Source organism: Acinetobacter puyangensis, assembly GCF_900096995.1.
GTDB lineage: Bacteria > Pseudomonadota > Gammaproteobacteria > Pseudomonadales > Moraxellaceae > Acinetobacter > Acinetobacter puyangensis.
On record NZ_OANT01000004.1, the window covers coordinates 1 to 115343 of the forward strand.

The window sequence follows — 115343 nt, forward strand, 5'->3', positions numbered from 1 at the left end:
CGCTGATGGTAGTGTGGGGTTACCCATGTGAGAGTAAGTCATCGCCAGCTCATTAATTCAAAACCCCCAAGCTGATGCTTGGGGGTTTTTTTATGGGGGGAAAAATGAGATTGGCTTAGATTCGGCTTTTATTTAAGAGAGACCGTAATTAGCGTTCCAGTTCTTCTATAATAGCCAAGTCATATGAGATATAACTTAGTGATCAAGTGAAAATAACAGGCAAGAATAGAATGATGAATAATAGTCCAGTGTCAGATGAATTAACATTAATAATTGATAATATTCCAATTATTGTGAGGATACCTAATAGGAAAATTCATGGTTTATTTTTACATCTTCATGCACTTGGTCAAACAAAAGAACAGACAAAGCCGATTCTTGATCGTATTTGCCAAAAGGGCTTTGTCGCTATTAGCATGGATGCGTGGCAACACGGTGAGCGTAGTCAAGAAACCCAAGAACAACTTTTTACTCGTATTTTTGCAACTTTTTATAAAAATATGTGGCCAATCTTAGGGCTGACAGCACTTGATGTATCTCGGGTGATTGACTGGGGGCTTGCCGAGTTCGGATCAACCTTGCCAGTAAACATCAGTGGTCTATCTATGGGCGGGGATATCGCTGTCACAGTTGCTGGTCTAGATACCAGAATTTCCAATGTTTTTGCAATAGGTTCGACGCCTGATTGGAAACGCCCTGGAATGCATGATGCTATGGATGCTAAAAAATTATTACATCCAGGTAAACCAGATATTTATGCACAATTTTTCTATAATCATCTTGATCCATTGACTCATTTAAATCAATATGAACATGCTCCTCAGATCAATTTTATTTCAGGTGAGTTAGATAATCATATCCCTATAGATGGTGTTATCCGGTTTAAAGAAAAACTTCTAATAAAATATCCGAATGTTGGCGAAAAGGTTTCTGTTACAGTTTTGCCTAGTCGTTGGCATATGGATTTGCTTAATATCGATGTTTGGTGGCCGACTATTTCAGAACTGATAGACCGTATCGATAAGGTTGAATAGTTATATATAATAGTTTGTTTTAGATCTCTATAATTGTCGTCGCGCATGTTTAAAAGCAGTTCTTAATCCTTCTTCTAAAGTTGGATGATAATAGGGTTGTGCTAATAAATCAGATAAAGTGGCTTCTTCACTGATCATCCAGCTGAGTAAATGGGCTAGATGTTCAGCATGTTCCACAAATAGTTCTGCCCCGAGTAATTTTTGAGTTACACGATCAATATAAACTTCTATTCCTCCTTTATTTTTGCCAAGTACCAACGCACGTCCTTGTTTCTCATAAGAAACAAAGCCAATGACAAAATCTTTATTCTCTTTTTTAAGTTGTTGATAAGACTGCCCTACAATGGCCATTTCGGGAGCGCTAAAGACGATACTTAAAGGTGTAAGGGTTTTGATATTTTCAAGATGTGGATAATGTAAACAGTTATGTACAGCCATTTTTCCTTCATGTGCGGCTTCATGTTGTAAAGGCGTTTGGGTGAGTGCATCTCCCACAATAAAAATAGGTAAATCTGCTAACTGTTTGGTGCGAGTGTTAAGAGGCAGATCTTTAATATCTTTAAAGGCTGGATTAATTTTTTGCAGATGCAGAGTGTTTAACAAGGAAGAACGACCTGTAGCACTTAACACATAATCCACATGCAATGTTTTGGGTTCTTGGTCAATACGATATTGAATTTTAACCTGATCATGCTCAAGCGCTACATGCTGAGGTAATGTTTCAAACAGGATATTTAGTTCCTGCCCTAACTCTTGTTGGGCGAGTTGCTGTAAATCTGGTGATGATAGTGATCCAACTTTATGACTTCGTGCAAAGATTGTGGTTTTTACTCCTAGACGATGAAAGGCTTGAGCCAACTCAATGGCGATAACTCCACTTCCGATCACGGCAATAGATTGCGGTAATGTTTCAAGTTCGAAAATTTGATCAGTCGTGATTAAGTGATGTTTTAACTGTTTTTTCCAGTCCTGATCGAAATTTGGTGTGGAACCGACTGCAAGAATAAAACTCTTGGCTTGATATTGTTTCCCATTCACCTCGATTGTATTTTGATTGATAAAACTGGCTTTTCCAGAAATTTTATGTTGTTCATCCCAGTTATTTACTTCTTTTAGTGTTGCTGCGGTAAAACGATCTCTTAATGTACGTAAATGTGTCATGACTGAAGTTGTATCAGCCTGAATCTTTAAATGCAGACCGACTTGGTTTGCATGCTCTGCATCATAAAGACGATTGGCTGTTGATATCATAACCTTGCTAGGCATACAGCCTACCCGGGCACAAGTGGTATCCCAAGCACCATCATTGATAATTAAAATGTTTTGAGTATGTTTTATAGCGGCCTTATAGGCACTGATACCGGCTGTTCCTGCACCAATGATGATGATGTCGTACATATTAAAACTCATATTTTAATTCCTTTATAGAATGATATTATCTTGACTGAATTTATGCTTAAAAAAATAGTTTAATTACTTATAATATTATAGTTTGTAATTAAAGATTAATATCTTAGCGGAATTGTTAAAGAGATCTAAAAAAATGGACTATTTATTTAATTGAAGGAAATATTGGGGTAAAAGATGGTAGATAGAAAGATTTTAAAAATTACAGCATTGGTGACTGTACTAACTTAAGCAGTTGGCGATTATTATAAAAATTTATCAGGCTTACTATACCGGATCAACAAGCTCTTCGGTAAATGTTTCGAGTATTACGTTGGCAGATAGCAGGGGCAATATAGTTATTAAGATTCTATGCAGTAACAGCAAAAATGCGAGTAGTGCCTTGGTTAAGTTTTCCGCTGATAACATGGCATTTAGCACAAGTGATGGTTATTGTAACTAATGTGATTGGTAATGCAACTATTGGAATTACCTTCAATCGTAAAGATCCTTTATGTTTTAATATCAACAAGTACATACTATGCATATAAACTAACAGGATGTGCTGTTGGAGATAGTGGCTCCGAATGGAAAAATATCGAATGAATATGTAAACTATAAATAGAAATAATTAATAGAACAGCACTTCGGTGCTGTTTTTTTATTCTTATTATAATGCTGTACCAACACTGACAGTCGCTGTAGGGCGAATTTGCATAGAATTACAGCCAGCAATAGAAACAATACACAGGCTAATCAGGAGGAATTTTAACATTTGATTTTTGACCAAGAAAATAAAGCAAAATCATAGGGCAGCACAAATTGTTTTTATAGATTTGTGCTGTTTATTTTTGTATGAGTAATTTTGATCAGTCGTCCAGCAAATCCATTTGTTTTGCCAATTGATATAAATTGTTGGAACGATTGCCGGTACGGCAGAACATTAAAATGGGCTTGGGTAGTTCATTAAAATGATTGGCAAAAGTTCGGACATCAAGTTCGGTGATCTGGCCTGAAACAACCGGTTGATAGACATAATCCAAGCCAGCTTCACGTGCAGCTTCTTCAATTTGTGCAGAGGTGGGTTGTTCCGCACCACCTTCTAGGTCTGGGCGATTATTAATTACAGATTTAAAGCCTTTTTCAACCACTTGCGGAATTTGTTCTGGCGAAATTTGACCTGCAAATCCAACATGTTGTTCCATCATAATTTCCTTTAATCGTACATTTAATAAGGGTATGATAACACTACAATCTGCTTTATAAAGATGGATTTTTATAGCAGTTGATAAATTTTTTGGTAATAAAAATTAAGATAAAGGAAGTGCTTAAGTGTTTAGTTATACGATAGAGCCTTTATATTTTCAAAGTGAACAGGAAATTATCGCTGCCGATTTTTATCGACCCAAATTATTAAAAACACCTGCTGTGATTGTGATGGCACATGGTTTGGCCGCAGAGCGAAGTTTTGGTTTAGCGGTTTTTGCCAAACGATTTGCACAGGCAGGTTATGCGGTTGTGGTGTTTGATTATCGAAATTTTGGTGGGAGTACAGGCAAGCCCAGAGGGCTGGTGTCGATTCGGCAGCAGTTACAGGATTGGGAAAATGTATTATTACAATTACAAAAACGACGGGATATTAATACCAGAAAAGTGGTTTTATGGGGCACTTCATTAAGTGGTGGACATGTACTGAGTCTTGCACCACAGTGTAAATATGTACAGGCTGTGATTACGCAGGTTCCCTATATCGATGGTCAAGAAAGTCTCAAGATTTATCCCAAAAAATATTTAACCCGATTGTCCAGAATTGTGGCAAAAGATTTTATGAGCAAGCAATTGGGATTGGAGCCGCATACCATTGCAGTGATTGCCGAGTCTGGTATTCGTTGTTTTGCTTCTCCAGATAGCTATTCTGGCTTTTTAAGTATTGTGCCACAGCATGTGGAACGTATCGAAGAAATTCCGGCACGTATCATGTTTAGCTTGTCACGTTATCGACCAATATTAGCCGTACGTAAAATTACGGTGCCTGTATGTTTACTTGCGGCAACGCAGGATCAAATCGTGCCTATAGAGATAACGCGCTTATGTGTTACCAATCTTGCACCATTTGTACAGTATCATGAGTTTCCGGTGGGACATTTTGATGTGTATCATGGGCAATGGTTTGAAAAAAATATTTCAATGCAGATTGATTTTCTGCATCAACATATAGGAGTTGAGTCATGATTGTTGTATGTCCGCATTGTATGAAAAAAAATAATTTGCCCGCTGATGTGCCTGTTGCAGAAGCACAATGTGGGCAATGTGATCAGGATTTATGGTCGGCGCATCCAATTGCACTCAATGATGATAACTTTATGCATTTTGTCCCGAATACTGAAATCCCGGTATTTGTTGATTTCTGGGCGGAATGGTGCGGTCCGTGTAAGGCAATGGCACCGGTATTTGAACGTTTGGCTGCACAATATAAAACGGTGCAGTTTGCCAAGGTGGATACAGAAGTTTCTCCAAAACTCAGTCAATTTTTTCAAATTCGCAGCATTCCGAGCTTAATTTTATTCAAACAGACGACTCAGCTTGGTCGAATTGCTGGTGCAATGAATGCGACACAGTTAGAATCATGGCTACATCAACATAAGATTCAGAAGTAGGAGTTCATATGGTCGCAGAGCCAAGAGGTAATCTTTCTTTACAGACGATTGCCATGCCAGCAGATGCCAACTGGAGCGGAGATATTTTTGGTGGATGGCTGGTATCACAAATGGATCTGGCGGGTGCCATTCATTCAGAACGTATCAGTCGTGGGCGTTGTGCAACGATTTCAATTCATGAAATGACTTTTATGGTTCCGGTGAAGATAGGGGATGTGATTTCCTGTTATACCGAGATTGTGAAGGTGGGTAATAGCTCTATGCAGGTCCATATTGAGGTGTGGAGTAAGAGTAATCAGCGTGAATTTCCCCAAAAAGTGACTGAAGGCATTTTTACTTTTGTTGCAGTTGATGCTGACGGCAAAAAACGTCAAATTCCGGACGATGTCAAAGCTGAATATCAAATTAATTAAATTTTTATCTGTGGATTTTTATTTATTAAGATTGCGCCTGTTTCATTTTGTATGTGCTGAAACAGGCGTTTTGCCTACAGTTTAAGAGGCAATTTGTAGCGTTTGATCTTTTTGCGTTTTGCCATCTTTTTGATAGATCACATCATAATCATCGAAGTTAAGCTTGGACAAACGCTGTTTCAGGGTTTTTAATGACCACGGCCACGCAGCAAAATTACGCCCGTTTTGATCCAGATAATAGCTTTTACAGCCACCACTATTAAACACGGTGCTTTGCAGATGTTGCTGGATCAGCTGATTATCTTTGGCAAGCACATCAGCCTTGATGGTGAACTTGCGTATGGCTTGCTGTTTCATCTGGGTTAAACCATCAACAATATAATCAAGCTGGGCTTCTGCAAGTCCGATAAATGAATCATAGACCAATACATTCGGTCCCAAAATTAAAAAGGCATTGGGAACATGTGCAAGGCTTGTGCCTAGATATGCTTCCGGAGAACTGTTTTTCCAGCGATCTGCCAGAATTTCACCTTTTTCATCTCGGACACGTTTGCCAATCGGGGGATGTGATACATCAAATCCTGTACCCCAGATGATGACATCGACTTCATGACGTTCACCATTGGCTGCAATCACTACATTATTTTCAACTTTAACCAGACCATGAGGAATCAACGTAGTATTTTCTGCTTGCAGTGCCGGGTAATAGTTGTTTGCAAACAATAAACGCTTACAGCCAATGGTAAAGTTGGGTGTGACATCTTTTAACAGTTGTGGATCATTAATTTGATATTTCAATACTTGTTTAAACAATTGATTAACCGGCTTTAAAAATATCGGATGCCGTAATCCAAAATTAATGGCATTCAGTGAGCGTGCCACTGTTTTGCGCCAGTTATGCTGTAAGGCCGGATACTTGGCAATCATGGACTGACTAAACTCACCCAGTGGTAGATCCGGCTTTGGCACTACCCATGGTGCAGTACGCTGGAAGACATACAATGCTTTGGCTTTGGGCTGGATTTGTGGAATAAATTGAATGGCGGATGCGCCTGTACCGATCACTGCAATACGTTTGTCCGTTAGATCATAATTATGATTCCAGCGTGCAGAATGGAACATCTCGCCGCTAAAGGTATCAAGACCTTCTAATTTTGGAATTTGTGCTTCGGTAATTGGTCCGGTCGCAAAAATCACAGTTTTTGCCTGATAATCACCTGTACTGGTTTTTAATTCCCATAAGGCCAGTTGTTCATTCCATTTGGCATCAAGTAGTTCGGTATTAAAGACGATTTTATCCTGAATATTAAACTGACGGCTGACATGCTCCAGATAATTTAGAATTTCTGGTTGCCTCGCAAATAAGTGCTGCCATTTTGCATTGGGCGCAAAAGAATAGGAATATAATGCAGAAGGTACATCACAACCACAGCCCGGATAAGTATTGTCACGCCATGTTCCGCCAACACGATCCGCTTTTTCAATGATTTTGTAGTGAGATAGATTTGCCTGATCCAAACGATATGCGGCGGCAATACCGGAGATTCCTGCGCCAACAATAAACGTATCATAAATTTGAGAGGGCGCGGGGTTGTCTTTTTTGCGTGTTGTCATCGTCATCTACCTGAAGAATTACTTAAAAAACTGATAAGAGAAACCAAGGAATTTGTTATAAAATGTTGGGGATGTTCGTTTCATCGACCAAAATAATTTTGCATCTATTTGTGGAATGGTATAAAGCTCACCTTTGTCGAGGCGGTCTAAAGTGAGTTTGGCGACTGCATCACTGGTGGTAAAGGCATAATTCATTAAGGCATGATCTGCCAATTTGGAATAGCGTCCTGGAATCCGCCCATTCTTGATGATATTGGTGGGTACAAGCGTTGGACAAAGCACATTGACTCGAATCTGATATTTCTTTAATTCTGCCGCCAATGTTTCGGACAGGGCCATTACGCCTGCTTTACTGACGTTATACACACTCATTTCTGGCGCAGCAGTATAAGAAGCCGCAGAACCGACATTAATAATGCCACCAAAACCATTTTTCTTGAGCTGGGGCACAAAGGCGTGACAGCCATGAATCACGCCCCATAAGTTGATATTCAAACACCAATGCCAATCTTCCAAACGCATTTCTTCAAATTTGCCGCCTAAACCGACACCGGCATTATTGATCACCAGTGTGACCGGATGCCCCATGATTTGTTCTGCCTGATCGGCTAGCGCTTGTACTTGATCAGCCTGTGCCACATCGCATTGATAGGCATAAGCGGTTGCGCCCAGAGATTCAATTTGCTGTACGGTGTCGTTAGCAGCATTTAAATCAATATCGGCACAAATGACTGTACCGCCACGGTTTGCCAGTTGTAGTGCAAAGCTACGACCAATGCCGCTGCCTGCACCTGTGACCACAGCATAGGCGTGATGGCTGAGCTTATTTTTCTTGCCAAATAAGTTCATATTTTTATATCCTTATTTTTATTTAGAAAGAGTATTGGTCATTTATGCACTTGCCCGGACAGGTGGCACAAATTCTTTCACAAAATAAGACGTTAACAGGCCAGTTTCGGGATGTAATAATCTGTCCTTATAATATTCCAGATAGGCCGTAGTATCGTGATCATTGGGATGAAAGCTGAAACGTAAATAATCGAAAATATGCGGTAGGCTACTGCCAAATACACCTCGTTTGGGGCCAAACAGCAGTGACCAGCTTTCTCTTGCTTCTTTCCAGAAACTTAAATTTACCATATTACGTGGATCACGCAGGAAGGGCAGCATCATTGCACCGGTTCCTACCCCGATCATCAGGGTAATGAATGCTAGAAAAAATCCAAAAATTCTTAATGGATAGTTTGCAGAAAGCAGTTGATAAACATCATAGGCAATATCCTTATGCTCGGATTCTTCCAGCATATGCCACATCCATAAAGCACGGGCTTTTTCGTCATCGGAATGGAAAAAATTGCTTTCATTTTCCATCATGTATTGTGCCAGAACCGCAGTAAAATGTTCGATGCCCGCCATTAATGATAATTTTAAGGGTTGGGGGAATTTTAAAAAGGTATAGTTAAAGACCTGTTCGGCCAGATAACGATAAAATTGCACCGGAATGTTGTTGGGAATCATGATGTCGTTATATTCATTATGCAATTTGGAATGAATGGCTTCCTGTCCGATCAGGCTGGTTAATCGTTGTTTTAATACCGGATCTTTAATCATGTCACGATGATAACGGGCTGTTTCAATCACCAGTTCTTCACCGTAGGTCAGAAAAATTGACAGTGCTGCAAAATAAGCTGTTGCCCATTCTTTTTGCATATAAAATTTGATATCCAGTTTTTCCGGATCAAATTTAAAATTAAAATGACGAATAGGAATTGGGGATTTTTGATTTGCAATCTGGATCTGCTTAAGTGTTTTATCTTTAAGCTTCGCTGAAACTGCCTTTTTGACTGTCGCAATAACCATAATCAATACCTTCTCAATATAAAGATAGATCACAAAAAATATCAACCTCAGCATAAAAAAGTTTGCTTAAGTTATTCCTGCAACAAGGTCTAGCCCCTTGCATTTTTGAAGATCAAAACAGATAGATTTCACCGAATATGTCAATGATGCTAGATCCGTTTATATATCTATTTTTGATTCTAGGTAAAGAAATGTGCTGCGACTTTGGCGAGAATGGACAGAGTAATTGGCAAAAACTTACAAATTGAACAGCATCATGTCGTAAAAGGACATTGTTGTAGAGTAGTGTCCTGTAAGGACAATTTTACACAAAACAAAAAACGCCTCGAAGATCGAAGCGTCATAAATTTAGACTAGGAAAATGATGTCTATCTTTGTTTTTTGGGTAGCCATGCCCAAACCATATGACATTGAATCGGTGATTCACCAGAATCATCAATGACTGTCACCGGAATTTCCAGATCGCCTTTTTCCTGATTCAGAATAAACTGTTGTTGCTCGGCACTTAAAGTTGCGGTGGCAATTAAGCCACCTTTAGCCACTTTCAGATAATCCACATGTAGGGATTTAATCAATAAAATTCGGTCATCCGGTACATTTAAGCCCGTGACAAAACCCGTTGCAGTTTCGGCAAGCAGTGCCATGGCAGCAGCATGTACACCTTTAATATGATTTTGCATATTGCGCTGGTTTTCAAGCCGAACCACAACTTTTGACTGACTGACCTCAAGATAACGGATATTGGCAGTACCCACCATTGGGACAATACGACCAAATGCCTTACTCCAGATCGTGCTACGCAAAGCTTTGGGGAGCTTATACGTGGCCTGTACCACCTTAAATAAACGGTTTGCCTTTGTCATGGTCTGCCTCAATCGGTTAATCTTTAAAATTATTAAATTGCAGGGGAAGACCGAATTGCTGCTCTTTTAAAAATGCCATTACACTTTGTAAAGTATCACGCTTTTTATCAGTGACCCGAATCTTATCGCCCTGAATGGAAGATTGCACTTTAATTCCGCTTTCTTTAATGGCTTTATTAATTTTTTTTGCAGTATCTGCGTCAAGTCCGTCTTTGAGCTTAATTACCTGAATCACATGTTTACCCGAAGCCGTTGCTTTTTGTGGATCGAGTGCCTGAACATCAACCTTGCGTTTAAAAAAATGATTTTCAAGCATGTTATAAACTTGTTCACACTGGAAATCACTTTCGGTGCTAATTTTAATTTCCTTGGCTTTTTCATTTAATTCTATGGACACGTCCTGACCACGGAAGTCAAAACGGGTCGCAATCTCTTTTTGCGTGTTTTGTACAGCATGATTGACTTCAAAAACTTCAAGTTCTGACACAATATCGAACGATGGCATAATATAGACCTTTACAACACTAAACATTATTGAGATGCTAAGGTTGTTTTCTATTTTTGCCAAGTGCTGTTTTGATCAAAGGAGTGCAGAATGATCCGCAAGCAAGAAATCACCACCTTTGAATTTCCCGAAGGTGCTGTTATTTGGGATGTACGAGATCCAAAATCTTATGCCGAAGGACATATTCAAGGTGCAATCAATTATCCGATTGATACCTTAAACGAAAGTAATTTACAGCAAGTGCCCACTGAAGCCACGATTTATATTCTATGTGGCGGAGGAAGCAAGGCACCTCGAGCGGCAGAACAGTTAAATCAGATTGATGAGCAGCGTGAATATGTGATTTTAATGGGAGGAACTCGAGCTGCACGCGATGCAGGCATGACTTTAGAACAAAGTTAATAGAGATGCTCAAAAAAAAGTGCCCTGATGTGGCACTTTTTTATTTTGGCAGGGCAATGTTGATATTCTAATAATACAGAAAAAACTTTGTATCAACCTTGAACCCTAAAGTTCAAGGGACATGGTGAGCAAAATATTTTAAAGAATGTTGTTTGATTTAAATTTTAAGCAGTGTATGCCACCGTGAACTTTGGCATGCATACGGCCACGGGTGATTCTGTTTTCTAAGCGGTGTATGCCACCGTGAACTAGACAAGACTTCCTTATCACCCACTTCACGATTTCTAAGCGGTGTATGCCACCGTGAACATCATGTTTTAAGTAGCACTTATGATTAACAATTTCTAAGCGGTGTATGCCACCGTGAACAGATGCAACTCCAAATTTTCGAAGTACGGCTATTTCTAAGCGGTGTATGCCACCGTGAACGGATATTATTATTAGGCCTAGGATTTGCATTATTTCTAAGCGGTGTATGCCACCGTGAACTGCTGTTAATCCGACTGGTGTTTCAGACGATGTTTCTAAGCGGTGTATGCCACCGTGAACCAGTTTGATAAGAAGAACCATCGGGATTCATATTTCTAAGCGGTGTATGCCACCGTGAACATCAGAGCAAGATATGCTCAGAGAAGCCCATATTTCTAAGCGGTGTATGCCACCGTGAACTCGTCAATGACTTGTTGACCTACCGTTGTATATTTCTAAGCGGTGTATGCCACCGTGAACATTATCCGCCTTCTGATACAAATAATCCGAATTTTCTAAGCGGTGTATGCCACCGTGAACGAGCAGGATATGAACCTTTAAAATAGTCAGTATTTCTAAGCGGTGTATGCCACCGTGAACTGTGCAGCGTGTCGTGGAGTCTTATCCCGTTTTTTCTAAGCGGTGTATGCCACCGTGAACCTTTTTCTTCGTCTTCCACATCCATTGATTTTTTTCTAAGCGGTGTATGCCACCGTGAACATCGTGACATCTTCACCGTCATACATTGCACATTTCTAAGCGGTGTATGCCACCGTGAACTGGCACGTTTCCCGCTGGGGTGTCCAATTAAATTTCTAAGCGGTGTATGCCACCGTGAACAATATTCCGGGTTTTCAAATATCACAAATGCATTTCTAAGCGGTGTATGCCACCGTGAACCGAATGCCGATGATCTTGTTGCTGCATTTAATTTTCTAAGCGGTGTATGCCACCGTGAACAATATTCCGGGTTTTCAAATATCACAAATGCATTTCTAAGCGGTGTATGCCACCGTGAACCGAATGCCGATGATCTTGTTGCTGCATTTAATTTTCTAAGCGGTGTATGCCACCGTGAACATCAAGATGCAACCGATTTAGTCGTCATTTGTTTTCTAAGCGGTGTATGCCACCGTGAACCGATGTCATGTTCGTCCCATAGCTGCTGCTCTTTTCTAAGCGGTGTATGCCACCGTGAACTCAAATGATCAATGTTTTTTAAATGATTTAAATTTCTAAGCGGTGTATGCCACCGTGAACTTACAAGTAATGGTGCAAATAAAATTGATATTTTTCTAAGCGGTGTATGCCACCGTGAACTGGGTTTATGAAAGATGGCGAGGTGGGATGATTTTCTAAGCGGTGTATGCCACCGTGAACATCGCACCCGACATTTAAATGTTTTCTTAAAATTTCTAAGCGGTGTATGCCACCGTGAACATGCATTTCTATAAACACGGTTTTGATCTACATTTCTAAGCGGTGTATGCCACCGTGAACAATGTTCGTGATGATTTAAAAGTAAAAGAAAATTTCTAAGCGGTGTATGCCACCGTGAACATGATTTAGTTGATGATGCAAAAATAGCTGTTTTTCTAAGCGGTGTATGCCACCGTGAACGTTAAATATGATGCATCGAAGCCGTTCAACTTTTTCTAAGCGGTGTATGCCACCGTGAACTCAATATCGAGCAGATCGCCATAGCCGTTATATTTCTAAGCGGTGTATGCCACCGTGAACAACCTGCTTGATGGCATTGTTAAGAACAAATTTTTCTAAGCGGTGTATGCCACCGTGAACTCCTGGAGGCAAATCCTCAACTTGCAGATATCTTTCTAAGCGGTGTATGCCACCGTGAACTGAAATGTTACAGCGATGTATGGTGGATTCATTTTCTAAGCGGTGTATGCCACCGTGAACCGGTAAAAAGGAAGGCGATCAATTAAGCCTGTTTTCTAAGCGGTGTATGCCACCGTGAACTAAAATGGCCTGCATCATCGGTGTAGAGAAAATTTCTAAGCGGTGTATGCCACCGTGAACGTTTTACAGCATTAAATGACAGTTACCATAAGTTTCTAAGCGGTGTATGCCACCGTGAACGCCACCTTTAGCAAAATCATGTCCAACTTGCCTTTCTAAGCGGTGTATGCCACCGTGAACGTACAAACAACAGAGCCAAGAACCACATTTGTTTTCTAAGCGGTGTATGCCACCGTGAACGTGTAGAACATTCAGAAGCGTTCAAAAATCGCTTTCTAAGCGGTGTATGCCACCGTGAACTCACAGAAGTAAGAACCCAGTAGCGAACTACTTTTCTAAGCGGTGTATGCCACCGTGAACATTTTTAAGTATAGCATAGGTATTAAATAAATTTTCTAAGCGGTGTATGCCACCGTGAACTCGCCTTGTCGATCGACACTGTTGAATTTAATTTTCTAAGCGGTGTATGCCACCGTGAACATTTCGGGAACGTCGATTTATGCGTGATTCATTTTTCTAAGCGGTGTATGCCACCGTGAACTTGACGAGGGTACGTTTAACACGCTCGTTCAATTTCTAAGCGGTGTATGCCACCGTGAACGTGATAGCCTGTGGTGTCCATCCGCTTGTATATTTCTAAGCGGTGTATGCCACCGTGAACATGGATAAGGGAGATACAAACTCAAGATTTAATTTCTAAGCGGTGTATGCCACCGTGAACTACTGTGTCGCCCACAGATTCGATCAATAAATTTTCTAAGCGGTGTATGCCACCGTGAACTTCATCACCCCACTTAGCAATAATGCCTTTACTTTCTAAGCGGTGTATGCCACCGTGAACACACGTAAAGATATTTCAGACGCAACACTACATTTCTAAGCGGTGTATGCCACCGTGAACATCAAGGTATCTTATTCGGTGGTATTCGCACTTTTCTAAGCGGTGTATGCCACCGTGAACTTTCGCAGCAAGAACGCAAGCAACGAGAAATGTTTCTAAGCGGTGTATGCCACCGTGAACGATAAAAGCTGTTCACGTTCTTTCTTTGGTGTTTTCTAAGCGGTGTATGCCACCGTGAACAATGGCATCGTGTTGTTATGCAAAACAAACTATTTCTAAGCGGTGTATGCCACCGTGAACCTAACTTTATCGTTGCAAGCGCTGGCGCTGTATTTCTAAGCGGTGTATGCCACCGTGAACAACTTTACGTGAAATGGGAGATGACGTTCATGTTTCTAAGCGGTGTATGCCACCGTGAACTTATGAATTTCTATTTATCCCTTGAGTCACAATTTCTAAGCGGTGTATGCCACCGTGAACGAGATATGAATATGAAAACTTTAACAATCCAATTTCTAAGCGGTGTATGCCACCGTGAACTTGTGTTGCACGAGCCACCCGATCTGCTGGTGTTTCTAAGCGGTGTATGCCACCGTGAACCTGTTGATCGTGAAATACCTGTTTCTATGGGTTTTCTAAGCGGTGTATGCCACCGTGAACGCATCGGTTGTTGTTGCTGAAAGTAATTAAACTTTCTAAGCGGTGTATGCCACCGTGAACCTGGCTTTGATTTTGGAATTTCAATTGTCCTTTTTCTAAGCGGTGTATGCCACCGTGAACATTTCATATTAAACCCTCACTTTTTGCCTGTTTTTCTAAGCGGTGTATGCCACCGTGAACAATGAAAAAGAAATCAAAGCCACGATGACGGTTTTCTAAGCGGTGTATGCCACCGTGAACTAGAAATAAAGTAAAAATTAAAAATGAATAACAACAAGTTATGACCAAAAAAATTGTAATACCAAAGATTTCGGTATGGTTATTAACTTGTTGATTTTATTAAGATGCTAAAGAGTAGGAATATATTGGGTTATTTTAACAGAATGATCTAGAAATAAAAGTTAGTCATCTTCAGCCTGATATGCTTTGGCAAATGCCACAATCACCTCTCTAACAATTTTCTTTTGTGAAGCGGGAAGTTTGATAAAAGCATCAAAGATTTCTTTATCTTTATAACCAATTTCGTCTTGCCAGTGGGCTTCTCGTTGTTGAATTGCTTTTTGGATATCTTTATCGAAAGCAAGTTCTTCGGGTGGAAGGTTGAGCCATTTGGCAAGCGTGAGTAATTTATCCGCGGGTGGAATGGCTTCACCAATTAGCCATTTTCTTACCCCATGCAAAGTAATAGGTTTACCAGAATAGCGTAAATTAAACTCCCGTTCTAAAACGGAAGCTTTTGCAGTATATCCTCGTGCTTGCATTGCGGCAGTAAGTCGTTCCGCAAAAAGAATTTTTTCATTTTTCATTATTCCAAAATAAGTTACTTAACTATTAGTTACGTAATATTTGATTTTATTTACGTTTATAATTAGACTATGGTTACGTTATTGGTGTAATTATTTGTAAAATAAAGTGATGAGATAAAATGGAAATCGCAAGTTTTGTGTTGGAAGTATGTTTTTGGCTTTTGTTACTCGGGGCAGTCTTTTTTCTTATTCTTTCAATTATCTATATGGATTTTATGATATTTATATGCGGTATTTTAATGGTGATTTCCAGTATCTTGCTTGCCTGCGAATTTCGGTTAAAAGTATATGATTATTTTATGAAAAAAGATTAATGTTAAAAGTGGTAATAAATAGTGAACTAAAATATAAAGTTAAGGAGTTTATGGATTCTTTTTTACTTTTTTCTTAAAACGGTTGGGTCTAAGTTGGTGTGCTAGCATCGCAGGTACAGGTAATGCTTCGCCAAACATTTGACTGACAATTATTTCACTACATAATGGTGCAAATAGAAAACCTTTGGAACCAAGTCCGGCCAGACAATACAGATTTTTAGTATTTTCATTGATTTGTCCGACCAGTGGGAAATAATCTGGTGTTTGTGCTCTTAGTGAAGCACGTCCTTGCCATTGATCAATCGGGGCGAGCTGCTGTACCAAATCAGGCAAGGCGTGTTGCATCAACTGTAAATTATGCTGATGATCATCAAGGCGAATATCGGTTGAATCATGCTGTGGTAGGAAAGAAGCACCGAAGACAAGTTGATCGGAACTTAATGGCAGCGCATAGCCACCATAACTAAAGCCTGTTTGCATCTGCTCAGTGGTAAAAGGCGTTTTGACTTTACACCATGATACCTGGCCTCGAATAGGTTTAAGTTGGGCTAGTTCGGGAAATAGGTGATTGACTGCAAGTGCATTACAGGCAATGACATGGGTGGCATCATAATGCTGCTGGTTTTGGTCTGTTAAACGATAACCATGCGTCGTAGTTTTAATGTGTTGAATGTCAGCCTGTTTCCATTCAATCAATGGATGTGTCAGTACCTGTTCGGCAAACTGATGGGGAGAAAGCGTTCCGGCACAATGTAATAAACTGGCGGGTAATGGTGATTGTGTGATGTTTTGCCAAGATAAAATATCTTGTGGATACTGCTGTGTGAGCGCTTGTAGCTGTTGTATATTTTTGTCTTGTAATTGATAAATTTGTAGGGCCTGAAATGCAGAAAATTGTTGATAAAAATTAAGTGCATATTGCCAGCTAACGGTCATTAAATGGGTTGCGACCTGCTCAATTGGGCAAAGTTTTGGATTGAGTAGTGCACGTGGATTGCCAGAACCACCAGATAAAGGCTGTTCTTTTTCAAATAGTGTGACTTTTACACCACGCTGTGCCAATGTCCATGCGCAGTTGAGTCCTGCAATTCCTGCACCGATAATACTGACATGCTGTGGTGGTGCAATCTCGGGTATTGCGATTGTATTCGTTAACTGGTTTTGTTCATCTTCATCGTTCTGATTTTGCCAAATCGCTTTTAGCATTTCTCTTTTATGACCGAAACCTTTGGGACGACGAATTGTTACGCCGTAGCTTCGTAAGCCACGTTTTAATACACCGGCCACACTAAATGAGGCAAAGCTGGTGCCAAAAGCTGAAAGCCGCATGATATGACTAAAAATCTGCTCTTGCCAAAGTTCCGGATTGCAGGAAGGGGCAAAGCCATCCAAAAACCATGCATTCACCGGTCGTGTTGACTGGATCAAAGGAAAAGTCTGTGCTGCATCGCCGAGCCATAAATCGATAGAAATACGTTCTTGCGGGAATGACAGTCGATGACAGCCTGCCAGTGGTAAAGGATATTGGGCAATCAATTGATCTGCCAATGGTTTGAGTTCGGTCCACACACCTAGGGCACGTTTTAAATCCGTCAATGAAAGCGGATATTTTTCAACGCTAATGAAATGTAAATGGCTACGATTCGCTGGTCGAACCTGCTGCCAGAGTTGCCACAGTGCCAGAAAGTTCAGACCTGTACCAAAACCGGTTTCACCGATTGCAAAATATTGTTGATCTTGCAGTTTTGCCAGACGTTCGGTTAAATCATTACCATTTAAAAATACATGCCGGGTTTCCAGTAAGCCGTTGGCCTTGGAAAAATAGACATCACCAAACTGCCGCGATAGGGGAATATCCACCCCATCAATCTGTTGCCAGTCCAGTTCGGCAGTATGTATGGCCGGAAATTTTTCAGTCATGATGTGGCACGTATAGGCAGGAGTTTGTTACCACTGTCTGCGACGACGGGTATATAAAATGCTGTAAATCACAATCCCTGCCAAGATACCAATACCAAAAGTGACGGCGCCATAGATAAACATCTGGGCGCTACGTTCACTTTGTAGGACTTGTACCTGAACACTGAGATTATCGTTTTTAAGCTGTAACTCCTGATTCTGTGCCAAAGCTTTTTGATTGGCTTGTTCTAGCAGTTCCAGACGCTTTTGTTGCTGTGCCAGTTCAAGTTTATGCTTTTGTTGCACTTCCCCCAGCGTTGACGCGTTTGTAGGTGTTGTACCTGAATTCGCCTGACGTAACGGGGCGGAGGCAGAAGGCGAGGTTTTGGCCGTCACAGTGGAATTTGGTTTTGCTGCGGTAGTGGCCGAGGTGGCAGGTTCAGTGACCGCCCAGCTTGTAGCGGTCATCACACAACACAGCAAAGGGATTAATGCGTAACGCTTTAACATGCGTTATTCATCCTTTGGAAAAACTTTAATAAACGGTTTGACATCAACATTTTTATACACGCCTGCATGCACATAAGGCTCATCTGCCAGCCATTGATCCAGCGCATCACGTGAGTCAAAATCGACAATAATTACACTACCATAAAAACCTTTGCTGGTATCATCCGCATCTTTGGGCATGGGGCCTGCAACAATTAATCGGCCCTGTGCCTTTAATACGTCCAAACGCTTTAAGTGCTGTGGTCGCGCTTCCAAACGTTTGTCTAAAACATTGTCATTGTCGGTACACTGCACAACAAATAATGGCATAGCAAGCTCTCTTATTCTGGAGATTTAAAGTGTTTGCGGACACAAAAAAACATGATCGCAATATAGCTGAGGGTAAATATAATATCACCAAATGCCGTGAACTCGCCCCAGTATTTTCCGTCCATATACACAAAGCCAAAGAAGCCATGCAAAGCGGCCAGAATAAAGAATTGTATGCACCAGATCCAGTTTAGGCGAATCCAGCCTTTATCATCGAATTGAAGAATTGATTCAAACAATTTCTTGATGATGGGTTGCTTGTCTTTGGTGAAGTAGGGGGTTAACAGGAATGCAATACCAATCCCTGCATTGATGATAATGGCTTTGAGTTTGATATAAGTCACATCACTTAAGGCAAGCGTAATGCCACCAAACACCAGTGACATGATGATGATAAACCATTGGGTTTTTTCCAGATGGAATTTCTGAAAAATAAATAAACAGCCATACACAATTAATGTGGCGATCAATAATGCGCTGGTGGCGACTAAAATATGGTTTTGATCAGCATTGCCTGCGCTGCCTACCAGTTCTAATAATGGGTGATGATTGTCTTTTGGATCAGTCGTTTTATAAAAATAAAAGAAGATAATCAGTGGTAGGTAATCTAGCAGTGCTTTCATGTTACAGTAGCGTGATGAGTTTGGTGGGATAGCATAATACAAAGCATGATCGGTGTCGATTTACATATGCATAGCAATTTTTCTGATGGTGAGCTATCACCAATAGAATTGATTGAACTTGCGAGAGAAAAACAACTGCTGACGCTAGCATTGACCGATCACGATACGATAGACGGGAATGTTCTGGCTGCACAGCATGCTGCATTGCATGGTATTCAATTCATTCAAGGGGTTGAAATCTCAAGCTTTTGGCATCGACCCAGTATTAAAAAGACTCATGCTGTACATATCGTCGCTTTAAATATGCAAAACCTTGAACCGATGCAGCAACTTTTACTCAAACAAAAGCAGCATCGTGCCAAACGTGCGCTATTGATTTGTGAAAAATTGCAACAGATCCTCAAAACCGACTTTTTACCTGAAATTCGTGAGCTGGTCGATGGACATGATGAGCGTATTACGCGTAGCCATATTGCAAAAGTCCTTTTAAAACGTAACGTGGTCACTCGCGCGCAACAGGCATTTGATCGTTTTCTCAAAGAAGGAAAAGCGGCTTATGTGCCATTTCTGGGCGTGGAAATGGCAGATGCCATTGATATTATTCATCAAAGTCAGGGCTTTGCTGTGTTGGCACATCCGACCAAATACGATCTGTCTGCTACCAATATCCGCTATATGATTGAGCAATTCGCCGCTGCAGGTGGTGATGCCATTGAATTGCCACCTGCCAATACACCGTTATCGACGCGTCAAATGCTGGATCGAATGGTGGAGCAATATCAGCTTAAAGTGTCGATTGGCAGTGATTTTCATGGTGCACATATGCCATGGTTAAGTTTGGGCCATGTGCCAAAACTGAAAGATGGGCAACAGGGGATTTGGGAGTTTTTTAAGCTGTAGATATTTATGCGGAAAATATTTTCAAGTAAATTACCAATAATTATGAAATAATATAACGTTTCATTTATTCTAAATTTTGATTATGCCGATTGAAAAAACCACCTCCCGCCTACAAATGATTGACGCTTTGCGTGGATTGGTCATTATTTTTATGATGCTTGATCATGTGCGTGAAACTTTTTATCTACATCATCAAGTGTCTGATCCGGTTGATATTGCCCATACCGAACCCGCATTGTTCTGGAGTCGTACACTGGCACATTTATGTGCACCGATTTTCGTATTATTGACTGGTTTATCTGCTTATCTTTACCAGCAGAAGCGACAGGACCTTAAACAAACCCGTGAGTTTTTGTTAAAACGTGGTTTATTTTTAATTGCATTAGAGCTTACGCTGGTCAATTTTGCATGGACCGCACAATTTCCCCCTCAGGTCATTTATTTACAAGTGATCTGGGCCATTGGGTTGAGTATGATGGCTTTGGCATATTTGATCGGTTTACCTTTACGTATCCAGCTTGCTTTGTCTTTATTGATTATTTTTGGGCATAATCTGCTGGATCAGATCACCTTTTCACAACCATTTTTACAGAACATCTGGCATGTGCTGCATCAACGGGGCTGGATTGAGTTTGGGGAGATCTTAAAAGTTCGCACGTCTTATCCTGTATTGCCGTGGATTGGTGTGATTCTATTCGGTTATGTGTTGGGGCATTTGTTTAATCAAAAGATTTTACCTGCCAAACGCAATCAATATTTGATCATGATTGGTTTGGGAAGTATCGCTTTATTCTTTATGTTGAGGTTGCTGAATTTTTATGGTGATCAGCCTTGGGTAGAGATGGGCACATGGCAACTGACTTTGATGAGCTTTTTTAATTTAACCAAATATCCGCCCTCATTGTTGTTCCTGTTATGGAATGTTGGGCTGGGCATATTGATTTTGGTGGCGTTTGATCGCTATTCCAAATTAAAAATCATGCAACCGCTGGTCGTGTTTGGTTCTGTGCCGATGTTCTTTTATCTGCTACATTTGTACGTCTTAAAAATTCTCTATGTGATCTGCGTAATGTGGTTTGGTTATAATTATGGTGAGTATTTTGGCGTTTCTTCTGTGGCCATGTTATGGATTTTAACCGCAATATTTTGTGTCTTGTTATATCCTGTGGTGAAAGCTTTTTCACACTATAAGCATAGTCACCCAAATATTAAAATTTTAAAATATTTTTAATTCATATCATAAAGTAGGGCTGTCAAGTTCTTTAAAATCTAATTCGTCATGCCGGACTTGATCCGGCATCCAGTACGGTATATGCAAGGAAAACGGTTATGGACGCTCTGGATTTCTGAGATGTGACTAAAACATCGCAAGGCAAGAATGACTGTACCTTAAACTTGACAGCCCTGATATTATAAAGGGCAATCAATTGAATTGCCCTTTATTGTTTCTACCTTAGCGGTTATTAATAGTCAAAACTAAAATGTTCTGCTTTTAAACTGGTGATGCCACGAGATGGATTCACCATGGCTTCGGCATGACCTTGAGTACGAGGCAATAACCGTTCAAAGTAGAAATCTGCCACTTTGATTTTTGCCTTATAGAAATCGACTTCTTCCTTACCATCGCCTTTTTCCAGTTTTTCTGAAGCAACGGCAGCTTGTTGCGCCCAGAAATATGCCATCATGGCATAGCCTGAGAACATCAGATAATCCACCGATGCACTAGATACGATGTCACGGTCCTTACGCGCAGTGAGCATGATACGTAAGGTTAGGGTATTCCACTGTGCACAGATTTTGGTTAGATCCCAGACAAAACGGCGCATATATTTATTACGGGCATGACGACCACAGAATTTCAGGATTTCGGCAGTGTATTCACGTACTACTTTACCTTTGGAAGACAGTAATACTTTACGTCCTAATAAATCCAGTGCCTGTACGCCGGTTGTACCTTCATATAGTGTAGCAATACGTGCGTCACGTGCGATTTGTTCCATGCCCCATTCTTTGATATAACCATGTCCACCAAAAACTTGCATACCATTATTTGCAGATTCCAGACCCAGTTCAGTTAGAAAGCCTTTAAGAATTGGGGTATAGAAACCAAGTTTGTCATCATAGGCTTCAAATGCAGCATTATCGCCATTGAGTAAGGCATCTGTCATTTTGTCTGCCAGTTGTGCGGCATGATAGATCATGGCACGACCACCTTCGGCCACGGCTTTTTGTGTTAACAATAAGCGGCGCACATCGGCATGATGAATGATCGCATCGGCTACTTTATCTGGATCTTTTTTACCGGACAGGGCACGCATAGACATACGTTCCTTGGCATAAGGCAAAGCCCCTTGGAAGGATAATTCAGCATGGGCAATACCCTGTACCGCTGTACCAATCCGTGCAGTATTCATAAAGGTGAACATGGCATGTAAGCCTTTGTTTGGTTCACCAATCAGATAGCCGGTTGCTTCTTCAAAGTTAAGTACCGCAGTTGCAGAGGCACGGATCCCCATCTTGTGTTCGATTGAACCACAGAATACAGGGTTACGATCACCAATCGTACCATCTTCATGCGCAATAAATTTGGGTACAATAAATAACGAAATCCCACGTGTACCGGCAGGTGCATCCGGCAGACGAGCCAGCACGATATGAATGATGTTTTCGGTTAAATCATGCTCACCGGCAGAAATAAAGATTTTTGTGCCTGAGATTTTGTAGGTGCCATCGGCTTGTGGTTCGGCTTTACTTTTGACCTGTCCTAGATCGGTACCACATTGCGGTTCGGTTAAACACATGGTACCAGACCAACTGCCTTCAACCAGTTTTGGCATATAGGTCTGTTTTTGCTCATCGGTACCGAATTGCAAGATGGTATTCATACACCCCATGGACAAACCGGGATACATGGTAAATGACCAGTTGGCAGTCCCCATCATTTCTGATTTGATCAGATTGAGTGACATTGGCAAACCTTGACCACCAAACTCGACTGGGTAAGACAGGCCTTGCCAACCACTTTGGACAAAAATGTCATATGCTTCTTTAAAGCCTTTAGGCGTGGTGACATTGTTGTCTTGCCAATGACAGCCTTCAGCATCACCTGACTGATTTAATGGTGCAATTACATTTTCACAGAAATCTGCTGCACCTTCGAGGATCATATCAATGGTATCGGCGTCGGCAAGATCACCATTGGAGAGTGTTTGATAATGTGTGGTGTAATCTAAAACTTCGTTCATCAAGAAACGAATATCACGCAAAGGGGCTTTATATGTTGGCATAGCGTTTTCCCGTATTAGTCATAATTCGATAGCAGAATTAATCATTTCATTATTCATATTTGGCACATAATGACATTGATTGATTGTTACTAAAAAAATGTCAGAAATGCGAATTTGCCATGCGAAAAATAAATTGATTCATATAGAATACCTAGGTTATTTGACATTTTTCGTATGACGAAAAGATAATTTTATAAGTTTGCTTAAAGGAATAATTGAACATTGATGTAATGAATATTCAAGACGTCCTCATCATAAGAGTATTGGTAATGAAATATAATTTTCTCACATTTTCTATTCTAACATTGGGTTTGTTTGGTTGTGCAACCCAGCCTGTTCAGCATTCATCATTGGCAATTGACCAAAAAGTTTATCAAGGCTATGAACAACTGCTTTCAAAACAAAGTTATGCTTTTGATGGTAAGGTAAGTTTTAATTTTGAGCCGACTTCCTCCCAAGCCGTCAATGCCACCAAGTCGGAAGAATATCTGCTGCGTCAGAAAGTATTACAGGATATTTTTGCACAGCAGAAATTTAATCCCGAGCAGCAAGCAGTGTTGCAAGACGGTCTGGAGAAATTTAACAAGACAAAATCATCGAGCAAAAAAGATAAACAGTTTGCCACGTTAATGAAATCTTTTATGGATCGTTATTACTACTCATTTGATGGGGTCGTGGACCTCAAGCGTGGCCAGATGAGTATGAATCCTAAACTTGGTTATACTGCCAAAAACTTACAGGCCTGGATTAGTCTGCCACTGGCAGTTGATTTTCAGCAATATAAAGCCTATGCCGATATTTCAGCGTTGTCTCCAATCGTGACTGATCCGCAATATGATGGTCGTTATGTGGTCTTTGATTTTGCCGATTTAGCCAAAAACTCCAAGCTAAATTTTAAACCTGCTTTACAGCTGGCACGTGAATGGATGTTGGTTGGACCAGCTTTGGCAAATGCCACAGATTATCAGCAGGTCAAATTAACTGCACAAGACCGACAGCAGGGTGGGGTTGAGCGGATTCGCTATGTCGGCAGCTATGAAAATATATTGGCAGATTACTATTTATATTTTTATTTGAACAGTGATTATCTGAAGACCATTGTTGCCAATAAAGACAATAAATTAGCGAATGATTTGGGAATTGATGATCTGATTAGTGGCGATCAAATCAGCCTTCAAAAGAAAATTTTAAAAGCCACAAAAAATCTGGATACAGCAAGCACTTTGACAGATCGTGCTTATACCAAGCAGGAGTTAGCAAATCAGGCAGTTGACCGATTATATATCGCGATTGATGAGCGCTACTATCAAAAAGAAAATAGCCAAACAAATAATAGCCAGAATCAGATTGCTGTGACACCACCATTAGGCAAAACTTCGAATGTAACTGAAGCGGCGGGTCAAGCCGCCGATGACGCCGATGACGCCGCGCAAGCCGCAGCTGATGCACTCGCTTCTTCTAACGTTACTGAGTCATCGTATGCTGCAATACAGCAATCCGAAACAGATCAAGAGAAGGATTGGAATGATGCTGTAGAGGAAGACTATTCATCAAGTTATGGCAAATTGGCTGCACAGCAAAAACTGCGTGAACAGATTTTACAAAAATTTGCACCCTATAAATCCAGTGAGTTGGTTGATGCAAAGCGCTTGAAACAAATTATCAATGCACAGCCAGATGCATATCAGGAACTGATTAAGCTAGTAAAAGATGAGTTTGGCACGGCTGATATGTTAAAGGGTGCAAAATACACTATGGATATGGTATTGGACCAAAAAGGTCGTTTGGTTCATATCGACGTAGATGCTGGTTTTGCTGGGCTTGAGGATATCGGAATTAAATCGGTATCGTCCAAAATGCAGATGAATATTTTTAACTATGGCACAGCCCGGGTTGATCAACAACAGTTAAAGCAGGCAGTTAGCTTTAAGGAAGCAGCAAATCAGAATACTTTACTAAATCTCGGTGAGAAGTTTGGTAAATTCCAGCAAAGTCTGGAACCCAAGACAGGATCAGCGACTGAAAAAAGTACGATTTTATGGTCGAATGATGAGCGTTATCAGGCTTTGGTAGAGCAATTGAATGCAAAAAATGTCAATTTTATTGATGCTTATACAACGGTCTATAAATATGCCTATTTACTCGATGGACTTGATTTGGACGAGGGTGCGTTCTCTGCACCAGATTTAAATAAGACGGCATACTGGACTGCAATTTATTATGCCAGTGAAAAAGGCCTGCCTTACAGCAAAAAGCAATATCAGGAATATGAAAATGCGCCTGAAGAATGGCCTTACTACGATGAATATGTGGCAGAAAGAGTCTGGAAAGTGTTTGCAAAACAACAGGAAGACAGCCAGCTCTTAAAAACATTTCAGCAACTTAATAAACAGGGTAAATCTACTGCCGAGATTTTTAGCCAGCTTTATATGCAAGAAGAGCTTGCCAAAAAACGTCGTTATGATGATAAAGCACAATTAAAGCCGCGTTTGGTGGAGTATATTCAGGTACTGGGTAAAATCGCCGAGGGTGATTTAAAAAATCAAAAAGTTGATAGTGACTTGCTTGCTCCATTTACAGTGGCAGAGCTGGATCAACTCGATTCCTCAATTTATCGTAAGGTCTATCAATTATTTTTAAAGTAATGCTTTATTTTGATTAACTGGTTTTAATACGACCCCGAAAGTTGCAATCAATTTTCGGGGTCGTATTTGTGATTCTGTTTTAGTCTTAAAGCGTACTTTCAATCCGTAATTTATAATGAATACAATTGCAAAATACCTAGATTAAATAAAGTCTTCCAGATTTGGGCGCTCACCATTCCAGATGGCAAATGCTTCAATCGCCTGACCAACCAGCATGGAAAAGCCCTCGGCATAGGGAATTTGACGAGCTTTGGCCTCGGCAATAAAACTCGAATCTTTACCATAGGCCATTTCATAGGCTGCATCGAAAGTCAGGCTTGCTGGCAATTTTAAAGGCTCACCACTTAAACTTGCAGAGGTTGCATTAACGATAATGTCAAACTCGCCGTTAAGTTGATTAAAGTCCAATGCTTTAAGCTGTATATCTACGACAAAGGGCTGTACATCTGCAATCAATTGTTCTGCGCGGGCAAGTGTGCGATTGGCAATGACAATCTGTTTGACACCGGCTTGTGCCAAAGGATAAATTACCCCTCGAGTTGCCCCGCCAGCACCAAGAATTAAAATTCGGGCATCTTGTAAATTCCAGCCTTGTGCCTGTAATGCAACGACTAAGCCTTGTCCATCGGTATTGTCACCATGTAATTTGCCATTTTGCATCCATAAGGTATTGACTGCTCTAGCAATTTTTGCCCGTTCTGTGAGCACATCACATAAAGCAAAGGCTTGTTCCTTAAAGGGAACGGTAATATTTAAACCAGAACCGCCTTGTTCAAAAAACTGTTTAACCGTCTGCTCAAAGCCATCTAAAGGCGATAGAATTTTTTGGTAATGCAAATCGATGCCTGTTTTGGCGGCAAAGGCATGATGTAGTTCGGGAGAGCGTGAATGTTCAATCGGATTACCGACAACGGCAAATTGTTTGGTCATGATTCAAAAGTGATATTGATGTTGTTTAAAGTGTATGGCAATAGAAGTATAGACTGCAATAAAAATGATGAGGTTTAAAGTTCAAACCAGTTTCTTAATCTTAAACCTTCTATATTCTGAAAGTCCTTAATATTCCGAGTAATGAGGATTAGTCCATTTGCCATTGCAATTGCTGCAATTTGACCATCAACAAAAGGAATATTTTTACCGATGGTTTGAGTTTGTATTCTAATTTCAGCATGCAGTTTAGCAGCGTGAGCATCATAATCCAGTATGGGAATTAAACTCACTACATTATGCAGAAATGCACCAATTGCTCGCTTACGTTGCCCCTCGAGCATATTTAACCAACCAAAACGTAATTCATGCCATACGATGCTTGGAATAGAGATTTCATCCTGAGCATTTTGAAATTGTTGTAAGACATTTATATTTGGTTGTGTTTTGACTAATTCAGAAATGGTATTGGTATCAATTAGGTAGCTGATTTGATTTACCATGAGAATTCACGCCCTTGAGTATCATCACGTCCAGGCTGGAAATCAGTTATATCCTCTTGTAATACTTGCAGGTTATTTTGATGCCAAGTTGCCCATGCCTGCATAAAATTTTGTGGTGTGCCATTTAATTTATTGTAGTCTGATAAGGATAGTAATACCGCAGATGTATGCCCACGTTGCGAAATAAAAGTTTTATTGCCGTGTTGGCTTTGTTGTATCAATTCTGCCAAATTTGCTCGAGCTTGGGTAAATGGAATATGACTCATTTTTTAGCCCTCTTTATAGTGTACATTACAATTGTACGTTTAATAATATGCAATGTCTATAAATACAAAAAATCCCTGACCAAAATGATCAGGGATTATGCTTTAGATACAATATGTTAGTTATCCAAACCTAACCAATCCCTAGGTTTTAAATAAAAATCAGTTAAACGTTTTTCCGCAGAATCTTCATCCCATTCTGGACGATATGACCATGCTGCTAGATTCGGCAAGCTCACTAGAATAGATTCAATTCGACCGCCGGTTTGTAGACCGAAGATTGTGCCCCGATCATGGACAAGATTAAATTCTACATAACGTCCACGACGATAAAGCTGAAACTCACGTTGTGCTTCGCTATACGGTTTATCTTGATTGCGCTGATAAATCGGTAAAATTGCTTCTAAATAACCATTACCAACGGCCTGAATATATTTAAAGCAGGTTTCAAAATCCCATTCGTTTAAGTCGTCAAAAAACAGTCCGCCGATGCCGCGCTGTTCATCACGATGGGTTAAATAAAAATAATCATCACACCATGCCTTATGTTTAGCATAGACATCATCACCAAATGGCTGACATAGATCATAGGCTTTTTGATGCCATGCCACGCAATCTTCATCGTTTGGGTAAAAAGGTGTGAGATCAAAACCACCACCAAACCACCAGACCGGTGGTTGACCTTCTTTTTCGGCCACGAATAGGCGAACATTGGCATGTGAGGTTGGAACATGTGGATTTTTAGGATGAATAACCAGTGACACACCGAGTGCCTGCGCTTTGGCACCTGCGATTTCCGGATGGCGTGCGGTAGCAGATGCCGGCAGGTTTTTGATGTCAATCTGAGAGAACATGACGCCACCTTTTTCGATGACTACCCCATCCTGAATCACGCGTGACCGACCACCGCCGCCTTCCGGCCGTTCCCAGTCATCAGCCATAAATTTTGCTGTGCCACCGCCAGCCTGTTCTTGTTGTTCTAAGCCGGCACAAATACGTGCTTGTAAATCGAGTAAAAATTCCCGAACACGTTGAATATCATCTGAAGTTGGGTGTTGCATTTTGAATCACCGAGTTTCGATTGCGATTGTTTCAATCAAATCATAAAACCATAAAAAAAGTAAGGCTTTTGCATTTAATTTTTTACTTATGATCAAAAAAAGTGCGCCAGGGGATCATATTGATGCACTTAGTACATATGATCCATACGGTCACGTTTGGTTTTCAAATAAGCCTCATTCAATGGATTTTTCCCGACCAGCAAGGGCAGTCGATCCACCACATTGATGCCTAAATCTTTGAGTGCCTGAATTTTAAGCGGGTTATTGGTAATCAGTTTGACTTGCTGCACGCCCAGATGATGTAACATAATAGAGCACATGTCATATTTACGTGCGTCGGCCGGTAGATTGAGCAATAAATTGGCATCAACCGTGTCATGGCCCTGATCCTGTAGTGCATAAGCACGGATTTTATTGGTTAATCCAATGCCACGACCTTCTTGACGCAAATATAAAATGACACCGCGACCTTGTTTTTGAATTAGATCCATGGTGGCATTGAGCTGTGGTCCACAGTCACATTTTAATGATGCAAAAGCATCACCGGTTAGACATTCGGAATGGATACGCACCAGCGTAGGTGCAGAATTGGGTATCTCAAGCCCTTTGGACAGCGCAACATGTTCTTCTTTGGTTTCAGGGTCCTGAAACACGCTGATAATAAAATCGCCATGTGCAGTCGGGAGTTTTGAGCTGGCAACAAATTCAATCGACACCGTAAAATACTCGTAAACTGGATTAAAAAGGGCTTAAGTATAGCTTAATGTGCTAGAGTTGTTAGAATTCTTCTATATATTTTATGCAATCTATCATCTTTTTTTGTACAAAGCAGTCAATAATAGTTGATAAGTAAGGGCATTATTCAGGATAATCTACTCTTGCTTTGCTACTTTGCAATCTTGATTGCAGTTTTAAAATGTGGCGGTTGAATGATGTTTGACATCATAAACATGACGTAAACTTTATCCTAGCGTAAACTTGCAAGGTATATCTAAGGCTAAGCCACATGTTGTATACACAGATTCCTACACATCGTCCAAATACACCCCTGTTAGATAGCATAGACTATCCTGCACAGTTACGCCTGTTATCTATAGCGCAACTTAAGACTCTCGCAGATGAGTTACGTTTATATCTACTCTACGCCGCAGGGCAAAGTGGTGGTCATTTCGGTGCAAACCTGGGCGTGGTCGAACTCAGTATTGCATTACACTATTGTTTTAATACACCACACGATCGCCTGATCTGGGATGTCGGTCATCAGGCCTATGCACATAAAGCTTTAACGGGTCGCCGTGAAGCGTTGACCAGTATTCGTTCACAAGGTGGTCTGGCTGCATTTCCCGCACGAGAAGAATCAGAATACGATACCTTTGGCGTGGGGCATTCATCTACTGCTATTTCTGCTGCTTTGGGTATGGCCTTGGCAAGTCGTTATCAACAACAGCAACGCGATATTATTGCAGTGGTTGGTGACGGTGCGATGACAGCCGGCATGGCATTTGAAGCCATGAATGATGCGGTAGCACATCAGGCTGATATTCTGGTGATTCTGAATGATAACGACATGTCCATTTCCTGTAGTACAGGTGGTTTTGCCAAGCATTTGGCTGCGATCTGGCAAAGTGGACAACTGGTCAGTATTAGCGAAACAGGCGAAGTCGGTATATTTCCTCATCCGGAGTGGGATTACACGTCCAGATTACATCAGGCAGCGACAGATGCCGCAGATAATCTGTTTAAGGCCATTGGCTTTGAATATTTTGGTCCTTTTGATGGTCATGATCTTAAACAACTGGTTTATGTTTTAAATGCTGTCAAGCAGCGTAAAGGTCCACGATTGATCCATGTCTATACCAAAAAGGGGAAAGGCTTTGCACCTGCCGAACAGGATCCGATTGGCTATCATGCCATTGCCAAAGTTAATCTTTTAACCAGTCCTGTAACTCCCAGCAAAAAATTAAAAAAATATTCTGATGTCTTTGGGGACTGGTTGTGTGATGAAGCCAGACAGAGCGAGCAGTTATTGGCAATTACACCAGCGATGTGTGAAGGTTCGGGTATGGTGGCATTTGCCAAAGCGTTTCCAGAACGATTCTTTGATGTGGCCATTGCCGAGCAACATGCTGTCACTTTAGCTGCTGGCATGGCGTGTGAAGGCGTAAAACCTGTCGTTGCGATTTATTCAACGTTCTTGCAGCGTGGTTATGATCAACTGATTCATGATGTAGCACTGCAAAATCTAGACGTCACTTTTGCCATTGATCGTGCCGGTCTGGTGGGAGAGGACGGACCTACGCATGCTGGTGCATATGATTATGCTTACATGCGGACCGTGCCGAATATTGTGATCATGGCGCCAAAAGATGAAAATGAATGTCGTCAGATGTTGCATACAGCCTATGTTTACCCGGGTCCTGCGGCGGTGCGTTATCCTCGTGGTACTGGTGTCGGTGTAGAGATTCATTCAGAACTCAATGCATTGCCGATTGGTCAAGCAGAAATTGTTGCCGAATTTGGCGATAGTCCTTTACGTATTTCCATACTGGCCTTTGGCAGTCGGGTCTATCCGGCGATTGATGTCGCCCGCCAGCTTTATGAACAGCATGATGTCGCGGTACGCGTGGTGAATATGCGTTTTGTGAAGCCACTCGATGATAAAATGCTGAAACAATGTGCCGGTGATAGCCATCTGATCGTTACGGTTGAAGAACATGCTGTGATGGCAGGTGCTGGCAGTGCAGTGAATGAATGGTTGGCAGAGCATTTATATACTTTACCCATCCTGAATATTGGTTTGCCGGATAGCTTTTTACATCAGGCCACACATGAGCAGATGCTGGCATCTGTAGAGTTGGATAGTGCCGGTATATATAAGCAGGTGGAAAAACGTTTATTAATGATGCAGCAGGAACCGGCCCAGTTTTCATTAAAAGTGTAAATTTTAAAATTCTTGTCACCTATTTATGACAAACTTTGCTAGAATATGCGCCGCTTTATGCATTATTCTTTGTCAAATTTCGTTAATTTAGGGTCGGGTGTTCAATGGAACCTATGGTGGTTATGGCTGCGCGTGCAGCGCAAACAGTTGGTCAAGAGCTATTAAAAGCACATAAAAATCGTCATATGCTCGATTTGCAAGTGGAAGAGAAAGGCATTGATGGTCCCGTAACACGTGTTGATCGCTATATTGAACAACTGACAATCGATACCCTAAAACGAAGTTATAAAAACCATAGTTTTCTTGGTGAAGAATTTGGTTTACAAGAAGGCAAGGGCCATGATGCCGACTGGTGCTGGATCATCGATCCGCTTGATGGCACGCAAAATTTTATCCATGGTTTTCCACATTTCTGTATTTCCATCGCTGTACAACACAAAGGTGTGACACAGCATGGTGTCATCTATGATCCTGTGCGTGATGAATTGTTCTCGGCCAGTCGTGGTCGTGGTGCAATGCTGAATCAACGCCGTATTCGGGTGAATATCAAAGACACACTGGAAAATAGTTTTCTGGCAGTTGGTCATCCATTTAAAGCTTTACGTGGTGAAGAAGTGGTGTCTTATGCAGAGCAGCATTTTGCCTCTTTGCTGGCAGTGACCAAAGCCGGTGCCAATATTCGTCGTGGTGGTTCAGCGGCACTGGATTTGGCTTATGTTGCAGCTGGTCGTTTCGATGGTTTCTTTGAAGTTAATCTAAAACCGTGGGACATTGCAGCGGGTGAATTACTGGTACGTGAAGCCGGTGGCACAGTAGTTGACGTGCGTGGTGGCCAAGATTCCATGAAAAATGGTCAGGTACTGGCATGTTCAATGAAATTATTAAAACCATTAATGCAAACTGTTGTGCCTGCATGGGGCGATGCGGTTAAATAAATTTATCCGATGAAAGTCCATCTTATTGGTTTGGGTGGTGCAGGAAAAACGACAATCGGTCTGCACCTTGCATCAGAACTCGGATGGTCTTTTTATGATCTGGATGATTGTTTTCTTCATTTGGTTGGTGATATCTCTACATTTATTCAGTGTCATGGTTATCGATCCTATGCGATAAAAAATCTTGAGCTTTATCATGAATTGATCAAGATAGTTAAAGTACCATGTGTGATTGCATGCTCATCAGGATTTATGGTTTATCCTGATGATATTTCAAAAGAATATTTATACCTCAAACAAAAAATATCGCATTCTCCCACCACCTTTGTTTTCTTTCCATATTTTGAAATTGAATCATGTGTACAAGAAGTTCTTCGTCGACAATTGGGTCGGGTATATTTAAATGTAAATGCGCAGTCGGAAGAAGCCAAAATTCGTAAAAGATTTCCAGTTTATATGGCACTATGTTGCCAAAAGATTCTAACTTCAGAATCCTGCGATGTAGTTGCTATGCGGCTTGCAGCAAAAATTTGTACAATGAAAAAACAATAAACTGAATGTTGTAAAATTTCATTTATTAAACAGCGCTTATCATCTAAATAGAATAGGTAAAAGCATGCAGGCCAGACCTTATTTACGTTCCCTGAATTTTTACAATGAAACAGATGCGGACTGGAGTCAATATCCTCTATCCATTCCTGCGGTGAATGATCTGGATAAAATCGAATTTCATCCCGAGGTGACTTTTTTCGTGGGTGAAAATGGTGCTGGAAAATCTACAATTTTAGAAGCAATTGCCAGAATTTTAGGATTTCCGGAAGAAGGTGGCACAAAGAATGTCAATTATCAGACTGTTGGCACTACATCAAAACTATCACAATATCTAAAACCGATTCGTAGTTATAAAAAACCTCGAGACGGTTATTTTTTGCGTGCAGAAAGTTTTTATAATGTGGCTTCCTATATGGATGAAGTAGGCTATCTAGGCGGATATAGCGAAAAATCCCTGCATGCACGTTCGCATGGCGAGGCATTTTTATCGGTATTGACCGATAAATTGCAGGGACAGGGTTTATATTTATTCGATGAGCCCGAAGCGGCACTTTCGCCTTTACGCATATTGACCATGATCGCCATTATTTATCAACTGGTGAAGCAGGAGTCAAAATTTATTATCGCAACGCATTCACCAATTTTATTGGCTTATCCCAATGCAAAAATATTGCAGTTTTCAGATCAGGGTATCAAAGAAGTTGAATATGAAGAAACCGATCATTTTATGGTGACCAAGGATTTTCTAAATAATTATCCAAAACGTATTCGTCAACTCATCGAAGACGAATAAAAATTAAAGAGTATTTATACGTTACAACAAATTATGATCATGCGCCTGTATCGGTGGTGGTGTTGGTTTGCCCAAACTGCTGAGTAAATCGATTTCAATGGTACGCACCATAAAATCAAGCGGTAAATCATTGCTTTGTGTGCCAAATGGTTCTTCGATTTCGGTACTTAATGCATCAAGACCTAAAAAAGTATAGGCCAGCAAACCGACGACTAGTGGTGTTGCCAGACCTAATAATCCGCCCAGACTAAAAGGTAACAGCAGACAAAAACAATATACAGTACGATTGAGTAACACAGAATAGGCATAGGGGATCGGAGTGGTGGCGATACGATCACAACCGGTATGAACCAAGCTTAATTCGTGGACATGCTGGTTTAACTGGGCATAGCAAATATCTGAAATTTCACCTTCTTTTAAGGCCTGCATAAATTCCCACTGAATGAGGCTTAACGTATATTGTGGCGCATTGACATGTTGATGGAGCTGGCGTAATTGAGCTTCACTTAAACCAATCGCTGTATTTAACGGGGTTGGATTGTTAGTTTGTTGACGTAGCCGATCTCTTAGAATATTAGCAAAAACAATGGTTTGTTCAATCACTCGCTCGCGGCGTGCCTGCGTTAAGATACGACAATCGCGATCCAGATGACGGGCGGTTGCAATCAGAATTCCCCATAATTTACGGGCTTCCCACCAGCGGTCGTAACATGCAGTATTTTTAAAGCCTAAAAAAATCGAAAGCACCAGACCAATCAGGGTAAAAGCAACCAAGGGTAATTCAGGGAAGTGATAAATATTATTGTATTCAAGGCCACCGATAATGGCAGACAACAACATCACCATACCTAAAGGTGGCAAAATTTTAGGCAACAATGTACCGCGCCATGAAAACAGCATTTTAAAGGTATTTGTTGTATGTCGAATAATCATGACTTGTGCACATCATTTTTTTTAAATTAAATAGACCTGAGATATTAGCATGCTTTTTATGGTGCTAAAATTCCTTGTTCTGTAAAGGAAAAGTAATCGTTACAATTAATAATAAAATGATCAGCCAAATGCAGCTCTAATAGTTTACTCGCTTCAGCAAGTTTTTCGGTAAAGTGTAAATCTTCTGGCGATGGTAGGGCATGCCCCTGCGGATGATTGTGAACAGCAATAATATGATATGCATGTTTATCAATGGCAAAACGGACAATCTCCTGTGTAGAGACACTGCATTGGGAAAATGTTCCGCGAAACAAGACTTTATATTCAATAAACTGGCAATGTTGATTGAGTAGCAGCACCGCAAACAGCTCTTGTTTTTCACTGCGTAACTGCACTTTGAGGAAATCTACAATTAAGGCAGAAGAATTAAGTTGTTCTTCATTTTTTAATTGTTGTTTTAAATAGCGTTGCGCTAGCTCTTTACTTGCCAGTAACTGCGAAAATTTACTTTGTCCCATGCCTTTAAAATTAATAATATCTTCATTGGGCGCATCAAGGATTTGCCTTAATCCGCCAAAGTGGTGTAATAATTGGCGCGCCAGTTCAACGGCACTATGTTCTTTGTAGCCGGTACGCAAAAAAATTGCCAACAGTTCTGCATCGGAAAGCACATGTCCGCCATGCTCAAGCAGGCGTTCCCTTGGCCGCTCCTGTGTCGGCCAATGTTTGATGGATTTTATCATTTTTATTTCACACATCTCAGAGTTATCAGTTGTTTAAACCAAGACTATCACCAAGATCATATTTCTGACGACATCACTTGGGCATCTTCATATTTAATGCTATTGTGTGCGTCATTGCAATAATAAGGGTGCCTGCTGCAATGAAACTTGATGCAAATGCATTACAAACACGACGGATTGTTTTGGGGGTTACGGGCGGTATTGCTGCCTATAAGAGCGCAATTCTGGTACGGCGTTTAAAAGATTTTGGTTTCGATGTTCGTGTGGTGATGACCCATGGTGCGCAGGCTTTTGTTACGCCTTTAACCTTTCAGGCTTTATCTGGAAATCCGGTGCATACCGAATTACTTGATCCGACTGCGGAATCGGGTATGGGCCATATCGAACTGGCACGCTGGGCCGATTTATTACTGGTTGCACCGGCAAGTTGCGATACCATCGCCAAGTTTGCCAATGGCTTGGCAGATGATTTGCTCAGTACCATTTATCTGGCAACAAAAGCACCTGTTTGGTTAGCCCCAGCCATGAATCAACAAATGTGGGCGGCCAAATCTACCCAGCGTAATTTAACCACACTGGTACAGGACAAAATTCATGTGGTGATGCCGGAAGCTGGTGAACAAGCTTGTGGTGATGTGGGTTTGGGACGTTTGGCGGAACCAGAGATTATTGCAACCTGGGTTAATGATTTCTTTGCTCAGGCAGAACGTGAAATTTCGGAAAAATTCGGCTTGCTGGCCGGGCATCATGTGGTGATTACCGCAGGACCCACCCGGGAGTCGATTGATCCTGTGCGTTATATTTCCAATCATAGTACCGGAAAAATGGGTTATGCCATTGCCACGGCATGTTATGCCGCAGGCGCAGATGTGACACTGATTTCAGGTCCTGTAAGTTTAGCCACACCCAATGGTGTAAGGCGCATTAATGTGCAATCGGCACGGGAAATGCTTACAAACAGTATGCAATTGGTCGAACAGGGTTGTGATGTGTTTATTGCCACTGCCGCAGTTGCAGATTATCGTGTGGCGCAGGTTGCCGAACATAAAATTAAAAAAGCCGGTGATGAGCTTAATGTATCGTTGGTCAAAAATCCTGATATTGTCGCGACGATTGCCCAACAGAAAAATCGACCATTTATGGTCGGTTTCGCCGCAGAAACACAAAATATTGAAGAATATGCCAAAGCTAAGCTACAGGCCAAACGTCTGGACATGATTGCCTGCAATGATGTATCTCGTAGTGACATTGGTTTTGCATCTGATGAAAATGCCATGACGGTATTTTTTGCCGAACAATATCAGATGGATAAAGAGGAGCTCGAAAAAACCTCCAAACTGGAGATTGCTAAACAGTTGGTTGAGGCAATTGCCAAAGCGTTAAACAAGCATGTTCCTGTATCTTGAGTTATACAGCATTCAGTTTATGAACAAGATAGCTTGAGACATCGATTACATCATTTTTAACGTCAGTTCTGGATAAAAGCACTTGTTTTGTATAAATAAAATTAATTCCAATAAAAGAATTACGACGGAGTCTTGCAAGATTAGGCATATTTTAGGATAAACTCACTTCGCCTTGCACTGCGATTGAAATATATTTCAATCTTGTTCAGGTTCGACCTGAGAGCTATAGCTCGCAAGGCTTTCGGGATGAGAAACATCGTTTCGCAAGGGCAAAACCATCTTGCGCAGCGGTGCTGCTCACTGCAAACTCAGTCAAATACCGCTAAAAAACAAATTAATTGAAAAACATTATCTTTCAGATCCTTGCGTCATATATGGCTCATGACCTCGAACAAGCAGCGGACGCTGCTACGAAATTGATTTCTTCTACTCATCTTAATCCCAAATTTACGTTTTTTTAATACTCGTTTAGAATCCAGCCACTGACAAAAGCGAAATACTCCCGCAAGATGGCATTATAGCGAATCGAAAGCGGGGTTTCGCTGCTTAACATCAGGATATTTTGATAACCCTGTTTTCGGGCAATGGCTGCCGAGCGAATAATATGAAAATCATTGGTGATAATCGCAATCGGCTGATTAAGTTGGATATCGTGTTCTGCCAGTATGTGTTTGCTGTTGATTAAATTTAACTCGGTGCTGGTGCTTTGATCTTCTAGTGCAATTTGTTGTAAAGGAAGATGATATTTTACATGTAAATAATTGGCCATGACTTCGGCTTCACTTTGTTTTTCGTTAAATCCGACGCCACCACTGACAATGACCAATGCTTTCGGTTGAGCCAGTGCAATCGGCGCTGCACGATCGAGTCGTTTGGCCAAGGTTGGTGAGGGTTGTCCATTTTTTTCAATACCAGCACCTAATACAATCAAGGCCCTGACGGGTGGCACTGGAGCCTGATCATCAATCTTTTGCTGTAATGCCCAGACAAAATAAAAGAAACTTGCACACCAGATGAGAAAAGCAGACCATAAGATTTGCCAAAGCCGTTTTAATTTTATTCGACTGTGTAGAAAAGATTGAATATTAGTCCAGAAAAACGCATGGAGGAGGAAAATTAATCCCAGTAAAAAAGGAATGACTGTACCAAAATTAATCTTTGCTTGAAGAATTAAAATTAATCCATCCAGACATAGAATGCTACCGATGAATAATAAAATAATGCGAATAATTTTAGTCATATTTACAATCTTTTTGAGTTTAAAAATTGCAGATCTATGGCTGCTGATATTGCCATGCAGTCGAGGATAATTGCGCTTCTTTTTGTAATTTTATGGTTTTTTATACTGAAATACTTGGAATTTTCTAAAAACCGAGTAAATTAGTCATCATGCTTTTCGTTTGATTGAGAAATCGAAAAATAGAGTAAATGAATAAATGATCTGTCCTAATGACAGACAAAATGTCAGCAGATCCTAATCTGGAGTAATTTTGATGAGCGTTTTAAAAGAGTTTAAAGAATTTGCCATTAAAGGCAATATGATGGATTTGGCAATTGGTGTCATTATCGGTGGTGCATTCGGCAAGATTATCGATTCGCTGGTAAAAGATATTTTAATGCCTGTGATTTCATGGATTCTTGGGGGCGAAGTCGATTATACCAACTGGTTTATTGTATTGGGTGACAATCCAAACAATATTACCAATCTGACCGCAGCACAGGAAGCCGGATTAAATGTCTTCGCCTATGGTAGTTTCCTCACCATTCTGATTAATTTCTTATTATTGGCATGGGTGGTATTCCTGTTGGTCAAAGTGATGAACCGTCTGCGCAAACAGGAAGAGGCTGCGCCAGAACCAGAGGCTACACCAGAAGATATTCAATTGTTGCGTGAAATCCGTGATGAGTTAAAAAATAAATCTTAATTCATAAGTGATGAAGATAAAAAAACGGTGCCTAGAGCACCGTTTTTTATTGGTTAAAATTCCATACGAAATTTAATTTCCAGTAAATGCCAACCAAATTGACTTTTGATTGGCCCGTGTAATTCACGTTCTTTTAAACGAAACACTGCCTGATCAATCGGGCGTACCAGATCACCTTGTTTGACTTCACCTAGCTCACCTCCGCGTTTGGCCGAATTGCAAACTGAATGCTGTTTGGCAATTTTGGCAAAATCGCCACCTTGTTGAATCTGCTGTTTCAGTTGTTCTGCTAAGGTTTTGTCTTTGACCAAAATATGCCGCACAATGGCTGTTTTCATGTTGATTTTACCTTTGAAACACTTACTTTCTTAATCTTTTTAAGCGGTTGGCATTGTGGACAAAATACACTGGCACGCTGTCCCAGTTTTAAATTTTCAAGTAGGGTTTCACAGTTGATACACATCTCGCCTGCACGTCCATAAGCGAGTAACGTTTGCTGAAAATAGCCATTTTCGCCCATGGCATTGGAATAATCCCGTAGGGTAGAACCACCTAGATCAATCGCTTGTTTGAGAATTCTTTTGATTTCAATGACTAACTTTTCAATTTGTTTGCGGGAAAGACTTGATGCGGGTTGCGCCGGATGGATCCCGATGTTGAACAAACTTTCGGTCGCATAGATATTACCAACACCGACCACAACATGGTTATCCATCAGGGCAACTTTAATCGCAACATGTTTGTTCTGTAGTTTTTTGAGTAAATAATCGGGATTAAATAGCTCGGATAAAGGTTCAGGTCCAAGCGGATTAAGCAGTTTGCTTTGGGTATTATCATCAAGCCACAATAAACAGCCAAAGCGACGTGGATCATGATAGCGTAACTGTTGTTCGCCAAAATCAAAAATCACATGATCATGTTTGCGCAAGGCTTCTTCCGGTGAGCATATCCGGAAACTGCCGGACATGCCTAGATGCCAGAGCATCTGCTGCTCACCAAAATCGGCAATAATATATTTGGAGCGACGTTGTAAGGAAACCAGTTGATGATTCACCAATTGATTTAAATCATCTGGCACAGCCCACCTTAAACTGGCGTTACGTACAGTGACTTGCTTTACAGTCTGCCCGATCAAGGGACTCAGACTGACTTTGGTGGTTTCAACTTCAGGTAATTCGGGCATAGGATTTTTATTCAACAAAACTGTAGATCAAGATGAGGACGATTTTAGAAATTTCAATTTCTGGGCTAAGATAGGCAGCATTACATCATAGGAACAGATCAATGTTTTTAAAAGCGCAGTATCAACCTTTTTTTAAAATTTTGACTTTAACTGCGGCGGTGATGCAGTCCATGTCAATTTATGCTGAAGAAGAATCTATTTATGAACTGCCAGTGATCGAAGTACAAGCCATTCATACCGATAATAATATCCTTACGACACCGGCCTCTCTGTATCAGATTGATGCCAGTCCCCAGCAAAATAATAGCAATGTGAATCTTTCCGAAGTGCTACAGGGCGTTCCCGGTTTACAGATCAATAATCGTGAAAACTATGCACAGGATTTACAGATTTCCATGCGCGGTTTTGGCGCACGATCAACCTTTGGGGTGCGTGGCATTCGTTTGTATGTTGATGGGGTTCCTGCAACCATGCCGGATGGACAGGGGCAAAGCTCCAACATTGATTTAAACAGTTTAAGTAATATTGAGGTCTTAAGTGGGCCGTTTTCTTCTTTGTATGGCAATTCTTCCGGCGGCACGATTTTAGCCCAAAGCAAAGAAGGCGAAGGCAAAGACTCCATTCAAGTGGGCTATAATGCCGGTAGCCATCAAAAGCAACAGGCCAATATCGTTTTACAAGGCGGTTCTGAGCATGCGGGTGAACCTGCTTATGTGCTTAGTTCTTCTTATTTTGATACCAATGGCTATCGTGAGCATAGCGGTGCAGACAAGGCCATGACCAATGCCAAATTGACATGGAAACTAGATGATGGCAGTAAAATTAACTGGGTGCTGAATCGGGTCAATATCAATGCCGATGATGCACAGGGCTTGACCCGTGCACAGTGGCAAGCCAATCCAAAACAGCAAGTTCCTTTTTTAAAACAATTCAACGTACGTAAAGAAATAGAACAAACCCAGACAGGCTTAACCTGGACCAAGCCGATTAACGATAAAAATGAACTCTATGTGATGGGTTACTTTGGCAATCGGGCAGTGACACAATATCAGTCCATTCCTGCTGCAACACAACAGGCAAATACACATCATGCAGGTGGTGTGATTGATTTTGATCGTAATTATTATGGATTGGATTTACGCTGGAAAGGCACCGATTTATTACCGAATACGGTGTTTGTTGCAGGTGTGGCACTTGATCAAATGGATGAAGATCGTAAGGGCTATGAAAACTTTAATGCGACTGGTCAGTACGGGGTAAAAGGCAATTTACGTCGTAATGAGGATAACACTTTATGGAATATTGATCCTTATTTACAGGCTTCTTGGCAGTTTTTACCTGCATGGCGTATTGATACGGGTGTTCGCTATAGTAATGTGCATTATAAATCTCAGGATCATTATTTAAGTAATGGTGATGATAGTGATGGTACAGACTATCAAAAAGTTTTGCCCTCGGTTGCACTGAGTTGGGAAATTTTACCTACTCTGAATACATATGCCAGTTATGGCAAAGGTTTCGAAACACCGACATTTACCGAAATGGCCTATCGTCCTGATGGTGAAGCTGGTTTTAATTTTGCTTTAAAACCTGCCAGCAGTGATACCTATGAGCTGGGCTTGAAATCACAAAATGATTTTGGTTTGTTTACTGCCGCTATTTTTCAGACCGAAACCAAAAATGATATCGTACCGGCAGATGCAAGTAATGGCCGTAGTACTTTCCGTAATGCCGAACAAACGTTAAGACAAGGTGCAGAGCTTTCTTGGCAACAGAAGATCTGGCGAGATTTAAATGCCCGAGCAAGTTATAGTTATATAGATGCGACTTTTGATGCCGACATTCCTGCGACCAATACAAAAGCCCAGGTTCATAAAGGTACTGCCATTCCCGGGATTGCAAAAAATCAGGCCTTTGCCCGATTGGCATGGCAACCGGAACAAGGTTTCCAAGCAGGGGTTGATGTACGTTATATGGATAAAATCTATGTCGATGATCTTAATTCGGACAGTGCGCCAAGCTATAGTGTTGTTGGGGCAAGTATTGGTTATTTATGGAAGAAAGCGGACTGGACAGTAAACAGTTATGCCCGTGTTGATAATTTATTTGATCGCAATTATGTGGGATCGGTGATTGTAAATGATGGTAACGGACGCTTTTTTGAACCCGCAGATGGGCGTAATCTAAATGCTGGGCTGAGTGTGACCAAAGCATTTTAAAGGAAAGCGTTATGTCATTGTTATTTGAACCGATTAAATTCGGAATTTTGCAATTAAGTCATCGTATTGTGATTGCACCGATGTGTCAGTATTCTGCCAAAGATGGTTTTCCGACCGCTTGGCATGCCCAGCAATGGGGAACCTATGCCTTGTCTGGTGCAGCACTGGTGATTATTGAAGCTAGTGCTGTGCAGCCGCAAGGTCGAATTAGCTATGCCGATGTTGGGATCTGGACGGATGAACATGCGGAAAAAATTAAAGTCCTGATTGATGAAGTTCATCAATATGCGCCTACGCCTTTTGCAATTCAGCTTGCACATGCCGGGCGTAAAGCCTCTTGTAATAAACCTTGGCAAGGTGGTGAACAATTGACACCACATGATCCTTTAGGTTGGCAGACGGTCGCACCAAGTGCCATTGCCCATAATCCGAGTGATGTACCACCATTGGCATTAAGCGTTGCGCAAATTAAGCAAATTCAGCAAGATTTTGCCGCAGCGGCAAAACGTGCCGTAGCTGTCGGTATGGCATTAATTGAAATACATGCTGCGCATGGTTATTTATTGCATCAATTTTTATCGCCTTTGTCCAATCAGCGAGATGATCAATATGGTGGGAATCTGGAAAACCGTATGCGTATGACACTGGAAACATTCAATGCGATTAAAGCGGTCGTACCGGACGATTTCCCGATAGGTGTGCGTATATCGGCAAGCGACTGGATGGAACAGGGCTGGGATCTGGAATCTTCCATTGAACTCTCCAGACAATTAGAAGCATTGGGTGCAGCTTATATCCATGTGTCTAGTGGTGGCCTGCATCCTGATCAGAAAATCGATATACGCCCGGGTTATCAGGTGCCATTTGCAGAAGCAATCAAAAAAGTCGTCAATATTCCGGTGATTGCGGTAGGATTGATTACCGAAGCCGAACAGGCGGAAGAGATTTTGCAAAAACAACAGGCAGATGTGATCGCAATCGCACGCGCTCAATTGTATGATCCACGTTGGGCTTGGCATGCCGCTGCAATCTTAGGGGATCAAATTGCAGTTGCGCCGCAATATTTGCGCTCGCAACCGCATGGTTTGAAAGACTTGTTTCATTCTTTTGAATTGTAAAACGGAATTAAATTAAAAGTAGGTTGATGACATGGACGTATTATGGTTTTAACAGTGATTTTACCGATTATTCTTCTATCGGTATTGGGCTATCTGAGTGTCGCCTTTAAGCTGATTATGCCTGTACAAATACAGGCACTCAGTGCCTTTGTGATAAAAATCGCCTTGCCTGCTTTTTTGATTTATGCCTTAAGTAGCAAAAATATTCATGAGCTTTGGCATCCGTCCTATGTCATTGCTTATGCTGTGGGTTCACTGATTATTTTTGCCTCTGCCTATTTATTGTTTTGGCGATATTTTCATTTCAATCTGACACAAAGTGCCATTATGTCCATGGGGGCGTCGATGTCCAATACCGGGTTTATTGGTACAGCGATTCTGACCATGCTGATCGGCAGTCATGCCGCTGTATATATTTCTCTGACCTTGATTATCGAAAATCTTGTGATTCTGATGTTGGTACTGATCATTGCCGAAATGGGACAGCAACAGGGGCAGTTTTTGAGTGTGCTGAAATTAACCTTAAAAAATATCAGTAAAAATCTGCTGATTGCGGCGATTTTTATCGGCTTGTTTTTATCCGTCAGCGATCTGCACTTGCCAACCCAAGTGCAGTATGCACTGGAAATGCTGGGCAAGACTGCGGCACCACTCGCTTTATTTGCCATTGGTGGCAGCTTATATGGCATTGGGTTGAGAACTATTCAGTTTAATGGTGTGGTGCTGGTACTGTTTAAAGTGCTGTTGATGCCGCTGGTAATTTTCTTATTATTTTTAATGTTACCTAATGTCAGTCAGGAAATGTTATATGCCGGGACATTAATTGCGGCTTTACCCATGCCGATTGCCTTTGGTATTTTTGGACAAATGTATGGATTAAATGAACGTGCCCTAGCCCCTTTGATGTTGAGTACATTTCTGGGTATGCTGGGTGTCAGCAGCTTGATTTATCTCTGGTATTAGGTCTGTTTAAATTCCATAAATGGATTGCGTTATTGCAATCATAGATCAAATCTCAACAAGTCCTAGTCGATTTTTGAGATAAATCAAGATTCAGATGGCGTCATCGTCATTACTTTTGTGTGCCGAGCAAGGCCTCAATATCTGCTGCTTCACGAGCACCCGAGATACGTTGTCCATCTTTGAGAAAAATTGTGGGTGTACCATTAATTTTTAAGGTTTGTCCCAATGTCAAATTTTTACTGATCGGATTGCTACAGTTTGGTAATGCCGTCGGCGCTTGCTGATTGATCATATGATCTTCCCATGCAGCGTAACGGTCACTGGAACACCAGATTTGTTTGGCCACTGTTTCTGCATTGGGATGGAGGGTTTTTAAGGGATAAAGGAATAGGTAAATGGTGACATTATCGATACTGGTTAATTCCTTTTCCAGCTGCTGGCAATACGGACAATCTGGATCACTAAAGATATATAACACACGTTGACCATTGCCTTTCACCTGTTTAATTGCCTGATCCAGCGGTAATTTTGACACATCAATCTTATTAAGTTGTTGCTCACGTTTGGCCGTTAGATTTTCTTTATTTTTAAAATCAACTAAATTACCCACAAAAAAATACTGGCCCTTTTCATCAGTATAAACAATTTGATTGCCGACATTGACTTCATATACACCGTTAAATGGTGTTGAACCTGTGACTTTGGCATTCATTTCTGGGTAATTCTTTTGCAGATTTTTTTGTAAGGTGGTTTGGTTGGCCTGTGCAAAAGTAACAGCAAAAATGCTCAGGCTAATCATGGTTAAAAATTTCTTCATGAGAAAACTCAAATAATCGGTAGGGGAGTTAAAAACATTATTAAGTCAGCATCAATATACTGTCATTAATTGTTATCCTAAACAAAACTAGGAACATTGTCTGTGAAAAAATTGTTGAGATTATTCGGCCTGATAGAGCAAACGTTCAATGTCTTGCGCAGGTAGAACCCCTTCAACACGAAAACCATTTTCCAGAAAAAAAGTCGGTGTGCCTGTAATTTCCAAGTTGCGTCCCAGAGCGATATTACGTTCAATTGGCGTATTTGCTCCATCATCTGAGCTATTGGGTGCTGTTCGGTACAACATATAATTTTCCCATGCGGCATAGCGATCTTTGGCATTCCAAATTTGATTGGCCCGAACTTCGGCATTCGGATGGATTTCAGTGACCGGGAATAAAAACAGGTAAATGGTTAAATCATTAACATTGAGCAGTTGTTGTTCTAACTCTTCACAAAAAGGGCAGTCTGGATCGCTAAATTCGTAAATGGTTCGTTTACCACTACCTTTGACATATTTAATGGCCTGACTTAGGGGAAGTAAAGTGGCATTAATATGATGTTCATCAATGATAAAACTAGATTGGGTATGTAAAGCATCGTTATTATATGACATCAAGATATGCTCCGTTTTTCTGTTGTTGTTTGAATTATGAGCTTTTTAAATAGAGATGCCCATTGAATATTGTTGAGAAATTGTGTAGCTTAATTTTCACTCGTAATATATTAATAATAGGATTGAATGAATAAAATAATTTTGGAAAATGAGATTAAAAATTTATATAAAATTTTCAAAAAATACAAGTTAAAACCTAATTTTCATCAACGTTGTTCATCTGTAGGTAATCGACAAGAAATTGCCAAAATTTTAGAATGTACTCCTCTGGAGCAGATTCAAGTAGATGAACTGGCTTTTTATTGTTTTAAAGCAACTTATACGATGGGTGATGAAGACGATTTAAAATATTTTCTACCTCGTTTTTGGTAATATTTCATTATGATTAGATGAATATGCAGCCTTATATGACATGGATAAGCTCTATGAAATTTGGTTAAATCATGCTAGTAAAAATGCGATTCGGCATTTTATGATTGAAGCTGAATATCAGCAAATACCAAGTCCTTATTATGAGCAGTTTATCGCTAAAGTTGAGCAAATTTTCTTAGAAACAGAAGAACCAGACTGGTCTAATGAACTCGCTGAGTTTTTACAAAAATATCAATAGTAAAGATTATGATTGAAAATCTTGTATTGAAGTTCAAATGTTTCAACACTCAAAATATATCCTATCGACATTGTGATAATATGATGTTAATTTTGATTCAATATTGCATCAGTATAGGTGAATTAGAAATGCGTACCACAGTAACTATAGATGATAGTTTGTATGAAAAAGCACTTGCCATGTCTGACCCAGATATGGATAAAGCTGATTTATTTCGGGAAGCGATTAAAACTTTTATTCGAGTGCAGGCAGCAAAACGTCTAGCAAATTTAGGGGGAACAGCGCCTGAAATGTCAGAGATTGCTAGGCGTAATGACAGCAATGATTTTGGAGCAAATGAATGAATGTTTTGGTTGATACATCTGTTTGGGTGCATCATTTTAAAACACATAACTCATATTTACAGCATTTGTTATTAACCGATAGGGTCATGGTACATTCTATGGTGGTGTTGGAATTGACGTGTGGTACACCGCCCCAACCACGATTAAAAACTTTACAAGATATTAACTTATTAAGACATGCAACATCAGCAACTTATGAGGAAGTTGCTGAATGGATAGAACGTGAAAAATTATATGGATTAGGTTGTGGGCTAGTTGATTTATCTTTGCTTGCATCAACACGATTAACTGCAAATACACAACTATGGACGCTAGATAAACGTTTGCATCAACTTGCATTGCGGTTTAACGTGGCATATTCTGAGCTGTAAATTAACTTATTTCGGTCTTGCTACATCACCATTTAAGGCTTCGGGTAGATCCAGAACGTCTACGTTCAGGTCAATCAGACTTTCCGGTTTAGCAGTCACTAATGCAATCCAGCCATTGGCATCATTTAAACAATTGACCACTTGCACATCTTTATTCAGTTGTTCGCCTGCATTAGGTGCTTGACCCTGACCTTGTATTAGATGCAACCAGTGTTTGGGTTTTGCCTTAAACCAGAGTCTTGCAATAATTTCCTGACCCAGATAGCAGCCTTTGTCATAATCGACCCCACCACGCTGATGCAGACGTAATTCCTGTGGCTGGAATAGGTGTGCGGTCGCTTGACTAATCCATGCCTGTCCATTTTGAATGGCTGTTGCTTGCCAGTCAAAAATTGTCGCTGCCTGATTTTCTTCCGGCGTAAATGTCGCCTGATTGTCAATAATCGCGGGATAAATAGTAGAAGCTGCGCTTAACGTGGCTTTGGAAAATGCACCGAATTTTTTTACGTGTGCAGCAAATTCTTCAGCCAGATCTTCTGTGATGACAATGTCGATTAGTTCTGCGGATTGGCGCTTTAACCAAAGTCCAAACTGGATACGACCTTTTAAATCACAAATCGCAGTCGGACGAAATTCGTTATTGCCAAGTTTGCTGACATTTACCGTTACCTGACCTTGTAGAAATTTTTCCGCATCTACACCGGCATACTGGAAATGTGCAAATTGCAGCGTATCTTGAGACATAACAGTTTAAACCTCAGAAAATTTTAATTGATATCATCGGCTATTTTGCCTGATTTTGCACGATATGGAGATGTTTACAAAAGTTTTTTATACAACAATTACGACGATAAAAAATTTTCGCCATATTAGACTTTGGACGCAATTTTACTTTATTGTAGACAATTATGTTGAAATTGGCGTAAAAAAATGCTTTATTAGGCTTATATTCTTAATATTGTCTACAATATGGTGTGTGCGTGTTATTGGAAGAATTAAAAAATGATCAGGACATGACATTGTCAGATCAAATATTTCAAACCATTCAGGCGGCGATTGTCAGTGGCGAGATTCCTGCTGGCAAAAAGATTTCCGAACCTGAATTGGCACGTATGTATGGCATCAGTCGTGGACCATTACGTGAGGCGATTCGGCGGCTGGAAGGGCAAAAACTGGTTGAACGTACTGCCCATGTCGGGGCAAGGGTAGTATCACTCTCACATCAACAGTTGTATGAGCTATATCAGATACGGGAAAATCTGGAAGGATTGGCATGTCGTCTGGCAGCACAGCGGATTGATAAACAGCAGATTCTGGCACTGCGCGATGTGTTAAAAAAACATGCCGAAGATGATGCCTTTAAGGCTGGCAAAGGCTATTACTTGCAGGAAGGTCAGGATGATTTTCATTATTGCATTATCAAAAATAGTGCCAATAAAACGCTGGAAAAAATGCTATGTGATGAGTTGTATCACCTGATCCGTATGTATCGCATACAGTTTTCCAATACCCCCAATCGTCCGCCAAAAGCTTTAAATGAACATATTCGTATTTTAGATGCTATTGCCGAAGGTGATGGTGAACTGGCTGAGCTATTAATGCGTCGGCATATTGCACAGTCATATAAAAACATTGAACAACACTGGATGTCATCTCAAGGAGAATAAGGATGTCAACATTATCCGCAGGTCAACGCTTTCGTGATGCAGTTGCCGCAGAACACCCTTTACAGGTGGTGGGCACGATTAATGCCAATCATGCACTTCTGGCCAAACGTGCTGGCTATAAAGCCATTTATCTGTCAGGCGGTGGCGTTGCAGCAGGCTCGTTGGGTTTACCGGACTTAGGCATCAGTAATCTGGATGATGTACTTACCGATGTGCGCCGTATTACCGATGTCTGTGATCTGCCTTTACTGGTTGATGCGGATACCGGTTTTGGTGCCTCTGCTTTTAATATTGCCCGTACCACCAAATCACTGATTAAATTTGGTGCTGCTGCCATGCATATTGAAGATCAGGTTGGTGCCAAACGCTGTGGCCATCGTCCCAATAAAGCCATTGTTTCGACACAGGAAATGGTTGATCGTATCAAGGCTGCTGTTGATGCACGTGCCGATGATCGATTTGTGGTGATGGCCCGTACCGATGCTTTGGCTGTGGAAGGTTTACAAGCAGCAATTGACCGTGCGGGTGCATATGTTGAAGCGGGTGCAGATATGCTGTTTCCGGAAGCGATTACCGAGCTTGCGATGTATCGTCAATTTGCGCAGGCGACACATGTACCGATTCTGGCCAATATTACCGAGTTTGGTTCGACGCCACTTTTTACCACAGAAGAGTTGGCATCTGCCGATGTGAGTCTGGCACTTTATCCTTTGTCGGCATTTCGTGCCATGAATAAAGCCGCAGAAAATGTGTATCAGGCATTGCGTCGTGATGGTACACAAAAAAATGTGGTTGATACCATGCAAACTCGTCAGGAGTTATATGAACGTATCAATTACCATCAATTTGAACAGCATTTGGATGCATTGTTCAATCAGGCCAAGTAAACGGCCTTGATTTAATCGCAAAGCTGCATGACATGACGTCATCAAAAAAATAAAGTTACCCATCAGGATGAAAGGAAAGAATCATGAGTCATTTAGAACAGGTTGTAGGATTTAAACCAAAAAAATCAGTGGCATTAAGTGGTCAGGTTGCAGGGTCTACTGCTTTATGTACTGTGGGCCGCAGTGGCAATGACCTGCATTATCGTGGTTATGACATTTTTGATTTAGCCGTGAACTGTGAGTTTGAAGAAGTTGCTTATTTATTGGTACATGGAAAATTACCGACCAGCTCGGAACTCAAGGCCTATAAAGGTAAACTCAAAGGTTTGCGTGGCTTGCCAGCCGCTTTAAAAACTGCATTGGAACAGTTGCCGCCATTGTCACACCCGATGGATGTGATGCGTACCGGGGTATCGGTTTTAGGGTGTTTAAGACCAGAAGCCGAAGAGCGCAGTTATGCCGCAGCACGGGATATTGCCGACAAACTGATGGCATCACTTGGTTCGATGTTGTTGTACTGGTATCACTTTAGCCATAACGGTAAACGTATCGACGTAGAAACCGATGATGATTCCATTGGCGCACATTTTTTACATCTATTGCATGGTGAAAAACCAAATGAGCAATGGATTCAGGCCATGCATACCTCATTGATTTTATATGCAGAACATGAATTCAATGCCTCAACTTTTACCTCTCGTGTGATTGCCGGTACAGGCTCGGATATGTATTCCAGTATTGCTGGCGCAATCGGTGCTTTACGTGGACCCAAGCATGGCGGTGCCAATGAAGTGGCATTTGTGATTCAGCAGCGTTATAACAATGCCGATGAAGCCGAAGTCGATATTCGTCGCCGAGTAGAAAACAAGGAGGTCGTCATTGGCTTTGGTCATCCAGTCTATACCATCGCCGACCCACGGAATGATGTCATTAAAAAAGTCGCTTTTGATCTGGCCGAAGCACACAATAACAAGAAAATGTACCGCATCGCCGAACGTCTGGAAACAGTAATGAAAGAGGCCAAAAACATGTTTCCAAATCTGGACTGGTTTAGTGCCGTGAGCTATCACTTGATGGGTGTACCGACCGAAATGTTTACGCCATTGTTTGTGATTGCACGTACCGCAGGTTGGTCGGCACATGTGCTAGAGCAGCGGCAGGATGGCAAGATCATTCGTCCAAGTGCAGATTATACCGGCCCGGAAAACCTAGAATTTGTTCCTATTGCAGAGCGTGATTAATGAACACCCAGTATAGAAAAAACTTGCCAGGTACGTCATTGGATTATTTTGATGTTCGGCAGGCAGTCGAGGAGATTCAGTCAGGGGCTTATGACGGCTTGCCCTATACCTCAAAAGTTCTGGCTGAACAATTGGTCCGTAAAGCAGACAGTGAAAATCTGACCGATTATTTAAAACAGTTGATTGAACGTCGTCAGGATATGGATTTTCCATGGTATCCGGCGCGTGTGGTATGTCATGATATTTTGGGACAAACTGCACTGGTTGATCTGGCCGGTTTGCGTGATGCGATTGCAGATCAAGGCGGTGATCCTGCCAAAGTCAATCCGGTTGTGCCGACACAATTGATCGTGGATCATTCGTTGGCAGTAGAATATGGCGGTTTCGATCCGGATGCCTTTGCCAAAAACCGTGCGGTGGAAGATCGCCGCAATGAAGATCGTTTTCACTTTATCGAATGGACCAAGACTGCATTTAAAAATGTCGATGTGATTCCCGCAGGTAATGGCATCATGCACCAGATTAATCTGGAAAAAATGTCGCCTGTGATTCAGTCAAGAGAGGGTGTTGTATTTCCGGATACTTGTGTGGGTACAGATTCACATACCCCACATACCGATGCACTGGGTGTTATTTCAGTGGGTGTTGGTGGTTTGGAAGCAGAAAATGTCATGTTGGGTCGTGCTTCATGGATGCGTTTACCCGATATTATCGGCGTGGAATTGGTTGGACAGCGTCAGGCCGGCATTACCGCAACCGATATTGTATTAGCACTCACCGAGTTTTTGCGTAAGGAACGGGTGGTCGGTGCTTATCTGGAATTTTTTGGTGAAGGTGCAGATACCATGTCGGTGGGTGATCGTGCAACCATTTCCAATATGACACCGGAATATGGTGCAACTGCGGCGATGTTCTATATTGATCAGAATACGATTGATTATCTGACTTTAACAGGACGTGAGGCGCAGCAAGTACAACTGGTTGAGCAATATGCCAAGCAAATTGGATTGTGGGCAAGTGATATGACACAGGCGGTTTATCCTCGTGTCTTGCGTTTTGATTTATCCAAAGTCACGCGTAATATTGCCGGGCCATCTAATCCACATGCGCGTGTTTCTACTGCCGATCTTAAAGAGAAAGGCATTGCCGGTGTGGTAGAAAATCGTACTGATGGTCTGATGCCGGATGGTGCCATTATTATTGCAGCGATTACCTCGTGTACTAATACTTCAAATCCACGTAATACTGTTGCGGCAGGCTTACTAGCGCGTAAAGCCAATGAACTAGGCTTAACCCGTAAACCGTGGGTTAAATCCTCATTTGCACCGGGTTCAAAAGCCGCAGCACTCTATCTGGAAGAAGCAGGCGTATTAAAAGATTTGGAAAAACTCGGCTTTGGTATTGTTGCCTATGCCTGTACCACGTGTAATGGGATGTCGGGCGCACTTGATCCCGTGATTCAGCAAGAGATTATTGATCGTGATCTCTATGCCACTGCGGTACTGTCAGGCAATCGTAATTTTGACGGGCGTATTCATCCCTATGCCAAACAGGCATTTTTGGCATCACCACCCTTAGTCGTGGCTTATGCAATTGCAGGGACGATTCGTTTTGACATCGAAAAAGATGTATTGGGTAAGGACAAAAATGGCAATCCGGTTTATCTGAAGGACATCTGGCCTTCGGATGAAGAGATTGATGCTTTGGTTAAACAATCGGTGAAACCTGAACAATTCCGTAAAGTCTATATTCCGATGTTTGATCTGGGTGAGTTTGAACAGGCAGAAAGTCCATTGTATGACTGGCGTCCACAAAGTACTTATATTCGTCGTCCACCCTACTGGGAGGGCGCACTGGCTGCACCGCGCACTTTAACCGGAATGCGCCCACTGGCGATTTTACCTGACAATATCACCACCGATCATTTATCACCTTCCAATGCCATTGTACTGAACAGTGCTTCAGGTGAATACTTGGCAAAAATGGGCGTACCGGAAGAAGATTTTAACTCTTATGCCACGCATCGGGGCGACCACTTGACTGCGCAGCGTGCGACACTGGCAAATCCCAAAACATTTAATGAAATGGTATTAAATGCCGATGGTACAGTTAAGCAAGGTTCTCTGGCACGCGTTGAGCCAGAAGGTCAAGTGATGCGTATGTGGGAAGCCATTGAAACCTATATGAACCGTAAACAGCCATTAATCATTATTGCCGGTGCAGATTATGGACAAGGTTCGAGCCGAGACTGGGCGGCTAAAGGTGTACGTCTGGCAGGAGTGGAAGTCATTGTGGCGGAAGGTTTTGAACGGATTCACCGCACCAATTTGATTGGTATGGGAGTATTGCCGTTACAGTTTAAACCCGGTACCACGCGTAAAACTCTGCAACTCGATGGCACAGAAACCTATGATGTCAAAGGTGAATTGTCACCACGTAATGACTTAACTTTGGTGATTCACCGAAAAAATGGGGAAGTGGTTGAGGTGCCAGTGACCAGTCGTCTAGATACCCTTGAGGAAGTCTCTGTCTATGAAGCAGGTGGCGTATTACAACGCTTTGCACAGGATTTTTTAGAGGGTAGTGTGGCTTAAATTTTGGATAAAAGTTGTTGATCTTGTTTGAAAAAAGACTTTATCTTTGTGATGGAGTCTTTTTATGATAAATGAAATTGAAAAGTTATAAGGAGATCTTTACTCCATTCAATAATGCTAAAAATGATGTATAACAATATAATACCTAACGATCTTGCCCAAGCAGTCCTTTTATGGTCTAATAAAAAGACTACGTTAGCATGGTAAGGTGAATATAATGACTACAACCATCAAGATCAAACCGATTTCCTATATCAAAAGTAATGCTGCCGAGATGATGAAATTTGTTAATGAGCAAAAAGAATCTATTATCATTACCCAAAATGGCGAAGCCAAAGCGGTACTTGTTGATTTTGAAAGCTATCAGAATATGCAAAATGCGTTTGGTTTACTCAATATTTTTCAAATTGCAGAAACTGAATATGCAAATGGTGAGGCCAGCAGTGATGATGAGGTATTTCAGCGACTGCGTTCGAGAATGGCAAAATAAATATGTTGGATACTAAACAACATGATTTTAAGAAAAACTATCGAGTAATTGTACCATCTACTGTCGAGCAAGATTTGGAAGAAATATTGGACTATTATATTGCCTTAAACTCAGATTTTGCGGATGAACTTTTACAGCATTTTCAGCAAAGATTCCGTGAATTAAGACAATTTCCCGAACGAGGGAGATATGTTCCAGAACTCTATCAATACAACGAATTACGCTATCGGGAACTGATACAGCAGCATTGGCGAATATTCTATAAAATTCAAAAGCAAACAGTGATTGTATTGGCAGTGATTGATGGTCGTCGCAATGTTCAGGATATTTTATTGAAAAAATTACAGCGTAAATTTAAAATCTAAAGGATAAGTTGAATTTTATTTTTCAGGCTCCATCTGAATAATCTACCATGCTCCAAAAGCTATCAATAAAATAAATAAGGAAATTGACAGAATTAAATCCTTGATGGGTGACTTAAAAATCTAAAGAGTTATAGCTTCATTCTAAACTTTAAAAATATCAGTTGTCATCGGCAAAGTATTGTAGGTGTCGGCAACAGCATTTAACCACTGTCAAATAACATATTATAGATAGAGTTTCAAATCATGTCATATCAATATTTAAATGATAAATGTTTAAAAATTTTTGGTGTAAGGATTGAATTTATTAAATTTTATAGTTCTATGGTTTAAGTATAAAAGTGAGTCTTTCTCATGAATTATTTTTGTCTAAGTCATCAGTTGAATCATAGATTTTGTGCAATTAAACGCTTGTATAAATAAAAATATGCAGTATTCTATTAGGAAATAATCATTTCCTAATTATTTTTATGTCTGATCAAGAAAATATGGGTCGTGGTCGCCCCCGCCAATTTAATATTGACGATGCCTTAGATCAAGCTATGCAGGTTTTTCGCAGTCAGGGATATCATTCCACTTCGATGAGTGAGCTGTGTCAGGCAATGGATCTGACAGTGGGTAGTATTTATAAGGCATTTGGCGATAAACCTACACTTTTTGCGCAAGTCTTTGGTCGTTATCTTTCCCTTCGAAATCAGGCATTAAATGCTCGTTTAAAAGATTCTGAAAATGGTTTTCAAAAAATACAAATACTATTGCAATTTTACATCGATTCGGTGCAAGACATCGAAGGTAAACGCGGGTGTTTGGTGGTTGGTAGTGCAATTGAAATTGAGGTATTAAATCAACAATTGGCACAGGCAGTCGAATTGGCTCTCAATAAAAATTTGTCGAATATTAAACAGTTTATTGAGGAAGGGAAGCAAGATGGCTCTATTGGTAAGCAATTAAATACCGATACAGCAGCATCTTTATTGCTTTGTTTGGTGCTAGGGATACGCGTCGCAGGAAAAATTTCATCTACATCTCCAAATGATTCAATCATTTCCTTAATGATGGGCATATTGAAGAACTAATTTTTTTAACTATTTTGGAAATAATCATTTCCTAATTCAAATCAAAGGAGTTGGCAAAATGCATAAACTCGATTCAATAAACGATTATTCGCATCACTTTGCTACGATTAATGGTATTCGTATGCATTATCTTAGTGCGGGAAAGATTGACGCAGAGGTGATTGTGTTATTGGCAGGATTTCCTCAAAGTAGCTATGCTTGGAGAAAAGTCATTCCCTTGCTTTCGGAAAATTATAGGGTTATTGCAGCAGACTTACCGGGACAGGGCGATTCTGATTATCCAATAGATGGCTATGATACAGATACCGTTGCAGCTCGAATCAACGCTTTATTAGAACATTTAAATATCCATAAGATTCATCTGGTCGGGCATGATATCGGCGCGTGGGTTGCTTTTTCTTTTGCAAACTGTTTTCCGGATGTGGTTAAAACTGTTTCTTTATTAGATGCGGGTATTCCCGGGGTAACTTTGGCTGATAGCTTGCCTGTTACATTGGATAAAGCCTATAAAACATGGCATTTTGCCTTTCATATGGTACAAGATTTGCCAGAGTCATTAATCGCTGGCCGCGAGGCGGTGTATCTGGATTGGTTTTTAAAAAAGAAGGCTGCAAATCCTTTCATTTTTGAAGATAAAGATATGCAGGAATATTTACGTATCTTGTCTAAGCCAGGCAGTCTTAGAGCAGGCATGGCATTTTATCGTTCAGTGGCAGAATCTGCTGCACAAAATAAAAAGAATCAAAACGATCTGCTACGCGTGCCATTATTGGCCGTCAGTGCCGATCAAGGATCAATTCCGGATATGGCAACGCCTTTAAGAAAATTTGTGCAAAATGTTATAGGCGTAACGATAGGCAATTGTGGACATTTTATTCCCGAAGAACAGCCCGAATTATTGGTGCAGCATATGTTGAATTTTATCGGAGCATATCGGTTTGGACTAGAGAATTAATTTATCCTAAGTATGGCTTATTTACTTTCTAAATAAGTCTTTTTTATCAGTCCAATAAAAAGATATAGATGCTTATCAGAAGATTGATTAATAAGATCAGTATTTCTATTTAGAGTAAAATATGATCAAACGGATTAAATAACTTTACCCCAAAGCCTTTAAAATCTGCAATATTATGCGTCACAACGGTTAAATCATGGACTTTTGCTGTCGCTGCAATCATGGCATCTTCATACAAAGTATCAGAAGTACGATGCATGAGTTTTGCCCAGGCTCTAAAAATATCAGTTGTCATAGGCAAAGTATTATAGGTATCGGCAACAGCATTTAACCACAGTTCTATTTGTTCGGCTTTATATGCATCATGCTCTCTGGTGATTTCAATACCTGCCTGTATTTCACCAATGGTCACAACGGACAAGAATAAATTTTTATCTTCAATAGATTGGATCCATGCCAGAACTGCACCATGCGGCTTAGGTTTGCGTAATTCCGAAATAACGTTAGTATCAAGTAAATACATCATTTTAACCCAACTTTAGCTTAATCTAAGGATGACGTTTTACGGCGTTTAGCTTGACCACGAACGGGCAATTCAAGTTCGAAATGATTCTCTTGCTGAAGAAGTAATTCTTTGAGTGTCGGTTTAGCAGCATACGTTAAACGTTTCCACTCATCAATTGGTACAAGCACCGCAGTTTCCACCCCACGTTTTGTAATCACCTGTGTACCTTCAATTGTGCAACTTTCAAGTAGTTCACTGAATCTTGCTTTGGCATCTTGTACAGACCATGTATGCATGATATTTTCCTTTAAATAACTAGTCATATGACTAGTTTAATTATAGTTTATATTTTAGTCAAATCTTATGAAGAACTTTCAATAATTTGATTGAAATAAGAATAAAAATGAATCTAAATTTATTTTTTTAGTAAAAAAATCTCTTTATTTTATTAAATACGAAAATTTTTCCCAAAATTCATATCAAAGGCTTTATTTAAGGGAAATAATTTAATCCTTAAATTGTTATCTTATGTTTCAGGGTGTGAGAGGGACGAAAAGATCAATATGCGCTAACGGGTTCATCCAACCTAAGCGTATTGACTCAAAAGGTCTCAATTCGGCTGACAACGCTATAGATCAAAAGTCTGTAAGCAAAGCGATATCTTACCTAGATAAAGTGGTTACAGTGAAACGTAAGTTTTCCCTTAACACCCTAAAAATTTTTTACAGATCAAAATGCTTTACGGATAAAATGATCCCTGCGCCATCTCATCGTAAAATTTACAGCTTAAAGGCACAGGACAGTTATGATGGAACTTGATAATTTTGATAAACAGATTCTGGAAATTCTTACCCATGAAGATATGAATCTAAATGAACTGTCGGAGCGAATTCATTTATCGGTCAGTTCTGTGCATCGCCGTATCAAGCATTTAATTGATAATAATATTCTGAGCCAGCTTAAACGCAGTATCAACTATCAGAAATTGGGGTTTAGCCTGCATGTGATTCTGCAAGTGTCGTTAAGCAAACATGATACCGATACCTTCGATAAATTTCTGGAAGAACTCAAAGACATTCCGGAAGTGATCAATGCTTTTTTGATTACCGGACAATCCGCAGATTTTCTGGTCGAAGTGGTGGCCAAAAATATGGAAAATTATAGTGATGTGCTTCTCAAGCGTATGGGTAAAATAGAGCATGTAGCTGCACTGCATTCCAGTTTTGTCATTAAGGAATATGATGTATTCAATTGCAGTGGATTGCTAAGACGGGTATAGCAGTTTGAGCTATTTTATGTCATCTTATTCAAAATACTGATGAGTGCTTAAAAAAAGCTCAAGGCAAATACTGTATCTTATTTTTTGTTGTAATATGATAAGAATATTGAAAATTGACTGGTAAGTTCAGGAGATTGTGCATCGCGTGGCAAAAACGATTGGGCTATTTCAAATAAAAAAACTGTCTTTTGAGAGAATAATTTCTACGAATCCATCTGTTCGTCGGGCACTCATTGTTGCGATTATTTTAGTCTTTGGCTATATCGATTTCCGAACCGGTTATGAATATTCCTTTGCAATATTCTATTTATTACCGGTTGCGATTGCTGCCTGGTATGACAATACTAAAATGACAATGCTGACCGTTTTTATGTCTATAGGGACATGGTTTGTTGCCGATTTAAGTGCCGGTCATCTTTATTCAAACTTTATTATTCCTTTTTGGAACGGTCTGGTTCGCGTCATATTTTTTTGCATTGTTGCTTTTTTATTAATAAAGGTGCGAAAAAACTGGAATGATCTGAAAAAGATGGCGATGAATGATCCATTAACTGCACTGGATAATACCCGTGCCTTGGATATTGAATATCGTATATTACGAAAATTAAGCTTTAGAAAAAAAATTCCTTTTGCTGTTGGTGTGATTGATTTGGATGGTTTTAAGGCAGTAAATGATACGCACGGGCATATTCGGGGTGATGATATATTGGTTACATTTGCCAGTATATTAAAAAAAGCCAATCGTTCTTCGGATGTGGTGGCGCGATTAGGCGGTGATGAATTTGCTGTGATTTTACTGGATATTAATGAAGATAGTGCCCATCATTACGATTCAAGATTAAGAGAACTGTTTGTTCTCAGTGCCTTAAAGCAAAATTATGGTGTGGATTTTAGTATGGGATTGGCGATCTTTGATGATTTTCCGGCAAGTCTGGAAGATGCCCTGCATGTGGCAGATCAATTGATGTATCAATCGAAAGGACAGGGCAAATCGCAAACTACAATTCAACATTTTGAGCATCATTGACAGTCGAAATATTGCCTGTTATTTTCAGCCGATTCTGTTGTACTGATCCTACTGATGTCGCATACCGATCATTTTATTTATACGCCACCGCAAGCACCTTTAATCACGCTTTATGAAGATGATGATTATGTGGTGATTGATAAACCCACAGGATTATTATCTGTGATGGGACGCTTACCCCAGCATCAGGATAGTGCCTATCTGCGTATTCTGGAAAAATTCCCTAATGCCAAAGTCACTCATCGTCTGGATATGGCAACCTCTGGTATTCTCATGTTTGCCAAACATCGGGATGCGGAAGTGGCGATGAGCAAATTATTTCAGGCAAGACTGGTCAAAAAAAACTATGTGGCATTGGTACAAGGAAAATTAGAGGGTGAGGGCAGTGTCGATGTACCACTGATCACTGATTGGGAAAAACGTCCTCGACAAAAGGTAGATTTTGAAACGGGTAAGTCGGCAAGGACTTTATATTATGCTTCGCAATATGATGAAGAACAGAAAATTAGCCGAATTTTACTGGAACCGATCACGGGACGTTCTCATCAGTTACGTGTACATATGGCCTATATTGGTCATCCGATTACCGGAGACAAACTGTATCATCCAAATCCTGAAAATAGTCCATTAAAACGTATGGCATTACATGCTTGTCACTTGTCTTTTGTTCATCCGTTGCAGCATCAAAACATAGACATATATTCTGCTGCGCCTTTTTAATTAGGACATTGTTGTTTATATATTTGGGCATCTTAAATTTTTTAATTAATAGTGTAATCTACTGAATTCTATGATAAGTATAAAAATATCGTGTTGAACTAAAAGGTAATCTTGAAATTAAAAGAACGACATGAGATGGTAAAGCAGCAAACGATAACGTTGTTTTATGCAGCAAAAAATACAGACATGAGCCATGCAGTGCGATTAAAGCAAGTGATAGAAGAACTTCATTGATCGGTTGTTCAATTTGAAATATTTCTAAATGTTCGACTTGAGATGCTGACTGAGTTACCGTCTGGGTCTTTGGTATTGTCAAAACAGTAACCATTGGCATGGTGAATGGCACCAAATATCAGTCCTTGCTGTTCTGACTGAGTAATAAACTGCTCAATGTCCTGTACATCAAATGACAGTTTAACCGTTGCTTGCCCTAATTTAACTGATTTTGCCGCTTGATGAATGAGAATGTTTATACCTGATTTGGATTTAAGTTCGATAAGCCCTTCAATTATTTCGCCAGTGGTTTCGAAATCAAAATGTTGATGGTAGAACTGAGCGCTGCGTTGCATGTTACGTGCATAGATAATTAATGTATTAAGTCTTGGCATGAGATGGTAAAAATATCAAAAAGTGGTTTTGTTATACCAAATCAGAAGCACCGATGAAAAAAGTCCTGATTTTGAATCAGGACTTTATATATCATGGGTTTACCATGCCTTTTCTAAAATCCCTAACAAATCATTTAGATTGGCCTCTTTAGGATTATAGATTATTGAACCATCATCCAGTGCTTTTGTGGCGACCTCTACAAGCTGTTCACGTGTGACTTTCCCTGTTTCTTGTAGTGTACGAGGTAATTTTGTCTGGAGGTGTAATTGGTCACGTATCTGACGAATATAATCAATGGCTTTATCTGCACGTTTATCGGCTGGTGTATGGGCATAAATATCCGCACCGGCAAGGGGTAATAATAAATCTGCAATTTTATCGCCATTGACCTCTTTATTATAATCAAGCACATAGGGCAGGAATAAATTCATGCATAAACCATGGGGTAAGTGTGCAACTGCACCTAGCGCATGACCCAGAGAATGTACCACACCCACCATTGAATTTGAAAAAGCGATCCCTGCCATGGTCGAAGCCTGTGCCAATTCCAGACGGCCTTGAGCATCCGTTGGATTATCCAGTACCGTAAATAAATGCGTACTGATCTTTTTGATTGCAGCCGTTGCATAAGCATCACTGATTGGATTTGCTGCCAGACAGGTATAGGCTTCAATCGCATGGGTCATTGCATCCATTGCAGTCATTGCCGTCAGATGTGGTGGCAGGGTCTGGGTCATACGTGGATCCAGAATTGCTGCATGCGGCATCAAATAATAAGAGGCAAACGGTATTTTGAGATTTTTCTCGGTATCGGATACCACTGCAACCATGGTGACTTCAGAACCAGTTCCAGAGGTGGTCGGAATTACAAAAAATGGTTTAAGCGGTCTGGAGAGATTGTGTGCCCCAGAATATTTTAAAAGATCATCACCACCTTCAGACACCAGAATATTGGTCGCCTTTGCGGTATCAATGACCGAACCACCACCAATCGCCAAAATGGCATCGCAGCCATGCTCACGATAAATGCGGGCAGCTTCACGTACTGTTGATAGGCTACTATCAGGTGGAACGTCATCAAAAATCGCACTGATATCGACATCCGTTTCACTAAATGCATTTTCAATCGGAGCTAACAAACCATTGCTGCGGACACCTTTATCGGTGATGATTAAGGCTTTTTTTGCGCCTAAAGTTGCCAGTTCAAAAGGAATATGTTCTAAGGCAGCGTTTCCTGCAATGACTTTGACAGGACAAAAAAATTCGTAATAAGGCTTTGCCATGTTATGTACTCCGTTTTAAATAGGATTGGGCAATTTTCAGATAAATACTGGCTGCTTCCGTTGCTTTTTCTTTTAAGGATAAATTTTTTGGATATTCCTTAACTGCCAGATCTGCGACTAATTTTGGTAGAATTAACGCTTCCATTTTATTTAGGCAACGTACTAGACGAATGGCATAAGACAACTCACCATCGGCCACCATCCGATCATTGGCAAATGCCTGTGCTGTGCCTTCCTGAAATGAAAACACAAGAAAAGCATGTGTTAGATGTTTAAACGTAATGGTTAAATCAGGTTTGCCGGAAAAATTTTTAAGTAATTTTAATTGATGATCGTACTGGACCTGAATCACAAAACTTGGTCCTTTGGGAAAGACTTTCATGGAAAAAATGAAATTGGTCGGAAAACCCGAAATTTCCGATTTAATTTCAGAGTCAATTTGATTCGCCACCACCAAACCACGCCCGATGACATCCATCATCAGGCTAACATATGCATGCTGTAATGTCGGTTTAACCGTTATTAGACTAGCATACGCATGTTGAAGTGTGGGTTTTACAGATTTTGTAGAGATCACATGCCTATCCTTGTTCATGTAAAAACAATTAAGATTAGAGTAATTACTCTAAGTGTGTTTTCCCTAGAACGCAAGTGCTTTTAATGAATTTGTGTGTCAATTTTTGCAAAAATATCTTGTTGTTCAATAAACTTCCGGGCGAGATCACAGACTTGTAAAAAAGTAGGTGTTGGCTGCACTAGATCAGATAGTCTGACCATTTCCAGACCTGCATAACCACAAGGATTAATGCTGTGAAAGCCATCCAGAGCACAATCTATATTTAATGCCAGACCGTGATAACTACGACCACGACGGATTTTAAAGCCCAATGAACCAATTTTTCGTTGATCAACATAGACGCCTGGTGCATCTTTTTTGGTATAGGCATTGATGCCATATTGTTGCAAAATCCAGAGCATCATGTTTTCGGCAAAATCCACCAGATCGCGCACATGCCATTTCAGGCGGTTAAGATCAAACAGAAAGTAGGCCACCAGTTGACCCGGGCCATGCCAAGTCACTTGACCACCACGATCGGTATGTACCACAGGAATATTGGTTGGAATTAGAATATGTTCTGCTTTACCGGCCTGTCCTTGGGTCAGGGTCGAAGGATGTTGTAATAACCAGAGTTGATCAATACTTTGTTCATCACGGTTGAAGGTAAATTCCTTCATGGCTTCAAATTTTTCAGTGTAATCTTGTAATTGCTCAAATGTATGAATGATTAATTGTGGTTGAATCAATGGTGCAACATTGCTCATAGCGTCCTAATCCAAAAAATTAAGTGATATATAAAAATCATATCACTTTCCGGAGTGTAATTTGGGGCAGAATAAATCACTTAGAATAATTCTGCTTTTATTATAATTTGAGTATGACGAGTGAAGTCTTGTTCATTCAAACCTTGTAATCCTAATTTATAAATACCATCTAAGCCACAAACAAATGCGATCAGTCGCCAAGCAATATCTTCGCTTGGATGATCTTTTTTAAATATATTTTGATCTTGTCCTTGCTGAATGACCTGTTGAATCGATTGGTGCCATTCCTGCATGGCTTGGTTATAGGCATTATTTAATTCTGCATCATGTTTTGCCGATATTTCTGCTTCATTCCACAGCCTAAAATAAGGTTGGGCATATTCTAAATTTATACAGCCGAGTAACAATAATAAATGTTCAATGGAATCTTGAGTTTCCATAGTATTTGCAATCTTATCTAACTGCTGCATCAAGCATAGAAATACTTCTGCTTTGAGATGGGAGGATGAGGAGAAGTGGTGATGAATTTGCCCTACGGATATTTGGGCTTCATTTGCGATTTTACGCACGGTCATTGCAGCTAGACCTTCAGATAGAGCAATTTTTTTCGCTGCATCTAAAATGCTTTCTCGTCTTTGTTCACGGTTAAGATAGCTCATAAGATCTGATATTTCATTTATGGGATAGAGGAATAAATTCAATTTACAGAATAACCTAAAAAATAAATTGGACAAATGTTCAACTTTGGCTAAAATTTAATTTGAACGTTTGTCCAGTTTGGTGTGTTATGTTTCGTAAGTGGTTGATTTTAGCAATTGTGATTTTGATTTATCTTCCTGTGGCGATGGATGCGACCATATTACATGTGGCTGCACCGACGTTAAGTGAAGCACTGGCTTTATCCAATAAAGAATTGCTCTGGATTATTGATATTTACTCCCTAGTCATGGCTGGCTTGATTTTGCCTATGGGAGCATTGGGCGATCGTATTGGATTCAAACGATTGATGATCATTGGTAGTACTTTATTTGGTATCGCATCAGTTTTTGCTGCGTTCTCTGATTCCGCAATGAGTTTAATCGGCTCTCGTGCTTTGCTTGCTGTTGGTGCGGCGATGATTATTCCGGCTACATTATCAGCCATTCGTAATACCTTTCTGGAAGAAAAACAGCGTAATTTTGCATTAGGAATATGGGCAACAGTCGGCGGTGGAGGTGCAGCATTTGGTCCTTTATTAGGAGGAGCAATTTTGGGACATTTCCATTGGGGTGCTGTTTTTTTAATTAATATCCCTGTGATTATACTTGTTTTGCTGATGACAATATTTTTTGTACCCAAGCAAAAAGTTCAAACCACGCAGAACTTAAATTTGCTACAGGCTTTACTTCTTGTCATTGCAATTCTCAGTATTATTTATGCATTAAAAACTGGAATCACAGCGTTTAATTGGATAAGTAGTACAATATTTGTGGTCGGTTTTGCGTTGTTAGTTGGATTTATTCAAAATCAGTTCCGTTCAGCATCTCCAATGATTGATTTTCATTTATTTAAAAATCGCTTTATTTCTACCGGAATAATTATGGCCATTGTGGCAATGATGGCATTGGTCGGATTTGAGCTTTTGATTTCTCAAGAATTGCAATTTGTTTATGGCTATACAGCACTTGAAGCTGGGTTGTTTGTTTTACCATTTATGCTTGCTATTAGCTGTGGTGGACCGATTGCGAGTGTTTTAGTGAATAAATTTGGTCTTAGAAGAATTGCAACAACCGGCATATTATTGAGCGGTCTAAGTATGTTTGGCTTGGCGCATACCGACTTTGCTTCGGCGCAATTGCAGGCATGGGGGATGATGATTTTACTTGGTATAAGTGTGCAAATTGCTTTGTTGTCGTCAACCGCAGCAATTATGTCATCTGTTTCGCCTGACAAAGCAGCTGCGGCAGGGGCGATAGAAGGAATGGCTTATGAGTTAGGAGCAGGTTTTGGGGTGGCATTTTTTGGTCTCATGCTATCTTGGTTTTATATGCAGTCTATTATCATTCCAAGCGATTTACCCCAAGCACTGATACCCGCAGTAAGTAGCTCAATTGGTGAAGCAATGTATGTTGCAAATGATATGGATACCTCATTAGCAACACAAATTCAGGACAATGCCAAGGCTGCATTTACCTTATCACATCGTCAGGTACTAAATACTTCAGGCATTTTATTGATGATTTTAGCTGCTTATGTTTGGTTAAGGCTGCCTAATCAGTATGGAAAAGATCGCGTTGTGGAGAACTTAGGTTAAATATTTATCGGTAGAGGTATTGGCAATATATCGAAGCGTAAAGCGAGTATTATATTCACTTTACGTCTACTGATGTTTGCATGTCTGTTCTTTTTAATTTTTTATATTTGACATGATAATATAAGAGCTGGAGAAGATTTAATATCACCAGAAGTACTGCAATTCCAATAATAACAGGAAAGTCCTGAGCACTTTGTAAACCTATAAAATAATAAATAATCAGAAACATGAAGACAGGTTGTAAGATTGATGTAATGAATAAACTACGACGCTTAGTTTCTAAACGTTTTAGCTGCTGTGAAGTAGATAGATTATTCATGGTTGCTTTTTTTAATATAATAGGGTCAAAACATAATATGAATCGCTTATATCGTGTTTAAAATATTAAAGCTCCTACGTGGAGGAGCTTTAAATCATCTCAGCTTTATAGTGCAGTTTTGATATGTGGACAAGCGGCCAAATCTGCATAGAGGGAATGTACCTGTTCTAGTTCTTCAAAACGCAATTGCGCAGTAATCGAATGGTATTTGCCTGAACTTGAAGGCTGAGTTTTAAGCGTCGCTTCATCAAATTCTGGAAAATGTTTGACCAAAATATCAATGACAGCAAGACGTAAATCATCGCCTGCATTGCCAATTAATTTGATCGGATAGTCCATAGGGAATACCCAAAGATGTTCTTGTAACTCACGAGATGGTGTGCGGTCTGTCATGATATTCCCCTAGCTGAAACGCCTGCGTGAGGCAGGCGTTTTTATGTTTCTTTTCATTTAATGGGGTTGAACGATCATATTTCAATACCCCATCGGCATGATGCCCATTTAGTCATTCTCAAGGAATGAACGTAAATGTTCCGAACGGGAAGGGTGGCGTAACTTACGTAATGCCTTGGCTTCAATCTGACGAATACGCTCACGTGTTACATCAAACTGTTTGCCGACTTCTTCCAAAGTATGATCGGTTGGCATATCAATACCAAAACGCATTTTTAATACTTTCGCTTCACGCTCAGTCAGGTTTTCCAATACTTCACGAGTTGCTTCACGCAGACCTTCTGAAGTCGCTGCATCAACCGGCGAGGTGATGTTTTGATCTTCAATAAAATCTCCAAGATGCGAATCTTCATCATCACCAATCGGTGTTTCCATCGAAATTGGTTCTTTGGCGATTTTTAACACTTTACGGATTTTGACTTCGTCCATTTCCAAACGTTCGCCCAGTTCCTCAGGTGTCGGTTCACGGCCCATTTCCTGTAAAAGCTGACGCTGTACACGGTTGATCTTGTTGATGGTTTCAATCATATGCACTGGAATACGAATGGTTCGTGCCTGATCGGCAATCGAACGGGTGATCGCCTGACGAATCCACCATGTCGCATAGGTCGAAAATTTATAACCACGGCGATATTCAAATTTATCTACCGCTTTCATCAAGCCAATGTTACCTTCCTGAATCAAATCAAGGAATTGTAAGCCACGGTTGGTATATTTTTTGGCAATCGAAATCACCAGACGCAAGTTGGCTTCAACCATTTCTTTTTTGGCACGGCGTGCTTTGGCTTCACCAATTGCCATACGTTTGGAAATATCTTTGATTTCTTTAACACTCAGACCCAGCTCGTTTTCAATTTCGCCAATTTTTTGCTGGAAAGCTAAAATATCTGGACGAACTTTTTCAAGATGGGCTTTGATATTGCTATCGACCACATTGATCTGTTCTTCAATCCAGGCCTGATTGGATTCATTGCCCGGGAAAGTGTTACGGAACAGATCACGACTCATACGCCCACGACGCATACTGTAGCGCATGATTTCTTTTTCGTTAAAGCGGATTTGATCATGAGTGCCGCGAATCATTTCAGACACCAAATCAAATAAACGAGGTGTTAGCTTAAACATCATAAAGATGGAAGCCATTGCTTCAAGTTGTGCCTTACCTTCCGCACTGTTACGACCATGTTTGGCTAAGACGTCTTTGGTTTGGTTCCAGATGTTTTCTAATTCGTTAAAACGTTGTCTGGCAATTTCAGGATCCGGACCAGATTCACCTTCAGAATCACTGTCATCGGAAGATTCTTCTTCTTCCTCTTCATCATCGTCGAGTTTCACTTCTTTGGTTGATTTGCTTGAAGTGTCATCATCATCTTCCGGTACTTCATCTTCAAGCACTTCTGGAATTTCTTCTGTTGATTCCAGATCAAGATAACCAGATAAAACATCGGCCAAACGACGTTGTGGTTCATCTGCCAGAGTTTCTTTATATTCGTTTAATACGACTTCTACGGTATTTGGCCAGTAAGCAATCGCATGTAAAACATCGCGAATCCCGTCTTCAATTCGCTTGGCAATACTGATTTCGCCTTCACGGGTTAACAGTTCAACTGTACCCATTTCACGCATATACATCCGCACAGGATCGGTGGTACGACCTGGCTCACTTTCTACTGATGCCAAAACTGCCGCAGCTTCTTCTGCTGCAACTTCATCACCAGCATCTGGTGAGTCTTCTAACATCATGTCATCAGATTCGGGAGCGCGCTCGTGAACCGGAATGCCGACGTCATTAAGCATTTGAATAATATCTTCAATCTGCTCACTTTCGGTAATCGAGTCCGGGAGATGATCGTTAACCTCAGCGTAAGTTAAATAACCCTGCTCCTTGCCTCGGCTAATTAATGCCGCAACTTGAGAGGTCGGGGAATGCATATCGCTCATCTTAGCTCACTCTTATTTTGAATCTATGATCGTGAAACAGTGCATCATAGCACAAAAACCACTGTTGTAATTTTACAATGGCGGTTTTATGCAGAAAAAATTTGCACCATATGCCTAAAAACCCGGTATTTGACTAGGTTAGTAATTCGTTGATCCTTGCAATATTGGGATAAAGTTTTAAATTTCAAGTTTAAATGATATTGGAATCGGATAAATCCGTTAGGACTGCGAAATTTGAACTAATGGTAAAAAAACCTGCTTGTAACATAGGGGATTAATCTTATAAAAAACAGTGAATTAATATTTAGTGCTTGACAATTCCATTTGGCACAGATAAATAGCGCCTAACGCTCTCATTTTTTATTTGGGGTAATTTGCGTGGCGAGTTCTCAAGATTTTGAATTAGATGATAACTTTTCTGATGATGATACGCAGTTTGATGAAACTGCAAGTAAAATCAGTGCAAAGGAGTCATTGGAAAAACGTCGATTGATTGATGATCTTTTAGCAGAGCGTCGTTTACAGCGCGAGTTAAAAGAATTTGATTATGATTTCGATGACGACGATCTGGACGATGATGAAGATTAATTCGTTGTTCAAATTGGGTAGTGATGTTTTTGTTGGATGGGCAATGGTATGGCAGCATTAGATTTAGACAAGTTAAGTGATTACTTGGATGGTGAGGATAACGAATTTGGTTTAGATTTTGCTGCTACACATGGTTTTTTATGTGCAGTTGCGGTAGGTCCGACACTAACAAATTGGTTGTCTTTATTATTTGATGAGCAGGACAAACAAGTTCCCAAGCAGGTGATTGAACAAATCGAGCTTTGGCTCGCAGATATTCAGCAAACACTGGCGAACGAAGAGTTGATCGAATTTCCCTTTGAAATTGAAGAAGCGGATGTCGATTCAAGTCTGGGCGATTGGAGTGTAGGTTTTGTGGATGCGATGTTTCTTAACGAAGAAGCATGGTTTGTGCCCGAATTAGAAGAGAATCTGGTTGAGTTGACTTTGCCGATCATGGTATTTAGTGGCATTGATGAAGAAGATCCACAAATGGAGTCCTTCCGCCGCAATGGCCAACTGATGGATGATCTTGCACAGGAAATTCCGGATAATTTAACTGAGATCTATCTGCTTTATCATGCACCAAGTGCCTGATTTTTAATTTTCTCAAAGTAAGAGTAATCCTGTTTCGGCTTGTTAAATCGATTGTTTGAGTCATCATTTCAAACATTGTATTGTTCTTCGTCAAGCTGCAAACTTATGGGATTACTCTTTTCTTTTTTCCATTATGATAAATAAATTTGTGACGATAGGGGATTTATCAGGTATTATCTCCCGTCTTTAATTTTGCCCGATCTGATTGCTTGGGTACTATCGGTTATTCTAATCACAAGCCATATCTTTAGATTAGTACATTTTTAATCATTTATGTATGATCTTCAATATAAATGAATGCATATAATAGGAGTGTTGGATGGAATATATTCTAAATCCTACTTTTAGTTTAATGCTTGCGGTTTTGGTTCTTTATACAGGACGCATCTTAAACAAAAAAATCCCTTTTCTGACAAAATATAATATTCCCGAGCCTGTCGCAGGCGGCTTGATTGGCGCGATTATCTTTTTTATATTGCATAATTATTTTGGATATACCATTTCTGTAAATAAATTGATGCAAGATACATTCATGTTAATGTTTTTTGCATCAATTGGTTTAAGTGCAAATTTTGCCAAATTGCGCGAAGGCGGCAAACCACTGGTCATTTTCCTGGTTGCGATTTCTGCATTTGTTGTGGTGCAAAATGGTGTGGGTATGATCGTGGCAAAAGCTGTTGGTTTGGAACCGTTGATGGGTGTCGTTGCCGGATCAATTGCACTGATTGGTGGTTTGGGTACAGCAGGTGCTTGGGGACCAATCTTTGAAACCAAATACGGTATCGAAGGTGCGTTACCCATGGGGATTGCCAGTGCTACTTTTGGTATGGTGATTGGTGGTTTGATGGGTGGTCCTTTGGCCAGATATCTGATTCGTAAGCATCATCTTGCTTCGCCTATCAATCAGCAAAAAGAGCAGGACAGTAATAGTCAGGCATCGACTGAACCAGAATATATTTTTGAACAACCCAAACGCGTTCGGTTGATTACCTCAGACAATGCGATTTCAACTTTGGGTATGTTTGCTTTTGCGCTGGCGTTTGCCAATATTATGCGTGATTTAACGGTGGATACAGTATTTGAGTTGCCGACTTTTGTCTGGGCTTTAGGTGGCGGCATTATTATTCGTAATGTTCTGGAAACTGTATTTAAACGTCAAATTTTTGATCGTGCAATTGATGTATTTGGTAATACAGCTTTGGCATTATTCTTGGCAATGGCACTGGTGTCCTTAAAATTATGGCAGTTGACTGATTTGGCTCTGCCAATGATTATCTTATTGATTGCACAAACTGTTGCAATGTGGCTTTTTGCTGTCTATGTAACATTTAAGGTCATGGGTAGTAATTACGATTCAGCTGTATTGGGTGCGGGCTTATGTGGTTTTGGTATGGGCGGAACAGCCAATGCCATTGCCAATATGCAGGCCATTACCAATATGTATGGCCCATCGCATAAAGCCTTTTTGATTGTACCTTTGGTCGGTGCATTCTTTATCGATCTGGTCAATGTGGTGGTGATTCAGGCTTTTCTTAAAATATTTGGTTAATTAGAAAATAAGTATGGCAGATTCAATGGATAGCATTGAATTTGCCATTTTTAATGGTGTTTTTTAGCAAACTTTTTATATAAAAATAGCATTAAATAAGCAATAAATCCTATTAAGATCAACAAGCCAGCCTTGTTTAATACACTTTGCATCAGTACCTGATTTTCACCGAAATAAAATCCTATACAGGCTAAAAATGTCGTCCAGATCAGTGTGCCGATACTACTGTACAGTATGAATTTTCCAAAAGGCATACCACTGATTCCAGCCGGAATACTAATCAGGGAACGAATTGCTGGAATCATCCGGCCAAAAAATACAATACGATGACCATATTGCTCGAACCAATGCAATGCCTTGCTGACATCTGTGGATTTAATAAACAGATATTTGCCATAACGATCAACCCAATTGAACAGAACAGACTTAGGGATTTTTCGTCCAATCCAGTACAACACTGCCGCAGCGAGTATTGAGCCGATACTACCGGCAATAATCACACCGAACAATTGTAGTTGCCCCTGTGAGGCAGTATAACCAGCCGAGGGCATAATGATTTCTGAGGGAATGGGTGGAAAAATATTATCCAGAAACATCAGCAGGGCAATACCAAAATAACCCAGTTGTTCCATGATATTTAAGACCCACTCTTTTAAATCCATGCTATATATTTGATGTTGATAAGGGATTAGAAGTTTGCAAAAGAAATATGATAAATACCAGATGTTTTAGGTTATTTTGTTTTGACATCATTGATGCTGTTTTGGCATCAGTTGCCAGATATTTTCATCAATTGTCCCTTGATCCTTAAACTTTTCTGCCAGTTTATCTTCGATTAGCGTATATCGCTGTAACAAGGTAATCTCATAGCTGGGCTGATAATGTTGCAGAATTTCATGCTCAGATACTGCAAAGGGTGGGCCTGCGTAAAGCTGTTGGGGATAATCATAGCTAATTAATAGCTGGGGCGCAGCTTGCGTGAGTTGAATTAAATGTTGTGTGTACTTTTTGCGCATATCTAAAGGCAGCGCCACGAGAGCAGCCCGATCATAAATGGCATCAACTTGATCTAATTGATTCTGTTGTAAATCAAAGATATTCCCGACATACACATCCAGATGTTCTGCCTGATAATAGTGTAACTGATCTTGTAAAGTTATCTGATAGGGAATATCAAGTTCGCTAAACAGCTGTTCAATCGCAAGCGAACATAGTTCTATGGCACAAACCCGATACCCTTGTGCCAGTAACCATGAGATATCCAGAGTTTTACCGCATAAAGGCACAAAGATACGTGCATGTTTAGGTAACTCAAAATTTTTAATATATTGAATGAGGTAAGGATTAACTCGTGCCTGATGAAAACCTATCTGATGGTTTTGCCAGCGTTGTTGCCAAAATTCAGTATCCATATAAATTCCATATTGAAATGCTCATAAATGAAGCTAGACTGACAGTGTACAAGTTAAAGTCGGCTTTAAGTCAAGATGCAAGAGATTACTATTTCACAATTGGCCAAACACACAGGATTGAGTAGTTCAACTCTGCGCTATTATGAAAATCAAGGTTTGATTCAGGCGATTGGGCATCATGGATTACAACGGGTTTTCCATCATACGGTATTTATGCAGTTAAAATTGATTGGTTTTGCCAAAAAAGCAGGGTTTAATCTGCAAGAAATCAAAATCATGTTGCAAAATAAGCAAAATCCCATCAATAAAGAAAAATTAGCATCAAAAGCCGATGAGATAGATCAAATGATTGTCGAACTGGATATTTTAGGCCGTACATTACGTCATGTTGCCAATTGTCCTCATGATAATCTGATAGACTGTGAGAAATTTCAGGCGATTCTTAATTCAATAAAATAAATACCATAAATATAAAAATGCCATAGATGAGCTATGGCATGGAAAATACTGCTAGATATATAGATTATAGACGTTTACGTTTTGCTGAGATGATTTGTGCCTGACGCATACGGAAACCTTGTTTTTGTTTTTCAGTGGTTTTGTCAATGCAATGAATACAGGAAACGCCATGTTCATAACTTGGCAAGGCTTGTTCTTCTGGTGTGACAGGCCAACCACAGGCATGACATTTTTCATGAATGCCTTCTTGAACACCATGTGTAACCGCAGTACGACCATCAAAAACAAAACATTCACCTTCCCACAGGCTTTTTTCTGGTGGGGTTTCTTCAAGATATTTTAAAATACCGCCTTTAAGATGATAAACCTCTTTAAAACCTTCCTGTAAAAGGAGGGAAGTCGATTTTTCACAGCGAATACCTCCCGTACAGAACATAGCAACTTTTTTATCTTTTTTATCTGCCAATTGTTGACGTACATAGTCCGGAAATTCACGGAAAGTTTCAGTTTTCGGGTCAATCGCCCCTTTAAATGTGCCTGCTTTATATTCGTAGTCATTACGGGTATCAATCAGAATCACATCGTCTTGCGCAATTAAGTCGTTCCATTCTTCCGGATTTAAATAATGACCCACCAAATCACGGGGTTTGACCTCTACACCCAAGGTTACAATTTCTTGTTTCAGTTTGATTTTCATTTTACGAAATGGTTTATCATGGCTGAAAGATTCTTTATATTCCATCGCCGTGAAACCTTCATCAATCAAAAATTGATGAATAGTGTCAATCGCTTGTTGATCGCCTGCAACTGTGCCGTTAATCCCTTCACCTGCTACAATCAGCGTGCCGCACAAATTAATCGTTTTCACAAGATCAAGCAGGCGTTGTTGTAAATCTGCCGGATCTGAAACTTCACGAAATTGATAAAGTGCTGCCACAACCCACTGGTTGTCGGTCGCTTGTGCTGCGACAGGTGCAAGCTGTTCTACAGTAGCGTTCATGGGATTAACTCCGAGATAAGGTTAGTTATTAGGTTGATAAAAAAAATCAGTGCGCTATTCTAGCGAATTATGAAAGATAAAGCGATAAAACCCTATACAAAATATGGGTTATAGAGATAGGTTGCTGCATGTCAAATATGATCATCAAAACACACACGCTTAGCGCACTGACACCTTGTGCTGGGCGCTGCTCAACCGTTTTTGGTGATAGTGTCTGTCGCGGCTGTCGGCGATTCAATCACGAAGTCATTAATTGGAATCGTTATACCGCCGAAGAAAAAGCTGCGGTTTGGCAGCGTTTAGATGCACAGTTGGATCAAATTCTGGTGCCGATGTTGCCTGAGTATAACTTGATTAAGATTATGCATTTTTTACAGCATAAGCGGATTCGGGTCATGCCCAATGCAAGTTTGGGACGTAAGTTATATCATGCCTTAAAGTTATGTGAAAAAATGCCAACTTGTGCAGAAGAAAGTGGTTTGGGTTTAACACAGCAACAAATTAAACCCACATGGAAAGCATTTGAAAATCGTGTGCTGGCATTGGCACAGGCCAGTTATGAACTGGCCTGGTTACGCGCGAGTTTTATTCATCACAACATCAACGAATTTGATGACGATGAATAAAATGGCAAGAGGATGAAAAGACGTGTTGATCAAACATTATTGCTTAAGCGATAACTGACAATTTCTTCAATGGTTAATACTGTCAACTGATGAGTTTGTGCATAAGACAGCACTTGTAGCCCCTTCGCCATAGAACCATCAAAATTGGTTAATTCAACCAGTACACCGGCAGGTTTTAATCCTGCCAGTCTTGCCAGGTCGACACTGGCTTCGGTATGACCCCGACGTGTCAGCAAGCCACCTGTGCGTGCCCTTAACGGAAATACATGACCCGGACAGTTTAAATCTGAAGCAACCGCACCGTCTTTAATCGCAGCTTTAATCGTTGTGGTTCGATCCTGTGCAGAAACACCAGTGGTTACCCCTTCTTTGGCTTCAATGGTAATGGTAAATGCGGTCTGGAATTGACTGGAGTTGTGTTCCACCATCGGACGAAGTTCCAAATGATTGGCCAGTTGTTCAGTTAGACAAAGACAAACAATACCAGAACCATCACGGATCATTTGTGCCATAGTCGGTACAGTAAGGGTTTCGGCAGCAATGATCAGATCGGCTTCATTTTCACGATCAAAATCATCCATCACCACGACAGGTTTGCCCGCTTTAAGATCAAGCAAGGCTTGTGCAATGCGTTGTTCGATAGGCGCAAGTGCAGCATAAAAAAATTCGGCAGGAAGTAAACTAGACATAATGAAACGCTCTCGTAAAACATACGTGGGAACATTTCAGGACATATTAAGAAAAGCAGGCGTATTCCAACAATACCAAAGATTATTAGAGAAATGTCTTCTTTCATCCGGACTATACCGTCGGCTTTGGATTTACACCAAATCTGCAATTTAAAAAATCGCTCGTGGGCTTTTGCAAGATGCAATTTACCACCGGTGAGGAATTACACCTCGCCCTGAAGATAAGATTATTTTAGTCTTATCAAGTGAAAATGCAATCTAAAATCAAATCTAATAAATGAAAATTTTAGATATGCTTATCTGAATAGTTTGTAAAATTTTTATTAAAAATATTGCAAAGAAAATAATTTAGATATATCTTTTTTATATCTGGAAAGGATTTTTCATATGAAATCATCTGAAGAAAATGACTTTGGCACAGCGCGTATCAAGAAACAACGCGGTTTTGGTCATGGTGGTTTACGATTGATTTTGTTGCACTTGTTACAACAAAAAGCGCAGCATGGATATGAATTGATGAATGGAGTTGAAGCATTAAGCTTTGGCTTATATCGACCCAGTGCGGGCGTTATTTATCCCGCACTGAATCAACTGGTTGATGAGCAATTGTTGGTGAAACTTGAACCTGCACCGGATATAGAACAAGAGCAGCCTGGAACACATGCAAAAAATAAAGTGTTTTATCAAATTACTGCATTGGGACAGGAAGAATATCAACACAATGCCACACACATACAGCATATTCTGGATCGCGTAAAAAAAAGAGCGACTCGGCCACTAGTTGTTGTGCGTGCCATTGAAAATCTTAGATTTGCTATACATTTGAAACTGGAACAAGAAAATTTAACTGCACAACAGGCACAACAGTTGGCAGATATTCTGGATCAAACTGTACGACAAATTGACCAAATTTAATCAAACAGCATGACCCATGTTGTCGGAGTAACCATGAATCAGCAAACATTGATGGAACAGCGTAAAGCCTATCGAGTACGTCACGAATTAAAATTTAGAACCATTACTGTGAGTGAGGTGCAATTATTATCACCTACACTTAAAAGAATTGTTTTTACTGGCGAGAGCCTAAAAGATTTTGTCAGTGCGAGCTTTGATGATCATATTAAAATGTTTTTCTATGCCGATCCAGAACATGCGGTTGTGATTCCGACATTTTCAGAGCGTGGGCTAGAATTTCCCAATCCGGAAGATAAGCCTGTGGCAAGAGATTATACCCCTCGATATTTTGATGCAGATCAGGGCACATTAACCATTGATTTTGTCTTGCATGATACCGGTTATGCAACCCGTTGGGCCAAGCAGGCCAAAGTCGGTCAACAATTGGGAATAGGGGGACCAAGAGGATCAATGGTTCAGCCGCTTGCTTTTGACCACTATGTATTGATTGGTGATGATACTGCAATACCTGCAATTGCTCGTCGTCTGCAAGAATTACCAACAACAAGTCATGCGCATGTCTGGATTGAGGTAGAAAGCGAGCAAGACCAGATTACATTGCTTAGTGCTGCACAGACACAAATTCACTGGTTATACCGTAATGGTCAGGACGCTGGACAAGCAGATGGATTCGTTGCTGCCTTGGCACAGTATCAGTTCCCGGCGCAGGATTTTCATACATGGATTGCCGCAGAAACCCATGTGGCCAGACAGTTAAGAAAAGAAATGCTGGAACAGCACGGTGCGCAAAAACAGTGGACTAAGGCAAGTGGCTACTGGAAAAAGGGAAATCCCGGTGCGCATGATTCAATTGAAGATTAACTGATGATTAAAAATGAAAAAACATCTTCTGCATAAAGAAGATGTTTTTTTTGATAAAATTTTTATGAAATTGGTTTAGGCAACCTGTACCGGAATGCAATTTGCAGTATGGTTTACGGTATTGTTTGGATTTGCATACACGAGGCGAGGCTGATGTGCCGCCGCTTCTTTTTCATCGAACAAACCAAAAGTTGCAATAATGACCAGATCACCAATTTCAGCTTGATGTGCTGCACCACCATTGACGGAGATAATGCCGGAATCATCTTCACCACGAATGGCATAAGTGGTAAAACGCTTGCCGTTGGTGACATTCCAGACATGGATTTCTTCGTATTCACGAATACCAGCCAGATCCATCAGTGTGCCATCAATTGCACATGAGCCTTCATAATGTAGCTCGGCCTGAGTGACCACTGCACGATGGATTTTGCATTTTAATAAGCGAGATTGCATGGGAATACTCCTCAGTAAAATCTCATGACGACGACATCATGAGCTGCTACAACCTTTCAGTTGTGCATTTTGCAATTTTTGATAGTGGAATACAAGTTGATTTGGTCATTCGCCTAGATTTTGAATGCATTAATGGCATTCATCGCCTGAGCAACATCTCCGTTGATGAGCGCTTTAGTTTGTGCCAAGGCATGATCAATCGCATGATCAATCAGAGTTTGTTCAGCACTGGGTGCTTTACTCAAGACATGACCTGATACTCGCTCTTTGCTACCCGGATGACCGATACCAATGCGTAAACGTAAAAAATCTGCACCGAGATGGGGGACAATATCTTTTAAACCATTATGTCCACCGTGCCCACCGCCATTTTTAAGACGAATGACACCAGGATTCATATCTAACTCATCGTGTGCAATAAGAATATTTTGGGTTGGAATTTGATAGAACTTGGCAAAGGGAACAACACTTTGACCAGAACGATTCATATAGGTGAGCGGAAGTAATAAACGGACATCACGTCCTTCAATTTGACCTCGCCCGGAAATCGCATGATATTTGCTGTCATTTTTGAGTTGAATATTATAGCGATCGGCCAACTGTTCAACATACCAAAAACCAGCATTATGTCGGGTTTGGGCATATTCCGCACCCGGATTGCCCAAACCGACAATGAGCGACAGCGATTGATCACGATCACTCATCAAAGGATTACTCGCCTTTGTCTTCTTCAGCAGCAGCTTCAGGCGCCGCTTCTTCTTCTTCAGCTTCCGCTTTAACGACAGTGATAGACGCAACTGTTAAGTCATGACCTTCACCTTGAAGTGCAGTTAAAGTTACACCTTTTGGCAATTTGATGTCAGACAGGTGAATCACATCACCAACGTCCAAATCTGCCAAATCAACAGTGATTGATTCAGGTAAATCGGCTGGAAGTACAGAAACTTCAACTTCAGCTGCGTTGATTGATACAACACCACCTGCTTTAACGCCTTTGGCTTCTTCTTGATTTTCGAAGTGCAAAGGAACATTTACAGTGATTGCTTCACCCGCTTTTACACGTAAAAAGTCTGCGTGTAACGGTGTGTTTTTGGAAGGGTGACGTTGTAATGCTTTGATAATCACACTTTCTTTTTTACCGTCTAAGTTAATTTCAACGATAGAAGAGAAGAATGCTTCGCTTTCAAGCACTTTAACAACTTCACGTAATTCCAGCGTGATAGATGCTGGTTCTTGGTCTGCACCATAAATGATAGCAGGAATTTTAGCTTCACGACGAAGGCGGCGGCTCGCACCTTTCCCTTCTTGCTCAGCGATACGAACGCTAGCATTTAATACAAAATTGCTCATGAGAATACCTCAAAAGTTTAAAGAAACCGCTAAGTTTGCGACCAGCTTAGCGAATAAAAACCCTATGAATCGACATCCATAGGGTTCGAAAGTGCAATATTATAGATAACTATCGAACATTGCGCTAATAGATTCTTCATTATTTATACGACGAATTGTTTCTGCAACCATCGAAGAGACCGAAACCTGACGTATTTTACCTAAATCTAGTGCAGCTTGAGACAGTGGAATGGTATCTGTCACCACCAACTCATCAATCACCGAATTACGAAGATTTTCGATGGCTTTACCAGATAGCACCGGATGCGTTGCATATGCCAGTACACGACGTGCACCAAATTGCTTTAAGGCATCGGCTGCTTTACATAATGTACCGGCCGTATCCACCATATCATCGACAATGACACAATCACGGTCTTTTACATCACCAATCAGGTGCATCACTTGTGATTCATTGGCTTTTTGACGACGTTTGTCGATAATGGCAAGGTCGATATCACCCATTTGTTTGGCAACTGCACGAGCACGTACCACACCACCTACGTCTGGAGAAACCACCATCAGATTGTCGTGGTGTTGTTGGCGTAAGTCTGCCAGTAACACTGGTGTACCGTAGATGTTATCCACCGGAATATCGAAGAAACCTTGAATCTGGTCGGCATGGAGGTCGATCATCACCACACGGTCAATCCCGACGGTGGTCAGCATATCTGCAACCACTTTTGCGGTAATGGGTACACGGGCAGAACGTGGACGACGATCCTGACGAGCATAGCCAAAATATGGAATAACAGCGGTAATACGACCTGCGCTTGAACGGCGCAGCGCATCGGCCATCACCAAAATTTCCATCAAATTGTCATTGGTTGGCGCACAGGTTGATTGTACGATAAATACATCTTTACCACGAACATTCTCGGTAATTTCAACAGCGATTTCGCCATCAGAAAAACGATTGACAGCGGCAGAACCTAAAGGGATATGTAAGTGGCTAACAACTTTGTGGGCTAATTGTGGATGAGCATTTCCACTAAATACGACAAGATTGGGCATGTAACACCTGAGCGAGGATTAAGCGAAGCACTGCTTCGCCCGAGCGCAAGGGAAAAATCTGTGATTTTTCCGACGAGGATTAAGTAATACATTACTTTTCCAGACCTTAAATCCGTAATTTTTCCCTTTAAAGATCAAGCAAATTATGTTTTTGCCGAACGCAAGGGAAAGATTTGTGATTTTTCCGATGAGGATTAAGCAATATGCAACTTTGTCCGAGCATAAAATCTATGATTTTTTCAACGGTAATTTAAAAAACATACTATGGAAATTGGCAGGGGCGGCTGGATTCGAACCAACGGATGCCGAGATCAAAACCCGGTGCCTTACCACTTGGCGACGCCCCTAATGGGTGTGAACTTTAATAGGTAATCTACGATTTGTCAACAATAGAATACAATAAAAGTTTTATGGGATTTTTTCAAACTGTTGAATTATCTGAATTAATTTTGCGGGTAATTGGCAGGGGCGGCTGGATTCGAACCAACGGATGCCGAGATCAAAACCCGGTGCCTTACCACTTGGCGACGCCCCTAAATAGAACTTATAAGATAATGGCAGGGGCGGCTGGATTCGAACCAACGGATGCCGAGATCAAAACCCGGTGCCTTACCACTTGGCGACGCCCCTAAATAGAACTTATAAGATTAATGGCAGGGGCGGCTGGATTCGAACCAACGGATGCCGAGATCAAAACCCGGTGCCTTACCACTTGGCGACGCCCCTACAACGATTGTACAATATCAAGTACAGGTGAGCTTGTTAAACTATTGGCAACATACCCGGTGTATGGTGCATGAGTCAACATTACATCTGTATCTGCATCACAATCTATCTCAACAAAAACACAAGCCCCTGTACCTGTCAATCTTGCTTTGCCGTATTGATTTAAATACTGAAAAGCTTGCTCAACCTCTGGATATAATGTTCGGGCAATTGCTTCGAAGTTATTGCCAAAATCACTTGGGTTTTGTTGATAGGCGGCAAATTTAGTTGGCTTTGAATTTCTTGTCAATAATTTTTGTGAAAATAATGATTGAGTGCTGATAAAACAGTCAGGTTTCAAGATCAAATAGCGTTTCTTAGGTAAATCTGTGATGGGTGTAATGATTTCCCCGATTCCTTCAGCCCATGCATTTTGTCCATAAATAAAAATAGGGACATCGGCACCGAGTTGAATAGCAAGATCAAGTAATTGTGGCTGATCAAGCTCGCATTGCCATAATTTGTTCAGCACCAGCAAGGTGGTTGCGGCGTTGGACGATCCACCACCGAGTCCTGCACCCATAGGAATATGTTTTTCAAGCGTAATACTGCAACCTTGCGCCGTTTTTCGGTAAGATAATAATAATTGCGCGGCACGATAGATTAAATTGTGCTGCTGCTCGACCTGCTGTAAGCCTTTAACGTCAATATGATCTTGAATGGTACATTCAAAACTGAGGTAATCATATAAATCGATCAGGGCAAAAATGGTTTGTAATTCATGGTAACCATCTTGCCTGCGACCAGTGATGTGTAAAAACAGATTAAGTTTTGCCGGTGAAGGTATGCGAATCGGGTTCATATCAATTGCGGGTTTGAATCGTCAAGGTCACACGATTTTGCTGTGCATCATCAATTAAGACAAGTTTATTTGGCAATTTTTGTTGATCTGAATAACTTAGGCTTGCAGACCAGCCACCTTCCTGAATATTTTCAATACGTCCCGCAGCATCTTTTTGAACTTCAGCATTTTTGCTGGCAGGTTCGGCATTGATCCATGAAATCAGATAGGTAATGGGGGCTTGCCAGCCGGTTGCCTTGAATAGTAATTCTTCCGGTGTTTCGGCTTGGATTGTGCCTGTTTTGCTGCTGGTCAAGGTGACATCGCCAACTTGTCCGCGAATACTGGTCTGCCCAATACCCAGCGCACCAGTGAGGTCAATGGCAAACTGATCGCCAACTTGAGTCCAACCATAAAATGCCGAACCATTTTGCTGTGGTGTTCGTACACCGATTTTACCGGTAATTTTAAATTGCTGTGCTGTTTGCTGTTGGGATGTAATTTTGCTTGGGCTTTGCATGGTCTGACAACCCGTTAAGGCAAGACCAAGGCTGATGGCAGTACAAAAAAACAGTGTAGGTTTTAACTTCATAGACATAGACTTAAACTGCTAAGAGGGTTGAAGATGCGGATTTGGCACCAGAAGGTGTAGCAATTGCGCCACTTCTTCTGAATCCGGATATTGATTGTGGAGGGTTTCACAGATTTGAGCAAAATATTCGATATCACCATGCATATATAATGCCTTGGCATAACGTACACCGATAGACAGATTAGGCGACAAAGCATAGGCTTCAGCCAGTGCTTTTACTGCAAGATCAAAGTCATTCTGTAAAAATGCAATATAACCCAGTGTATCTAAAATAGATGCTTGCTGCGGTGCATAACTCAAGGCTTGTTCGGCATACTTTCTGGCGACATCAAGTTTGCGGTTCTGACGTGCCAGTGTATAAGCGTAGGCATTTAGAAAGGTTGGACTGTTCGGTTCGATTTCCAGTAGTTTATTTAAGGCATTATCCAGCGCATCACGATCGGTAAATGGATCATACAACAGCACTTGTGCATAAATGAGTTCCGGATCCTCAGGCATTTGCTGGATCGCTTCATTTAACAAGGTGATTGCCCGCTGGTTTTCGCCCATCATTTGTAAAATTTGTGCCTGTAATTGATAGAGGAAACTGGCTTGATGCGGATGGCTAACACGTTCCTGTGTGAGCAAACGAATGGCATCGGCTGGACGTTGTTGTTCAAGATAAATAGAGACCAGATTTTTTCTGGATACGGTATAAAAATTGCCATCAACGGCTTTGTATAGCTCAATGGCAAGCGTATCATCTTTTTTACGTTCGGCATTGACTGCCAGATAATAATTGGCCTGATCCTGATATACGTTTGAATACTGTAATTGTTTAAGATATTTTTCAGCTTGACTGAATTGTTGCAGATCAATACTGGTAATCCCAGCAAGAAATAATATTTGTTCGTTATTTGGCCATTTTTTTAACATGCGTTTCAGTTTTTTGAGCGCATCTTCAGTTTTGTTTTGTCTGATTAAATGTTGTACTTCATAAAGTCCGACATCCGGCGCTTTTTGATAACGGCTACTATGATCCAGCCATTTAAAGGCATCATCATTTTGATTGGCGGCAAAATACAAATTGGCTTTCAGAATCACAAAACTCGGTACATTCGGCCGTTTACGCAGCGCAAGATTGACTTTTTTGAGTGCACTTTCAAATTGGCCACTTTGTGCTTCAAGACCGGCGATCATCACCAGAACAGAAGGATGTTCTTTCTTGTTGATTTGATTGAGCGCCTGTAAAAGTGCCTGTCGGGCTTCGGTTGATTCAGGATAAATCCCTTCCAGAATTCCTTCTAGATCGGCATTTGGATCGATCTGTAAAATGCGGTCCAGTGTTTTTGCAGCCAGACCATATTGATGTGCTCTCAAGGACAAGTGCGCCAGATAAAACATGGCAGGTACATCATCAGGATAATGTTCTACCCAGAGTCTGGAAATATTGAGTGCCGTATCAATATCGTCAAATTCCAATGCAATATTCAAAGCACGTTCATTGATATTGGGCAGATTATAATTTTCGACCAGATACTGATAGCTATTGAGGGTTTGATTAATATTTCCTTGACTGAGTGCAAATTCAGCAATAAATACCGGTAAAAATGCGCTATGATTCGTTTCGTTCTTTGCTTGATGAGTGGTTGTTGTGATACCTGTTGTTGTAATCGGTGTTACGGCATAAATTTGAGACGCGTAAGCAATGCTTCCTAAAAGAAGGAATGTGATAGAATGGCAAGTTGCAGGTAACTGCAATATTTTTCTGGATTTTATCCGCATTAATTTTAAATTTTGAGTCATGGTTGTTTAAACATATATGCGTCTTTGTATCATACCTTTTCTAATTGATGAAGTACTATGGGTTTCTTGGCTTTAGGTGTCAATCATCATACGGCTTCTGTCGAAATGCGTGAAAAAATTGCTTTTAACACAGAGCGATTGCTGACGCTATTTGAACAAACCAAACAAAATCAAAATCTTAATAATATGGTTGTGGTTTCAACCTGTAATCGTACCGAAGTTTATGCACTCACCGAACATCCAGACGATGTACTGCACTGGATCGCCCAGTCTAACGGAATTGATGTAAACACTCTGTTAAGACATGTTTATCATTATGAAAATGTGCAGGCAATGACGCATCTGATGCGTGTCGCCAGTGGTCTGGATTCCCTGATGCTGGGTGAACCACAAATTCTGGGACAAATTAAAAGTGCACTTGCTTTAGCCAAAACATCGGATAATGTCTCGCTACAGCTCAATCGCTTATTTGAATATGCATTCTATGCAGCCAAAAAAGTCCGTACCGAAACTGCGGTAGGCGAGCATGCCATCTCGATGGGCTATGCGGTGGCACAGCTTGCAGCGCAAGTGTTTAGCCATGTTTCACAACTTACGGTGATGATCGTTGCCGCAGGCGAAATGAATACCTTGGTGGCAAAGCATCTGGCCGAGATGGGGGTCGCAAAAATGTTGATTTGTAATCGTACCCGAGCCAAGGCAGAGCATTTGGCACAGGAGCTTGGCACGCGAGTAGATGTAGAAGTCATTGATTTTGATCAACTCGATGCCAATCTGGCACGTGCTGATGTGGTGTCCAGTTGTACCGGGAGTTTGCATCAAGTGATCCATTATGCTGCGGTCAAACAGGCTTTAAAACAGCGTAAATATCAACCCATGTTACTCGTGGATCTGGCAGTACCCCGCGATATTGATTCAAAAGTCGAGCAGCTTGATAGTGTTTATCTTTATGGCATCGATGATTTGCAGGCAGTAATTGACGAAAACTTATCACAACGTCGGCAGGCGGCACTTGATGCGGAAGTGCTGGTTTCACAGCTGGCATCTCAATTCGTGATTCACGAAAAAGTACAGCAAGCGGGTGAGGAAATTCAGCATTATCGTGATTATGCCGAGCAACAACGAATTAGGGAACTGGAATTTGCCTTGCAGCAACTGAAACAGGGTGCAGATGCCGAGCAATTATTGACACAATTATCCCATCGTTTAAGCGATAAAATGCTGCATATTCCCTCAAAATTATTTCGTGAAGCCGCCAAAGCTGAAGATCCAGCCCATTATGAATGGTTAAAAGACACCGTGCAGTCGATAGAAGCGCATTCCCGTGAAGCGAAGAAAAATAAATATGAATGAGATTGTATGTTCATTCCTAATCAATAAACAGATTGCGATTTAACCAAAGTCCTGTGTTTGCAATAGCATCAGTTGGTATTTTTAATCACTGTATTACTTAATTGCTTGGTAATTTGATGCAGTTGCTGCATCAGGTTCTTTGACTCTTGTACCGAAGATGGTTTTTTAATTTTTTGTTTTAAGTATTTATATTTTAAAGAAATAAATAATGATTGCGCATGATTGTCCAGTTCTTCAGGGTTTTCGATCTGTAAATCATTCAGGTCAATTGAATTGAGTATGGCTAGAAGCTGTTGTTGCAATTCATAACAGGCACCTAAAGCAAAATAACGGCTGAGTTCAACCTCTTTAGGCAATTGATCATAAACTTGATTCAGGGTATCTAGCAATTGGCGCAGTAAACCGTTTTGTGGTATGAATGCGCGCAGCGTTTCAAATTGTGGAAACAACACAGGATAATGCAGCAATAGAGCAATTAATAAGGCATTTCGATCAACACGGTTAAAACTTAAATCCTTGTCCTGTAATGCCTGATCAAAGCGTTTGCGCCCAAATCCTAAGCGTTCACGGAAAGATTGCGAGAGCAGATATTTGTATGAGCCATTGGGCAATTGATTGCTTAAATTGCGTAACTCTGCCATCACCATGCCTTTACCTTCGGGATGGCTGACATCAAATTGCTTGGTCAACTGGGCAAATAAATAATCGGAAAGTAACGGTGCTTTACTCAATAATTGCTGGAATTGCTCTAAGCCAATTTGACGCATTAAGGAGTCGGGGTCATGCTGTTCGGGTAAAATAAAAAAGCGTAATTCCCGACCATCCTGGAGCAAGGGCAGAGCAATTTCCAATGTACGCCATGCTGCTTTTTGTCCGGCACTGTCTCCGTCAAAAGCCAAAGTCAGACGTGGGCTTTGTTTAAATAATATATTGAGATGTTCGCTATTACTGGCAGTTCCCAAAGTCGCGACAGCACCACTAATCCCGGCCTGATGCAAGGCAATTACATCCATATAACCTTCAACCATCAGCCAGTCATTGGCTTTGGATTTTCGCCCTTCATATAAACCATAGAGCAATTGGTTTTTATGGAAAATTTCCGAATCCGGCGAGTTGATATATTTGGGTTTGATTTCGTCATTGAGCGCCCGACCACCAAAACCGACCACGCGACCCTTACTGTCCCGAATCGGAAAAATCACCCGATCACGTAGCAAATTAAAGGTTTTGCCATGTTCATTTTCACGAATCAGACCGACCAGTTTTAAGCCTTCGATATCTTGAGGGAAGGCCTGTTCCAGATGTTGCCAATCACTGGGCGCATAGCCTAACCGCCATTGCTGAATGGTATTTTCATTTAATGCACGGTTATGGAAATAATTTTGTGCATGTGCAGCATTGCCGAGTTGCTGTTGATAATAAAGCGTGACTTGCTCAAGCAGATCATACAAACTAACTTCTTCATTATTTGCGCTACCACTAAAATCTTCAATGAAATACTGTTCCAAATCATGATGATCATTTTCTGGTGGCAGATTAAACGGGTCACTTTCCGGAATGGTCGGCGGATTTTGTTCAGAAGATTGGGGTGCGGAAATCGGTTTTTGCTGACGCTGATAGGTGGCCTTTTTGACATTGAAGTCATCTTTGGGCAATTCGATGCCGGCATTTTGTGCCAAATCCTTAATCACATCAATAAAGCTGCGACCTTCCAATTCCATCAAGAATTTAATGGCATTACCATTGGCCTGACAGCCAAAGCAATGATAATAGGCTTTGTCCCGATAAACATGGAATGAAGGTGTTTTTTCCTGATGAAACGGACAACAGCCAGAATAGGTTCTACCTGTTTTTTTGAGTTTTACCCGTTGTCCGATCAAGTCGACAATATCAACGCGATCCAGAATCTGGTCAATGGTATGCTGAGGAATTGCCATATGAAAATTTGCTTGCCCTAAAAGTTATTGAGCATCCTAAAGATGCTCAACAATATAATATATTAACCGATTTTTTAAAGCTTGCCTGCTTTAGTTATCCTGTGGTGAGGAGTTATCAGGTAGGGCAAGGTTAATTCGGGGTTTTCTTTCTTCAATGATGTTAGAAAGTTTTTGTGGTGGGGTGGTACTTTCTTCATTGTCGATTTGTGGCGCAGTCGGTGCAGTCAACGTAACGACATCGCTATTTTCTGTGGCTTGCCCGGTGTGATCAGTTTCGTTGTCCTGACCATCCAACAAACCAAAGCTCAAACGATTTAACCAGCTTTTTTGTGTTGTGTCTTCATTATTAACAACGATTTCACCATCTTTAACTACGGCATGGTCAGAAGAGCGGCCTAAAATACCGAGCGTTAATTTGTTCAGTAAACTACCTTGGTTACGTGCAGCACGAAGATCAACTTCACCATTACGTTTCAATAGTTGTGGATAATTGGCTTTTAACAGTTCGGTATATTGCTGCGCCGATTGTTTGTCGCCTAGCTGATCATAAGCATAGGCCAGTGTAGCAATCGCTTCTGGTGTTTGGGGGGCTTGTGGATAATATTCCAGAACCCAGCGTGCGCGTTGTATCGCTGCCACCCAAGCTTTACGCTGAAGATTGTAGCGGGCAATATTCATTTCACTTTCGGAAAGTTCTCCACCGATAAATTTCATACGTTCGGCAGCATCTACAGCATATTTACTGCTTGGGAAGCGGCGAATAAAATCGGCAAAATTCTGATAAGCAACTTTTAAATAACTGGTATCACGATGCGCTTGTTTTAAAGAGGTATAGCGCAGTAAGCCATCGTAGTTCTGTTCCATATTGGACACACCACGTAAATAATAAGCATAATCTACTTGCGGATGTTGTGGATTCAGACGAATAAAACGTTCTGCCAGTGCAATTGCACCGGGATAATCTGCCTGTTTAAAACGTGTGTACATCAGATCCAGTTGCGCTTGCTGGGTATATTGTCCGGTTGGGAAATAGGTGTCCAGTGCTTCGAGCTGTTTGCTTGCTTCACTGTATTGCCCTTTATCCAATGCTTTTACAGCATTTTGATAATATGCCTGCTCACTAGACTGAGGACCTGCATCGGTGACTTTTTTTGGATTGCTGCTACATCCCACCATTACAGAAGCGATGCCTATGGATAAAGACAGCACTAAAATATTAAAACGCGGTAGCGACATAAAAACTCCTCTGTGTCATGATGGGCAATCAGCTACAATACGCCTATTAAACCATTTTTATTGAAATGTGAGCAAATGACTTCCACGCAATCTGCACAAAATTCTACATTAATTACAGCTCAACCAGAATTTGAAGATTCAATAGATCTTCAAGAACAAAATTCTGAACTGCAAGCTACGCATATTCATCGCCAATGTCAATTGGATGAGCGTTATATTGGACAGCGATTTGATCAAATTGCTGCACAAATCTGGGATGATTTTTCCCGGGAAAAGCTTAAAACCTGGATGACAGATGGTGTTTTACGGGTGAATGGACAAAAAGTAAAACCCAAAGCACGCAGTGAAGGCAATGAAATTTTTACGCTGGATGTCGAGCTGGAAGCACAGCTTTTTAATCAGCCGGAAAACATTGCGCTGGATATTGTCTATGAAGATGACGATCTATTGGTGATTAACAAGCCGGTAGGTATGGTGGTTCATCCCGGCGCAGGCAATCCTACCGGGACGCTGGTCAATGCTTTACTTTATCATTATCCAAAATCAAGGGAACTCGCTCGTGCGGGTCTGGTACACCGGATTGATAAAGACACCAGTGGATTGCTGGTGGTGGCCAAAACGCTTGAAGCACAGCATAGTTTAACCCGACAACTTTCCAGTAAATCTGTCTATCGGTTATATGATCTAGTGTGTTATGGCCGAATTATTGCCGGCGGTAGTATTGATGCACCAATTAAACGCCATCCGGTCGATCGTACCAAAATGGCCGTTGTTAATGGCGGTAGAGATGCTGTGACACATTATAATGTGATGGAGCGCTTTCAGGATTTCACCTTGGTGCAGGCACAACTGGAAACTGGGCGGACGCATCAGATTCGCGTGCATTTTAGTCATATCTCTCATCCACTGGTGGGTGACCAAACTTATGCACGATTAAAGTTGCCAAAAGGTATCAGTCCCGAACTGGCAACTTATTTACAGCAGTTTAAACGTCAGGCACTGCATGCCTGTGTATTGGGCTTGATTCATCCGACCACAGGTGAGGAAATGGAGTTTGAAGCTGCATGGCCAGAAGACTTTGCAGAATTGGTCAATTTACTGCGGCAGGAAGCACGGGGACAATAATAGGACAAAACATGACAGAAACAGCTAAATCAGCAATCACTCGTTCAGATTTTTTTCAGTCACAGTATTGGCAGGCTGCAACGGGCTTGCCTGATCATATTTATGCCGGACAAACGCTGGCGATTGTGGAGAAAATCCAAGATTCTTCCAACGCTTCTGTTGTACAGAATTTTGGTCAACAAAATTTGGGATTACATGTCGGTGATGTTGCTGAGGCTGTTCAGCATCGACGTATAGCGCTACTCAAGCAATTACAGCCTTTTGGCGCAAAACGACTGCAATGGCTCAATCAAACCCATAGCACAACGGCTTATGTTATTGACGATCGACCAATTTTAACCCTGCAAGATGGCGATGGATTGGTAACGCAAAGTAAAGGTGTGGCCTTGATGATGATGACTGCCGATTGTCTGCCAATTGTGGTGAGTAATGCACAAGGAACAGAAATTGCCTGTTTACATGCCGGCTGGCGTGGATTAGCAAATGGCATCATTGAATCTACCCTCGGTAAAATGCAAAGTCAGCCTGCTTATGCATGGATTGGAGCGGCCATCAGTCAGCCGAATTTTGAGGTGGGCGCAGAAGTAAAAGCAGCTTTTGTTGATCAAAATTCTGATTTTGAGGCTGATTTTATCGCACAAGAAAATGGTAAATATCTTGCCGATTTATACGGTATTGCCCGTAAAAAATTACAGGCTTTGGGCATAGATTTGGTGACAGGAGGTGATCGTTGTAGCTATGCTGAAGATCAATATTTTTATTCTTATCGTCGAAAGGCTCAAACAGGACGTATGGCGACGTTCATCTTTATTTCTGCAAAAGATGATAAACTTGCGTAAATTATTTAACGTCTGCATTTAGATTATGTCGGTTACAGCGCAAGCCATAAGCTCCAAAATAACAGTCTGTGTGGTTTATCATAGTGCCTATGGCCATACTGCCAAAGTTGCTCAATATATTGCCAAAGGTGCCGAAAAAGCCAGTGCTGAGGTGCATTTTATGTCAGTTGCTGCAATTCAGTGGGAATTGCTGGATCAGGCCGATGTCATGATTATGGGTTGTCCGACTTATATGGGTAATATTACCGCAGCCTTTAAGCAGTTTATGGAAGACTCCTCCAAGCGCTGGAAAGCACGTGCATGGCAGGGCAAACTGGCTGCTGGTTTCACCAATGCCGGTGGTTTAAGTGGCGATAAACTTGCAGTGTTACAACAAATTAATTTGTTTGCCATGCAACATGGCATGCTCTGGGCAGGCATGCCATTTATGCCGACTGGTGATGGAAAAGAAGACATTAACCGTATGTCGAGTTTTTTGGGCTTAATGACACAATCGGATAATGATCATATTGACGTTACGCCACCGATCGGTGATTTAAATACAGCGGAAATGTTTGGGGCGTATCTGGCTGACTTAAAATAGATAGTTTTTTTAAGTCATCATGTTGCATAGGCATATTTTTTTGCAAAGCCGGCACAGCATAAAACTGCCAGCGTGATGACCACAAATTGCGGGTGAATGGTTTCATGTAAAAATAAAGCCGCCAGCACAAAACCAAAAAATGGTTGTAATAGTTGTAATTGCCCTACCGCGGCAATGCCACCTTGTGCCAATCCTTTATACCAGAACACAAATCCTAGAAACATACTAAAAATAGACACATACAGCAGGCTTAAAATTCCGGAAAGTTGTACATGCGCAAAACTTTGCGGTAGATAAAACACGGTAAAAATCAACATGATTGGTAGGGAAAGAATGAGTGCCCAAGCAATCACTTGCCAACCGCCAAGCGTACGCGATAATTTCCCGCCTTCGGCATAGGCCAGACCACAAACCATAATGGCACAGACCATCCAGAGATAACCAATCAGGTCGTTTTTGCTTTGGGTTTGCAGATAAATAAAATAGATAATACATGCACTGCCTAGCACAGCGAATAACCAGAATTTGGGTTGAGGATGTTCCTTACCACGTAGTACCGCAAAAATTGCTGTCGATAACGGCAATAAACCGATAAATACGATGGATTGTGCAGAACTGATATATTGCAGTGCTAAAGCGGTGAAAAAAGGAAATCCGAACACAGCGCCTAATGCCACAATTGCAATTGAGGGATAGGGCATGATTTGTGGTTTGTTTTGCTTGAATATCAATACCATGATCAGACTCAATATCCCTGCTATGCAAGCTCTGGCACCAGTTAAGAATTCCGGACTAAAGTCTGCTAGAGCAAGCCGTGTGGCAGGTAATGAACCTGCAAAAATAAGTACACCAAGTAAACCATTCAACCAGCCTTGTGATGCCTGACGCATGCGTAACCCCCTAAAAATAGGTTCACTTTAGCTTTGGATCGGGCCAGTCGCTATGTACAATCCAGTACAATTTAAGCTAACTGTTTGGTATGATATTCCAGTACAGTGTATTGAGCTGGAAACATCCTACCCATGACCAAAATAGAAAAATCCATGCACCATATCAGGCTGCAAATTGAAAATCGCAGTCTAATGATGGGCGCGCGTTTGCCTTCAGTAAGGACCTTAGCCAAAACACTGGATTATTCTGTTTCAACCATTGTCGAAGCCTATGATCGGCTGGTTGCAGAGAAGGTAATTGAGTCACGACAAGGTGCAGGTTATTTTGTGTCGGGTGCTCAGGCGGCTTTTCCTTATCATGACGTCGCAAGACCGACAGACCGTGAAATTGATCCTTTGTGGATTTCTAGGCAATCCCTGATTGCACAGCCGCATGTACTTAAACCCGGCTGTGGCTGGTTGCCCGAGCATTGGATGCCGGAACTCAGTATTCGCAAGGCGCTGCGAAAAGTGTCAAAACAACATACCGATCTATTGGTAAATTATGCCAATCCATGGGGGCATCAGCCATTACGCCACTGGATTGCCAGACGCATAGAACGACGCGGAATTCAAATTCAACCCGATCAGGTTCTGTTAACGGAATCAGGTACGCAGGCAATAGATTTAATTTGCCGGTTATTTTTACAGGCAGGTGATAGTGTACTGGTTGATGATCCGTGTTATTTTAATTTTCAAAGCCTATTAAATGTCCATCAGGTCAATATTGTCGCCGTACCGTTTCAACCCCATGGTCCGGATCTGGAGCAATTTGAGCAGATTGTACAGCAGCATAAACCCAAACTTTATATCACCAATGCTGGAATTCATAACCCTACAGGCGCAACTTTATCCACACATACTGCCTACCAAATTTTAAAACTGGCAGAACAGGCTAATTTAACCATTGTCGAAGATGATATTTTTGCAGATTTTGAAGTGGTTTCGGCACCTCGTTATCTGGATTTGAATGGTTTTGCCAATGTGATCCAGATTGGCAGTTTTTCCAAAACGGTTTCCGCTTCGATTCGATGCGGTTATATTGCTGCTCATCCGCGTCTGATAGATAGTTTGATAGACTTAAAAATTGCAACCAATTTTGGTTGTGGTTTATTAAGTGCAGAAATTATTTATACGGCATTGTCCGATAGTAGTTATCGAAAGTATCTGGACGGATTAAAACTGCATTTAGTCGATGCCATGAGTAAAACCATTCGACAATTGGGAAAATTAGGCATTACACCATGGGTGCTTCCCAAAGGTGGACTTTTTTTGTGGTGTAAACTACCTGAACATATTGATTCTGCCGAATTATCCAAAATCTGTCTGGCGCATCATGTGATTTTGGCACCCGGCAACGCCTTTAGCCAATCGCATAGTGCAAGTCATTTTTTAAGATTTAATGTGGCACAGTGTAATGATCAACGCATATATCAGGTACTGGAAAAGGCGATGCAGCAATTATCGGGATAAAGTTTCATCATAAATAAGACTTCCAGTTTATTTATGAAAAATCCTTGCCTTATCTCTTTGCCAATCACGATCTTTTTCAGTCTGACGTTTGTCATGTAACTGTTTGCCTTTCACCAAAGCAATTTCCAGCTTGACCAGATGACCTTTCCAATAACAGGCCAGTGGTACACAGGTATAGCCTTTTTGATTGACAGCACCAAGTAATGTGTCAATCTGACGGCGATTCAGTAATAGTTTACGAGTACGGTTGGCTTCAGCAACCACATGAGTAGAAGCCGAGAGCAAAGGCTGTATTTGTGCGCCAAATAAAAAGGCTTCATTATTTTTTAAAATAATATAGCTTTCGACCAGACTCATACGTCCGGCACGTAAGGATTTGACTTCCCAGCCCTGTAATGCCAGTCCAGCTTCAAATTTTTCTTCGATAAAATAATCATGGCGTGCACGTTTATTCTGTGCAATCGTACCACCATTGTTTTTTTTAACGACTTTAACATTAGCCATAAAAAGAAAATCTTCCAAAATATATTAATGCAGTAAACCACTCATCATAACATTTCAATAAGGACTTTAGCTAAAAAATCAAGTTTTTGTTAGAATATAAAAGATTTTTCAAAGAGCCTCTCTGCAATGGTTAAAACTCGAGTCATTTATCCAGGTACATTTGATCCAATTACCAATGGTCATGTTGATCTTGTTACTCGTGCATCCAGAATGTTTGATGAAGTGGTGGTCGCAATCGCCATTGGTCATCATAAAAAGCCATTGTTTTCGCTAGATGAACGTGTTGAACTGGCAAAACAATCTTTAAGCCATCTTTCCAATGTCGAGTTTGTTGGTTTTGATGGATTGCTGGTGAATTTTTTTAAAGAACAAAAAGCCACAGCAGTATTGCGTGGTTTGCGGGCGGTATCTGATTTTGAATACGAATTTCAGCTTGCCAATATGAATCGGCAACTGGATAATCAGTTTGAAGCGGTATTTTTAACACCTTCTGAACAATACTCTTTTATCTCTTCGACATTGGTGCGTGAAATTGCCCGATTAAAAGGCGATGTCAACAAATTTGTACCCAAGGCAGTGTGTGAAGCATTTGCACTCAAGCATCAGCAAGGCTGGTAAATAGGAAATAGGTATGGCTTTAATTATTACAGATGAATGCATCAATTGTGATGTCTGCGAACCTGTATGTCCAAATGAAGCCATTTACATGGGTGAGGATATCTACGAGATTGATCCTGACCTGTGTACCGAATGTGTGGGACATTTTGACCAGCCACAATGTGCTTTGTTTTGTCCGGTGGATTGTATTCCGCTGGATCCTGCGCATAAAGAAACAGAGCAACAACTGCTCCAGAAGTATCAAAGGATATTATCCGAAAAAAATAGCGCATAAACGGTATTTTTTTGCTAAGATGTGCGCCGAAGTGAGCCAGACGATCGCTGCTGTGGAGGTCTTTGTGACTAAAACAGGGGAGGAAAGTCCGGGCTTCAAAGGGTAAGGTGCCAGATAACGTCTGGGCGGCGTGAGCCGACGGCAAGTGCAGCAGAGAGTAGACCGCCAAAATCCCCCTTAATCCCCCTTTATTAAAGGGGGAACTCCTCCCTTTTTAAAAGGGAGGCTGGGAGGGATTTCGGTAAGGGTGAAAGGGTGCGGTAAGAGCGCACCGCATGGCTGGTAACAGTGCATGGCAAGGTAAACCCCACCTGAAGCAAGACCAAATAGGAATCCATTAGGTGTGACCCGCATCGGATTCGGGTAGGTTGCTTGAGCATGTGAGTAATTGCATGCCTAGAGGAATGATCGTTCTCGACAGAACCCGGCTTATCGGCTCACTTCACCAAATTTTTAATTATTTTTTTCTTGACGATGTGTTGAGAAATCAACATAATGCGCAAACAGTTTTTTGGCTATGTAGCTCAGTTGGTTAGAGCACAGCACTCATAATGCTGGGGTCACAGGTTCAAATCCCGTCATAGCCACCATTTTATAGATCATGCATCCCTGCATGATCTTTTTTTTTATAAAAACTTAATAATAAAAAAAGGTTGAGATGGGGGCATCTCAACCTTTTTATACACAACAAACGTTCGGAGGAGGGGGAATTATTCCTGCGCTTGTTTGTTTTGCTCATCTTCGATTGCAGCATCTTGAGAGGCTGGATGTTCACTTTGTGGTTGGGCAGCAACAGCATTCGGATCTTGTGTGCCATCTGCTTGTGTGGTCACAATCACAGGTTGTTGTGTACCAGCTTCCACTTCTGCTTGGCTAGAAAGTGTTGCTGGGTCTTGGGTGATTTCCTGAGATTCAGCTGCAAATGCAGAAATTGATAATGCAGATAAACCACTAATCAGTATAGCTTGAACGAGTTTCATATGTGTCATCCTTTTAACGATATTAGAAGTAATTGACTACACTCAAGATGCATAACTATGCGATAGCTTGAGGATAGGCAAGTTGCAGAATGTATTTGGCATCAACATTCGCTACTGAACGAATGCTAGGAGAAAATGCAGAAATTATGAAGTCTTTTGACAGTCGCTTAACAAAATGTTGTATACCCGAAACAATAAATCTGATTTTGTAACTTTCATGTGAAAAAAATCCCATACTTACAAAAAGAATTGTGTGGAAATATGAAAAAATGGTCAAAAAGTGATCTAATTATTTACTTATACTTAACAAAGGAGAGAGGGAGAGTAGATTTGCTTGGCACAGTTTTATATAGTTTTGTAACCTTTGCGTGATAAGAATCACGAAAATGATAGATATAACTGATTTTCTATACAACTCAAATTATGTTTAAATAGCCGTCTTTATCATTGCCGTCTTTAATCACCTCATTTAAGTTTAAGGGAAATCTCATGCGTGCTTATAATTTCTGTGCTGGTCCTGCTGCCTTACCGACAGCCGTATTGGAAAAAGCTCAACAAGAGTTATTGGATTGGCATGGTAAAGGGCTGTCCATCATGGAAATGAGCCATCGCAGCAAAGATTATGTTGCTGTGGCTGAAAAAGCTGAAGCGGATTTTCGTAGCTTATTAAATATTCCAGAAAATTACAAAGTACTTTTCCTACAAGGTGGTGCCTCCCTACAGTTTTCTGCGATTCCACTGAATTTACTGGGTAAAAATCAACAAGCCGATTATATCCATACCGGAATCTGGTCAGAAAAAGCTTTAAAAGAAGCCAAGCGTTATGGCGATATTCAGGTGATTGAAGCTGGAACTGAGCTTGATGGTAAAAAAGCCATTCGTGCGCAAAATGAATGGAATTTATCTGATAATCCGGCTTATGTGCACTATGCCGAGAATGAAACTATTGGTGGCATTCAGTTTCCCTTTATTCCCGATGTGGCTGTGCCTTTGGTTGCCGACTTATCTTCAAGTATTTTATCTGCACCGATTGATGTTTCAAAATTTGGTTTGATTTATGCCGGCGCACAAAAAAATATTGGACCTGCTGGTTTAACACTGGTAATTGTCCGTGAGGATTTACTGGATCAAGCAAAACCTGAAATTCCAAGTATTTTAAAATATGCAGATCAAGCCAAAAATGGCTCCATGGTCAATACCCCTGCAACATATGCTTGGTATCTCGCCGGACTGGTATTTGAATGGTTACTGGCACAGGGTGGTGTAGATGCCATTCATCAAATCAATCAGCAAAAAGCAAAATTATTGTACGACTATATTGATGAGAGTGGTTTTTATCAGAACCCGATTGCCAAGGACTATCGTTCATTAATGAATGTACCGTTTACCTTGGCGGATGCAAATCTGGAAAAAACCTTTTTGGCAGAAGCAGAAAAACGTCATTTGCTTAATTTGGCAGGGCATCGTTCGGTGGGCGGTATGCGTGCTAGCATTTACAATGCTGTGCCATTAGAGGGTGTAAAAGCTTTGGTCGAATTTATGCAAGACTTTGCCCGTCAAAACGGCTAAATCTAAAATTTAAAAACATAAAAAAATCGGTATATATGCCGATTTTTTTATGCTTAAAAAATAAAACGATGTAGAAACCACGCACTGATCATTATTCCTAAGATAAAAAACAGACAAGCGAACTTGTCAACTTTTAAGCCGGATAAAGAGAGTGCGACGACACGCTGAGGCTGTTGGACATTACTTTTCATTGTTATGCCTTTGTCATTACTGCATAAAAATTATACTTAAGTTGTAGTTGTATCATAAATTTTAAATTGAATCCAGATGTTCCCGCGAATATAGTCACCAATTTCAAATTGTTGCTGTTGTTCTGGATATGCAATACGCACAATGACCGGTTTGGATTTTTCTTCCCGCATCAATGCAACGTCATATAGAACAAAATTTCTGTCCATAAATTGTGATGACGTTTTACCTACAATATCGCCCTGAAACCAAGCTTCATCTTCTTGTCCCATTGTTTCGCCATAGAGATAGGCCACCATTTTGGAAATGTCCAGCGTAACAGGCAGTTCATCATCGGGTGAGGTGGGTTGCCATGCGGCAAGTAATTCTTGTAAATTATCAGGTGTCTCGCCGTGATGGTCGGCCAAAATGTCATTTAAGGCACGATGATGACGAATCGCTACAGGATCTTCAATCAGCATGGTCTCTTTATCTGGAACTGCTTCGAGTGCGTAGGCCCAGGCATTGATTTCAATATCATAGGATTGATTGGCATGATATTGTTGCTGATTAACAGCGTATAAGGTGTCATAGCCATAAATCACACTGCTATTTTCTAGCTCTACGCTTAACACTGCTTCATGATTGTCAGTACATGCCAGAATACGGGTAATTTTTGCCTGAATCTTGTAGGGACTTTGAAATACCGGAAAAGCTGTTTTTAATGATTTTGGACGATTATTTTCGACATCGACGATTTGTGCAACTTGGATATTTTGTTGCGGACCCAGCAACAGCCAGACATTTTCGGGTAAATCCTGCTCGGTTTTGCATAATCCCATTGGTGAGCTGGCTTGATCCAACGCCTGATGTAACCATTTTCCCACGTCCTGCTCGGGTGTTGCCGTAATGATTTTCCAGTGTTCGGCATGACCACCAAAATTTTCACAGTTCAGTGCGATGGTTTCAGGTTGTTGATTGCTCATAATGATCCAATATTTAAAAATAGTTATCTTTCTATTAAATAAGGGAAAGGACAGTTTTTTCAAGAGCTAAAAAGTTATTGCTAAAGACAAATTATTAATTCAAATGATTTTTGCTGAAAAAATGAGCAAAAATATGGGTTTTATTGATAATGATGGGGTAAAGACGGAAGAGGTCACTGACTAAAAGAAAAAACAGGACGTTGATAAAAACTCATATACAATGAGGACAATTTTGTTTGATTTACTTTTTGATTACCATGTCCACCACACCAAAATTCCAGCTCTGGGTTGATGCTGATGCTTTGCCCAATGTCCTAAAAGACGTGATTTTACGTGCTTCTGATCGGTTTATGCTGAATATTATTTTTGTCGCCAATCAACCGTTGAATATTCCCCGTTCTACACGTATTAATACCCTACAGGTATTATCCGGAGCGGATGAGGCGGATAAAACCATTGTTGAGAAAATGCAGGGCAATGATATTGTGGTAACACAGGATATTCCGCTTGCTGCACAGGTGATTGAAAAGGGTGGTGTTGCCATTCACCCACGTGGTGAAATTTTTACCGAAAGTAATATTAAGGCCCGGTTGCATTTGCGCGATTTTATGGATACTTTACGCGGTGCCGGCGTGCAAACCGGTGGTCCTGCACCGATGAATATCAGGGATAAACGCGAATTTTCCAATGCACTGGAACAAACTATTCGTAAGCAAATACAAAAAACAAAGATCGAACATTAGGATTAAAGACAAATTGATCATATTAAGATGGGATGTATAAATGGCGATTAGCAAACAAAATGCCATATTTACTTATATCATTCTGGTTTTTATCTGGGCGTCTACACCACTGGCGATTGTTTGGAGTGTGGAAAGTATGCCTGCACTCTGGTCTATGGTCTTTCGTTTCTTGTTGGCGTTGCCTTTAACCTTTTTTGTCTTGTGGCTGTTTAAATCGCCTTTGCCTTTACATCGTCAGGCATGGCTTAGTTATCTGGCGGGCAGTTGTAGCCTGATTGTTTCGCAAACATTTACCTACATGGCAACAGCTTATTTGTCATCGGGCATTATTGCGCTGATGTTTGGTTTGGCGCCGATTATTGCAGGTTTGATCGGAGTATTATGGTTTTCACTACGATTAAGTGCGGTGCAATGGCTGGGCATGTGTATTGCCTTGTTGGGCTTGGGTAGTATCTGTTTATTTGCGCAACAATCCATGCATTTTAGTTTGTATGGGATCGCCTTGATGCTGATGAGTGTTTCGGTCTATTGTTTATCAATTTATCTGGTGAAAAAGGTCAATGCCAACGTCACGCCTTTTGCTCAGGCCACAGGCTCAATTCTATGCTCAACAGTCATGGCGATCTGTATAGTGCCTTTTATCTGGCAGGATTTTCCCACACAGTTGCCATCTTTAAAATCCATACTGGCACTGTTTTATACTGTGATAATGGCATCTATTGTCGCCATGTTCTGCTATTTTAAACTGGTGCAAAATATTTCTGCCACGACCTTGTCACTCACCACAGTTTTAACGCCGATTATTGCCTTGGTGATTGGGGCTGCATTGAATCATGAACATCTGACTTTTACCACTTATGCCGGTGTCATGGTGATTTTCATCGGAATAGCACTGTATTTTTGGCGGGATATCAGTGCAAAGTTGCGCTTGGTATCAAAATAAATGATCCCGAAAAGATATTGAATATTTCTTTCACTTCAAATTGCCTTTAAATTTAAAGAGTTTTGTTTGAATTATGCAAGTACGATAATTTATCATGCTAACATTCTGCGCAAAGATGATATGGCTGTAAGGTTATTTTCCCAAAAGCTATAAATATAGAAATTAAACTCTGGATATAAGGTCGTATGTTTAAACCGATCTCGCTATTTGTTGGGCTGCGTTATACTCGGGCTCGACGCAGTAATCATTTTATTTCCTTTATCGCACTGGTTTCCATGATCGGCTTGATGCTTGGCGTCGCTGTATTGATTACTGTGCTTTCGGTGATGAATGGTTTTGACCGTGAACTCAAAAATCGTGTGCTGGGTATGGTGCCACAGGCGACTGTCTCGTCGAGTCATATCGTGACGGATTGGCAGGAGATGATTCCGGCACTGGAAAAATATCCGCATGTCAAAGGTGCAGCACCTTTTACCCAGTTACAGGGGATGTTGACTGCACAGGGACAGGTATCGGGTATTCTGGTCAACGGGATTGATCCCAAATATGAACCCAAGGTTTCAATCATTCAGGATTATATGGTTGCAGGTTCACTGAATGATCTGAAAGATGGCGAGTATGGCATTATTCTGGGTAAATCTCTGGCGGATGCCTTGGGATTACAACTGCACGATAAAATTACGCTGGTTTTACCTGAAGCCACGCCTTCACCTGCTGGTGTAGTCCCCCGTTTTAAACGCTTTACCATTGTCGGGATATTTAGTATTGGTGCAGAAGTTGATGGCATGATGGGTTATATCTCATTAAATGATGCATCGACCTTATTGCGTTTACCCAATGGCGCACAAAGTATTCGGCTAAAACTGGATGATATTTTTGCGGCACCGGAAGTGGTTCAGAGTGTGTTAAAAGATTTGCCACCTTATTTCTATGGTTCTGATTGGACCTACACGCATGGCAATTTATTCAGTGCCATTCAAATGGAAAAGGCCATGGTCAGTCTGCTACTGTTTTTGATTGTACTGGTGGCAGCATTTAATATCGTTTCATCCCTAGTGATGGTGGTGACCGATAAAAAAGCCGATATTGCTATTTTGAGAACGCTGGGTGCTTCACCGGCTACGATTACTCGTATTTTTATGGTACAGGGCACAGTGATTGGTGTGATTGGAACATTGTCGGGTGCAGTGCTTGGGGTCATTCTGGCAACATCAATCAGTGGTATTTTGGGCTGGATTAATAATGTGCTCGGCTTAAATTTATTTGCGGCTTACTTTATTAACTATTTGCCATCGGAATTGTTATGGCGAGATGTATTTGTGATTGTTGGTTTATCTCTGATCTTGAGTTTCCTTGCGACCATTTATCCTGCGCTACGTGCAGCAAAAATTCAACCTGCGGAGGCTTTACGCTATGAGTAGTCATATCAAGAGTGGTCAGGTGATTCTTGCAGCAAAAGATGTATATCGTAGTTTTGATGATGGCCGCAATCAGGTCGAGGTATTAAAAGGCATCAATCTGGAGGTGCTTCGGGGTGAATTTGTTGCGGTAATTGGTGCCAGTGGTTCGGGTAAAAGTACTTTATTACATGTACTTGGTGGATTGGATCGTCCTAGCAAAGGTGAAGTCATACTGAATGGTCAACGTTTTGATCATCTTGATGAAACCACACGCGGTAATTTGCGTAATCAGCATTTGGGTTTTGTTTATCAATTTCATCATTTATTACCGGAATTTTCTGCACTGGAAAATGTCTGTATGCCGTTGATGCTACGCCAAGGTACCGAGTTTAAGCAGGTCAAACAAAAAGCTGAAAAATTGCTGGATCAGGTCGGATTATCTCATCGTTTGACCCATAAGCCCGGCGAACTTTCCGGTGGTGAGCGGCAACGTGTGGCACTTGCCCGTGCGCTGGTGACAGAGCCGGAACTGGTACTGGCCGATGAACCGACAGGAAATCTGGATCGCCATACCGCAGAAGGGATTTTTGACTTACTGACCGAATTGCGTAAAGAACATAATATGGCGATGTTGGTCGTAACCCATGACGAGTCTTTGGCAAAATCCGCAGATCGTATCTTACAGATGCGAGATGGTCGCTGGTTTGAAAATTAAGCTCGCTTTTTTGGCAAAAGTTTTAGCAAAAGCGTGTTATTAAATCTGAATGGATAACAGAACATTTAACACGCATTAAAATTACGTTAATATCAAAATAATCAATACACACGATAATGATGTGTGAACAACAAAAACAAATTGAGTAGCCATAATAATGATTCGATGGTTATGTATCGGATGGATTGCTGCGATCAGCTGTATTGGATTGACGCAAAGTTTTTTTCAATATTGCCATGCATCAGTGTGGTGGTTTTCCTTATTTTTTGCCTTGATTCTCTATTATCTACTCTGGTTTAAGGATTATTCCCGATCTTATTTTATTCTTTCATTTTTGTTAAAAAGCATTGCCGTGCTTTCTATTTTTGCCTTGGGTTGGTCCTATGCCGATCACCAATTGAAGCAACGACTGGCCGATGAAGTGCATTACAGACAAACAGTGGACGGCATTGTTTATATTCAAAGTATCAGTGATGGAAAACTGGAAAATTGGCGACAAAATGCCGAATTATTAATTCCCAATGAAAAGAAAAGTTTAAAAATATTGCTCTATCCAAAGCGGATTTATAATGCAGTAGGTGAGGCGATTGGCTTAAGCACAGAAAAATTACAGCTGGGTCAGTTTTATCAGGTCACTGTCGATATTAAACCGCCGCATGGTTATGTTAATCCCGGTGGTTTTGATCAGGAAAAATGGCTATTACAAAACGGCATCCATGGCACAGCGACTGTTCTGTATAGCCAGCCTTTAAGTGCAGATGAAATCCAGCGTATGGGCTGGTATCGTTTTGTGGTGGAGCAACAACGGCCTTTGGCACAGTGGCAGTTATGGATTGAACAGTTACGCTTGAGCTATCGGCAGCAATTGGTGAGTGATACGGCTGCCAATCAAAATAAAGCGCTATTATTGGGTTTATTGACTGGGGATCGTAGCGGGATCAGTAAAGATAGCATTGAATTGTATCAGATGATGGGCATCAGCCATTTACTGGCAATTTCAGGTCCGCATGTGTTGATTCTTGCCGCCATGTTGACATGGCTTTTGATGCAGATTTTACATGCATTGATGCGACGTGGCATATGTCGCAATCTTTATCAGTATATCCCAAAACCTTATGTCTATTTACCGATCTTTTTAGCTTGTGTCAGTTTTTATGTGGCATTTACCGGATTTGAAATTCCGGCCGTGCGTACATGGCTTATCGTATTCATCTGTAGTTTGGCATTGTTATTACGGATCAGGATTTCTCCTTTTACCACGTTGTTATGTGCTGCCTGTGTAGTGCTATGGTGGGATTGTTTTGCGATTTTATCGGCAGCATTCTGGTTGTCTTTTGGGGCTTCGGCCATTCTTTTATTGATCTATCAGCAAGTTCAGGCGAAACAGCAAGATCCTTCTCTTGGTGTAATTGAACGTTTTAAGATTTTGATTGCGCTGTTATGGCAATCGCAGTGGCGTATTTTTATTGCGCTTTTACCTATCGTGTTATGGCAGTTTCAGGCGGTTTCGTTGATTTCACCTGTGATCAATTTAATTGCCATTCCATTTTTAAGTCTGGTGATTGTACCGCTTGATATTATTGCTGCGTTGATCTGGCTGATTATTCCGAGTCTTGGACATCTGATCTGGTCGATGGCCGCTTTTTTGCTGGCGATGTTTAATCATGTTTTATTGCTTTTGCAACCTGTTGCAGCGTGGTTGTATCTGCCAAGCTATCTTAATGTTTTTGGTTTGCTCAGTCTAAGCATTGGCATCATATTGATTTCTTTACCCAAAGGATTGATTCCCCGATATTGGGCAGCTTTTTTCATCTTGCTGACGTTTATTCCACAAAAGCGTGCGCTATTACAGTTTGATATTTTGGATGTCGGGCAAGGGCAGGCAACGTTGCTTAGAACAGCAAATCATCAGCTATTGATTGATACGGGTGGACCAGCTTGGCAGGAAGGACAAGCATCGATGGGAGATCGGGTAATTGTGCCATTTTTACGCAGTCAGGGCATACGTTCATTGGATGAGATTTTATTGTCACATTTAGATCTGGATCATAGTGGTGGCGCAGCCGCGGTGATTGATCATATTCGGGTCAAACAGTTACGCAGTAATAGCTATGATAAAGTGTTGACCAATTATCCAGAGGTTCCCTTCATACGTTGCGATCAGGGGCAAGCCTGGCAATGGGATGACGTCCAAGTAGAGATTCTTTTTCCAAAAGAAAATTATTCACGGCACAATCAGAATGAATCTTCCTGTGTGGTATTGATTCAAACACAAATGTTGGGACAACCGTTTAAGATTTTGGTGATGGGCGATCTGGGCTGGGAAGGTGAATTTTATCTGTTGCAGGATTATCCTGATTTAACTGCTGATATTTTGGTGCTTGGCCATCATGGTAGTCGGCATAGTTCTGCCTATGATTTTCTGGCGCAGGTTAATCCCAAACTGGCTGTGATTTCGGCAGGCTTTGATAATCGCTATGGACATCCTACGCCTGAAACACTGGCCCGATTACAGGCATTGAATATTGCTTATGTGAATACCGCAGATTTAGGTGCGATTCATATTGAATTAGAACAGCATCAATCCATCTGGTCATGGCGTAGTGCACGTGCCACACGACAGTGGTTATTACCCAAAAGTACTGCTTTGCGTCTGGATTTGGCGAATTAATGCGAGTGCCTTGTCGTTTGGAAGGGTGTACAGGGCAGAGGTGGCGGGATTGGCCTTAAAGCGTTTATAACTCCAGTGGTAATGCTCCGGATAACGCTGGATCAATGCCTGCATGGTTTTATGAATCAGTAATGTGCCATTTTTACTGGTGTCATAAATTTCAGCCGACATTGGTTCAATAAACATATCAAAGCCTTCATTTTCATTACGCAGGGCATAGAGTAATAGGGCTTTGGCTTTGGTTTTTTGAATCATTTTGGCACTTAACTGGCTGGAATGAAGCGGAACGCCAAACCAGTTGATGAGTTCACCACCATGATCCGGACTATGATCTGGTAAAATTGCCGTAATGCCACCAGATTTAAGCGCCTTGAATATATGCTTAACCCCAGTTTCATTGGTGGGAACTAGATGTGCCTGTTCACGGCTGCGTGCCTGTAAAACAAATTCATTCACTGCTGAATTTTTTAGGGGTTTATACATAATGGTCATCGGGGTAAATTGACTAACCCAGGCATTCATAATTTCCCACGTGCCGAAATGTGGCACAATTAAAACAATCCCCTGTTTGGCTGCCAGTGCTTCATGTAAATATTCTTCACCCGTGACAGAATGAACCATGGCAATATTTTTTTCGGTACGGTTGCCCCAGATATGAATAAATTCAAAATAGGATTTTAGTTCATTGATGGCCGAAGATTGATAAATCTGTTGTATTTTTTCAGGTGAAGCATCGGGAAACGCAATTTCGATATTAAGCTTGGCATATCGGGGTGTTTTTACTGGAATAATTTTAGTAACCAGTACAATTATGCCTGTGGCACAAGTTTGTAATAGTTTTAAGGGTAACTTGCTGATAAAACGCATGCTGGTTACCAAGCCATCTAATTGTTTCTGCATCATAAAAAAAGAAAAAATGTCAATATTTTCACATTATAAACTTATTTGTCTAAATTTAGGTGTGATAAGTCGATTATCTATGCAAGATTTTTGACAACCTGTTAGAGTAATGGCTTTTAATCATTGGGATAAATTTCATGTCGGAATGGCCACCAAAACCTCCTATTGAACAACAAAAAACATCAACGTCCGAACAAGCGACCGGACAAGAATGGAAAATACTTGAAAAAGCGGTATTGGCTTCTGTTGAAGAACAGCGGCGTAGTCGTCGATGGGGGATCTTTTTCAAATTACTGACATTTGCTTATTTGCTTATTGTTATCGTAGCAATGGGTAAAAGCTGTAGTGTGAGTGGTCAAGTGGATGGTGGCCCCATGGTATCCGAATCGCATCTTGCTGTGGTTGATATTGAAGGGACTATTGCCAATGACCCCAACAGTGTCAATAGTCAGGATACCAACAAGGCATTAAAGCGTGCGTTTGAGGCCAGCAATAGCAAGGCTGTTGTATTAAATATTAATTCACCCGGTGGTTCACCAGTACAATCAGATGAAATTTGGCAAGAAATCCGTTATCAGAAACAACAGCATCCGGATAAAAAAGTTTATGCGGTGATTGGTGATACCGGTGCTTCGGGTGCATATTATATTGCCTCCGCCGCAGATGAAATTTATGTCAATCCATCAAGTATTGTCGGTTCGATCGGGGTAATTATGCCCAATTATGGTTTTTCTGAATTGGCTAAAAAACTGGGTGTTGAAGACCGTACCATGACTTCCGGTGATCATAAGGCATTGCTGAGTATGACCAAACCGATCAATCCAACCGAAAAAGCGCATGTACAGGCATTACTGGATAATGTGCATCAACACTTTATTGATGCCGTCAAAGCGGGTCGTGGTAATCGTCTAAAAGCCGATACACCAGATCTTTTCTCTGGTTTGTTCTGGACCGGCGATCAAGCAATCAAGCTGGGACTGGCGGATAAAACCGGCAATATCACCACACTTGCCCGTGAATTGAACGTGGATAAGAAAGTGGATTACACCATACAGCGCAGCCCATTTGAGTCTTTGCTTGGTAAAATGGGAACTTCCATTGGTCAAGGCATTGGTCAGTCCATTTCGCAGCAGGTAGAAACCCAGTCGCAGCCAAACTTGCAGTAACCTGTTTGGTCATCGCTGGTTTAATCATGCCATCTGTATAAAAATTACCATATAAAACTTGTCAGTTTTCCCTCTTGAATGTTGAATACGTTCAAGAGGAAGATAAGCATCAGGTCTAAAAATGAAGAACAATCGCCATGAAACCATTAATTCACTTTGCTCATGCCAATGGAATCCCATCTCAAACCTATCAAAAATTATTTGATGCCTTATCAGATGAGTTTGACATTATTTATGTCCCGCTGATTGGTACCGATCCGCATTATCCGGTCACTGATCAATGGCAGTTACTGGTTCAGCAGGTCATTGATAGTATTGAAACACAAGCACAAGGTCGTCAGGTCATTGCAGTTGGTCATTCATTGGGTTCATTATTAAGTTTTATGGCATCCAATTTACGCCCTGATTTGATTTCGCAAGTGATTATGCTGGATCCTCCACTGATTATGGGGAAATCCTCTTTTGCCTTTCATGTGGCAAAATTATTTAGTCCAAAACTGGTGGATAAAATGACCCCGGCAGGATTGTCATCACGACGTCGTGATCATTGGGACAGTCGCGAACAGGCAGCCAGTTTGCTACGTACACGGGGATTTTTTAAAGGGTTTAATCAACAATGTTTTGATGATTATATTTGCTACGGCTTAACACAAGATGTACAACAGGGTGGGGTAACACTGACGATTCCCAAAGCTGTTGAGGTGGAAATCTTTAGAAAAAATCCGTCCTTGTGGTGGCTGCCTCAACCTAAACCGAAAGTTCCTGTGCATTTGGTAGTCGGGCAAGAAAGTTTATTCCTAAAGAAAAAATTTCCACAACAGGCGCAAAAGAAGCTGGGGATTCCCTATACCGTGGTGCCGGGTGGACATATGTTCCCGCTGGAATATCCATTGCAGACTGTAGAAAAAATTAAAAGTTTAATTCAGGGCTGAATAATAGATTGCCTTTAAAAGACCGTATCAGCCTACACTGATTCGGTCTATCTTGCTGCCATTCTCAATCTTCCCGCTATTTAAAAACGTCAGGCAATTTTGCCATCAATCACACCTTGCTGTTTTAATCGGGCAAGTTCCTCTGCTGATTTAAAGCGCGATAATATCTGTTGGGTATGCTCACCTAATTGAGGAGGCGCATGATGATATTCCACTGGTGTATCTGATAATTTGATGGGAGAGCCGATGACTTTAAATTGCTGGTTTAAACGATGAGGCAGATCAACCACTAAATCTCTGGCCTGAATTTGTGGTTCTTGTAAGGCATCGGCGATTGAGTTAATGATGCCTACCGGCACTTTTACTGTATCAATGACATCTACCCAATCCTGTGCATTTTTAGTCAGAAAGTAATCTGTAAGTAAAGTAACCAATTCATCACGATATTTCACCCGATCCTGATTACGCAAATATTTTTCGCTTTCAAGAAGTTCTGGTTTGCCAATGGCAATACATAAATCCCTAAATTGTTTATCATTGCCACAGGCCAGAATAAATTCTTTGTCTTTGGCTTTAAAGGTTTGATAAGGAACAATATTCGGATGATGATTCCCCATGCGCTTGGGTGCAATGCCAGAACTGAGATAATTCATTCCCTGATTGGCCAGCGCAGCAACCTGTACGTCGAGTAGTGACAGATCAATATATTGCCCGCGCTGGGTATGTTGTCTGGCAAGTAAGGCAGCCTGAATAGCAATGGTGGCATATAAACCGGTCTGGATATCGACCACGGCTACGCCAACCTTCTGGGCACCGCCACCAGGTAAATCATCAGATTCACCCGTAATGCTCATTAATCCGGACATGCCCTGAATGATAAAATCATAGCCGGGCTGTTCTGCGCGCGGACCTGTTTGACCAAAGCCCGTAATAGAGCAATAAACCAATCCGGGATTGAGCGCCTGAAGAGTTTCATAATCCAGCGCATATTTTTTTAATGAGCCTGCCTTATAGTTTTCAATCACCACATCTGCCGTTTTCACCATTTCATGAATCAGTGCCTGTCCTTCGGAACTGGTAATATCAATGGCAACCGAATATTTATTGCGATTTGCACATTGATAATAACCGGATTCCCGTGTGAATTGTCCCTTATCATCTTTCATCCAAGGTGGCCCCCACATACGGGTATCATCGCCCAGATTTGGGCGTTCAATTTTGATGACTTCTGCACCTAGATCGGCTAAGACTTGCCCACACCATGGGCCGGCTAATACCCGACTTAAATCCAGTACACGAATTCCCTGTAATGCACCCATAATATTTTCCTTCAATCAGATTTGCAGGAAGGCAAAGCATGACCTTCCTGACAAGGTGAGTTATGAATGTTGTGGATCGTATTGACGATCTTTGATAAATAGTCCGGGTAAAACACCGGCAATAAAATAAGCCGCACCCATAACAATAAACGCCATGGTAAAAGTGCCGCCGGAAGCAAGGAAACCAATGGTTGCCGGTGCAATTGCCGCACCGACACGGCCAATATTATAGGCACCGCCAATGGCTGTACCACGCACATCGGTAGAGAATGATTCCGCCATATAGGTGGCATTTACGCCATAAGGAATACCGTAAAGAAATCCAAAAGTAATCAGTAAATATAGAATATTGTCAGGCGTATTAAAGAAAATGATGATCGGTAAAAAGATGGCACTGGCAATGGTACCAAACACAAATACTGCACGACGATTAAATTTGTCTGCCAGATAGCCTGCAATAATTTTACCCAGAATCATCGCAGTGTACGAGCCAACCATATAACTGGTTAGATTTTTAAAGTTCATCTGTACTTCGGTTTCCAGATAACTTGGCATCCAGTTATTAATACCGTAATAACCAAATTGCAGGAAAAATGCAGTGGTCATCCACAATAAGAACATTTTACGATGTTTAAAATTGATAAAAATCTGTTTGTAAATACTCTTACTTTTGCGAGGCCTTTCTTTGACTCTGGTCTTTTCAAGCGCTGGCGTGCCTTGCGCTGCCTTGATCTTGGTGAGTTGCCAGGATTTTGGTTCAGGTACAAACCGTTGTAGGAAAATATTAATAAAAGCCGGAATAACGGTAATAAAAAATAATACACGCCAGCCATGATCCGGAATAATCGCTCCGGCTAAAAGCGTGGCAACAATATAGCCCACGGTCTGTCCGGTTTGTAGGGTACCTAAAACCGTGGTGCGATATTTGGTCGGAACGTATTCTGCCATCAGGGTATTACATGCCATATACAGGGCGCCAATCCCTAATGCGCCAATAAAGCGTAGAGCCATAAACTGCTCAAAACTCTGGGTGAAACCGAGAATACTGGTGGCAATTGAAAAGAAGGTAACCGAACTGGCAATGGTGCGTACTCGGCCGAACTTATCACATGCCCATCCGCCTAGAATGCCACCAATTCCCATGCCGGCTAATGATGCACTGCCTAGAGCGCCGGCTTGAAAGGTGGATAAACCGAATTCGGTTTTTAAACTGGTCAGGCTGTACGATAACAGCATGATGTCTACACCATCGACTACCATGGCGAAATAGGCAAATAAGAATGCCCATTTCCATGTATGTACACCGATTCTCTCGAAAGTGCCGACATTGGCGGGGAGAGAATATTTGCTGATCTCTGCTACTGTTGGAACTTCATTGTTCATTTTTTACCTCATTTGTCCTAAATGAGTCATCGCAAATTTTTTCGCCTGAGCATGCTCTGAATATGGTTTTGCCGTTTTACTCAGGAAAGTAAGGTGAAAATCGCTGTTAAAATAAATTTACGATGATTCCTTGATGTGTATTTACTGTTTTAAAGACATAACGCACTTAAAGCGCTCTTGGTAGAGCACTTTAGGAATTAAAAAAATAAGAAATTAATTTGCGAAGGCAGCAATGCCGGTTTGTGCACGACCTAAGATCAGAGCGTGTACATCATGTGTACCTTCGTAGGTATTGACCACTTCAAGATTGACCAGATGACGTGCGACACCAAATTCATCGCTAATACCGTTGCCACCCATCATGTCACGTGCCAGTCGGGCAATATCTAATGCCTTGCCACAGTTGTTACGTTTGATCAGGGAGGTTCCTTCTACTGCAGCGATTCCTTCATCTTTCATGCGACCAAAACGTAAAGCTGCATGTAAACCCAGAGCAATTTCTGTTTGCATATCGGCAAGCTTTTTCTGAATCAATTGATTTGCTGCCAAGGGTCGATCAAATTGCTTGCGATCCAGTGTATATTGACGGGCAGTATGCCAGCAAAATTCTGCGGCACCCATTGCACCCCAGGCAATGCCATAACGGGCACTGTTTAGACAGGTAAATGGCCCTTTTAAACCACGTACTTCTGGAAAGGCATTTTCTTCCGGGACAAAAACATTATCCATTACAATCTCACCAGTAATGGAAGCCCGTAATCCGACTTTGCCATGAATCGCCGGAGCAGAAAGCCCTTGCCAGCCTTTTTCCAGAATAAAGCCGCGAATTTCTCCGACATTACCTTCTGCGGAAACTTCCTTGGCCCATACCACAAATACATCGGCAATGGGACTGTTGGTAATCCACATTTTGGCCCCGCTCAGACGGTAACCACCATCGACTTTTTTTGCCCGGGTGATCATGCTGCCGGGATCAGAACCATGATCCGGTTCGGTTAAACCAAAGCAGCCAATATATTCGCCTGTGGCAAGTTTGGGTAAATATTTTTGTTTTTGTTGTTCTGTACCAAACTCATATATAGGGACCATGACCAGAGAACTTTGTACGCTGGCCATCGAGCGATAACCAGAATCAACCCGTTCAATTTCACGGGCAATCAAACCATAGCTGACATAATTTAATTCTGAACCACCATATTGTGCCGGAATGGTCGGACCTAATAATCCCAGTTCACCCATTTCGCGAAAAATACTTGGATCAGTTTTTTCGTGACGGAATTGTTCCAGAACGCGAGGCAAGAGTTTATCCTGACAATAGCTGTATGCTGTGTCTTTAATCATGCGCTCTTCTTCACTAAGCTGCTGTTCCAGTAAGAATGGATCCTGCCAGTCGAATTGAACTTTGTTGCCATGTTTGGGCTGAGTCATTTGATTCATTGCGTCCTCTGCAAAAAATGATCTTGTATCGTTGTCAGATGATGCTACGAAGATCAGGACGCACTTTCAAACGATAAATTTGCATGCAGATATACCAATATCTCATATCTGAATTGCGGATCAGTGTTATGAATTGCATTATTTGCTATTAATGGGTTAAAGATATGGAGATTAACCAGAGAAATCGCTTAGGATAATCGAGAGATATGTGATGATGTCATATCTAGACCAGATAAAAGGAATTTATCGATGCGTCGCAAAATCCCCTCGCTGCAAAGTTTGCTATGCTTTGAATCGGCTGCAAAACATGCCAGCTATACTTATGCTTCACAGGAGCTTTGTATTACCCAAAGTGCTGTTTCCAGACAGATTCAACAACTGGAACAGTTTTTACAAGTTGAATTATTTACCCGCACACGGCATGGTGTAGAGCTGACCCCGGCCGGAGAACAATATTATAAGAATATCAAAGCGCCATTACTGGCACTGGAACAAAACACACTGGACATGATGTCGCATAAAGGACTGGGTGGAACACTCAAACTCGGCGTTGTACCGACTTTTGCAACACGATGGTTACTGCCTAAATTACATGGTTTTAATGCTATTTATCCGGAAATCACCATTCATTTGGAAACCAGTACCAAACCTTTTTTGTTTAATGAAAATATTTTTGATGCGGCAATATATACCGGTACACAACAACAAATTGAGCACTGGCCGGGAACCACCGCCCATCATTTATTAAAAGAAGATGTCGTGGCAGTTTGCGCGCCTTATTTAATTGATAAGAATTTTCCACAGGCAAAAAAAATCAATGAATACAGCTATGATTTAAGTGCCGATCAACTCATTCAATTGCCGCTTTTGCAGCAAACGACTCGCCCTACCATTTGGCAGGAATGGTTTCAAATGCATCATATTATGCATGCTCGGCCTTATGATGGACAGCGGCATGAATTGTTCACCATGCTGGCCGTTGCGGCAAGTCATGGCATGGGCATGGCACTTATCCCGCAAATGCTGATTGAAAAAGAACTATTAAAAAAAGAACTGGTGATCGTTTCTCCTAAAAAATTGGAAGGTCGTCGCTCTTATTATCTGGTTCATTCCAGTCAGAATTCTTCTATCCTGATACAAAAATTTATTGACTGGATTCAGACCGAATTAATGTCTTATCAAGCGGCGGCTATTTAAGAAACAATGACATGATTTATACATTTTCAGCATACATAACAGAGGAGATCATGTTTGAATATTTTACCTCGAGCATTTGAATGATGATCGCATGGCTTGAGCTTCGCAATATCTATTCTTCAAATGAAGCATCCTAGTGTAGCGGAGAAAAGCATGGACCAATTAGCGCTGACGAGAGCCTTTACTTTATTAGAGTCTGGCCCTCTAATTTTACTTACCACACAGGATGGGCAACAAAGCAATATTATGACTTTAACATGGAGTATGGTTCTGGATTTTCCTGCATCTTTTGCGATTAGCACAGGCGAATGGAATTATTCTTATGCTGCATTAAGTAAAAATCGGGAATGTACACTTGCCATTCCAACGGTTGATTTACTGGATCGCGTGATTGGGGTCGGAACATGTTCCGGGGCAGATACCAATAAATTTGAAAAATTTGGTTTTAGCAAAGAACCAGCCAAATATATATATGCGCCTTTAATTAAGGAGTGTGTGGCCAATATCGAATGTAAAGTAGTGGATATAATCGAACCTTATCATATTATTGTGCTGGAAGGACTGGCTGCCTATTATGACCATTCACGTCCTGAAAAACGCACTTGTCACGCCGTTGGTGATGGCACATTTATTGTTGATGGCGAAAAAATTGATCGTCGGGAAATGATGAAGTCCAAATTGCCTGATGGATTATAAATTTCTTATGACGGTATTTTCTATGTACATCACCAAAAAATCTTTAAAAAATTGTATTTTGCCGGATTCCAAAATCCATAAGATTATCTTACAGTGCTGATATGCAACAGCCAATGTCCGATGTATAAATCAAGGGATTATTAGCCATCTATGTTTAAATCATTTTTTCCATCCCCCCGTTTGTTTTTTATCAGTGTTCTTGTCTGGATGATTTTTAATTTGATTTTGTGGCATAGCGGTGGTCATGCATGGGGAGAGTATTTAGGCTTTCCCAAAGGCTATGCAGAGATTGCATCACCTGTGGGTGTAAGCCGATTCTGGACGGCATCTTCCCTGTGGTTTTATCTGTGGTTTTTGCTGGCGACAGCACTTTTTGCCGGGTTTTGGCGGTTTTTTTCCGATAACAAATGGCAAAAATGGTCAATCTGGGGTTCTGCCTTTATTCTGTTTAATATTTGGTTTGGCGTTCAGGTCAGTGTTGCGGTCAATGCTTGGTATGTGCCGTTTTGGGATTTAATCCAGAAGATGCTCTCTGAAGGGGGGGGTAATATTGAAGATTTATATCGTGAAACCTTAACCTTTCTCTATATAGCCATGGTTGCGGTGACACTCGCGGTGATCAATTCATTTTTTGTCAGTCATTATATTTTTCGTTGGCGTACCGCAATGAATGAATATTATACCGAGCACTGGGATCAACTGCGTCATGTCGAAGGGGCATCACAGCGGGTACAGGAAGACACCATGCGCTTTGCCACCATTATGGAAGATCTAGGTGTTGAACTGGTCAAAGCTGTGATGATTCTAATTGCTTTCCTGCCAATTTTATTTCAATTGTCCAAGCATGTACCGGAATTACCGATCTTTGGTGCCGTTGAGCATTCACTGGTCTGGGCAGCGATTGTCTGGGCAGTTTTTGGTACAGTCTTGCTAATGGCGGTCGGGATCAAGTTACCCGGACTGGAATTTAATAACCAAAAAGTCGAAGCAGCATACCGTAAGGAATTGGTCTATGGTGAAGATCATGAGGAACGTGCCCAGCCTGCCACGTTAAAGCAATTATTTTCCAGAATCCGTAAAAACTATTTCCGCCTTTATTTTCATTATGCCTATTTTAATTTGGTGGCAACTTGGTATAAACAACTGGATATTCTATACAGTATTGTGGTGTTATTTCCTGCCATTGCCTCTGGGAAAATGACCTTGGGGCTGATTAACCAGATTGGTGGTGTCTTTGGCAAGGTGCGTGAATCATTTCAATATCTGATTAGTTCATGGAAAACCATTATTGAATTATTGTCGATTTATAAACGTTTAAAAGCTTTTGAGTCAATTTTAAAATAATATAGGCAATCGGTCGGCCGTTCATCATACGATTTAAGCATAGTGAATGGCGGACCAAGCCTAATGAGTATAATGATAAAAATTTAAAATTGTTCTGACTAGTGCTTGTTGTTGATTTGTTTGTTCTGGATTCAAAATCACCTGAATATTCCTGAAATTAAAATCGCCATCATCCTGATATTTGGCAACACCGTGGGTTTTATATGGAAGTCCAGGAATTTGATAGCTAAAAAATGCTACATTTTTTGTCGGATAAACCACAGTTAATAATTTATTGCGATCCTGATAGCCACCATATTCATATTCCACACTCTGTTTTAATAATTTGGGAAAAAATAAAGTGGCTGGACGCATACCACAACCGACACAAAATGCTGAGTCTGACAGTTCAATGGCCTGTTGATGATCCGGGCTCATGATGAGGGCATAGCCAGTACCATTTGCGCCTGCATTGGACTGAATC

Annotated in this window: 116 protein-coding genes, 5 tRNA genes, 1 other RNA gene, 1 CRISPR repeat array and 1 riboswitch (1 of these 124 running past the window's edge); of the genes, 60 read left to right on the top strand and 62 right to left on the bottom strand. The window is 41.0% G+C overall.

The genetic code is table 11. The features are described 5' to 3' along the window. Positions 1 to 233 precede the first annotated feature (233 nt). Positions 234 to 1034, top strand: coding sequence for an alpha/beta hydrolase family protein (locus tag CRO21_RS08465; protein WP_141398126.1), 801 nt, complete (start codon positions 234 to 236; stop codon positions 1032 to 1034). A 27-nt stretch (positions 1035 to 1061) separates the two neighbouring features. Here CRO21_RS08465 and CRO21_RS08470 read toward each other — a convergent pair whose 3' ends face one another. Continuing rightward, positions 1062 to 2432: a dihydrolipoyl dehydrogenase gene (locus tag CRO21_RS08470; protein WP_097079208.1), complete on the bottom strand. Its 1371-nt coding sequence runs from the start codon at positions 2430 to 2432 to the stop codon at positions 1062 to 1064. Positions 2433 to 3289: 857 nt separating this feature from the next. Continuing rightward, entirely contained in the window at positions 3290 to 3625 is a 336-nt protein-coding gene (locus tag CRO21_RS08475; protein ID WP_097078905.1) for a protein tyrosine phosphatase family protein, read from the bottom strand. 127 nt (positions 3626 to 3752) lie between these two features. Between CRO21_RS08475 and CRO21_RS08480 the strand changes: the two genes are divergently transcribed. From CRO21_RS08480 to CRO21_RS08490, 3 genes are read left to right on the top strand one after another with little or no spacing between them, the layout of a single operon-like run. Continuing rightward, positions 3753 to 4652 (top strand): alpha/beta hydrolase, encoded by a 900-nt coding sequence (locus tag CRO21_RS08480; RefSeq protein ID WP_097078906.1) that lies wholly within the window; start codon positions 3753 to 3755, stop codon positions 4650 to 4652. Next, positions 4649 to 5077 carry a thioredoxin TrxC gene (gene trxC, locus CRO21_RS08485; protein WP_087621842.1) on the top strand — a complete coding sequence of 143 codons (429 nt, stop codon included), beginning with the start codon at positions 4649 to 4651 and terminating at the stop codon, positions 5075 to 5077. Before CRO21_RS08480 ends, trxC begins: the two co-directional genes overlap by 4 nt. Positions 5078 to 5085: 8 nt before the next feature. Continuing rightward, a complete protein-coding gene (locus CRO21_RS08490) occupies positions 5086 to 5490 on the top strand; it encodes an acyl-CoA thioesterase (RefSeq protein ID WP_097078907.1) in 405 nt (134 codons plus the stop codon). Between the two features lie 81 nt (positions 5491 to 5571). Here CRO21_RS08490 and CRO21_RS08495 read toward each other — a convergent pair whose 3' ends face one another. From CRO21_RS08495 to CRO21_RS08515, 5 genes are all read right to left on the bottom strand, one after another. Beyond that, positions 5572 to 7104: a flavin-containing monooxygenase gene (locus CRO21_RS08495; protein WP_228150402.1), complete on the bottom strand. Its 1533-nt coding sequence runs from the start codon at positions 7102 to 7104 to the stop codon at positions 5572 to 5574. A gap of 18 nt (positions 7105 to 7122) precedes the next feature. Then, positions 7123 to 7953, bottom strand: coding sequence for an SDR family NAD(P)-dependent oxidoreductase (locus CRO21_RS08500; protein WP_097078909.1), 831 nt, complete (start codon positions 7951 to 7953; stop codon positions 7123 to 7125). 42 nt (positions 7954 to 7995) lie between these two features. Next, positions 7996 to 8964, bottom strand: coding sequence for a metal-dependent hydrolase (locus tag CRO21_RS08505; protein ID WP_097078910.1), 969 nt, complete (start codon positions 8962 to 8964; stop codon positions 7996 to 7998). Between the two features lie 368 nt (positions 8965 to 9332). Beyond that, positions 9333 to 9827: a DUF4442 domain-containing protein gene (locus CRO21_RS08510; protein WP_097078911.1), complete on the bottom strand. Its 495-nt coding sequence runs from the start codon at positions 9825 to 9827 to the stop codon at positions 9333 to 9335. 16 nt (positions 9828 to 9843) lie between these two features. Beyond that, positions 9844 to 10332 carry a YajQ family cyclic di-GMP-binding protein gene (locus CRO21_RS08515; protein ID WP_087621862.1) on the bottom strand — a complete coding sequence of 163 codons (489 nt, stop codon included), beginning with the start codon at positions 10330 to 10332 and terminating at the stop codon, positions 9844 to 9846. 90 nt (positions 10333 to 10422) lie between these two features. On the opposite strand from CRO21_RS08515, the gene CRO21_RS08520 reads away from it, so the two are divergent. Beyond that, on the top strand, positions 10423 to 10734 hold the full coding sequence (locus tag CRO21_RS08520; protein WP_097078912.1) for a rhodanese-like domain-containing protein: 312 nt from the start codon (positions 10423 to 10425) through the stop codon (positions 10732 to 10734). 161 nt (positions 10735 to 10895) lie between these two features. Continuing rightward, positions 10896 to 14704: direct repeats of the CRISPR family, unit length 28 nt; unit sequence TTTCTAAGCGGTGTATGCCACCGTGAAC. 161 nt (positions 14705 to 14865) lie between these two features. On the opposite strand, the gene CRO21_RS08525 is transcribed toward CRO21_RS08520, so the two are convergent. The 5 genes from CRO21_RS08525 to CRO21_RS08550 form a co-directional block, all read right to left on the bottom strand. Continuing rightward, on the bottom strand, positions 14866 to 15270 hold the full coding sequence (locus CRO21_RS08525) for a DNA-binding protein (RefSeq protein WP_097078913.1): 405 nt from the start codon (positions 15268 to 15270) through the stop codon (positions 14866 to 14868). A gap of 362 nt (positions 15271 to 15632) precedes the next feature. Beyond that, positions 15633 to 17504 (bottom strand): FAD-dependent 5-carboxymethylaminomethyl-2-thiouridine(34) oxidoreductase MnmC, encoded by a 1872-nt coding sequence (gene mnmC, locus CRO21_RS08535; protein ID WP_097078915.1) that lies wholly within the window; start codon positions 17502 to 17504, stop codon positions 15633 to 15635. Positions 17505 to 17531: 27 nt separating this feature from the next. Continuing rightward, positions 17532 to 17993, bottom strand: coding sequence for a lipase chaperone (locus CRO21_RS08540; protein ID WP_097078916.1), 462 nt, complete (start codon positions 17991 to 17993; stop codon positions 17532 to 17534). Positions 17994 to 17996: 3 nt separating this feature from the next. Further along, complete coding sequence (locus CRO21_RS08545) at positions 17997 to 18302, bottom strand: YciI family protein (RefSeq protein ID WP_097078917.1); 306 nt, start codon at positions 18300 to 18302, stop codon at positions 17997 to 17999. Positions 18303 to 18313: 11 nt separating this feature from the next. Further along, on the bottom strand, positions 18314 to 18925 hold the full coding sequence (locus tag CRO21_RS08550; protein WP_097078918.1) for a septation protein IspZ: 612 nt from the start codon (positions 18923 to 18925) through the stop codon (positions 18314 to 18316). Between the two features lie 45 nt (positions 18926 to 18970). On the opposite strand from CRO21_RS08550, the gene CRO21_RS08555 reads away from it, so the two are divergent. Further along, a complete protein-coding gene (locus CRO21_RS08555; protein ID WP_097078919.1) occupies positions 18971 to 19825 on the top strand; it encodes a PHP domain-containing protein in 855 nt (284 codons plus the stop codon). Positions 19826 to 19907: 82 nt separating this feature from the next. Further along, on the top strand, positions 19908 to 21056 hold the full coding sequence (locus CRO21_RS08560) for a DUF1624 domain-containing protein (RefSeq protein WP_097078920.1): 1149 nt from the start codon (positions 19908 to 19910) through the stop codon (positions 21054 to 21056). A gap of 232 nt (positions 21057 to 21288) precedes the next feature. Here the strand turns inward: CRO21_RS08560 and CRO21_RS08565 are convergent, their stop codons facing one another. Continuing rightward, positions 21289 to 23112 (bottom strand): acyl-CoA dehydrogenase C-terminal domain-containing protein, encoded by a 1824-nt coding sequence (locus CRO21_RS08565; RefSeq protein WP_097078921.1) that lies wholly within the window; start codon positions 23110 to 23112, stop codon positions 21289 to 21291. A 269-nt stretch (positions 23113 to 23381) separates the two neighbouring features. Here CRO21_RS08565 and CRO21_RS08570 point away from each other — a divergent pair, with 269 nt between their 5' ends. Beyond that, a complete protein-coding gene (locus CRO21_RS08570; RefSeq protein ID WP_097078922.1) occupies positions 23382 to 25757 on the top strand; it encodes a hypothetical protein in 2376 nt (791 codons plus the stop codon). Positions 25758 to 25898: 141 nt separating this feature from the next. On the opposite strand, the gene aroE is transcribed toward CRO21_RS08570, so the two are convergent. The 5 genes from aroE to ribA all read right to left on the bottom strand — a co-directional run bounded on the left by aroE (position 25899) and on the right by ribA (position 29227). Further along, the gene (gene aroE, locus CRO21_RS08575; protein ID WP_097078923.1) at positions 25899 to 26687 is read right to left on the bottom strand and encodes a shikimate dehydrogenase; all 789 of its coding nucleotides are present in this window, start codon (positions 26685 to 26687) and stop codon (positions 25899 to 25901) included. Positions 26688 to 26761: 74 nt separating this feature from the next. Continuing rightward, positions 26762 to 27187, bottom strand: coding sequence for a type II toxin-antitoxin system VapC family toxin (locus tag CRO21_RS08580; RefSeq protein ID WP_097078924.1), 426 nt, complete (start codon positions 27185 to 27187; stop codon positions 26762 to 26764). Beyond that, positions 27181 to 27453: a type II toxin-antitoxin system Phd/YefM family antitoxin gene (locus tag CRO21_RS08585; protein ID WP_097078925.1), complete on the bottom strand. Its 273-nt coding sequence runs from the start codon at positions 27451 to 27453 to the stop codon at positions 27181 to 27183. The genes CRO21_RS08580 and CRO21_RS08585 overlap by 7 nt, the downstream gene beginning before the upstream one ends. 116 nt (positions 27454 to 27569) lie before the next feature. Then, positions 27570 to 28511 carry an oxygen-dependent coproporphyrinogen oxidase gene (gene hemF, locus CRO21_RS08590; RefSeq protein ID WP_097078926.1) on the bottom strand — a complete coding sequence of 314 codons (942 nt, stop codon included), beginning with the start codon at positions 28509 to 28511 and terminating at the stop codon, positions 27570 to 27572. Positions 28512 to 28639: 128 nt separating this feature from the next. Beyond that, positions 28640 to 29227: a GTP cyclohydrolase II gene (gene ribA / locus CRO21_RS08595; RefSeq protein WP_087621823.1), complete on the bottom strand. Its 588-nt coding sequence runs from the start codon at positions 29225 to 29227 to the stop codon at positions 28640 to 28642. Positions 29228 to 29517: 290 nt separating this feature from the next. Between ribA and dxs the strand changes: the two genes are divergently transcribed. The 4 genes from dxs to CRO21_RS08615 all read left to right on the top strand — a co-directional run bounded on the left by dxs (position 29518) and on the right by CRO21_RS08615 (position 33732). Then, complete coding sequence (dxs, locus tag CRO21_RS08600) at positions 29518 to 31452, top strand: 1-deoxy-D-xylulose-5-phosphate synthase (protein ID WP_097078927.1); 1935 nt, start codon at positions 29518 to 29520, stop codon at positions 31450 to 31452. Between the two features lie 104 nt (positions 31453 to 31556). Then, positions 31557 to 32387, top strand: coding sequence for an inositol monophosphatase family protein (locus CRO21_RS08605; protein ID WP_097078928.1), 831 nt, complete (start codon positions 31557 to 31559; stop codon positions 32385 to 32387). A 9-nt stretch (positions 32388 to 32396) separates the two neighbouring features. Further along, positions 32397 to 32939, top strand: a complete 543-nt coding sequence (locus CRO21_RS08610; protein ID WP_097078929.1) for a shikimate kinase — start codon at positions 32397 to 32399, stop codon at positions 32937 to 32939. 64 nt (positions 32940 to 33003) lie between these two features. Beyond that, positions 33004 to 33732, top strand: a complete 729-nt coding sequence (locus CRO21_RS08615; protein WP_097078930.1) for an AAA family ATPase — start codon at positions 33004 to 33006, stop codon at positions 33730 to 33732. A gap of 21 nt (positions 33733 to 33753) precedes the next feature. Here the strand turns inward: CRO21_RS08615 and CRO21_RS08620 are convergent, their stop codons facing one another. Continuing rightward, positions 33754 to 34665, bottom strand: a complete 912-nt coding sequence (locus CRO21_RS08620; protein ID WP_097078931.1) for a bestrophin family protein — start codon at positions 34663 to 34665, stop codon at positions 33754 to 33756. A 56-nt stretch (positions 34666 to 34721) separates the two neighbouring features. Beyond that, positions 34722 to 35408, bottom strand: coding sequence for a RadC family protein (gene radC, locus CRO21_RS08625; RefSeq protein ID WP_097078932.1), 687 nt, complete (start codon positions 35406 to 35408; stop codon positions 34722 to 34724). A gap of 140 nt (positions 35409 to 35548) precedes the next feature. On the opposite strand from radC, the gene coaBC reads away from it, so the two are divergent. Further along, a complete protein-coding gene (coaBC, locus tag CRO21_RS08630; RefSeq protein WP_097078933.1) occupies positions 35549 to 36814 on the top strand; it encodes a bifunctional phosphopantothenoylcysteine decarboxylase/phosphopantothenate--cysteine ligase CoaBC in 1266 nt (421 codons plus the stop codon). A gap of 457 nt (positions 36815 to 37271) precedes the next feature. On the opposite strand, the gene CRO21_RS08635 is transcribed toward coaBC, so the two are convergent. After that, complete coding sequence (locus CRO21_RS08635) at positions 37272 to 38054, bottom strand: YdcF family protein (protein WP_097078934.1); 783 nt, start codon at positions 38052 to 38054, stop codon at positions 37272 to 37274. A 253-nt stretch (positions 38055 to 38307) separates the two neighbouring features. Here CRO21_RS08635 and mscL point away from each other — a divergent pair, with 253 nt between their 5' ends. Further along, entirely contained in the window at positions 38308 to 38739 is a 432-nt protein-coding gene (mscL, locus tag CRO21_RS08640; protein ID WP_097078935.1) for a large conductance mechanosensitive channel protein MscL, read from the top strand. Positions 38740 to 38792: 53 nt separating this feature from the next. On the opposite strand, the gene CRO21_RS08645 is transcribed toward mscL, so the two are convergent. Both CRO21_RS08645 and mutM read right to left on the bottom strand, forming a co-directional pair. Continuing rightward, positions 38793 to 39077 (bottom strand): peptidylprolyl isomerase, encoded by a 285-nt coding sequence (locus CRO21_RS08645; RefSeq protein WP_097078936.1) that lies wholly within the window; start codon positions 39075 to 39077, stop codon positions 38793 to 38795. Continuing rightward, positions 39074 to 39922 (bottom strand): bifunctional DNA-formamidopyrimidine glycosylase/DNA-(apurinic or apyrimidinic site) lyase, encoded by an 849-nt coding sequence (mutM, locus tag CRO21_RS08650; RefSeq protein WP_097078937.1) that lies wholly within the window; start codon positions 39920 to 39922, stop codon positions 39074 to 39076. Before mutM ends, CRO21_RS08645 begins: the two co-directional genes overlap by 4 nt. A 101-nt stretch (positions 39923 to 40023) precedes the next feature. On the opposite strand from mutM, the gene CRO21_RS08655 reads away from it, so the two are divergent. From CRO21_RS08655 to CRO21_RS08665, 3 genes are read left to right on the top strand one after another with little or no spacing between them, the layout of a single operon-like run. Further along, positions 40024 to 42141 carry a TonB-dependent receptor gene (locus tag CRO21_RS08655; RefSeq protein ID WP_097078938.1) on the top strand — a complete coding sequence of 706 codons (2118 nt, stop codon included), beginning with the start codon at positions 40024 to 40026 and terminating at the stop codon, positions 42139 to 42141. Positions 42142 to 42152: 11 nt separating this feature from the next. Further along, the gene (locus CRO21_RS08660) at positions 42153 to 43259 is read left to right on the top strand and encodes an NADH:flavin oxidoreductase/NADH oxidase (protein ID WP_097078939.1); all 1107 of its coding nucleotides are present in this window, start codon (positions 42153 to 42155) and stop codon (positions 43257 to 43259) included. A gap of 42 nt (positions 43260 to 43301) precedes the next feature. Further along, positions 43302 to 44222 carry an AEC family transporter gene (locus tag CRO21_RS08665; RefSeq protein WP_097078940.1) on the top strand — a complete coding sequence of 307 codons (921 nt, stop codon included), beginning with the start codon at positions 43302 to 43304 and terminating at the stop codon, positions 44220 to 44222. Positions 44223 to 44331: 109 nt separating this feature from the next. Here CRO21_RS08665 and CRO21_RS08670 read toward each other — a convergent pair whose 3' ends face one another. Both CRO21_RS08670 and CRO21_RS08675 read right to left on the bottom strand, forming a co-directional pair. Then, positions 44332 to 45039, bottom strand: coding sequence for a DsbC family protein (locus tag CRO21_RS08670; protein ID WP_097078941.1), 708 nt, complete (start codon positions 45037 to 45039; stop codon positions 44332 to 44334). A 120-nt stretch (positions 45040 to 45159) separates the two neighbouring features. Continuing rightward, positions 45160 to 45654, bottom strand: coding sequence for a DsbC family protein (locus tag CRO21_RS08675; RefSeq protein WP_097078942.1), 495 nt, complete (start codon positions 45652 to 45654; stop codon positions 45160 to 45162). Positions 45655 to 45780: 126 nt separating this feature from the next. Between CRO21_RS08675 and CRO21_RS08680 the strand changes: the two genes are divergently transcribed. The 4 genes from CRO21_RS08680 to CRO21_RS08695 all read left to right on the top strand — a co-directional run bounded on the left by CRO21_RS08680 (position 45781) and on the right by CRO21_RS08695 (position 46979). Further along, complete coding sequence (locus CRO21_RS08680; RefSeq protein ID WP_097078943.1) at positions 45781 to 46026, top strand: hypothetical protein; 246 nt, start codon at positions 45781 to 45783, stop codon at positions 46024 to 46026. Between the two features lie 40 nt (positions 46027 to 46066). Further along, positions 46067 to 46264, top strand: a complete 198-nt coding sequence (locus CRO21_RS08685) for a hypothetical protein (RefSeq protein ID WP_097078944.1) — start codon at positions 46067 to 46069, stop codon at positions 46262 to 46264. A gap of 128 nt (positions 46265 to 46392) precedes the next feature. After that, the gene (locus CRO21_RS08690; RefSeq protein WP_097079209.1) at positions 46393 to 46608 is read left to right on the top strand and encodes a type II toxin-antitoxin system VapB family antitoxin; all 216 of its coding nucleotides are present in this window, start codon (positions 46393 to 46395) and stop codon (positions 46606 to 46608) included. Then, positions 46605 to 46979, top strand: coding sequence for a type II toxin-antitoxin system VapC family toxin (locus CRO21_RS08695; protein WP_097078945.1), 375 nt, complete (start codon positions 46605 to 46607; stop codon positions 46977 to 46979). The genes CRO21_RS08690 and CRO21_RS08695 overlap by 4 nt, the downstream gene beginning before the upstream one ends. A gap of 6 nt (positions 46980 to 46985) precedes the next feature. On the opposite strand, the gene ygfZ is transcribed toward CRO21_RS08695, so the two are convergent. Further along, a complete protein-coding gene (gene ygfZ, locus CRO21_RS08700; RefSeq protein WP_097078946.1) occupies positions 46986 to 47723 on the bottom strand; it encodes a CAF17-like 4Fe-4S cluster assembly/insertion protein YgfZ in 738 nt (245 codons plus the stop codon). Positions 47724 to 47992: 269 nt separating this feature from the next. On the opposite strand from ygfZ, the gene CRO21_RS08705 reads away from it, so the two are divergent. From CRO21_RS08705 to CRO21_RS08740, 8 genes are all read left to right on the top strand, one after another. Continuing rightward, positions 47993 to 48646, top strand: coding sequence for a GntR family transcriptional regulator (locus CRO21_RS08705; RefSeq protein WP_097079210.1), 654 nt, complete (start codon positions 47993 to 47995; stop codon positions 48644 to 48646). A 2-nt stretch (positions 48647 to 48648) separates the two neighbouring features. Further along, positions 48649 to 49533 carry a methylisocitrate lyase gene (gene prpB / locus CRO21_RS08710; protein ID WP_097078947.1) on the top strand — a complete coding sequence of 295 codons (885 nt, stop codon included), beginning with the start codon at positions 48649 to 48651 and terminating at the stop codon, positions 49531 to 49533. A gap of 83 nt (positions 49534 to 49616) precedes the next feature. Beyond that, entirely contained in the window at positions 49617 to 50774 is a 1158-nt protein-coding gene (gene prpC, locus CRO21_RS08715; RefSeq protein ID WP_097078948.1) for a bifunctional 2-methylcitrate synthase/citrate synthase, read from the top strand. After that, on the top strand, positions 50774 to 53368 hold the full coding sequence (acnD, locus tag CRO21_RS08720; protein WP_097078949.1) for a Fe/S-dependent 2-methylisocitrate dehydratase AcnD: 2595 nt from the start codon (positions 50774 to 50776) through the stop codon (positions 53366 to 53368). Before prpC ends, acnD begins: the two co-directional genes overlap by 1 nt. Before the next feature lie 217 nt (positions 53369 to 53585). Then, positions 53586 to 53858, top strand: coding sequence for a type II toxin-antitoxin system Phd/YefM family antitoxin (locus CRO21_RS08725; RefSeq protein WP_097078950.1), 273 nt, complete (start codon positions 53586 to 53588; stop codon positions 53856 to 53858). Positions 53859 to 53860: 2 nt separating this feature from the next. Beyond that, complete coding sequence (locus CRO21_RS08730; RefSeq protein ID WP_097078951.1) at positions 53861 to 54223, top strand: type II toxin-antitoxin system RelE/ParE family toxin; 363 nt, start codon at positions 53861 to 53863, stop codon at positions 54221 to 54223. Positions 54224 to 54690: 467 nt separating this feature from the next. Next, positions 54691 to 55296: a TetR/AcrR family transcriptional regulator gene (locus CRO21_RS08735; RefSeq protein WP_097078952.1), complete on the top strand. Its 606-nt coding sequence runs from the start codon at positions 54691 to 54693 to the stop codon at positions 55294 to 55296. Positions 55297 to 55354: 58 nt separating this feature from the next. Next, positions 55355 to 56251: an alpha/beta fold hydrolase gene (locus tag CRO21_RS08740; protein ID WP_097078953.1), complete on the top strand. Its 897-nt coding sequence runs from the start codon at positions 55355 to 55357 to the stop codon at positions 56249 to 56251. Positions 56252 to 56360: 109 nt separating this feature from the next. On the opposite strand, the gene CRO21_RS08745 is transcribed toward CRO21_RS08740, so the two are convergent. Together CRO21_RS08745 and CRO21_RS08750 are read right to left on the bottom strand one after the other, a co-directional pair. Next, the gene (locus tag CRO21_RS08745; protein WP_228150403.1) at positions 56361 to 56777 is read right to left on the bottom strand and encodes a type II toxin-antitoxin system VapC family toxin; all 417 of its coding nucleotides are present in this window, start codon (positions 56775 to 56777) and stop codon (positions 56361 to 56363) included. Between the two features lie 17 nt (positions 56778 to 56794). Beyond that, positions 56795 to 57052 carry a type II toxin-antitoxin system Phd/YefM family antitoxin gene (locus CRO21_RS08750; RefSeq protein ID WP_097078955.1) on the bottom strand — a complete coding sequence of 86 codons (258 nt, stop codon included), beginning with the start codon at positions 57050 to 57052 and terminating at the stop codon, positions 56795 to 56797. 512 nt (positions 57053 to 57564) lie between these two features. On the opposite strand from CRO21_RS08750, the gene CRO21_RS08760 reads away from it, so the two are divergent. From CRO21_RS08760 to CRO21_RS08770, 3 genes are all read left to right on the top strand, one after another. Further along, complete coding sequence (locus CRO21_RS08760; RefSeq protein WP_097078957.1) at positions 57565 to 58035, top strand: Lrp/AsnC family transcriptional regulator; 471 nt, start codon at positions 57565 to 57567, stop codon at positions 58033 to 58035. Between the two features lie 145 nt (positions 58036 to 58180). Continuing rightward, positions 58181 to 59062 (top strand): GGDEF domain-containing protein, encoded by an 882-nt coding sequence (locus CRO21_RS08765; RefSeq protein ID WP_228150404.1) that lies wholly within the window; start codon positions 58181 to 58183, stop codon positions 59060 to 59062. Positions 59063 to 59116: 54 nt separating this feature from the next. Beyond that, positions 59117 to 59782, top strand: a complete 666-nt coding sequence (locus CRO21_RS08770; RefSeq protein ID WP_097078958.1) for a pseudouridine synthase — start codon at positions 59117 to 59119, stop codon at positions 59780 to 59782. A 242-nt stretch (positions 59783 to 60024) separates the two neighbouring features. On the opposite strand, the gene CRO21_RS08775 is transcribed toward CRO21_RS08770, so the two are convergent. The 5 genes from CRO21_RS08775 to CRO21_RS08795 all read right to left on the bottom strand — a co-directional run bounded on the left by CRO21_RS08775 (position 60025) and on the right by CRO21_RS08795 (position 63656). Next, complete coding sequence (locus tag CRO21_RS08775) at positions 60025 to 60390, bottom strand: VOC family protein (RefSeq protein ID WP_097078959.1); 366 nt, start codon at positions 60388 to 60390, stop codon at positions 60025 to 60027. Between the two features lie 99 nt (positions 60391 to 60489). After that, on the bottom strand, positions 60490 to 61674 hold the full coding sequence (locus tag CRO21_RS08780) for an iron-containing alcohol dehydrogenase (RefSeq protein WP_097078960.1): 1185 nt from the start codon (positions 61672 to 61674) through the stop codon (positions 60490 to 60492). A gap of 1 nt (position 61675) precedes the next feature. Then, positions 61676 to 62155 (bottom strand): hypothetical protein, encoded by a 480-nt coding sequence (locus CRO21_RS08785; protein ID WP_097079212.1) that lies wholly within the window; start codon positions 62153 to 62155, stop codon positions 61676 to 61678. 176 nt (positions 62156 to 62331) lie between these two features. Continuing rightward, on the bottom strand, positions 62332 to 62997 hold the full coding sequence (lipB, locus tag CRO21_RS08790) for a lipoyl(octanoyl) transferase LipB (protein WP_097078961.1): 666 nt from the start codon (positions 62995 to 62997) through the stop codon (positions 62332 to 62334). An 80-nt stretch (positions 62998 to 63077) separates the two neighbouring features. After that, positions 63078 to 63656: a TetR family transcriptional regulator gene (locus CRO21_RS08795; protein ID WP_097078962.1), complete on the bottom strand. Its 579-nt coding sequence runs from the start codon at positions 63654 to 63656 to the stop codon at positions 63078 to 63080. 128 nt (positions 63657 to 63784) lie between these two features. On the opposite strand from CRO21_RS08795, the gene CRO21_RS08800 reads away from it, so the two are divergent. Continuing rightward, positions 63785 to 65290: a SmvA family efflux MFS transporter gene (locus tag CRO21_RS08800; protein WP_097078963.1), complete on the top strand. Its 1506-nt coding sequence runs from the start codon at positions 63785 to 63787 to the stop codon at positions 65288 to 65290. Positions 65291 to 65714: 424 nt separating this feature from the next. Here CRO21_RS08800 and CRO21_RS08810 read toward each other — a convergent pair whose 3' ends face one another. Together CRO21_RS08810 and rpoD are read right to left on the bottom strand one after the other, a co-directional pair. Then, positions 65715 to 66002, bottom strand: a complete 288-nt coding sequence (locus tag CRO21_RS08810) for a YbeD family protein (protein ID WP_097078965.1) — start codon at positions 66000 to 66002, stop codon at positions 65715 to 65717. Between the two features lie 108 nt (positions 66003 to 66110). Beyond that, the gene (gene rpoD / locus CRO21_RS08815) at positions 66111 to 68003 is read right to left on the bottom strand and encodes an RNA polymerase sigma factor RpoD (protein WP_097078966.1); all 1893 of its coding nucleotides are present in this window, start codon (positions 68001 to 68003) and stop codon (positions 66111 to 66113) included. Between the two features lie 378 nt (positions 68004 to 68381). Between rpoD and CRO21_RS08820 the strand changes: the two genes are divergently transcribed. The 3 genes from CRO21_RS08820 (at position 68382) to gltS (ending at position 70716) form a co-directional block, all read left to right on the top strand. Continuing rightward, positions 68382 to 68591, top strand: coding sequence for a PA3496 family putative envelope integrity protein (locus CRO21_RS08820; protein WP_087621791.1), 210 nt, complete (start codon positions 68382 to 68384; stop codon positions 68589 to 68591). 48 nt (positions 68592 to 68639) lie between these two features. Further along, positions 68640 to 69167, top strand: coding sequence for a YecA/YgfB family protein (locus CRO21_RS08825; RefSeq protein ID WP_097079213.1), 528 nt, complete (start codon positions 68640 to 68642; stop codon positions 69165 to 69167). 319 nt (positions 69168 to 69486) lie between these two features. Then, a complete protein-coding gene (gltS, locus tag CRO21_RS08830; RefSeq protein WP_097078967.1) occupies positions 69487 to 70716 on the top strand; it encodes a sodium/glutamate symporter in 1230 nt (409 codons plus the stop codon). Between the two features lie 50 nt (positions 70717 to 70766). Here gltS and CRO21_RS08835 read toward each other — a convergent pair whose 3' ends face one another. Beyond that, on the bottom strand, positions 70767 to 71378 hold the full coding sequence (locus tag CRO21_RS08835) for a DedA family protein (RefSeq protein WP_097078968.1): 612 nt from the start codon (positions 71376 to 71378) through the stop codon (positions 70767 to 70769). 87 nt (positions 71379 to 71465) lie between these two features. Further along, complete coding sequence (gene tmpT / locus CRO21_RS08840; protein ID WP_097078969.1) at positions 71466 to 72128, bottom strand: thiopurine S-methyltransferase; 663 nt, start codon at positions 72126 to 72128, stop codon at positions 71466 to 71468. Between the two features lie 75 nt (positions 72129 to 72203). Here tmpT and CRO21_RS08845 point away from each other — a divergent pair, with 75 nt between their 5' ends. Continuing rightward, the gene (locus tag CRO21_RS08845) at positions 72204 to 72587 is read left to right on the top strand and encodes a MerR family transcriptional regulator (RefSeq protein ID WP_097078970.1); all 384 of its coding nucleotides are present in this window, start codon (positions 72204 to 72206) and stop codon (positions 72585 to 72587) included. A gap of 64 nt (positions 72588 to 72651) precedes the next feature. Here CRO21_RS08845 and trhO read toward each other — a convergent pair whose 3' ends face one another. Then, a complete protein-coding gene (trhO, locus tag CRO21_RS08850) occupies positions 72652 to 73587 on the bottom strand; it encodes an oxygen-dependent tRNA uridine(34) hydroxylase TrhO (RefSeq protein WP_097078971.1) in 936 nt (311 codons plus the stop codon). A gap of 140 nt (positions 73588 to 73727) precedes the next feature. Here trhO and CRO21_RS08855 point away from each other — a divergent pair, with 140 nt between their 5' ends. Next, a complete protein-coding gene (locus CRO21_RS08855) occupies positions 73728 to 74213 on the top strand; it encodes a DUF1289 domain-containing protein (RefSeq protein ID WP_378234998.1) in 486 nt (161 codons plus the stop codon). Between the two features lie 29 nt (positions 74214 to 74242). On the opposite strand, the gene ribB is transcribed toward CRO21_RS08855, so the two are convergent. After that, positions 74243 to 74902, bottom strand: a complete 660-nt coding sequence (gene ribB, locus CRO21_RS08860) for a 3,4-dihydroxy-2-butanone-4-phosphate synthase (RefSeq protein WP_097078973.1) — start codon at positions 74900 to 74902, stop codon at positions 74243 to 74245. Positions 74903 to 74993: 91 nt separating this feature from the next. Next, a riboswitch (FMN riboswitch) is annotated at positions 74994 to 75129 on the bottom strand. 160 nt (positions 75130 to 75289) lie between these two features. Here ribB and CRO21_RS08865 point away from each other — a divergent pair. Both CRO21_RS08865 and CRO21_RS08870 read left to right on the top strand, forming a co-directional pair. Further along, positions 75290 to 75817 (top strand): PadR family transcriptional regulator, encoded by a 528-nt coding sequence (locus CRO21_RS08865; protein WP_097078974.1) that lies wholly within the window; start codon positions 75290 to 75292, stop codon positions 75815 to 75817. A 33-nt stretch (positions 75818 to 75850) separates the two neighbouring features. Next, positions 75851 to 76678 carry a siderophore-interacting protein gene (locus CRO21_RS08870; RefSeq protein ID WP_213064414.1) on the top strand — a complete coding sequence of 276 codons (828 nt, stop codon included), beginning with the start codon at positions 75851 to 75853 and terminating at the stop codon, positions 76676 to 76678. A gap of 75 nt (positions 76679 to 76753) precedes the next feature. On the opposite strand, the gene panD is transcribed toward CRO21_RS08870, so the two are convergent. The 11 genes from panD to CRO21_RS08925 all read right to left on the bottom strand — a co-directional run bounded on the left by panD (position 76754) and on the right by CRO21_RS08925 (position 83439). Beyond that, entirely contained in the window at positions 76754 to 77134 is a 381-nt protein-coding gene (gene panD, locus CRO21_RS08875; protein WP_097078975.1) for an aspartate 1-decarboxylase, read from the bottom strand. Between the two features lie 113 nt (positions 77135 to 77247). Continuing rightward, positions 77248 to 77838, bottom strand: coding sequence for an aminoacyl-tRNA hydrolase (pth, locus tag CRO21_RS08880; RefSeq protein WP_097078976.1), 591 nt, complete (start codon positions 77836 to 77838; stop codon positions 77248 to 77250). 7 nt (positions 77839 to 77845) lie between these two features. Next, positions 77846 to 78484, bottom strand: a complete 639-nt coding sequence (locus CRO21_RS08885; protein ID WP_097078977.1) for a 50S ribosomal protein L25/general stress protein Ctc — start codon at positions 78482 to 78484, stop codon at positions 77846 to 77848. Positions 78485 to 78583: 99 nt separating this feature from the next. After that, complete coding sequence (locus CRO21_RS08890; protein ID WP_097078978.1) at positions 78584 to 79537, bottom strand: ribose-phosphate pyrophosphokinase; 954 nt, start codon at positions 79535 to 79537, stop codon at positions 78584 to 78586. 272 nt (positions 79538 to 79809) lie between these two features. After that, positions 79810 to 79884 (bottom strand) — tRNA-Gln (locus CRO21_RS08895). A 113-nt stretch (positions 79885 to 79997) separates the two neighbouring features. Continuing rightward, a tRNA-Gln gene (locus tag CRO21_RS08900) sits at positions 79998 to 80072 on the bottom strand. Between the two features lie 20 nt (positions 80073 to 80092). Further along, positions 80093 to 80167: transfer RNA gene (locus tag CRO21_RS08905), tRNA-Gln, on the bottom strand. Between the two features lie 21 nt (positions 80168 to 80188). Beyond that, a tRNA-Gln gene (locus tag CRO21_RS08910) sits at positions 80189 to 80263 on the bottom strand. Continuing rightward, positions 80262 to 81104, bottom strand: coding sequence for a 4-(cytidine 5'-diphospho)-2-C-methyl-D-erythritol kinase (ispE, locus tag CRO21_RS08915; protein ID WP_097078979.1), 843 nt, complete (start codon positions 81102 to 81104; stop codon positions 80262 to 80264). Before ispE ends, CRO21_RS08910 begins: the two co-directional genes overlap by 2 nt. A gap of 1 nt (position 81105) precedes the next feature. After that, positions 81106 to 81675 (bottom strand): lipoprotein insertase outer membrane protein LolB, encoded by a 570-nt coding sequence (lolB, locus tag CRO21_RS08920; protein WP_097079215.1) that lies wholly within the window; start codon positions 81673 to 81675, stop codon positions 81106 to 81108. Positions 81676 to 81693: 18 nt separating this feature from the next. Then, positions 81694 to 83439, bottom strand: a complete 1746-nt coding sequence (locus CRO21_RS08925; RefSeq protein ID WP_097079216.1) for a tetratricopeptide repeat protein — start codon at positions 83437 to 83439, stop codon at positions 81694 to 81696. Positions 83440 to 83517: 78 nt separating this feature from the next. On the opposite strand from CRO21_RS08925, the gene hemA reads away from it, so the two are divergent. Beyond that, positions 83518 to 84813, top strand: a complete 1296-nt coding sequence (hemA, locus tag CRO21_RS08930; protein WP_097078980.1) for a glutamyl-tRNA reductase — start codon at positions 83518 to 83520, stop codon at positions 84811 to 84813. Positions 84814 to 84881: 68 nt separating this feature from the next. On the opposite strand, the gene CRO21_RS08935 is transcribed toward hemA, so the two are convergent. Together CRO21_RS08935 and CRO21_RS08940 are read right to left on the bottom strand one after the other, a co-directional pair. Next, a complete protein-coding gene (locus tag CRO21_RS08935; RefSeq protein ID WP_097078981.1) occupies positions 84882 to 86750 on the bottom strand; it encodes a DNA primase in 1869 nt (622 codons plus the stop codon). Between the two features lie 90 nt (positions 86751 to 86840). Further along, a complete protein-coding gene (locus CRO21_RS08940; RefSeq protein ID WP_097078982.1) occupies positions 86841 to 87986 on the bottom strand; it encodes an outer membrane protein assembly factor BamD in 1146 nt (381 codons plus the stop codon). A 75-nt stretch (positions 87987 to 88061) separates the two neighbouring features. Here CRO21_RS08940 and rluD point away from each other — a divergent pair, with 75 nt between their 5' ends. The 3 genes from rluD to CRO21_RS08955 are packed head-to-tail and all read left to right on the top strand — an operon-like array spanning position 88062 to position 90533. Next, complete coding sequence (gene rluD / locus CRO21_RS08945; protein WP_097078983.1) at positions 88062 to 89111, top strand: 23S rRNA pseudouridine(1911/1915/1917) synthase RluD; 1050 nt, start codon at positions 88062 to 88064, stop codon at positions 89109 to 89111. An 11-nt stretch (positions 89112 to 89122) separates the two neighbouring features. Continuing rightward, positions 89123 to 89950, top strand: coding sequence for a peptidoglycan editing factor PgeF (gene pgeF / locus CRO21_RS08950; protein WP_097078984.1), 828 nt, complete (start codon positions 89123 to 89125; stop codon positions 89948 to 89950). 25 nt (positions 89951 to 89975) lie between these two features. Next, positions 89976 to 90533 (top strand): flavodoxin family protein, encoded by a 558-nt coding sequence (locus CRO21_RS08955; RefSeq protein ID WP_097078985.1) that lies wholly within the window; start codon positions 89976 to 89978, stop codon positions 90531 to 90533. A 17-nt stretch (positions 90534 to 90550) separates the two neighbouring features. On the opposite strand, the gene CRO21_RS08960 is transcribed toward CRO21_RS08955, so the two are convergent. Beyond that, the gene (locus CRO21_RS08960; protein ID WP_097078986.1) at positions 90551 to 91423 is read right to left on the bottom strand and encodes a DMT family transporter; all 873 of its coding nucleotides are present in this window, start codon (positions 91421 to 91423) and stop codon (positions 90551 to 90553) included. A gap of 132 nt (positions 91424 to 91555) precedes the next feature. Here CRO21_RS08960 and CRO21_RS08965 point away from each other — a divergent pair, with 132 nt between their 5' ends. Further along, positions 91556 to 92935: an aminotransferase-like domain-containing protein gene (locus CRO21_RS08965; RefSeq protein ID WP_228150405.1), complete on the top strand. Its 1380-nt coding sequence runs from the start codon at positions 91556 to 91558 to the stop codon at positions 92933 to 92935. Between the two features lie 27 nt (positions 92936 to 92962). On the opposite strand, the gene smpB is transcribed toward CRO21_RS08965, so the two are convergent. Next, complete coding sequence (smpB, locus tag CRO21_RS08970; RefSeq protein WP_097078987.1) at positions 92963 to 93439, bottom strand: SsrA-binding protein SmpB; 477 nt, start codon at positions 93437 to 93439, stop codon at positions 92963 to 92965. Positions 93440 to 93565: 126 nt separating this feature from the next. Here smpB and coaD point away from each other — a divergent pair, with 126 nt between their 5' ends. The 4 genes from coaD to CRO21_RS08990 all read left to right on the top strand — a co-directional run bounded on the left by coaD (position 93566) and on the right by CRO21_RS08990 (position 94921). Next, positions 93566 to 94057 (top strand): pantetheine-phosphate adenylyltransferase, encoded by a 492-nt coding sequence (gene coaD / locus CRO21_RS08975; RefSeq protein WP_087621767.1) that lies wholly within the window; start codon positions 93566 to 93568, stop codon positions 94055 to 94057. A gap of 13 nt (positions 94058 to 94070) precedes the next feature. Then, positions 94071 to 94331: a YfhL family 4Fe-4S dicluster ferredoxin gene (locus tag CRO21_RS08980; RefSeq protein WP_097078988.1), complete on the top strand. Its 261-nt coding sequence runs from the start codon at positions 94071 to 94073 to the stop codon at positions 94329 to 94331. Between the two features lie 28 nt (positions 94332 to 94359). Beyond that, positions 94360 to 94779: RNase P RNA component class A (rnpB, locus tag CRO21_RS08985), an RNA gene on the top strand. 65 nt (positions 94780 to 94844) lie between these two features. Beyond that, positions 94845 to 94921, top strand: a tRNA-Met gene (locus CRO21_RS08990). A 120-nt stretch (positions 94922 to 95041) separates the two neighbouring features. On the opposite strand, the gene CRO21_RS08995 is transcribed toward CRO21_RS08990, so the two are convergent. Next, positions 95042 to 95311 (bottom strand): hypothetical protein, encoded by a 270-nt coding sequence (locus CRO21_RS08995; RefSeq protein WP_097078989.1) that lies wholly within the window; start codon positions 95309 to 95311, stop codon positions 95042 to 95044. Positions 95312 to 95800: 489 nt separating this feature from the next. Between CRO21_RS08995 and serC the strand changes: the two genes are divergently transcribed. Beyond that, complete coding sequence (gene serC, locus CRO21_RS09000) at positions 95801 to 96880, top strand: 3-phosphoserine/phosphohydroxythreonine transaminase (protein ID WP_097078990.1); 1080 nt, start codon at positions 95801 to 95803, stop codon at positions 96878 to 96880. 53 nt (positions 96881 to 96933) lie between these two features. Here serC and CRO21_RS17550 read toward each other — a convergent pair whose 3' ends face one another. Both CRO21_RS17550 and CRO21_RS09005 read right to left on the bottom strand, forming a co-directional pair. Continuing rightward, positions 96934 to 97071, bottom strand: a complete 138-nt coding sequence (locus CRO21_RS17550; protein WP_171294016.1) for a hypothetical protein — start codon at positions 97069 to 97071, stop codon at positions 96934 to 96936. Between the two features lie 36 nt (positions 97072 to 97107). Further along, positions 97108 to 98034: a hypothetical protein gene (locus CRO21_RS09005; RefSeq protein WP_097078991.1), complete on the bottom strand. Its 927-nt coding sequence runs from the start codon at positions 98032 to 98034 to the stop codon at positions 97108 to 97110. Positions 98035 to 98291: 257 nt separating this feature from the next. Between CRO21_RS09005 and CRO21_RS09010 the strand changes: the two genes are divergently transcribed. The 5 genes from CRO21_RS09010 to CRO21_RS09030 all read left to right on the top strand — a co-directional run bounded on the left by CRO21_RS09010 (position 98292) and on the right by CRO21_RS09030 (position 104506). After that, the gene (locus tag CRO21_RS09010) at positions 98292 to 98777 is read left to right on the top strand and encodes a YaiI/YqxD family protein (RefSeq protein ID WP_087621753.1); all 486 of its coding nucleotides are present in this window, start codon (positions 98292 to 98294) and stop codon (positions 98775 to 98777) included. 40 nt (positions 98778 to 98817) lie between these two features. After that, positions 98818 to 99720, top strand: a complete 903-nt coding sequence (locus tag CRO21_RS09015) for a DMT family transporter (RefSeq protein ID WP_097078992.1) — start codon at positions 98818 to 98820, stop codon at positions 99718 to 99720. Positions 99721 to 99905: 185 nt separating this feature from the next. Further along, a complete protein-coding gene (locus CRO21_RS09020; RefSeq protein ID WP_097078993.1) occupies positions 99906 to 101141 on the top strand; it encodes a lipoprotein-releasing ABC transporter permease subunit in 1236 nt (411 codons plus the stop codon). Next, positions 101134 to 101835: a lipoprotein-releasing ABC transporter ATP-binding protein LolD gene (lolD, locus tag CRO21_RS09025; protein WP_097078994.1), complete on the top strand. Its 702-nt coding sequence runs from the start codon at positions 101134 to 101136 to the stop codon at positions 101833 to 101835. The genes CRO21_RS09020 and lolD overlap by 8 nt, the downstream gene beginning before the upstream one ends. Positions 101836 to 101992: 157 nt before the next feature. Further along, positions 101993 to 104506 (top strand): DNA internalization-related competence protein ComEC/Rec2, encoded by a 2514-nt coding sequence (locus CRO21_RS09030; protein WP_097078995.1) that lies wholly within the window; start codon positions 101993 to 101995, stop codon positions 104504 to 104506. On the opposite strand, the gene CRO21_RS09035 is transcribed toward CRO21_RS09030, so the two are convergent. Beyond that, on the bottom strand, positions 104465 to 105373 hold the full coding sequence (locus CRO21_RS09035) for a lysophospholipid acyltransferase family protein (RefSeq protein ID WP_265734859.1): 909 nt from the start codon (positions 105371 to 105373) through the stop codon (positions 104465 to 104467). The genes CRO21_RS09030 and CRO21_RS09035 overlap by 42 nt on opposite strands. Before the next feature lie 170 nt (positions 105374 to 105543). Here CRO21_RS09035 and sppA point away from each other — a divergent pair, with 170 nt between their 5' ends. Then, positions 105544 to 106572 (top strand): signal peptide peptidase SppA, encoded by a 1029-nt coding sequence (gene sppA, locus CRO21_RS09040; protein ID WP_097078997.1) that lies wholly within the window; start codon positions 105544 to 105546, stop codon positions 106570 to 106572. Between the two features lie 137 nt (positions 106573 to 106709). After that, on the top strand, positions 106710 to 107504 hold the full coding sequence (locus tag CRO21_RS09045) for an alpha/beta fold hydrolase (protein WP_097078998.1): 795 nt from the start codon (positions 106710 to 106712) through the stop codon (positions 107502 to 107504). An 89-nt stretch (positions 107505 to 107593) separates the two neighbouring features. Here the strand turns inward: CRO21_RS09045 and CRO21_RS09050 are convergent, their stop codons facing one another. The 3 genes from CRO21_RS09050 to CRO21_RS09060 form a co-directional block, all read right to left on the bottom strand. Then, positions 107594 to 108823, bottom strand: coding sequence for a CaiB/BaiF CoA transferase family protein (locus tag CRO21_RS09050; RefSeq protein ID WP_097078999.1), 1230 nt, complete (start codon positions 108821 to 108823; stop codon positions 107594 to 107596). 60 nt (positions 108824 to 108883) lie between these two features. After that, positions 108884 to 110206: an MFS transporter gene (locus tag CRO21_RS09055; RefSeq protein ID WP_097079000.1), complete on the bottom strand. Its 1323-nt coding sequence runs from the start codon at positions 110204 to 110206 to the stop codon at positions 108884 to 108886. Positions 110207 to 110419: 213 nt separating this feature from the next. After that, entirely contained in the window at positions 110420 to 111634 is a 1215-nt protein-coding gene (locus CRO21_RS09060; protein ID WP_097079218.1) for an acyl-CoA dehydrogenase, read from the bottom strand. Positions 111635 to 111892: 258 nt separating this feature from the next. Here CRO21_RS09060 and CRO21_RS09065 point away from each other — a divergent pair, with 258 nt between their 5' ends. From CRO21_RS09065 to sbmA, 3 genes are all read left to right on the top strand, one after another. Beyond that, positions 111893 to 112840, top strand: a complete 948-nt coding sequence (locus tag CRO21_RS09065; protein ID WP_097079001.1) for a LysR substrate-binding domain-containing protein — start codon at positions 111893 to 111895, stop codon at positions 112838 to 112840. 153 nt (positions 112841 to 112993) lie between these two features. Beyond that, positions 112994 to 113536: a flavin reductase family protein gene (locus CRO21_RS09070; protein ID WP_097079002.1), complete on the top strand. Its 543-nt coding sequence runs from the start codon at positions 112994 to 112996 to the stop codon at positions 113534 to 113536. Between the two features lie 150 nt (positions 113537 to 113686). Beyond that, entirely contained in the window at positions 113687 to 114880 is a 1194-nt protein-coding gene (sbmA, locus tag CRO21_RS09075; RefSeq protein ID WP_097079003.1) for a peptide antibiotic transporter SbmA, read from the top strand. A gap of 60 nt (positions 114881 to 114940) precedes the next feature. Here the strand turns inward: sbmA and CRO21_RS09080 are convergent, their stop codons facing one another. Then, positions 114941 to 115343 carry the 3' portion of a DUF4850 domain-containing protein gene (locus CRO21_RS09080; RefSeq protein ID WP_097079004.1) on the bottom strand. The gene runs 371 nt beyond the window's last position, so 403 of the gene's 774 nt are visible here — the last part of the coding sequence; its start codon lies beyond the right edge, outside the window; it ends in the stop codon at positions 114941 to 114943.

Excerpts from the sequence above, each read along its gene's own strand:
- CRO21_RS08620 (WP_097078931.1), bottom strand. The coding sequence starts at position 34,665 with ATGATTATTCGACATACAACAAATACCTTTAAAATGCTGTTTTCATGG.
- CRO21_RS08490 (WP_097078907.1), top strand. The coding sequence starts at position 5,086 with ATGGTCGCAGAGCCAAGAGGTAATCTTTCTTTACAGACGATTGCCATG.
- CRO21_RS08670 (WP_097078941.1), bottom strand. The coding sequence starts at position 45,039 with ATGAAGAAATTTTTAACCATGATTAGCCTGAGCATTTTTGCTGTTACT.
- CRO21_RS08495 (WP_228150402.1), bottom strand. The coding sequence starts at position 7,104 with ATGACAACACGCAAAAAAGACAACCCCGCGCCCTCTCAAATTTATGAT.
- CRO21_RS08555 (WP_097078919.1), top strand. The coding sequence starts at position 18,971 with ATGATCGGTGTCGATTTACATATGCATAGCAATTTTTCTGATGGTGAG.
- CRO21_RS08745 (WP_228150403.1), bottom strand. The coding sequence starts at position 56,777 with ATGATGTATTTACTTGATACTAACGTTATTTCGGAATTACGCAAACCT.
- pgeF (WP_097078984.1), top strand. The coding sequence starts at position 89,123 with ATGACAGAAACAGCTAAATCAGCAATCACTCGTTCAGATTTTTTTCAG.
- CRO21_RS09045 (WP_097078998.1), top strand. The coding sequence starts at position 106,710 with ATGAAACCATTAATTCACTTTGCTCATGCCAATGGAATCCCATCTCAA.
- dxs (WP_097078927.1), top strand. The coding sequence starts at position 29,518 with ATGTTGTATACACAGATTCCTACACATCGTCCAAATACACCCCTGTTA.
- mscL (WP_097078935.1), top strand. The coding sequence starts at position 38,308 with ATGAGCGTTTTAAAAGAGTTTAAAGAATTTGCCATTAAAGGCAATATG.
- tmpT (WP_097078969.1), bottom strand. The coding sequence starts at position 72,128 with ATGGATACTGAATTTTGGCAACAACGCTGGCAAAACCATCAGATAGGT.
- CRO21_RS08750 (WP_097078955.1), bottom strand. The coding sequence starts at position 57,052 with ATGCATACATGGTCTGTACAAGATGCCAAAGCAAGATTCAGTGAACTA.
- panD (WP_097078975.1), bottom strand. The coding sequence starts at position 77,134 with ATGCAATCTCGCTTATTAAAATGCAAAATCCATCGTGCAGTGGTCACT.
- CRO21_RS08795 (WP_097078962.1), bottom strand. The coding sequence starts at position 63,656 with ATGAGCTATCTTAACCGTGAACAAAGACGAGAAAGCATTTTAGATGCA.
- CRO21_RS08615 (WP_097078930.1), top strand. The coding sequence starts at position 33,004 with ATGCAGGCCAGACCTTATTTACGTTCCCTGAATTTTTACAATGAAACA.
- ygfZ (WP_097078946.1), bottom strand. The coding sequence starts at position 47,723 with ATGTCTCAAGATACGCTGCAATTTGCACATTTCCAGTATGCCGGTGTA.
- CRO21_RS08740 (WP_097078953.1), top strand. The coding sequence starts at position 55,355 with ATGCATAAACTCGATTCAATAAACGATTATTCGCATCACTTTGCTACG.
- CRO21_RS09050 (WP_097078999.1), bottom strand. The coding sequence starts at position 108,823 with ATGGGTGCATTACAGGGAATTCGTGTACTGGATTTAAGTCGGGTATTA.
- CRO21_RS08780 (WP_097078960.1), bottom strand. The coding sequence starts at position 61,674 with ATGGCAAAGCCTTATTACGAATTTTTTTGTCCTGTCAAAGTCATTGCA.
- ribB (WP_097078973.1), bottom strand. The coding sequence starts at position 74,902 with ATGTCTAGTTTACTTCCTGCCGAATTTTTTTATGCTGCACTTGCGCCT.
- CRO21_RS08685 (WP_097078944.1), top strand. The coding sequence starts at position 46,067 with ATGGATAAGCTCTATGAAATTTGGTTAAATCATGCTAGTAAAAATGCG.
- CRO21_RS09035 (WP_265734859.1), bottom strand. The coding sequence starts at position 105,373 with ATGCGTTTTATCAGCAAGTTACCCTTAAAACTATTACAAACTTGTGCC.
- CRO21_RS08885 (WP_097078977.1), bottom strand. The coding sequence starts at position 78,484 with ATGAGCAATTTTGTATTAAATGCTAGCGTTCGTATCGCTGAGCAAGAA.
- CRO21_RS08525 (WP_097078913.1), bottom strand. The coding sequence starts at position 15,270 with ATGAAAAATGAAAAAATTCTTTTTGCGGAACGACTTACTGCCGCAATG.
- CRO21_RS09065 (WP_097079001.1), top strand. The coding sequence starts at position 111,893 with ATGCGTCGCAAAATCCCCTCGCTGCAAAGTTTGCTATGCTTTGAATCG.
- CRO21_RS08645 (WP_097078936.1), bottom strand. The coding sequence starts at position 39,077 with ATGAAAACAGCCATTGTGCGGCATATTTTGGTCAAAGACAAAACCTTA.
- CRO21_RS09005 (WP_097078991.1), bottom strand. The coding sequence starts at position 98,034 with ATGAGCAATCAACAACCTGAAACCATCGCACTGAACTGTGAAAATTTT.
- CRO21_RS08940 (WP_097078982.1), bottom strand. The coding sequence starts at position 87,986 with ATGTCGCTACCGCGTTTTAATATTTTAGTGCTGTCTTTATCCATAGGC.
- CRO21_RS09015 (WP_097078992.1), top strand. The coding sequence starts at position 98,818 with ATGGCGATTAGCAAACAAAATGCCATATTTACTTATATCATTCTGGTT.
- CRO21_RS08690 (WP_097079209.1), top strand. The coding sequence starts at position 46,393 with ATGCGTACCACAGTAACTATAGATGATAGTTTGTATGAAAAAGCACTT.
- CRO21_RS08545 (WP_097078917.1), bottom strand. The coding sequence starts at position 18,302 with ATGCCATTATTTGTTGTGCAGTGTACCGACAATGACAATGTTTTAGAC.
- CRO21_RS08500 (WP_097078909.1), bottom strand. The coding sequence starts at position 7,953 with ATGAACTTATTTGGCAAGAAAAATAAGCTCAGCCATCACGCCTATGCT.
- lipB (WP_097078961.1), bottom strand. The coding sequence starts at position 62,997 with ATGAGCAATGTTGCACCATTGATTCAACCACAATTAATCATTCATACA.
- CRO21_RS08470 (WP_097079208.1), bottom strand. The coding sequence starts at position 2,432 with ATGTACGACATCATCATCATTGGTGCAGGAACAGCCGGTATCAGTGCC.
- prpC (WP_097078948.1), top strand. The coding sequence starts at position 49,617 with ATGAGTCATTTAGAACAGGTTGTAGGATTTAAACCAAAAAAATCAGTG.
- CRO21_RS08955 (WP_097078985.1), top strand. The coding sequence starts at position 89,976 with ATGTCGGTTACAGCGCAAGCCATAAGCTCCAAAATAACAGTCTGTGTG.
- CRO21_RS08665 (WP_097078940.1), top strand. The coding sequence starts at position 43,302 with ATGGTTTTAACAGTGATTTTACCGATTATTCTTCTATCGGTATTGGGC.
- lolB (WP_097079215.1), bottom strand. The coding sequence starts at position 81,675 with ATGAAGTTAAAACCTACACTGTTTTTTTGTACTGCCATCAGCCTTGGT.
- CRO21_RS08960 (WP_097078986.1), bottom strand. The coding sequence starts at position 91,423 with ATGCGTCAGGCATCACAAGGCTGGTTGAATGGTTTACTTGGTGTACTT.
- CRO21_RS08825 (WP_097079213.1), top strand. The coding sequence starts at position 68,640 with ATGGCAGCATTAGATTTAGACAAGTTAAGTGATTACTTGGATGGTGAG.
- rluD (WP_097078983.1), top strand. The coding sequence starts at position 88,062 with ATGACTTCCACGCAATCTGCACAAAATTCTACATTAATTACAGCTCAA.
- CRO21_RS08520 (WP_097078912.1), top strand. The coding sequence starts at position 10,423 with ATGATCCGCAAGCAAGAAATCACCACCTTTGAATTTCCCGAAGGTGCT.
- CRO21_RS08635 (WP_097078934.1), bottom strand. The coding sequence starts at position 38,054 with ATGACTAAAATTATTCGCATTATTTTATTATTCATCGGTAGCATTCTA.
- CRO21_RS08770 (WP_097078958.1), top strand. The coding sequence starts at position 59,117 with ATGTCGCATACCGATCATTTTATTTATACGCCACCGCAAGCACCTTTA.
- CRO21_RS08510 (WP_097078911.1), bottom strand. The coding sequence starts at position 9,827 with ATGACAAAGGCAAACCGTTTATTTAAGGTGGTACAGGCCACGTATAAG.
- CRO21_RS09010 (WP_087621753.1), top strand. The coding sequence starts at position 98,292 with ATGTCCACCACACCAAAATTCCAGCTCTGGGTTGATGCTGATGCTTTG.
- CRO21_RS08680 (WP_097078943.1), top strand. The coding sequence starts at position 45,781 with ATGAATAAAATAATTTTGGAAAATGAGATTAAAAATTTATATAAAATT.
- aroE (WP_097078923.1), bottom strand. The coding sequence starts at position 26,687 with ATGACCAAACAATTTGCCGTTGTCGGTAATCCGATTGAACATTCACGC.
- CRO21_RS08475 (WP_097078905.1), bottom strand. The coding sequence starts at position 3,625 with ATGGAACAACATGTTGGATTTGCAGGTCAAATTTCGCCAGAACAAATT.
- rpoD (WP_097078966.1), bottom strand. The coding sequence starts at position 68,003 with ATGAGCGATATGCATTCCCCGACCTCTCAAGTTGCGGCATTAATTAGC.
- CRO21_RS08465 (WP_141398126.1), top strand. The coding sequence starts at position 234 with ATGAATAATAGTCCAGTGTCAGATGAATTAACATTAATAATTGATAAT.
- coaBC (WP_097078933.1), top strand. The coding sequence starts at position 35,549 with ATGAAACTTGATGCAAATGCATTACAAACACGACGGATTGTTTTGGGG.
- CRO21_RS08845 (WP_097078970.1), top strand. The coding sequence starts at position 72,204 with ATGCAAGAGATTACTATTTCACAATTGGCCAAACACACAGGATTGAGT.
- CRO21_RS08800 (WP_097078963.1), top strand. The coding sequence starts at position 63,785 with ATGTTTCGTAAGTGGTTGATTTTAGCAATTGTGATTTTGATTTATCTT.
- CRO21_RS08760 (WP_097078957.1), top strand. The coding sequence starts at position 57,565 with ATGGAACTTGATAATTTTGATAAACAGATTCTGGAAATTCTTACCCAT.
- CRO21_RS08935 (WP_097078981.1), bottom strand. The coding sequence starts at position 86,750 with ATGGCAATTCCTCAGCATACCATTGACCAGATTCTGGATCGCGTTGAT.
- CRO21_RS08565 (WP_097078921.1), bottom strand. The coding sequence starts at position 23,112 with ATGCCAACATATAAAGCCCCTTTGCGTGATATTCGTTTCTTGATGAAC.
- hemA (WP_097078980.1), top strand. The coding sequence starts at position 83,518 with ATGGGTTTCTTGGCTTTAGGTGTCAATCATCATACGGCTTCTGTCGAA.
- CRO21_RS08655 (WP_097078938.1), top strand. The coding sequence starts at position 40,024 with ATGTTTTTAAAAGCGCAGTATCAACCTTTTTTTAAAATTTTGACTTTA.
- CRO21_RS08865 (WP_097078974.1), top strand. The coding sequence starts at position 75,290 with ATGAAATCATCTGAAGAAAATGACTTTGGCACAGCGCGTATCAAGAAA.
- trhO (WP_097078971.1), bottom strand. The coding sequence starts at position 73,587 with ATGAACGCTACTGTAGAACAGCTTGCACCTGTCGCAGCACAAGCGACC.
- CRO21_RS09070 (WP_097079002.1), top strand. The coding sequence starts at position 112,994 with ATGGACCAATTAGCGCTGACGAGAGCCTTTACTTTATTAGAGTCTGGC.
- CRO21_RS08890 (WP_097078978.1), bottom strand. The coding sequence starts at position 79,537 with ATGCCCAATCTTGTCGTATTTAGTGGAAATGCTCATCCACAATTAGCC.
- prpB (WP_097078947.1), top strand. The coding sequence starts at position 48,649 with ATGTCAACATTATCCGCAGGTCAACGCTTTCGTGATGCAGTTGCCGCA.
- CRO21_RS08775 (WP_097078959.1), bottom strand. The coding sequence starts at position 60,390 with ATGCCAAGACTTAATACATTAATTATCTATGCACGTAACATGCAACGC.
- CRO21_RS09020 (WP_097078993.1), top strand. The coding sequence starts at position 99,906 with ATGTTTAAACCGATCTCGCTATTTGTTGGGCTGCGTTATACTCGGGCT.
- lolD (WP_097078994.1), top strand. The coding sequence starts at position 101,134 with ATGAGTAGTCATATCAAGAGTGGTCAGGTGATTCTTGCAGCAAAAGAT.
- CRO21_RS08695 (WP_097078945.1), top strand. The coding sequence starts at position 46,605 with ATGAATGTTTTGGTTGATACATCTGTTTGGGTGCATCATTTTAAAACA.
- CRO21_RS08995 (WP_097078989.1), bottom strand. The coding sequence starts at position 95,311 with ATGAAACTCGTTCAAGCTATACTGATTAGTGGTTTATCTGCATTATCA.
- CRO21_RS08585 (WP_097078925.1), bottom strand. The coding sequence starts at position 27,453 with ATGAGTCATATTCCATTTACCCAAGCTCGAGCAAATTTGGCAGAATTG.
- CRO21_RS08835 (WP_097078968.1), bottom strand. The coding sequence starts at position 71,378 with ATGGATTTAAAAGAGTGGGTCTTAAATATCATGGAACAACTGGGTTAT.
- trxC (WP_087621842.1), top strand. The coding sequence starts at position 4,649 with ATGATTGTTGTATGTCCGCATTGTATGAAAAAAAATAATTTGCCCGCT.
- CRO21_RS09060 (WP_097079218.1), bottom strand. The coding sequence starts at position 111,634 with ATGACTCAGCCCAAACATGGCAACAAAGTTCAATTCGACTGGCAGGAT.
- CRO21_RS08810 (WP_097078965.1), bottom strand. The coding sequence starts at position 66,002 with ATGACAGACCGCACACCATCTCGTGAGTTACAAGAACATCTTTGGGTA.
- CRO21_RS08705 (WP_097079210.1), top strand. The coding sequence starts at position 47,993 with ATGACATTGTCAGATCAAATATTTCAAACCATTCAGGCGGCGATTGTC.
- CRO21_RS09030 (WP_097078995.1), top strand. The coding sequence starts at position 101,993 with ATGATTCGATGGTTATGTATCGGATGGATTGCTGCGATCAGCTGTATT.
- coaD (WP_087621767.1), top strand. The coding sequence starts at position 93,566 with ATGGTTAAAACTCGAGTCATTTATCCAGGTACATTTGATCCAATTACC.
- CRO21_RS08725 (WP_097078950.1), top strand. The coding sequence starts at position 53,586 with ATGACTACAACCATCAAGATCAAACCGATTTCCTATATCAAAAGTAAT.
- serC (WP_097078990.1), top strand. The coding sequence starts at position 95,801 with ATGCGTGCTTATAATTTCTGTGCTGGTCCTGCTGCCTTACCGACAGCC.
- CRO21_RS08980 (WP_097078988.1), top strand. The coding sequence starts at position 94,071 with ATGGCTTTAATTATTACAGATGAATGCATCAATTGTGATGTCTGCGAA.
- sppA (WP_097078997.1), top strand. The coding sequence starts at position 105,544 with ATGTCGGAATGGCCACCAAAACCTCCTATTGAACAACAAAAAACATCA.
- CRO21_RS08730 (WP_097078951.1), top strand. The coding sequence starts at position 53,861 with ATGTTGGATACTAAACAACATGATTTTAAGAAAAACTATCGAGTAATT.
- CRO21_RS08735 (WP_097078952.1), top strand. The coding sequence starts at position 54,691 with ATGTCTGATCAAGAAAATATGGGTCGTGGTCGCCCCCGCCAATTTAAT.
- mnmC (WP_097078915.1), bottom strand. The coding sequence starts at position 17,504 with ATGACTGAAAAATTTCCGGCCATACATACTGCCGAACTGGACTGGCAA.
- CRO21_RS08870 (WP_213064414.1), top strand. The coding sequence starts at position 75,851 with ATGAATCAGCAAACATTGATGGAACAGCGTAAAGCCTATCGAGTACGT.
- CRO21_RS08570 (WP_097078922.1), top strand. The coding sequence starts at position 23,382 with ATGAAATATAATTTTCTCACATTTTCTATTCTAACATTGGGTTTGTTT.
- CRO21_RS08925 (WP_097079216.1), bottom strand. The coding sequence starts at position 83,439 with ATGCGGATAAAATCCAGAAAAATATTGCAGTTACCTGCAACTTGCCAT.
- CRO21_RS08515 (WP_087621862.1), bottom strand. The coding sequence starts at position 10,332 with ATGCCATCGTTCGATATTGTGTCAGAACTTGAAGTTTTTGAAGTCAAT.
- CRO21_RS09055 (WP_097079000.1), bottom strand. The coding sequence starts at position 110,206 with ATGAACAATGAAGTTCCAACAGTAGCAGAGATCAGCAAATATTCTCTC.
- hemF (WP_097078926.1), bottom strand. The coding sequence starts at position 28,511 with ATGCAACACCCAACTTCAGATGATATTCAACGTGTTCGGGAATTTTTA.
- CRO21_RS08610 (WP_097078929.1), top strand. The coding sequence starts at position 32,397 with ATGAAAGTCCATCTTATTGGTTTGGGTGGTGCAGGAAAAACGACAATC.
- CRO21_RS08550 (WP_097078918.1), bottom strand. The coding sequence starts at position 18,925 with ATGAAAGCACTGCTAGATTACCTACCACTGATTATCTTCTTTTATTTT.
- pth (WP_097078976.1), bottom strand. The coding sequence starts at position 77,838 with ATGAGTGATCGTGATCAATCGCTGTCGCTCATTGTCGGTTTGGGCAAT.
- CRO21_RS08605 (WP_097078928.1), top strand. The coding sequence starts at position 31,557 with ATGGAACCTATGGTGGTTATGGCTGCGCGTGCAGCGCAAACAGTTGGT.
- CRO21_RS08540 (WP_097078916.1), bottom strand. The coding sequence starts at position 17,993 with ATGTTAAAGCGTTACGCATTAATCCCTTTGCTGTGTTGTGTGATGACC.
- acnD (WP_097078949.1), top strand. The coding sequence starts at position 50,774 with ATGAACACCCAGTATAGAAAAAACTTGCCAGGTACGTCATTGGATTAT.
- ispE (WP_097078979.1), bottom strand. The coding sequence starts at position 81,104 with ATGAACCCGATTCGCATACCTTCACCGGCAAAACTTAATCTGTTTTTA.
- CRO21_RS08580 (WP_097078924.1), bottom strand. The coding sequence starts at position 27,187 with ATGGTAAATCAAATCAGCTACCTAATTGATACCAATACCATTTCTGAA.
- CRO21_RS08675 (WP_097078942.1), bottom strand. The coding sequence starts at position 45,654 with ATGTCATATAATAACGATGCTTTACATACCCAATCTAGTTTTATCATT.
- CRO21_RS08660 (WP_097078939.1), top strand. The coding sequence starts at position 42,153 with ATGTCATTGTTATTTGAACCGATTAAATTCGGAATTTTGCAATTAAGT.
- CRO21_RS08505 (WP_097078910.1), bottom strand. The coding sequence starts at position 8,964 with ATGGTTATTGCGACAGTCAAAAAGGCAGTTTCAGCGAAGCTTAAAGAT.
- gltS (WP_097078967.1), top strand. The coding sequence starts at position 69,487 with ATGGAATATATTCTAAATCCTACTTTTAGTTTAATGCTTGCGGTTTTG.
- CRO21_RS17550 (WP_171294016.1), bottom strand. The coding sequence starts at position 97,071 with ATGAAAAGTAATGTCCAACAGCCTCAGCGTGTCGTCGCACTCTCTTTA.
- CRO21_RS08965 (WP_228150405.1), top strand. The coding sequence starts at position 91,556 with ATGACCAAAATAGAAAAATCCATGCACCATATCAGGCTGCAAATTGAA.
- CRO21_RS08785 (WP_097079212.1), bottom strand. The coding sequence starts at position 62,155 with ATGATGGATGTCATCGGGCGTGGTTTGGTGGTGGCGAATCAAATTGAC.
- CRO21_RS08560 (WP_097078920.1), top strand. The coding sequence starts at position 19,908 with ATGCCGATTGAAAAAACCACCTCCCGCCTACAAATGATTGACGCTTTG.
- mutM (WP_097078937.1), bottom strand. The coding sequence starts at position 39,922 with ATGCCCGAATTACCTGAAGTTGAAACCACCAAAGTCAGTCTGAGTCCC.
- smpB (WP_097078987.1), bottom strand. The coding sequence starts at position 93,439 with ATGGCTAATGTTAAAGTCGTTAAAAAAAACAATGGTGGTACGATTGCA.
- radC (WP_097078932.1), bottom strand. The coding sequence starts at position 35,408 with ATGATAAAATCCATCAAACATTGGCCGACACAGGAGCGGCCAAGGGAA.
- sbmA (WP_097079003.1), top strand. The coding sequence starts at position 113,687 with ATGTTTAAATCATTTTTTCCATCCCCCCGTTTGTTTTTTATCAGTGTT.